This window comes from Dialister sp., from assembly GCF_036343215.1.
Classification (GTDB): Bacteria; Bacillota; Negativicutes; order Veillonellales; family Dialisteraceae; genus Dialister.
Genome location: NZ_JAZASU010000003.1, coordinates 1 through 98,925 on the forward strand (window position 1 = coordinate 1; position 98,925 = coordinate 98,925).

Sequence of the window (98,925 nt, forward strand, 5' to 3'; positions counted from 1 at the left end):
CCATCTCGTAAGAGATGGGATTTTTTAGTGCATCAATTAGCATGCTGATGGGTGGTGTGGGTTTAGTAGTTACCTGGGATTGAGAAACATACGGTATTCGTGAGTCAGCCTCATCTCGGCGAGCCCCATTATAGGCATTTTCGAGATTTCGTGGTTCGTGATTCGTGGTTCGTGAAGGTGTCGGTCTGAGGACCGACGAATTTTTTATGGGGGATGTGCACAGGCGGGGTTGAAAAGCACTTTTCGATGGTTTACATTGTGTGGCTTTGGATAGAGACAATTTCGTTTTGCGTGATTCAAAGTGGTTCGTGAAGATGTCGGCCTGAGGGTCGACGAATTTTTTACGGGGAATATGCACAGGCGGGGTCGAAATGCTCGTTTGGGCGCAGGATAAGTAGTTATTTTGGATTGAGAAAAAGGCAATATACCGGTTTATCGCAAATGCCCGGAAGCGGACGGGGACAGGCTGCCGGAATCAATGGTAAAGTGTGAAGGCTCTTATTTTTCTGTGATTACTTTTTCTCCAAAGAGGGTCCTGAATCGGGATGGGTTATTATCATAATCCGGCCTGGTCAGGTCATTGGATGGTTCGTCATAACCGGAGAGTTTTATTTCCATAAGTCCCAGCATCAGGTTGAAGATGAGATCATTTGTGAAGATATGATTTTTATGATTCTGAAGTGCAATCATTTTATCCGGGCTGTTTTTCATGTATTCATCTGAAAATGCCATATATAAGGGAATGTATGTCATGTCCCATGTAAAGATGGAGGCATTATGGTCCAGGCCTTCGTCGATGCCTTCACTGTGATCGGAGAAATAAATCATGGACTGAAAATGAGGTATGATTTTCACTGTTTCATAAATATCGGACAGTACTTTGTCCGTATAGAGAATGGAATTGTCATAGGTGTCGGTAAGCCAGTTGTCACCGTGGAATACCGCATGGTTTTTCGGGTATCTTTCCCAGTAGGCACGGTGGCTGCCCATGAGATGGATAATAAGAAGAGCGGGTGAGGAAATTTTCAGGTCCCTTATATGATTGACAATTTCTCCATCATAGACTTCTGTTTTAAGGTCTGTTCCCATATTGTGGTTGAGCCATATTTCCTGATCTGCTTCGGAGGCAGTGACTGATGTGGGGGTGTCATAGATGGAATATTTTTCCTGGTTGCTGAGCCAGATGGTCCGATATCCTGCTGCTTTGGCGCATTCGATAATGGATGGGGCTTTTTCCAGTGAAATTTCATTGTACTGGTTCTTCGCAGTCAGCGCATAACTCAGGACCTGGACTGTCTGGACGTGGCAGGAATAGGCCCCGGAATATAGGATGAAATGGGGGTCTTTTGCTGCTTTTTCTAAAAAGGGTGTGGTAGGCCGGTTATAGCCATAAACGCTCATGTGCTTCCGGTTTTCTGATTCCCCGATGACCAGCACATAGAGGCCTTCAGGAGCAGAGGATTCGGCATTCAGTACTTCCGCAATCTGTCTTGAACGGTTTTCCATTTCTTCCTGAAATCTGGTATAAGTCAGCTGATAGTCCCGGGCCTGTAAATAAATGTCCGTGAGCAGATTGTCTCTTGAAACATACAGGAGATAAAAGCTGGAGAGGAAAATCAATGAAAGAAGAATCCTGAAGGTTTTTAAACCGGCGTTTTCCTGGGATATTGCCAGTTTTTCAGCGGTAAATCCTGCATAGAAACAGATGAAAACTAGAAGCAGGACGGAAGCGATGGAGAAATGGGACAGACCATATTCCAGCGCTTCCCTTCCGTTTGTCTGGAAGATGGCAAGGAGAGCGGTGTAAATGGGCCAGCTGTCATGGATAAAATAGTAGGACCATAAGACAAGGGGAACCAGGGGAAATGAAAGAATCGGGAGAAATAAAAGGTATTTCTTCGGACCTGTTTTTGAAAGCAGGTACAGTATTCCTGCCCAGAGCCCCCAGAGGCCGGCAGAAAAGCCCGTAAAAGGCATGAAAGACAGGAAATGAAGGGGTTTCCCGGACAGGGGAAAGATGCAGAGAGAACCCAGCAGCAGGAAGAGGGGCAGGACCAGAATGGAGAAATACTTTTTCCCAAGCACGACAAAGCAGCAGGAAATAAGGAGGGCAGTTATTTCCAGTGTAAAATAGTCCGTGTCCGGGGCAGGAAATCCTGCCAGCCGGTCCATGTATAAGTAACTGCAGCCCAGAAAGAGGGCATAGAGGAGGCAGAAGAAAGCTGCCTTCTTTAAGAATGTCTGATTTCTCATTAGTTTTACCTTTCTATTTCCCAAATTATAAATGGAATTATGGAAAAAGTAAAAGTCAGACCAGCTATTTTTTGACAGCTCTTTTATAATGAAATGAGAATAGTTTGTAGATATTCTTTTGTATACCAATAAAGAGGAAAATTATGGATAAAAAAGTAGAAAAGAAACTGGATGATTTATTCGATTTTTTCCGTGAAATAGACAAAGAAAAGCTCATTACGAGACAGACTTATCTTACCGGCGCCGTGCGCTATGAAAATGATGCGGAACATGCCTGGCATATGGCGGTGATGACATTGCTCCTTGCTTCATACAGCAATGAAAAAATTGATGTGCTGAAGACGATTTCCATGCTTCTCATTCATGATCTGGTGGAAATATATGCCGGCGATACCTATGCTTATGCAGGAGTTTCCAGGGAAGACCAGCATAATAAGGAGTCACAATCTGCGGATAAGCTTTTTGGTATGATTCCGGAAGAAGGGAAGAAACTCAGGGCGCTATGGGATGAATTTGAAAGGGCCGATACACCGGAAGCCCGTTTTGCCCATACTATGGATAATATCCAGCCCATGATGCTCAATGACTATACCAGAGGAAAGGCATGGAAAGAGCATGAAGTCCATCTTCACCAGATATTGAAACGGAATGAACATACGGCAGAAGGCTCAGAAGTACTTTTTGAATATGCAAAGAAGAAGATTCTTGCGCCCCATGTAGGGAGAGAAGTAATTGACGATTGAGGGTGCTTTTCCTTATGAATTGAAATCATTCTATGGCGCCTCTTCCGGGGCGTCTTTTTATGGACAATTTACAAATTTTCATCCCGGCTGTGTTAAAATATAGAAAAGTAACTGTTCGACTTAAAGGAGTGATAAAATGAATGATATGATTCTTACGGAAGAAGGCTTAAAGGCAGCAAAGCAGACCATTGAAGTATTGAAAGGAACGGTAGAAGCTCTGCAGGTGAACCTGTCTCAGGAACGGGATAATAATGAGGGGCTGAATCTTACTGTGGAAGCGCTGCAGGATGAAAACGGAAGACTGCAGGAAAAAATTTTCCAGCTGGAAGCCGAGCTCCAGACAGCAAAGAATTCTGTCCCGGAAATATCGCCGGTTATGGAGAATGGAGAAGATCAGGAGCTGCTGGAAAATCTTGGCAGCAAACTGGGCTATTATTATAAGGATTTAAAACAGCTGGACGACAAAAAGCTCACTGCCGAGGACAGTGAGACGCTGTATAATATCCTGGATTATACTTTCAAGGCACTGAAAAAGGCCGGGGTGAAATTGTAAAAGAGCTGATGTAATCATGCGACTGAATGACTGTACTGAATGACTGTTTTTAAAAAGTTATCAGTTCGCGATGATCGGTGCAGGTGGGCACCTGAATACAGGGTGCCCATTTTTATCATTCTCTTTATTGCTATTGGAATCAGATAAAAATCCATCATATATTCCGCTTCTGATTTTAAATGCGGACCATTTTTCTGAGAACTGATATCCTTAAAATACGGTTGTTTTTATCACTGCTTCTTAAGGGTGCTGAAAAGTAATGTCACAACCGCAGTTTCGTCGTCTGGGCGAAAAAGAAGAGGTACTGCTGAATAATACCGGCCTCTTTTCCATAGGCAGGGAATGGATTATTTCCTTCGTAGCAGGTATCGATGACCCTTTGAATCCATACATCGACAGGGGCAAGCGCTGTCCGGTGATATCCAAAGAGGGCACTGCAGCCTGCTACTTTAATGCCTACGCCGGGGAATTCCATGAGCTTTTCCAGAATCTCTTCATCAGGGAGTTTTTTCATGTCTTTCAACAGATGAGCCTGCTTTTTAATCATATGGGCAGTTTCATAAATATAAGGTGCCCGGTATCCAAGAGAGCATTCTTTAAGGTCATTTAAAGATAAGGTACAGAGTTCTTCCGGTGTGGGGAAGGTGTAGAGACTTTCATAGGGGGTCTCCATTTTTTGACCTGCTTTTTGAGCGAGTTTTTCTACGGATGTCCGGATGGCGGGAATGGATTTACGCTGGGAAATGATGAAGGTGATGAGCATTTCCCAGGGATCCTGATTAAGAATCCGTATGCCTTTGCTGTAGTCGGCGGCTTTTGTGAGGAAAGCATCTTCTGCAGGAATTCTATTTCTAAGGGCAGCGTAGTTAAAGGATAAGTCGAAATAAGGTTTCCATACATGATTCCAGACGTATTTTGAGCTGGATACATGATAATGCATCCCTTTGACATGGGAAATATAAAGTACATGGCGGCCGGAAATAAAGCGGAACTTCCCCGGGTTTATTTCCACAGCCCGGAAGCACTGACCGCTGTTTATGATTTTAATTAAATCGAAATCGTCACGAATAAGGACGTTCATGTGGATTCCTTTCGTTTTTTACTGCGAACTATTTACAAAATATTTCCATAAGTATGATACAATAAAATAACATAATTTTGAAAGAGGGATAGTATGGGCAGGAAGCTTCTTCTGATTAATGATCTCCCGGGTTATGGTAAGGTGGCTCTTTCGGCCATGATGCCGGTTTTGACGCATATGGGCCATGAGATTTTCAATCTTCCTACGGCCCTGGTGTCGAATACCCTGGATTACGGACGTTTTGAAATACTGGATACGACCAATTATATGAGAAATACCATCGGTGTATGGAAAGCGCTGGGTTTTTCTTTTGATGGCATTGCCACCGGTTTCATTACTTCTCCCCTGCAGGCAGCCATGATTGCCAATTACTGCCGGAAAGAAAGAGAGAAAGGAACGAAGATTTTCGTGGATCCCATCATGGGAGATGAAGGTCATCTTTATAATGGACTGACTTTTCGGACTGTGGAGGGCATGAAGAAACTCATTTCCAATGCGGATTATATGGTACCCAATTATACGGAAGCCTGTCTCTTGACAAACACTCCTTACCATGCCGGGGGAATCGGCTGGATGGATATGAAGAGGATTCTTGGAAAGTTGTACATGATGAGCAATGGTTCAGTCGCTATTACTTCGGCAAAAGTAGATGGCAAAGATGCGGTAGCAGGCTATGATACGGTGCAGAGAGAATTTTTCCTCCGCACTTTTGATCTTATTCCTGTCCGCTTCCCGGGAACGGGAGATATATTTTCTGCCATTTTCATGGGCAGTGTGATGAATGGTATATCCATGATGGATTCCGTGGATAAAGCCATGATTGCTGTGCGGAAAATGATTGTCATGAGTCAGGATGTGAAAGATAATTTCAAGGGAATTCCTGTGGAAAACTGCCTGGAGGTACTGGACTGATGCCGAGAAGACCAAAGATACGGATTACCTGTGTGGACAGGAAAGGCCCCTGTCCCTGCCATCGGGGCCATCGCCCCGGGGATTCCTGGGATTTTGATACGGAAAGGGGCAGGCTCTGCCCCATGGCCATGCATGTGGCATTTCCCTATATAGATATCCTTCGCTACGGCGGTGATATTCCCCAGCCGGGGCAGGAAAAGGGAACGGCCCTCTTCTGCTGCCCGGACGTAGAGACAATTAATGTGTTTAAGATTGAGAGAATTGACGAGAAATAGGGGTTTGAGTCACTGGCGATTTTCGTTCTTCGTTCTTCGTGATTCGTTGTTCGTTTTTCGTGAAGGTGCGCCGCTGGCGGCAAAAATTGATAGTATGTAATGAGCGGGGATGTTTCCTCCTCTTTGAACCAGGAAAGGTGTAAAAAATGGAACAGATGAAGTTTATCCGGAAACTGCCGGAACCAATCGAAGTGAAGCATGAGATTCCGTTGAAGCCGGAATTTCAGAAGCTGAAGGCGGAAAGGGATCAGCAGATTGTAGATATTATGACAGGAAAGGATGACCGACTCCTCCTCATTATCGGGCCCTGTTCGGCAGATAATGAACCGGCAGTCCTTGATTACTGTACCCGACTTGCCCAGGTGGCAGAAGCGGTAAAAGACAAGATTTTTATCGTACCCCGGGTGTATACGAATAAACCGAGAACCATCGGTAAAGGCTATAAGGGTATGCTCCATCAGCCGGATCCGGAGGGAAAGGAAAATATGATGGAGGGAATCAAGGCCATCCGCCGCATGCATGTTCATGTGATTGAGGAAACCGGCTTTACCTGTGCTGAAGAAATTCTGTATCCGGAAAATCACCGCTATCTTTCGGATCTTCTTTCCTATGGGGCTATCGGTGCCCGATCTGTGGAAGACCAGCTCCATCGTATGATTGCCAGCGGGGCAGGCATTCCGGTAGGCATGAAGAATCCGACTTCCGGGGACCTTTCAGTCATGATGAATTCCATCGAAGCCGCCCAGAGCGAGCAGGATTTCCTCTTCCATGGCTGGGAAGTTCACACGACGGGCAATCCTTATGCCCATGCCATTCTCAGGGGCTATGTGAACCATTTCGGGACGTCCATGCCGAATTACCATTATGAGAGCATCCGGAAGGTAGCGGAAATGTGTGCTGAAAGAAATGTGAAGAATCCGGCCATCGTGGTGGACTGCAATCATAACAATTCAGGGAAGAAATATCTGGAACAGATCCGCATTGCCATGGATATCATGGCCAGCAGGAATTATTCGAAGGACATCCGTCATATCGTGAAAGGTCTCATGATTGAAAGCTACATCGAAGACGGTAACCAGAAAATCGGGGAAGGGGTCTATGGCAAATCCATCACCGATCCCTGCCTGGGCTGGCCAAAGAGCCGGGACCTCATCATGGAACTGGCGGAGAAAGTGTGATTTCGCACGACTTTCTGGCAATTCTTTTCCAATACGGAAGGTAAAAAGTTATCAGTTCATAGTTCTCAGTGATCAGTGAAGGTGGCCTGCGACATTTGAAAGCAGGCCATTTTATTATTGGTATTTCAGACATTACAAAAAGGTCCGCTTCCCTTTGGATGCGGACCCTCCTTCACTGACAACTGCGAACTGATAACTGATAACTTTTAATCCCGGCGATTTGTCAATATATTTCCTTCACCATTCATTCACTTTCAAATGTCCCGGGGGCATTTTTTGGATGGGTATTGTATAATTAGGATAACGGAATCGTAGAAATTCATTTTTTAAAGAAAGGATGAAATCAGATGGAATTCAAGGTCAAGTATTTCAAAGATTATGTTCCCTTTCATGTGGATGACTGTCATCATCCCATCGAACTGAACCCGAAGGAATGCCCGAAAGTGGAGTCTGAGGCAGCAGAAGTGCGCCGGGCCCTGGCAAACCCCATCGATACTCCGAGGCTTTGTGAAATCGTGAAACCGGGAGAAAAAATTGTCATCGTGGCATCGGACGTGACCCGTCCTTCCCCTTCCTGGGTCATTCTTCCCTGCGTGCTGGAAGAATTGGGAAAGGCTGGAGTGAAAGATGAAGATGTAACAGTGGTTTTCGGTCTCGGTTCCCATCGCAGCCAGACGGAAGAGGAAAAGAAGCGTCTGGCCGGGGAAGAAGTTTATTCCCGGGTAAAATGCATCGACAGCGATCCGGATAACTGTGAACACATGGGAACCTGCAAGAACGGGACTTCCGTGGATATCTTCAAACCGGTAGCCGAAGCGGACAGAATCATCCTCACGGGCAATGTGGAATACCATTACTTTGCAGGCTATTCCGGCGGCATGAAAGCCATCATGCCCGGCGTTTCCTCCAGAGAAGCCATCCAGTCGAATCACAAGAATATGATCCGTCCCGGCGCCTATGCAGGAAATCTGGAAGGCAATCCGGTCCGGGAAGATATCGAAGAAGTCTATGATTTCCTGCCCGTCGATTTCATTGTCAATGTAGCTTTGGATGACCATAAACAGGTCGCTTTTGCAGCTGCAGGAGACAGAATCCTGGCCCATCGGGAAGCCTGCAAATTCCTGGACTCCATTTATAAGATTAAAATTGACAAGCCCGCAGACGTGGTCATCGTTTCTACCGGCGGCTATCCGAAGGATATCAATCTATACCAGGCCCAGAAATCCATCGATAATGCCAAACATGCCGTGAGAGAAGGAGGCATTATGGTCGTCGCCGCATCCTGTAAGGAGGGGTACGGAAGTGACGTATTCGGTCGGTGGATTCAGGACTATGATACCCCCGATGACCGGATCAAAGCCATTCATGAACATTTCGAACTGGGCGGCCACAAATCGGCAGCTCTCGCCCTGGTACAGAAGAAATGTGACATTTACCTCGTCACCGACATGGAGGATTCCCTGGTAACCAAAGCCAATATGACTCCCTTCCATGACCTCCAGACTGCAGTGGATGCGGCATTGGACAAAATGGGAAAAGATGCCAGTGTCTACGTCATTCCGATTGGCGGATCGACTTTGCCGATGGAATGAGATGACTGAAATTCCATACAAGTCGACCGGCTTCAGGAAAAGTTCTCAGTTATCAGTTCGCAGTAATCAGAATCACGATTATTGCCGGTAAACTTTTTAGAAAAATAAAAGCTGTGAAATCATGATGGTTTCACAGCTTTTTATTTTGAATCATCCGGGGAATGGGGGGATTGATATACTGGTCGGATGGGAGCCGTCAGGAACTGATCCCTGAAAACTGATACCTGTCTTTTATGAACGATATAGGGTACCAATATAAGGAGGGTCTTTCAATGGTATACCTGAATTACAGGGCTTGTTATGAAAAGTTTAAAGAAAGGACTTGCAAAATTTTCGTAAATAAGGCATAATAGAATGCGTCAGAAATATGGGCGATTAGCTCAGCTGGGAGAGCGTCTGCCTTACAAGCAGAATGTCAGCAGTTCGATCCTGTTATCGCCCACCATATAGAGTCAATCCGAGATCCGGGTTGACTCTTTTTCGTTGCGTTTTCCGGTCTCAGGCTGAAACCGAAAGGAAAATGTAAGGCAATGAAACTTTTAAAATCGGGGTGCGGGATGCGGGGAGCGGGGTGCGGGAAGGTGCGCCGCTTTCGCGGCGAAGTTTATATGAGAATTCAGTCTCCTTCGACTGGTACCATTGAACAACCTATCCGTCTGCTTCGCAGACACCTTTCCATCCCAGGAAAGGTGGTGCCCGATTGTCCCGCATGTGCCGGATAGGCTTTGGCTTGATATCATGAATATTCTTCTTTGTATAGTTGATCAATCCGATCATTTTTGCGGCTTTCTGTTGCTTGATAGTATCCAATACCTGCTGCCTGTTGACTGAGCCTTTCCATACGCAGTTTGTTCATGGTAATTTGAATTTTTTCCATCAGCCATTCTGAGAACTGAAAGATTCTAATTGGTGTGTGCTAATATATTTTTAATAAAAAACCAGTTGCATAGACTCATAATATTTGTTATTATAATCAACGTACTCACGTACAGATTCCTGAATAGCTCAGCCGGTAGAGCGCGTGACTGTTAATCACGATGTCGCAGGTTCGAACCCTGCTTCAGGAGCCAGTGGCCTGTTCGTCAAGTGGTTAAGACACCGCCCTTTCACGGCGGGTTCGCGAGTTCGAATCTCGCACAGGTCACCATGGGCGATTAGCTCAGCTGGGAGAGCGTCTGCCTTACAAGCAGAATGTCAGCAGTTCGATCCTGTTATCGCCCACCACAAAGAAAGCCAATCCGAAGATTCGGGTTGGCTTTTTTCGTTGTCTTACAAGGTCCTGAACCGGGGATGGAAAAGGCGGACTTTATGGAAATAAACCTTTTGAATCGGGAATGTCGGGGGTATCGGGATTCTCGGGACTTTTGGGGAGGTGTGCCGCTTGGGCGGCACGAATTTTTATATGGGAATTTTGTCAATCCCGCCGCGTACCTGCAGAACAACCTGCCTGGAGCTGTTCAATAATTACACCATATGTTGAACTGTGGGGAATTAAAAAAGTTATCAGTTCATAGTTATCGGTGAAGGAGGCCCGCATCAATTTAAATGGCGGGCGATTTTTAACCATAATTCTCATTGAAAATGGTTAAACTTTATATAAAAAGGCTGTCTCTGCGGTGTAAGGGCGGCCATCCAAACTGCGAACTGATAACTTTATCAATATAGTTTTCAGAACATAAAAAACCGTCCCGAGGTTCTCGGGACGGTTTTTGTGAAGTCAGATGAAGTTTATTTCTTCACTTCTCCTCCTTCTACGACGAGGCTTTCCGGATCCACTGCGCTGCCGTATACGGGAGCCAGGGTTTCCTGATAGTCTTTGTGGAAGAAGTTTTCTTTGCCCAGTTTTTTGATTTCATCGTTGATGTAGTTCAGGAGTTCTTTATTTCCTTTCTGAACGGCAGGAGCGATGGTATCGAGGTCACCCAGGGACGGGATGCCTACTTTGAAGCCCGGGTTCTGCATAGCCCATGCGAGGACTTCCGTATTATCGGTGGAGAAGGCATCGCCTCTCTTGTCGAGGAGGGCATTGTAGGTTTCGGTGTACTGATCGAATTTCAGAAGTTTCACTTCCGGATGTTTCTTTGTGAAATAGGTTTCAGCGGTGGTGCCTTTGGCGACAATCAGGGTCTTGCCTTTGAGCTGGTCCACAGAGGTGATGTTGTCTTTTTCAGGAGATACGACACCGAGGGCCACTTTCATATAGGGCAGGGCAAAGTCGACCTGTTCAGCTCTTTCTTTGGTGACGGTGAAATTGGCGAGGACGATATCCACTTTACCGGTTTTTGCGTATTCCACGCGGTTGGCCGGTTCCAGAGATACGTATTCCGGTTTTACGCCCAGGTCTTTGGCCAGGCGTTCTGCGAAGTATACGTCATAGCCCTGATACTTGCCTTCTTTATCCACATAGCCGAAGGGAGCTTTATCGGAGAATACGCCGATAATGAGTTTTCCGCTCTTTTTGATTTCATCCAGGGAGCGGAAGCTGCCTTTCTGGGCAGAAGATGCGCCGGAAGCGGGCTTGGCTTCCTGATTTTTGCTGCCGCAGCCTGCGGTAAAGGCTAAAGTGAATACGGCAGTGACTGCTAAAATGGCATAAATGATTTTTTTCAGTAGTGACATAGGTTTACCTCTTTTCATGAATCAGGCAGGGCTCTATATTTCCTTTGGAAGGAGAGGAGGTGCCTTTGAAATAGTTTCCGCTTCTGGGTTTTACTGCCGGAGCGGAAATGGCAGGATTGCAACAGGGACAATCGGGGTCGGACATCTATTTCTCACCTTCCTTCAAATCGTCAAACCGGAAGGAGTCCAGGAATTTCCTGGTCCTTTCTTTCTGTGGATGATCAAATATTTCTTCCGGGGTTCCTTCTTCTTCGATGAAACCCTGGTCGAAAAACAGGATCCTGTCGGCCACGGCTTTGGCAAAAGCCATTTCGTGGGTGACGATGAGCATGGTCATTCCTTCTCTGGCAAGTTCTATGATGACGTCCAGGACTTCCCGGACCATTTCAGGGTCCAGAGATGCGGTGACTTCGTCAAACATCATGATTTCGGGCTTCATGATGAGGGCACGGATCATGGCGATTCTCTGTTTCTGGCCGCCCGAGAGTTCTCTTGGCCAGGCTTTTTCCTTGTCTGAAAGTCCTACCCGGGCCAGCATTTTCCTTGCTGCCCGGAGGACTTCTTCTTTATTCCTGTGCTGCACCTGGATGGGGGCAAGGGTGATATTGTCAATGACGTTCAGATGATTGAAAAGGTCATAGCTTTGGAAAACCATGCCAATTTTCTGGCAGATTTCACTTCTGGAAACCTGACCATCGGAAATGACTTTTCCATCCATGGTGACGGAGCCGCCGCTTAAGGGTTCGAGGCCGTTGATACATCGGAGAAAGGTGGATTTCCCGCAGCCCGAGGGGCCGATGATGACGATGACTTCACTTTTATGGACATCAAGGGAAATATCTTTCAGTATTTCATGGGGGCCGAAGGCTTTTTTCAGATGTTCGATATGAAGGAGAGATTTACTCATACTATTCATTCCATTTCTTTTCTAAATACTGGGCCGCTTTCGACAGGGGATAGCAGGCGATGAAATAAAGGAAGAAGATGGTCCCGTAAATCCAGAGGGGCGCATCGGGGACGGTATAACGGTTAGCCTCGATAATCTGCTGGCCGATTTTCAGCATTTCCACTACCCCGATCATGACGATGAGGGAAGCGGTCTTGATGATTCGGGTGAAAAGGTTGATGGCCGGCGGAATCAGGCGGCGCAGGGACTGGGGAATAATGATGAACCGGTACATCTGCCATCGGGAAAGGCCCAGGGCTTCGGCGCTTTCATACTGGCTTTTCGGGATGGAAATCAATGCCCCGCGGACGAGATCGCCCATTTCTGCAGCTCCCCAGAGGATGAAGACTGCCACGGCCACTTTGAATCCTGAAATATCGATACCCAGAGCTTTCGTGACGCCAAAGTAACCGATAAAGAGGAGGACCAGCTGGGGCATGACGCGGATGAATTCCAGATAAATTCTGGAAATAATGCGGGCCGGCCAGTTTTTCATGGCCATGATGAGGCCTGTAAAAAGGCCCAGAATGATAGATCCCGCCACGGCCAGGAGAGATACTTCCACCGTGATCCACAGGCCTCCCAATAGTCGGATACCGTTGGATCCATCAAAGAGCACTCGAATTCCCAAATCTTCCATAGCGAAGCTTCCTTTCCAGAATGCTGGCCCCAATGGAGATGGGGAGCAGGATAATGAGGTATGCAATGACGAGCATCCAGAGGGTTTCATCGGTTTTGTAATAAAGTCCGATCAGATCCTTGGCGACGTACATGAGGTCCGGCACGGCACACACCGAGAAGACCGACGTTTCCTTGATGAGGAAAAGCACGTTGGCGCAAAGGGGCGGGATGGATACGGTGAAGGTCTGGGGGATGATGATGAACCGCATGATCTGAACTTTCGTGAATCCCAGGGCTTCGGCCGACTCCGTCTGGGAGAAGGGAATCGATTCCAGTCCGCTCCGGAAGGCTTCGGCCATGTAGGAAGTCCCCAGGAAGGCAAGTCCGATGGTGGCACAAACTTCTCCGGAAATGTGGATTCCCAGCTTCGGGAGGCCGAAGTAGAGGAAAAAAAGCTGGACCAGGAGGGGCGTATTTCTTGAAAGTTCAATATAAGCGCCGCATATTTCCGTGAGTATGGGAATCTTATGGTATCGTATGATGCTCATGGCCAGGCCCAGCACCAGAGATATGGCGATTCCCATAAGGCCTATATAAAGGGTAATGCCTGCAGCCTCCACAAAGAGGGGGGCATACTGAATCATGTAGTCAAAGTCCAAGATATCCTCCGGAATAAAAAAATCCCGGAAGCGTGCGCTTCCGGGATGGAATTCTTCTGGTGACTTTACACCGTCCGATGAATTTCCTTACAAAGCCTTCCATGAGACTTTGATTCAGAGGCACACGCAAAATAGCTATGGCAGCAGCAGCAAGCCATAGGACAGCAGCAACAAATTGCGTATGCTTCAAAGCTCATGAAGAAGTCTCCTTTCATCTCATTCAGATTTTCCTCATCATAGCATGATGAATTTGCACTGTCAAGACTGATTTTGTAATCGATTGTAAACAGGAAAGGGGAAGTATGATTTGAAAGAATAAAAAACAAAGGGATTTATCGAAGGTAATTATGATTGAGATTGGCGCCATTGTTATCTGCAAAGAGGAAGGAATGAAAGGAGGCCCTGCCGGTGTCTTCCGTTCCGGGGGGGTATGCTTGACAGGGAAATGTTAACGTGCTATATTATTTAAGCTTGATGCAATGAAGAAAGAGAGTAGGTCTCCCGAAAAATCAGCGAGCCCGGAGAGTGAAAGCGGGCAGGGATGCTGAAGTGCATTTCCGAGCATGGAAGGCGGAATGAAGTATGCCTTCCCGGGACTTCCCGATACAGAAGAAAGTTTCAAAAGAAACTATGGAGGCAGGACCGGCGACGGTTTTGCGAATCCGGGTGGAATCACGAGTCTCTCGTCCCGTTGGGGCGGGATTTTTTTATTTTGGAAATAGAATCTCCCGGTGAATCTATTTCCTGACAGGAGGTTTTCATGAAAGAAAATGGGGAAGTCCAGGCAGCCGCAAAGAAGGCCATGGACGCAAACAAAAAGAGCCGGCAGGGGAGACAGTTCATGCTGTGGATCCTGGCTCTGGTCATTGGTGCCGTTCTGGGATGGCTCGGCATCAAACCGCTGAATGATTTATTTACTTTTATTGCTACCGTATTTACGAGACTTTTCCAGTTCATCGCCGTGCCGACGATTGCTTTGGCTGTCATTACGACTCTGGCCCAGCTCGGGGCTAAAAAAGAAACGGGCCGCATTTTTGCTCATGCCGTGACTTACACACTTTTGACTACCATCTGTGCGGCAGCCATCGGCCTTGCCATGTATCTCTGGGTGGCTCCGGGAAATCTTCCGGCCGATATCGTAGGTGCCGGGGCTTCCAATGTGCCAAAGAATCTGGGTCATCTCTCCTATTATGACCATATCCTTTCCGTCATTCCGAACAATCTCCTCCAGCCCTTCCTGTCCGGAAACGTTCTGGCCGTCATGCTGATTGCCGCTTCTTTCGGCCTCGGCCTTGCCTTTATGCCGAAGACGGAAAACAGGGAAGTCCTCATGAAGGGAATCCTTGGCTTCCAGGAACTCCTTTTCACCCTGATTCGCGCCCTCCTCTTTGTACTCCCTGTGGGGATCCTTGCCTTTTCTGCCCAGCTTTCCGCTCAGATTGAAGCAGGCGTCATTGTAGGGGCTTTGGGGAAATATACCCTGGTCATTATGGCCAGCAACTGCATTCAGTTCTTCATCGTGCTTCCGATTTTCCTCGTATTCCGCGGGCTGAATCCTCTGGACGTATTCCGCAAAATGTCCCCGGCCATTGCCGTAGCCCTTTTCACCAAGAGCTCTGCCGGAACTCTTCCGGTCACCCTGGCATCGGCCGAACACAATATGAAGGCCAATCCTTCCGTCTCCCGCTTTGTCCTTCCAATCTGTACGACCATCAATATGAATGGGTGCGCAGCATTTATTCTCGTCACCTCTCTTTTCCTTATGCAGAACGCAGGATTTGAACTATCCATGACCACCATGATCACCTGGCTTTTCGTGGCCGTCCTGGCAGCTGTAGGAAATGCGGGAGTCCCCATGGGCTGCTATTTCCTGACTTTGTCCCTTATGAGCGGCATCGGGGCCCCCATTGGCATCATGGGTGTCATTCTTCCGATTTATACGATTATCGATATGATCGAAACCGCTGAAAACGTTTGGTCCGACTCCTGTGTATGCGCCATGACCGATCATGACCTGAAGGGAAAAATCGACGACCCCGGAGTGCAGGGAGAAGCGGCGTAAGAAATAGTGAAAAGTGATAAGTGGTAAGTGATCAGTGTTGGTGGCGCCTTAAAATCATAGAGGCGCCATTTTTATATTTCCAGAAATGATTTTACCTTCACCGAGAACTGCGAACTGAAAACTGATCACTAAAAAGCACCGATTGCTTTCCCATCGGTGCTTTTGATTTGTATTTTTATTATTACAGTTCCACTGCCTTGCGGAGGGCCAGGAGATTTTCTTCCGGCGCTTTCGGATTGACTACGCAGCCCGGACCCAGGATGAGACCTCTGCCTTCGACCTGATTAATCGCATCTTTGACGTGAGCCGTGATTTCTTCCGGGGTCCCATTAAGAATGATATCGTCATACTGGAGGACTCCGTCCACAAAGTAGGGGGCAGACTTGATGCCGGCCAGGAGGCATTTGTCCGTGAGCTCCCGGGCTTCTTTCAGGCTCGGCCAGGTATGGCGGTCATGCCAGTTGATACAGTTGATGGGATATTCGGCGATTTCATTGAAATACACGTCATTGCCATGGATGTGGGCCGGATTGAACCAGGTTTTCTTCACATAGGAATTGATGACCTGGAGGTCATAGAATTCGCCGAATTCTTCAAATTCCTTCAGGTTCATTACGTTTCTTGATGCATTCTGGGTGGCAAAGAAGAATCCGTCCACCCCGGCATCGATATTGTAATGAACGAAATCAATGGTGGTCGCTGTAATGGCAGCCAGAGCATGATGGACAGCTTCCGGGAAATTGATCATATCCGTGAGGAGTCGGTCGCCGGCCATCTTTTTCAGGGTGGAGAAAGGACTGAAAATGGTCTGGATGATAGGGGTGCCCGGAGTTCTGCGCTTTGAAAGTTCCCGTGCGAATTCGAACTGTTTGCCATAGGTCCCCATGATGGCGGGAATGGCTTTGAGGGTATCATAGTCAGCGGGAGCCTGAATGGCGAACCTCTTAACGATCGGTTCCTTATAGGGATCGCAGTAAATGGTAATCTGGTTGCCAAAGTCCTGGGTACTGTACAGACCGAAGGGCATCATTTTGATATAGTCGAAATCATATTTTTCGGTAAGTTCCACTTCTGCTTCTGCCAGGGAAATGGGGTCCTGATCAAATTCGGAAAGGTGCATCCATGCCGCTACCGGTACATGGTCTACTTCTTTACCTTCCAAAGCAGCTCTCACGCGTTCCTCTCTAGTCATAGTACGTCTCCTTTCGAAAATGAATTCGTATGGTTTATTATAGCATAACTTTGTAAAGGGAATTAAAACTTTTGATGAAAGCAGGGAATAAAAGCTTTTGAATCGGGAGTGTCGTGGGTGCCGGGGTTGTCAGGAAAGTGTGCACTCTGCGGGCGCAGTTATTGTATCGGGATTCAGCTTTCAAATGGTCAGGGCGGCTGAGGGGCGAAGGAATGGGATTTCATGAAGATCGAAAACTGAAAACTGATTGCCAGCGGCCAACGGCTGGAAGCTAGTGGCTAACAGCTAACGGCTCTTCTTCCTTGCCCCAGGGTCTTCTACAGTAGATATGCTTTTCTTAAAAAGGTATAATATTTCCATACAGTGAAGGTGATTATGGAATGAATCTATATAAAGGCCGCCGATGGATGGCGGCGCTCGTGGGATGTCTGTCCCTTCTCATGGGGTTCTGTGAATTTTATACATATCGCATCGGCTGGCATCCCGGGTCTACTCCCTGGAACCGGGAGGCACTGCTGCATGGTTCGAATGTGCCTTTTATCATGGCTTTCGGGGCCGTGACCTTTGTATGCCTGTCCATCCTTTTAAAAATGCTGGGACCGGTGCCGGTGCTTTCTGAAAAGCCGGGGCCTGACGGGAAGCCCACGGATGCGCCTTTTGCGTTTATCGCCTTTTTCCTGCTTCTCTGCTGGATGCCTTTTTTCCTCGTCTTTTATCCGGGAACGGGAATGAATGATACCACCGATATCATGCGGGCCGGCATCTGGGCCACGGGGCAGCATACTTTTATTTACTGCATGTATATTTATGGCCTCACCCAGGCGTCGGATTTCCTTTTCCATACGACTTCCTATGGCATCGCGGCGGCGTCTCTCATCCAGATGGTTCTCTTTGCCCTGGGCATTGCCTACTGCCTTTCCTGGCTCTACCGCAGGACGGGACGGATGTGGATTTCCATGATCCTTTCGCTCTATTACGGCCTTCTGCCCATGATCTGCAACATGTCTTTTTCCAATGTAAAAGACGTGCTCTTTTCAGTCACCATTCTCCTCTGGGTGCCCCTCATTACGTCATTCGTGTCAGGGTACAAGGAAAATGCCTGGCGGGGAAACCGGAGACTTTTCATCCTGGCCGGTCTTGGCATGATGCTCCTGAGAAATAACGGGATTTTCGTATTTCTTGTGATGGTGCTCATTCTTTTATTTCTCATGAAGAGCATCCGCATGAATCTTCTTTTCACTTCAATCCTCATGATCGCCCTGGCCATTACGCCGGATGTGGCGATCAAACAGATTCTGAACCTGACCCAGCTTTTCCAGGAAAGGGTGGGGATTCCGCTCCAGCAGTTTTCAAGGGCCGTGGCCCTGGGGGCGCCTTTGACGAAAGAAGAGCAGGAGTATGCCATCCGCATGATGGTGCCGGGGATGATTGAGAAATGGTATGACCCATTCACGGTGGACCTTATCAAGTGGAACAGCAATTTCAATTTCCAATTCTTCAACAGCCATCCCGATGATTTCTGGAAAAACTGGAAATCCCTGGGCAGAAGAAATAAAGATATTTACGCCGATGCCTGGCTCTACGCCACTTATGGCTTCTGGGCCTTTCCTGCGCCGGATGAAATGACCCAGTCCCGGTTTACCTGGGCTTTCACGGAGGAGGACCTGCGAAATGGCCTTTCGCCGGACCATAACAATGGCTATCAGACAGGCACCATTCATCCTTTCTTTGGGAAAGAAATACAGGAGAAGCTGGGACAGTATCTCTGGAAACACAGCCGCTATCCCGGGGCAGGGACCTGCCTCTGGATCACGCTTTCCCTGGGACTTCTGCTTTTTTACCGAAAGCAGTACACAAGGTTTCTGGTGCTCCTGCCGTCCTGTCTCCTATGGGGGACTCTGATCCTTGCTGCTCCGGCGGCATTTGTTTATCGATATGTATATTTCTTTCCTTTATGCATGCCTTTCTTCATCCTGCTTCCCTTCCTGCCCAACGGTAGGTATGGGGAGACAAAATGGGCGGAAACGATGTTTCTGCAGAAGAAAGAAGAGGAAAAATCAGGAAATATTTCCAGAGCCGGTGACGGCTATACGCACTGGAAGGACTAAGAGGAGAGATTATGAAGGTTTTCAGGTGGGATAAGGTCACGAAAGGGGCCATGGCTTTCAGCCTGCCCCTGGCTTTTGCCCTATGGTATACCCTGCAGATTGGCAGCCTTGGCAAGGCCGTGGGCCAGGGGGGAGGGCGGTTTTTATCCGCTCATGACCCTTTGGGGATCCTGGGCTGCTGGGTCTATTTCACCTGCCTTGTCACCGTAGTATTGAGGATGGTTCTTGACCGTCAGCTGACTCCTGCGCCCGAGGCGGGAAAGAAACTGTTTTTTTCTGCCTTTCTGGTGATGGCTCTCTGGCAGCTGCCCTTCCTTCTGGCTTTTTATCCCGCGCCGGGCATGAACGATACGGCTTTCATGATGGACAATCCCCTCTGGGCCATCGTACAGTTTCCCTGGTTCTATTCCCTGATCTATGGATATGGCACGGAGCTGGGGAGGTATCTTTTCGGAACGGGAGAGCCGGTCATTTTTGCGCTGGCCCTGCTGCAGCTTCTGGTTTATACCTTTGGCCTCACCTGGATTGCCTTTTGGGTGAAGGAAAAGTTTGGGAAAAAGCCGGGCTTTCTCCTCTGGGCTTATTTTACTTTTTTCCCCATGATTGGAAATTACGGCATTGCCGCCGTGCGGGACGGCATATTTTCTCTGTCCCTTGTGGTCTGCATGGTCCTTCTTATGGATGAGAAAGATTGGACCAATAAGAAATATGGCTGCCTTACCCTGTCTTTCCTGGGCATGGCCCTTTTCAGGAGCAACGGGCTCATGATTGCCCTTGCCGCAGCTCTTGCGCTGGGCTATAGGTGGAGAAACTGGAAAAAACCGCTCATGGTTTTTCTCCTCTGCGCCCTGATTTCCATGGTTTCCGGGAGGGCTATCCTTTCGTATCACGACTGGGAGCCCCAGTTTCAGGAATCCATGGCCATCCCGATCCAGCAGCTGGGGAGGGTACTCGTCATGGACGGTTACCGGAGCGATGAGACGAAGGAGCTCATGAATGAACTCCTTCCTGATGAGAAATGGAAAAACAGTTATTATGCGGAAACCGTGGATTTCGTGAAATGGCATGATGACTTCCGCCGGAACGTACTGAACCGGGAAAAGAAAAAGTTTCTTGCCTGCTGGCTGGATACGGGCCTTCACAATCCGGGTATCTACCTGGAAGGATGGATGACGGAGACTTTTGCCCTGTGGAATCTGGCATACAGCGCGCCGGACGTGCAGTCCCGTTTCGGCTGGGCCCTTTCTGATGAAAATACGAAGAATATGAAGTCCATCAATAATGATGAAATGGCAGTGGGCGATTTCCCCATGCCCATGAAAGCGAAATCTTTCCTGGCTGCCCTGCAGTGGGAGGGAAGCCATTTCATCGGCCCGGGACTCTGCCTGTGGCTGACCCTTTTCTTCTGCATCGTATTTTATATTAGAAACAATAAAAGATATATCCTGGCGGCCATTCCTCTTTTCGCCAATACGGCTACCCTTCTGGTCTCGACCCCGGCATCGGCCGTGTTCCGCTATTCTTTTGCCTATGTGCTGGGGCTGCCCATTCTTCTCATCTATTTCCTCTATAAAGAAAAATAATGGAGGTGCTTCATGGATCCCATCAATAATGTTTCCCAGCAGGAAGCCATTCATGCCAAAGGTCCCACCCTTGTTATCGCCGGCCCCGGCACGGGCAAGACTTTTACCATCATCCAGAGAGTTCTCCACCTCATTCGGGATGAAAAGGTAAAACCGGAGGAAATCATGATTGTCACCTATACGGTGAAGGCATCAAAAGAGCTCATTACGCGGCTCACCAATGAGCTTTCCCGGCAGGGCATCGAAGTGAACCTCCATGAAATGTACATCGGCACTTTTCATCATATCTGCCGGCGGCTTCTGAAGGAATTTCGGGAATACACAAGACTGGAGAGAAATTACATCGAAACGGACCAGTTCGAACAGCAATACCTGGTTTATGAGCATCTGGATGAATTTGAAAGTATTGACCATTTCGAGGACGTAGTGCCATCATCCTGGATCAAAATGTCCACGGGAGAGGAAATACGGATTTCTCCCTGGCGCCGGTGCCGCAGGATCTGTGAATATGTAAACCGCCTTTCCGAGGAACTCATGAATCCGGAAGAACTGCTTCAGAGTGGAGAAATCAAAGAGCAGGTCCTTGGCCGGATGATGATGAAGTACGACAAACTGGCAAAGACGAAGAATTTCCTCGACTTCACCAGGCTGCAGACCGAGGCATACTATATTCTGTCGGAAAAGAAAAACGTCCTTCGAAGGGTGCGGGACCGGGTACGGTACATCCTGGTGGACGAATATCAGGATACCAATTATATCCAGGAAAAACTGGTACAGCTTCTCTCGGGAGACGATGGAGAAGTTTTCGTGGTGGGAGATGATGACCAGAGCATTTATCGTTTCCGCGGAGCCACGGTGAAGAATATCCTTCTTTTCCAGCGTCCCTACGGAGCCATCTGCCATGTGATCAAGCTGAATACGAATTACCGCTCCAATCAGGGGATTGTGGAATTCTGCATGAAATGGATGGCTCTCCCCCGGTGGTTCAACTGGGAAAGAAATGGCACCCTCTATCGCTACCAGAAGGGAAGAGTCCATTCCGCCGAAGGCCCTGTGGAAAGCCCGTCGGTAGTCCGCATTACGGCAGAAAACAATGAGCCCAATTTCCAGAAAAAAGTTTGCGATTTCATCGAAAAACTGAAAGAGGAAGGCTGCATCACCGACTACAATCAGGTAGCCATCCTCTTTGATTCGGTGAAAGGAGATATTTCCACCCGTCTCCAGTATGCCCTGCAGCACAGGGGCATTCCCGTCTATGCGCCCCGGTCCGGTCATTTCTTTGAGCGGAAAGAAGTGGCCTGGTTCTTCGGCTCCCTGCTCTATCTGTTTCCGAAGATCATGGACAGAATGAAACGGACCCATGTGCTGTCGGAAACGGAAAATATAGAGGAAAAGTACCTGACCTTCCTTTCCATGACGAAAGTCATGCTGGATGGAAATCGGGAGCTGAAAGAATGGCTGGAAAAGACAGGGAAGGAAATAGAAAAATCAAAACAGCTCCCCTCCGGCCTTCTGTCCCTGGCTTATGACATCCTCTGCCACAAGCCCTTTACGGATATTCTGGATGCGGCAGCAGAAGGGGAGTCAAGGGAGGCAAGAAATCTTTCCGCCATTACGAGGCTCATCAGCCGGTATGACTGCTTCATTGAGGAAAATCATGGCTATGGCCGGGAAACGGTGGAGGATATGTTTCAGTTCTTCGCAAGGTACCTGCGCCTCTGGTTTGAAAACGGGGTGGGAGAGTATGAGGATGAGGAAGCCTATGCGCCCTCGGGTCAGGTCTCTTTCCTCAATATCCATCAGTCCAAGGGTCTCGAATACCCCGTAGTCATCAGCGCCTCCCTTCAGGAATACCCGCGGGGAGAAGACAGCCTCATTTCCGACGTGGTGACCCATATCACGGGCCGGTCTTCCTATGAGCCGAAGAAGGACATCAAAGATTTTGATTTCCGGAGGAAATATTACACTGCCTTCTCCAGGGCGGAAACGCTTCTCGTTCTTGCCTGCAATAAAAAGCCCGGCAAGGTGCCGTCAAGAGAATTCATGGGGCCCCTTGAAAGCCTTCCCGAATGGGACGACCCTTCCGTGGATTTCACAAAACTTCATTTCCAGCCCGTGGAGCAGACCCATTTCAAACCCCGCTTTTCCTTCACCTCCCAGGTGGCCCTTTACGAAGACTGCCCGAGGAAATATAAATTCACGAAAGTGTACCGCTTTGCTCCCATCCTGGGGAAAGGCCTCCTGTACGGTACCCTTGTCCATGAAACCATTGAGGATATTCACCGGGCGGCTCTCCGGGGTGAGACGGATGCCCTGACGCCGGCCAATATTTACGCCTGGATGATGGCCGATTACCAGGGCCTTGCCAAGGCGGAAAACACCTGGCTTCCCCGGGCGGAGCTGGATCAGGCTTTTCAGGAAATCCTTGGCTACGTATCCTTCCGGCGGGGCGACTGGTCCATGATCCGGGAAGCGGAATATCCTTTGGAACTGGTGAAAGAAGATTACATCATGGACGGGACCATCGACCTTCTGCAGGAAAAGGACGGTTCCGTGGATGTCATCGACTTTAAGACGGGAGCCAAACCTTCCCCGGAGAGCCGTCTCATGAAACGCTACACAAGCCAGCTCCAGATTTATGCCTATCTTGTGGAACAGAAAATGGGAAAACCCGTAGGAAATCTTCTTCTCTATTTCACGGGAGATGAAGAAAATCCTCTCTATCCGGTGCCGGGCAATGATTTCGAAGTGGAAAAGCGGATCAAAGCTTTCGACGAGACCGCCGGGCATATCCTTTCCGAAGACTTCAACCACCGGGCAGAAAGAAAAGGAAAAGAAATGTCGGAGCCCTGCCGTCACTGTGAATGGAGGAAGTACTGCTGGAAAGAGGAGTAAAAAGTACGAAAGGTTGATGAAAGTGAAACAGGAAGTACGCTATCCGGTTATTTCCTATTGACAAGGTAATTATCAAAGATTATTATAATTAATAAGTTAAAGTTGCAAAGAGGCATCGGGTCATCGATGCCTCTTTGCGTTTTTTGGACAATGAAGGCCGCAGGAAATCCTGCGGCTTTTCTTGTCTGAAGGGGGGATTTAATGAAAACAGTAGATTTGAACAGTGATCTGGGGGAAAGCTTTGGCGCCTATACCATCGGCTGCGACAGCGAAGTGCTGAAATTTATTTCTTCCGCCAATATCGCCTGCGGATTCCATGCGGGGGATCCGAAGGTGATGCTGAAGACTGTCAAAACAGCCCTTGCCTGCGGTACGGCTTTAGGTGCCCATCCGGGACTGCCGGACTTGGTCGGTTTTGGCCGAAGAAAAATGGCCATTACTCCTGAAGAGGCCTACACCATGGTGGTTTACCAGGTGGGGGCGCTGATTGCCATGGCAAAGACCCAGGGGGCAAAGCTGCAGCATGTCAAGCCCCATGGAGCTCTTTACAATATGGCAGCCAAAGACGCTTCTCTTTCAGAAGCCATTGCTTCCGCAATCCATGATGTAGACCCGTCACTTGTACTCTATGGCCTGGCGGGCAGCGAAATCATCAAAGCCGGTGAAAAGGCAGGACTCAGGACGGCCAGTGAAGTCTTCGCAGACCGGACTTACCAGCCCGATGGCAGCCTCACACCGAGAAGTCAGCCGGGAGCCGTCATTACGGATGAAGAAAAATCTCTCGCCCAGGTGCTGTCCATGGTGAAAGACGGAAAAGTCACCTGTGCCGACGGGACTGTGATTGACGTGAAAGCGGAAACAATCTGTGTACACGGCGACGGGGTCAAGGCGCTGGCGTTTACACAGAAAATCAGGGAAACCCTGGAAGCCGAGGGCATCGGCATCAGGAATTTCCTGTAGTCCTATTTCTATTATCCCTGAGTAAAGAAAATTAGGGGAGGGGAACATTATGAACGAAGAACAGAGAAAAGCGCAGTGGAAAGTCCTTTTGGGGGCAGCTTTCCTGATGGCCACATCATCCATCGGGCCGGGGTTCCTGACCCAGACCACCGTATTTACCCAGAAACTGGGGGCAAGCTTCGGATTTGTCATTCTTCTTACCATTATTCTTGATATCATTGCACAGATGAACGTATGGCGCATCATCGGTATCTCCGGCAAGCGGGGCCAGGATATCGCCAATGCCGTACTTCCTGGACTTGGCTATTTCGTGGCACTCCTCATTGTAGCAGGGGGCCTGGCATTCAATATCGGCAACGTAGCCGGTGCAGGACTTGGCCTGAATGTGCTCTTTGGAATTGACGTAAAAATAGGGGCTGTCATATCGGCAGTCATTGCAGTCATCGTATTTACGGTGAAAGAAGCCGGAAAGGCCATGGATAAATTGACCACTTGTGCCGGGGCTGTCATGATTCTCCTGACTCTTTATGTGGCCACTACTTCCCAGCCTCCCGTCGGGGAAGCCATTGTGAGAAGCGTAAGCCCGGAATCCATTGATTTCATGGCTATCATTACCATTGTCGGCGGCACCGTAGGGGGATATATCACATTCTCCGGCGGCCACAGACTCATTGATGCGGGTATTACGGGTGAAGAAAATATCGGCCAGATCACAAAGAGCTCTGTCACCGGTATTCTTGTCACCGGTGTGATGCGTGTCCTCCTTTTCCTGGCAGCTTTGGGTGTCGTAGCTGCAGGACTTACTTTGGATGCAAAGAATCCTCCGGCCTCCGTATTCCAGCTGGCTGCAGGGGTTGTGGGTTACAAACTTTTCGGTATTGTCCTCTGGGCAGCCGGCATTACTTCCGTTATCGGCGCAGCTTACACTTCCGTTTCTTTTCTCCGCTCTTTCAGCAAAACCATTGATGTGAACTACCAGAAAGTCATTATCGCTTTCATCGTATTCTCCACCCTGGTCTTTGCAGTGATTGGCCGTCCTGTAGCAGTCCTTGTCATCGTAGGCACTCTCAATGGCCTGATTCTTCCGATTACCCTGGGAGTTATCCTTCTGGCTGCCTACAATAAGAAAGTCGTGGGCGATTACCATCACCCCATGTGGATGACCGGCCTTGGCGCTGTCGTTGTCATCATGACTGCTTACATGGGCATTATGACTGTCATCAATAATCTGCCGAAAATCATCGCTGCCCTGTAAGGCGATTTGCGAAAGTTGAGGCTTGTATGGAATATACATTACAGAATGTAGGCGAAGCTGCGGTGCTTGTCATCTTTGGAAATACGATCAGCGCGGACATCCAGAGAAAAATACAGGCATTGCAGGAATACACGGAAGCCCATCCTTTCAAAGGTTTTATGGAATGTGTGGCTTCCTATACGGGGCTCACGGTGTACTACGATCCCTGGGTCGTTTTCAATGAAAATCAGGAAAAACGGCCTGGCGAGACGGTGCGGGAGCTGGTAGAGTCCTATATCAAAGCAGCTGATTTCAATTCTTTTCATGAACCAAGACATATCGAAATCCCCGTATGCTATGGCGGCAGCTATGGCCCGGACCTTTCCTTTGTGGCCGAGTATCATCACATGACGGAAGAGGAAGTGGTGGAAATCCATTCGGCCACGGAATACCTGGTCTACATGATTGGTTTCTGCCCCGGTTTCCCCTACATGGGTGGTATGGATAAGCGGATTGCCACGCCAAGGCGTGCGAGTCCCCGGCTTCTTATTCCTGCGGGAAGCATAGGAATCGCCGGTGAACAGACAGGAGGGTATCCGATTGCCACGCCGGGAGGCTGGCAGCTCATCGGCCGCACACCGGTAGATATGTTCCGTCCGGGCAATGCGGAAGAACCGACACTTCTCCGCGCCGGGGACCGGGTCCGGTTCAAACCCATCAGTGAAAAGCAGTATATAGAAATACGGGGTGATCAGCCATGATGCATGCAATGAGCCACAGTCTGGTCACTACCATTCAGGACTTGGGCCGGATAGGCTATCAGAAATTCGGGGTTAATGTATCAGGGGCTATGGATCCCTGGGCTCTCCGGGCAGCCAACCTTCTGGTGGGAAATCCGGAAAATACGGGAGCCGTGGAAATCACGGTGATTGGTCCGGATGTGACTTTTGAAGAAAATACGCTTCTTGCCATTACGGGGGCCAATTTATCTCCTACTGTCAACGGGGTGCCCGTGCCTATGTACCGGCCGGTCGCGCTGAAAGCAGGTACAGTTCTTTCCTTTGGACGTCCTCAGCTTGGAGTCCGTGCGTATCTTGCCATTTCCGGAGGATTTGATGTACCGAAGGTCATGGGAAGCCAGAGTACCTATCCGAGAGCAGGTATCGGAGGCTTTGAAGGCCGTCCGATTCGTTCCGGCGATACGGTACCCACGGGGAAACCGACGGAACTGGGAGAAAAACTTCTAAAGAAACTGCTGACAAAAGACAAGCCGGTGGCCTGGACTGACTGGTTTGCGGGCCGTCTCTATATGTATGAAAGCGCATTGAAGGAACCCATCCGCTATACGGAAGGTCTCCAGTACCGGCTTTTTACGGAACGGAGTAAACAGCTTCTTGACGAAGGTCATTTCATTGTGACCACCAATTCGGACAGAATCGGTTATCGTCTTCAGGGACCGAAACTGGGTCTTACGGAACAGGTGGAAATGATTTCTGAAATGTGTGCCCTGGGAACGATCCAGGTACCGCCGGAAGGGTATCCCATCGTCCTCATGGCGGATCACCAGAGCTGTGCGGGCTATCCGGAAATCGGACAGGTTGCGTTGGTGGATATAGGCAAAGTGGCCCAGAAAGGGCCGAAGGATATGATTTCCTTCAAAAAAATCAGTCGTGAAGAAGCGGAAGATGAATATATTTTCATGGAACAGAAAATGAGGGAAATCAGAGAAGCCATTTCCTTCCTGGCTTCCAGGAGGTAAGTTATATGGAAAAAGAAAATCTGGAATCATTAAAAGAAATAGTGGCTCTCTTTGAGTCATCCCAGCTGAACCGTCTGAAAGTCTCCTGTGACGGACTGAAGGTGGAACTGGAAAAGGGAGGTGCTTTTACAGCTGCCTCGTCACCAGCCATTGAAACTCCTTCTCCGGAGAAAGAAGAACCGGAATCAGAAGGAGCACTCATTACGGTAACGGCTCCGCTGGTCGGGATTTACTACAGCGCTCCATCGCCGGATGATGATCCATTCGTGGCTGTAGGAGACAAGATTTCTGAAAATTCCACCCTCTGTCTCATCGAGTCCATGAAAGTATTCACGGAAATTCCGACCAGCGTATCCGGCGTGGTGGAGGAAATCCTTGTACATAACGGCGATTTTGTGGAATACGATCAGCCGCTCTTCAAGATCAGGACGCTGAAGTAATATGGGTAAAATCAATCGGATCCTGATAGCCAACCGGGGAGAAATCGCCCTGCGTATTATCCGTGCCTGCCGGAAAACGGATAAAGTATCGATTCTTGTTTACTCGTCGGCTGACAGCAATACGAAACCGGTGGCGGAAGCAGATGAAGCTATCTGCATCGGTCCGGCGCCGGCCGATCAGAGCTATCTGTCCATTCCAGCCCTTCTTACGGCGGCCCGGCTCACCAATGCCGATGGTATCCATCCGGGCTATGGCTTCCTTTCGGAAAATGCGGAGTTTGCCCATCTCTGTGAAGAACGGGGACTCATCTTCATCGGGCCTTCCTCGAAAGCCATTTCACAGATGGGGGATAAGGCATCGGCGAGAAGCCTCATGAAGAAGGCGGGGGTTCCTGTCATTCCGGGAAGCGACGGAGTTGTCAATTCCTATGAAGAAGCTTTGGCTGTAGCTGAGAAGATCGGGTATCCGGTCCTCATCAAAGCTACTGCCGGGGGCGGAGGGAAAGGCATGCGCCTGGCGGAGAACAGGGAAGAACTGGAAAAGGAGATCAAGGAAGCCCGCCAGGAGGCAGGTAAAGCTTTCGGCAATGATGCCATTTATCTCGAACGGTTCTTCACAAAGGTTCACCATGTGGAAATACAGATTATGGCAGATCACTTTGGAAATGTCATAGCCCTGGGCGAACGGGACTGCTCCTCCCAGAGAAGACACCAGAAACTCATCGAAGAATCGCCTTCTCCCCTTATGACGCCCTATCTTCGGAAATCTATGTGCGAAGCGGCAAAGAAAGCAGCTCTTGCCTGCCATTACTCCGGTGCCGGAACCATCGAATTCATCGTGACTCCGGAGAGGGATTTCTATTTCATGGAGATGAATACCCGTATCCAGGTGGAACACGGAGTGACGGAAGAAGCCACGGGTACAAAGTTGGTGGAAACCATGATTTCCATTGCCGATGGCAAAGAACTTCCCTGGAAGGAAGATCTCACGCCTGAAGGGTGGACCATGGAATGCCGCATCAATGCGGAAGACCCGCTCCGGCACTTTGCCCCTTCTCCGGGAAGGCTTATCGACTATCGACCGCCCTATGGGGAAGGCATCCGGGTGGACTCTGCCATGCGGAAAGGGGCGGAAATCCCGCCTTACTATGATTCCATGATTGCCAAGCTCATCGTTCATGGAAAAGACAGGGAAGATGCAAGAAATAAAATGCTCTCGGCCCTGGACAACTTTAAAATTACCGGCGTGAAAACGACCATTCCCCTTCACAGGGCCATCCTTTCCTCTGAAGCATTTATCCAGGGAGAAGTGGATACCATGTATGTGGAGCATCATCTGGAAGAACTGCTGAAAAAGGTGGAAAGTTATTGAGACAATAAAAATCCGTGGACCATTGGTTCACGGTTTTTTAGTCTGGAAATAGTGATTAGTGATAAGTGGTAAGTGGTGGCGGCGCTCGTCAGCTGAAAGCACGCTATTTTTATAGTGAGTGATTTCCTGTTACCAACGTCTGACTGCTTTTATCCCACATAGAAGTAATAGGCGGGGAAGAGGATGCAGACGAAGAATAAAGTTGTTGCGAGAAAGGCGGCAATCGTGATATTGACGTTCAGTTTGAAAAGTCTTGCGGTGATGACTGCATTGATGGCAGAAGGGGTGGCCGAGGAAATAAGGATGGCTCCCAAAAGGATGGGATCATCCGTATAGAGAGTGGCTATACCGGTAATGATGGCTGGTACAATGAGGAATTTCAGGGGAATGAGGACACAGGATTTTTTGAGGTACCGGGAGGCGCCGTGAAAATCAATGAGGCAGCCCACGGGCATGAGAGAGACCCAGGCCAGGATATGGACAAGGTAATGGAAAAACCAGCCCACCACGGCAGGCCGTTCTATTTCAAAAAACTGGAAAGAGAGGCCCAGGATCATGCCGAGAATGGAAATCTGATTCCTGGTGAGGAACATTTTCCTGAAATTGAAAGACCACTGCATGCCGGCTGCATTGGAGGCATATTTCCCGTAATAATACTGGGCCAGAGGGAAAGCACAGGCAACCATGAGCACATTCTGGGGCATGGCAAATAGCTGGACGTAGGCAAATCCTTCTTCTCCGTAAATAATGTAGGCACATATGCCCCCGATAGTACCGATGTTAGCCAGCATGGCACTCATGACGAGAGCTCCCTTGTCCCGCTCATCAGAGAAGATGGAAGAAAAGAAATGGGAAGCCATGAGACAGGAAATCAGGCACATGAACACGGAGAGAAGTGGGACCACGATGAGGGCCCCGCTGATGGGAAGGACCCAGAAACTCATGATATTCAATAGGGTCATCATGACAAGCACATTGAACAGGATGATCCGGTCACAAGTTTTGTCATTAATGATGCCTGCCTGCTTCAGGATATAGCCCGGCGCCAGGGGCCCGAGGATATCGATGATGATCAGGAATCCCATGTCTTCACCTCCCACAAAGTTTACATTCATGATACGGCTTTTTAAAAAGAGGCGCAATAAGGGCTTTCATTTTTATTTCGTCTTTTATATAATACATATTATCTATTCTCCGTTAAGGGCCTTCCGGCCCGGGGAGAGAGGGCATTTTTTCATCATAAAAATACCGAAATATCAGGGCTTCCTGTAATAAAATTTCTTTTAAAAATTATAGAAAATTCTGTTGACAGGGCCCCTTCAAAAAGGTATAATACTCCTTGTGAGATTTGTCCGGAAACCACTAGCCCCGGAGGAAGGACGAACTTGCGGCTCTGTTTTTTATTCAGGAGGAATCATTCATAATGAAAACGACATTTATGGCCAATGCGGGAAACATTACCCGTAAATGGTATATCGTAGATGCTGCAGGACTGACCGTAGGCCGCCTCGCTGCCAACGTTGCCAAAGTTCTGTCCGGCAAAAATAAACCGACCTTTACGCCTCATGTGGATACCGGCGACAATGTAGTCATCATCAATGCTGACAAAGTCGTATTCACCGGCAAGAAAGAACTGAAGAAAGTTTACTTCCACTACACCGGTTACATCGGTGGCGACAGATACCAGAAAGCCGGAGATGCTCTCCGTGAAAAGCCGGTATGGGTTGTTGAACATGCAATCCGCGGCATGCTTCCGAAGAACAAGCTCGGTGCTCAGATGTATCGCAAGCTTCATGTATATGCAGGCGCAGAACATCCGCACGCAGCTCAGAAGCCGGAAGAATTAAAGTTTGATATCCGTTAACCGGAAGGGAAGGAAATAAGAAATGGCAGAAGCTACATACTACGGCACCGGCCGCAGAAAGACATCCGTTGCCAGAGTCCGTCTGGTACCGGGACAGGGTAACATCACTATCAATGGCCGCGATCTGAAGGATTACTTCGATCTGGCTACTCTCGAACTGATTATTAAACAGCCGCTCGAACTGACTGGCACAACTTCCGCATATGACGTTATTGCTAACGTTAAAGGCGGCGGCCGTACAGGTCAGGCAGGTGCCATCCGTCATGGTATCTCCCGTGCACTGCTCGACGTTGATGCAGACTACAGAAAAGTTCTCAAGAGTGCAGGTCTCCTGACCCGTGACCCGAGAATGAAAGAACGTAAGAAATACGGTCTCAAGAAAGCAAGAAAAGCAAGCCAGTTCTCCAAACGTTAATTATTGGAATACTGCAAAGGACACCCTTTATGGGTGTCCTTTTTGCTGGTTGAGATAGAGCCATTGGCGCTGATCGTGATTCGTGATTCGTGAAGGCGGTGTCCCTGACGGACGCACTTTTTGATATGGGAGATTATGCCGGATAAAAAGAGCCACTTGCGCTGGTCGTGATTCGTGAACGTGACGCTCCCGGCGGGGTACTTTGTTTGTGATCCTGCTTATTTCCACAATTTCAACTTGTAGCCATAAAAGGGGCTCATGTCGTATAATAAAATGGAAATATACTTTGAGGAGGCTTATTATGGTACCTGTTATGTCTGCGGAAGATATACATGATGCTACAGAGACGTTTGAAAGGTATGGCGTTCCGGCGGACCGCATTTTTAATGAGGTTATGCGGGCGAGGTATCTGGATTACGTCCTTTTTTTAAAACCGGAAAATGTGCAGTATGGTATTTCCATTGAAGATCTTTATGAAAATATGAAGAAAACCTCGGACCGCCTTGGACTCTATGAGGGCGATGAGGATCTGTATGTGAAGGCCTATACCTTTGCACTCCGGGTGGACCCCATGGTTTTTGCTCCCGGCGTGGGTGAGCGAAACCGACAGCTCCAGCTGCTCCTGGCAGAGGTGGTAGAGAAGGCAAAGAAGGCAAAGAGCAAGGTCCTTTTCAGCGGTGTGGAATCTTATATGATTTATCTCGCCCATATTGCCGACCAGCTGCCGGATAAAAGGCTTGCTTTTGCCGTAAAGGATGAAATATGGAAGAAGCGTCTCCAGCTCGTATTTCCAAGGTGCCGTCTCATGACGACTGCCGAAATTGAGAAGGATACCGAAACCTACGATTATATCTTTAATGAGGAAACGGAAAATGTGGGAAATACGGCAGATCTCCTGAAACGGCTGAGTGGGGAAGGCGCCATGGATACCCTTATTTCCGTGGAAGCCATGATGGATGAAAGCAATGAATCGGGATCGGCCAGACAGGAAATGGCGGATTCCGGGAAACTTTCCGCCTTCTATGACGCTGCCGTGGCAGGAAGGGAATATGATTTCCTGCGGTTCGTGCCATCTTCAGATACCATTTCCTTCGGGGAAACGGATTTCTCCGGGGAATCACTGAAGCTGGATGAGAAACTGTCCCTTCCTTTGGAAACCTTCAGAGAGGCAGGGGAATGGAATTATGATATCTATGCTTTCAATGGTTCTCCTGCCATTCAGGCCATTCTTTCTGCCAATGTGCTGCAGATGGAGCATACCGTGGGAAGTGAATATGAACTTGTAAAGCCGGCTCCGCTCCCAAAAGGCACTTATGCGCAGCTCCAGGCAGAAAATATCGAAGATTATGGTCTGGACCTTTCGGACGCAGCGGAAGGCACTTTTGATGAGGGAAATGAAGAAATCCTTCTCAAAGGGGGAGACCTGGCATTTACCCTCTATCGCGGACGGTTTACCATGGCCGTCATCCCGGAGGGACTGGAATTCCTGGCAGGCCATGGAGTCTATGGATTCCGCAGCAGGAAAGCCTATACGGCTCCATTCCTGAAACTTTATCTCGATGGTCCTGTGGGTCATCTGTTTCTTGAGAATATGAAGGCCGGGAATGGCTACAACCTGGCCGCATCCAGGGTCCTCCGCACACCGCTTCCATCGGCTGATGAAGAAACGATTTCCCAGGCCGACAGGCTCTGCAGGAATGCGGTTTCCCAGCTGGCAGCGGCGGAAAAGAAATGGAAGGATGCAAAGCGTCTTTCCGTGGGCCTTATGATGGGACATTAACAGGAGGCACTATGAAAATCGTTCTTGCAACACATAATGAAGGAAAAATCAGGGAATTCCGGAAAGCCTTTGCCGGAATCGGCTGGGAAGCCGTTCCTGTATCTGACGTGTCCGATGCGCCGGATCCGGAAGAAACGGGGACCACGTTTGAGGAAAATGCGCTGCAGAAGGCCCATTACTATGCCAAAGCTACCGGGCTTCCGGTGCTTTCCGATGATTCGGGAATCGTGGCAGACATCCTGGGGGACAAGCCGGGGATTTATTCCGCCCGCTATGCGGGACACCATGGAGATGATGAGGCCAACAATCAGAAACTGATTCGTGATCTGGCTCCCTATACGGGGGAAGACAGGAAAGGTCATTACGTCTGCGTGGTGGCCCTCGTGTGGCCGGATGGGAGGGAACTGACCGCTGAAGGCTCCTGCTATGGAATCATCCGTGATTTCTACCAGGGCACCGGCGGATTCGGTTATGATCCTCTCTTTTACCTCCCGGAATATGGGAAAACCATGGCGGAACTTCCCATGGAAGAAAAGAATAAAATCAGCCATCGGGGCAGGGCACTCCGCAAGCTTCTTGCAAAGCTGGCCGATGAGCCGATGGACTGATATTTCTACAAATGGATAGAGTTTATACTTATTGATACATAAAAGGTATACATGTTGGAAAACTGTTTTCAAAACAGGTAACCTTATGTTATAATTGGAATGTTCCATTCCAGAACAGGAAAAGGGGTGGCACTCTACGGATGAAAAAAAGCAAGTTAAAACTTTTTGGTTTCAACAATCTGACGAAGACCTTAAGCTTCAATATGTACGACATCTGTTATGCCAGCACAGAAGAAGAGAGGAATAAATACATCGCCTACATTGATGATGAGTACAGTGCCCCGCGGCTGACGGAGGTCCTGAAAAAAGTAGCTTCCATGATTGGCGCGCAGATTCTCAATATCGCCCAGCAGGACTATGACCCCCAGGGAGCCAGCGTGACCATGCTGATTGCGGAAGAGGAAGTGGAAAAAACGGGACCGGAAAAGCAGGATGTGGTGGCCCATCTGGACAAAAGCCATATCACCGTCCATACTTATCCGGAAATGCATCCCCAGGACGGCATCTGCACCTTCCGGGCAGATATTGACGTTTCCACCTGCGGCAAGATTTCTCCCCTGAAGGCCCTGAATTTCCTGCTCCGTTCCTTTGATGCGGATATTGTCATCACGGACTACCGGGTGAGGGGCTTCACCAGGGATGTGAACGGGAAAAAGATTTTCATCGATCATCGCATCAATTCCATCCAGAACTACATGGCACCGGACCTTCGGCACAAGTATGACATGATTGACGTGAATGTGTATCAGGAAAATATTTTCCATACCAAGATGATTCTTCATGATTTCCTGCTGGATAATTATTTATTTGACATGAAGGAAAAGGATCTGGACAGAAAAGAAGTCAAACGGATCCGCCGTCTGCTCAAGCAGGAAATGTATGAAATCTACAATGGCCGGAACATGCCGGCAATCAGAGACTGAATTCCATATTATTTTAAGGAGGAAAAAATGGATACAGCAAAACTGAAGGAAGAAGCGATTGCTCTTCGCAAAGAAAAACATCAGATGATCAAGACCGCTCTCAATGCGGACATGAAAGACGGCCATGACCTGGCCATCGTTTACACCCCGGGCGTAGCTGCTCCCTGCCTGGAAATCAAGAAAGATGAAGACCTGTCCCTGGAAATGACCTGGAGAGGCAATGTCGTAGCTGTTATTTCCGACGGCACCCGTGTCCTCGGCCTTGGTGATATCGGCGCTGCTGCCGCTATGCCGGTTATGGAAGGCAAATCTGCTCTGTACAAGAGATTCGGTCAGATCGATGCGATTCCGATTGTTCTCGATACCAAAGACAAAGATGAATTCATCCACACCGTAAAACTCCTGGAAAAGAACTTTGCCGGCATCAACCTGGAAGATATTTCTTCCCCGAAATGCTATGACATCGAAGATGAACTGAAGAAGATCATGAATATCCCCGTATTCCATGATGACCAGCATGGCACGGCTATCGCAGCCCTGGCAGCACTTTTGGGTGCCCTCAAAGTCACCGGCAAGAAGATTGATGAAATCAAAGTTGTCATGAACGGCGCAGGTGCAGCAGGTACCGCAATTGCCCGCCTCCTTCTGGAAGACGGCGTAAAACCGGAAAACATGACCATCCTTAATTCCAAAGGCATTCTCTATGACAATGGCAAGAGAGACCGCGTACAGCAGGAACTGATTAAGAAATGCAATCCTGAAAACAAGACCGGTACTTTTGCCGATGCCGTCAAAGGGGCAGATGTTCTCATCGGCTGCTCCGCACCGGGCGTATTCAACAATGATGCCATCAAGGCCATGGCTGATCACAGCATCGTATTTGCCATGGCAAACCCGGTACCGGAAATCATGTATGAAGAAGCCAGGGAAAAAGGCGTATACATTTATGGTTCCGGCAGAAGCGATATGCCAAACCAGGTCAACAACTCTTCTGTATTCCCGGGCCTCTTCAGGGGTGCCCTGGATGTAAGAGCACGCCAGATCAACGAAGAAATGAAACTCGCTGCCGCTCATGCACTCGCAGATCTTGCAGCAACCTGTGAAAATATGGATGCAAACCATGTAGTGGTTGACGTATTTGATGAAAGAGTTCCCTTCGAAGTTGCAAAAGCAGTAGCAAAAGCAGCTATTGCATCCGGCGTAGCAAGAGCCAAAGAACTTCCTGAAAAGTACAGAGACTGAATTCTGATTGATAACTGAAATAAAAACCGTGAGACAGGAAAAGTTTCACGGTTTTATTTTGCCCGGATGAATTTAAAAGTTTCTTCAAAAGCTCCGGCATCCCGTTCCCATTGCCCAAGCGGGCAATGAAGTATATAATAGATTTCATAAAGAATGGGGAAGTGTTTCCCGGAAAGGAGGGACCCATGGGCTTTTTGAATCATATTTCTTCCCATTTTCATAAAGATGAGCCGGCATATATGCCGGAAGAAGAGCGGGCAGGCCGTATCGATGATGGGGCACTGGCCATTCTTCGCGCCATGGAAGAGGAAGGAAAAGAAGCCTATGTGGTGGGTGGCTGCGTGCGGGACCTTTTCATGGGAAGGATTCCCAATGACTGGGATATCACCACTTCCGCCCGGCCATCTGAAACCATGGCTGTGGCCAGATCTCATGGCTGGAAAGCCGTCGATGGGGGAGGCCGCCGCTTTGGTACGGTGATTATCGTTCTTTCGGGAAACACCTATGAGGTGACCACATTCCGGAAAGAGTTTTACGGTGCTGATTCCCATCGCCCGGAACAGGTGACTTTCTCAGATACCCTGGAAGAAGATGTATCCCGCCGGGACTTCACGGTGAATGCCATGGCCCTGGACCGCAGGGGAAATCTGTATGATTATTTCCATGGTCTTGACGATTTGAAACATAAGAAACTCCGGACCGTGGGAAAGGCTTCGGAGCGCTTTCAGGAAGATGCGCTCCGCCTTTTCCGGGCCTGCCGGTTCCTGGGGCAGCTTGACTTCATGGCAGACAAATCTCTTGTGGAGGGCATGAAAGAAGCTTACCCGCGGGTGGCCGGGCTTTCCCTGGAGCGGGTGCGGGAGGAAATAGATAAACTCATCGTGGCTCCTCATGCGGCGAGGGGCTTTGACCTCATGGTGCGCATGGGACTCAATGAGACTTCCTGCCGGCTGAAAGTGAATGGTACATATAAAGAAATCCCCATCCTGCCGGAGCTTTCCCATCTTGTGGGGCTTCCGCAGCAGAAGGAATTTCATAAATTTGACGGCTGGTACCACACCCTGGCCGTCCTGGAAGCATCAAAACCGCTGCTCATCAACCGCTGGGCCGCCCTTCTTCATGATGTGGGGAAAGGAATGCCCGGGGTAAGGGCCATCCGCAATGGAAAATACACCGATTATGGACACGACATCAAAGGGGCGGAAATGGCGGAGGCGATCCTCAAACGCTGGGAAAGACCGGCCCGCTTCACAAACCATGTGGTATGGCTCGTGGCCAATCACATGAAATTTCATTATTTCGCCAATTTTGAAGAAGCCAATGGTGTCAAATGGGTAAGGACCCTGGCGAGGGAGAAAGCTTTTCCCACTTCAAAGGAACTGGCAGAAGCTTTCGTGGAAATGACGGATCTGGGCAATGCGGATATTATCGGCTGCGGCCGTCCGCTGTCGGCCACTGAAGGACACAGCGCCTTCGGGAAATATATGGAGGACCTGGCCCTCTCCATTCCTGTTTCCAGCCATGAGCTTCATTATGACAAAGAAGTGCCCAAAGCGCTGGGCAGCCATGTTTCTGACGGCATGGCCAACCTTCTTCTCCGCGTGCAGAACGGAGAACTGGAAAATACACCGGAGGCCCTCTATAATGCGGCCGTGCGATATGTGAGGAGGAGATCATGAGAAGAGGCATTCCCAGAAACCTGATGCGCAAACGAAGCTGGCGTATTGCCGGAGTCCTTTGCGCCTTCGGGATTGTCCTCATCATCCGCCTGCTCATTGTGCAGGTTTTTGAAGGACACCGGTATGAAGAAATGGCCTTTAACCAGACTTCCGGCCTTCAGACGCTCTACTCGCCCCGGGGGACCATTTTTGACAGGAATGGGAGGGAATTGGCTTTTTCCGTGATGGTGAAATCCCTCTATGCGGACCCGGGCATTATGAATGTGAGCCCGGCTGAGGCGGCCAAAGAGCTCTCTCCCATCCTTCATATGAAAGAAGAGGACCTTGTGGAACGGCTGTCACGGGATACCCGTTTCGTATGGCTGGAAAGGGTCATGGATCCCGAAGATTCTGACAAGGTCATCGAACTCATTAAAGAAAACAAATGGGAAGGCTTTGCCTTCGTCGATGAAAGCCGGCGCTTCTATCCGAACGGCGAAATGGCGGCCAATGTGCTTGGCTTTGTAGGCCTTGACGACAAGGGCCTTGACGGACTCGAAATGTCCCTGGACGATCTCATCAAAGGCGGGGCCAACAAACAGAGAATTCTCACCGATGCCAGGGGGAATCCGATCCTGAAATCGGCCATGGCTCCCTACAAGGCGAAAAAAGAAAAATCCGTCTATCTCACCATTGACCAGAATATCCAGTTCTATGCGGAAAGGGCACTGGACAGGGCTATGGCCAATACCCATGCCAATGGGGGGATTATCATCGTCATGGATCCGAAGACAGGAGATATTCTGGCCCTGGGGAATCGCCCCTCCTATGATCCCAATCATTTTGACAAGGCCACGGAAGCAGAATTCAAAAACCGCGCAGTCGTGGATATTTATGAACCGGGGTCCACATTCAAGCCCATCATTGCTGCCGCTGCCCTTGACGCAGGAACTTATGATACGGAACGGGTATGGCACGATCCCGGGCAGGTCTGGGCTTCCGGCCATGCCATCAAAAACTGGAACGATGAACCTTATGGCGATGTCCGTCTCGTGGATATCATCAAGTTTTCCATCAATACCGGGTTTGCTCATATCGGCCTTTTGACCGGCGGGGAAACCCTGACGAAGTATGCCAAGGCTTTTGGCTTTGGTGAACCCACGGGCATAGAATTTCCCGGGGAAGGAAGCGGCATTCTTTTCAATCCGAAAGAGATGCGGGCCATCGACGTGGCTACCATGTCAATCGGGCAGGGGATTGCTGTCACGCCCCTCCAGATGGTCCAGGCCTATAGCGCCCTTGCCAATGGGGGCAAGATGGTAAAGCCCCATATTATCGATGCCATCAGGAATCCTGACGGCACCGACTACCAGGTGACCCCGGTCGATTACATCGGCACTCCGGTATCAAAGAAATCGGCTGATGACGTCAAGGATATGATGGAAAAGGAAATATCCGAAGGCGGCGGCAATAATGCCCAGGTGCCGGGCTACCATATGGCCGGCAAAACCGGCACAGCCCAGAAAATCGATGCCCAGTATGGCGGATATCTGAAAAACCAGTATATCGCCTCTTTCTGCGGATTCGGTCCGGTAGAAGATCCGAAAGCAATCTGTCTTGTGGTCCTCGATACGCCAAAAGGAGCCTTTTACGGAAGCCAGGTAGCGGCGCCGGTATTCAAGGAAGCCATGACACAGATTATGCGTTACCTCAAAGTACCGACCATCGAAGATAAAGAGGCTCACGCTAAACCGAAAAACCGGGATATCGAGCTTTACAAGCCAAAACTTCCTTCGGAAGATACGAAAGAATTCCGTCTTCCCAGCTTTACAGGCTGGTCCATGAGGGATGTGGGCGAATGGCTCACGAGAGCCGGTCTGGGATTCCAGCCCGAAGGCAGCGGGTTTGCAGACAGCCAGTCTCCGGGAATCGGCGCCAAAGTCAGAAAAGGGGATAATGTGAAGGTACATTTCACCCATCACGACTGAAGGCAGAAAATTTCCAATCGCTAAAAATAATTTCATAAAGCCATGAAGAGGCGAAATACCCTTCACGGCTTTTATTTATGAAGAAAAAAACCATGTAAAATGTTTGAAAAATTTAATAATGCCCCGGCGTTCAGAGTCCATAAATTTCCATGGCAACTATGCTATAATTAAAAAAGATAGTTGTTTCCGTATTTCAAATGTTTTTATTCAAGGGGGAAAGTAAGCATGTTAAGCGATATTGAAATTGCACAGAGAGCAGAAATGAAGCCGGTTACTGAAATCGGCGCTTCCATCGGCATTCCGGCGGAAGATCTGGAAAATTACGGCCCGTACAAGGCTAAGATTTCTCTGAAATTCACCAAAGAACTGGAAAAGAAACCCATGGGCCACCTCATTCTGGTGACTGCTATTTCCCCGACTCCGGCAGGTGAAGGCAAGACGACGACTACTGTAGGCCTCGGACAGGCCCTGGCCCTTCTTGGAAAGAGAACCATGATCTGTCTCCGTGAACCGTCCCTCGGCCCCTGCATGGGAATCAAAGGGGGCGCGGCAGGCGGCGGCTATTCCCAGGTGGTACCGATGGAAGATATCAATCTTCATTTCACCGGGGATCTTCATGCCATCACGGCTACCCACAACTTGCTGGCAGCCATGGTAGACAACCATATCCAGCAGGGCAATGTCCTTGGCATTGATCCGAGAAGAGTGGTATGGAATCGTGTCATGGATATGAATGACCGTGTACTCCGCCATATCGTGGTAGGCCTCGGCGGCCATCCGGACGGTGTTCCCAGAGAAGGCAGCTTCGATATTACCGTGGCTTCTGAAATCATGGCTATCCTCTGCCTGGCAACCTCTATCCGCGATATGAAGGAACGGTTTGCAAAGATCATCGTCGGGTATACCTATGACAATAAACCGGTCACTGCAGGAGATATCCATGCCCAGGGGGCTATGGCAGCCCTCATGAAGGATGCCCTGAAACCAAACCTGGTACAGACCTTGGAACATGTGCCGGCTTTCATTCATGGCGGCCCATTTGCAAATATCGCCCACGGCTGCAATTCCATCCTCGCTACGAAAACAGCTCTTCACCTCGCTGACTATGTAGTTACGGAAGCCGGATTCGGTGCCGACCTGGGAGCAGAAAAATTCCTGGATATCAAGTGCCGCTTTGCAGGACTCAAGCCGGAAGCAGCTGTCTTAGTTGCTACGATTCGCGCTCTCAAGATGAATGGCGGCAAGGCAAAGAATGAACTCACCGAATCGGACCCGGAAGCCGTGAAGAGAGGCCTTCCGAACCTGCTCCGCCATATTTCCAACCTGAAGAAATACGGTTTGCCGGTCGTAGTAGCTCTCAATATGTTCCCCGCTGATACGCCGGAAGAAAAGAAAGTCATCGAAGATGCCTGCAAAGAAGCAGGAGTCGAAGTGGCTGAATCCACAGTATTTGTTAATGGCGGCAAAGGCGGACTCGAACTGGGCGAAAAAGTTTTGGCTGCTCTTGAAAAAGGCTCTGACTATAAACCGCTCTACGACGTCAATCAGCCTCTGAAAGCAAAGATTGAAACCATTGCCAAAGAAATTTATGGCGCCGCCAATGTACAGTATGACAGCGCTGCCGAGAAAGAACTGAAACACATCGAAGAAATGGGATTCCGGGATGTGCCTGTCTGCATCGCAAAGACGCCGGCCTCTTTCACCGATGATCCCACGAAACTTGGCGCTCCGTCCGGCTTTACTCTCCATGTGAGAGAAGTCCGCATTTCTGCAGGCGCAGGATTTGTAGTCGTTCTGACCGGTAAAGTCATGACCATGCCGGGACTTCCGAAACGTCCGGCAGCAGAACGGATCGATGTCGATGATGACGGAAATATTACGGGGCTCTTCTGATGGCAGTCATTCTGGATGGCAAAGAAACCGCAGAGCACCTGAAAGGGGTTCTTAAAGAGAGACTGGAAGCTTTGCGGGCCAAAGATTATGAACCCGTACTGGCCATCATCCTCGCAGGAAGCAGCAAACCTTCTGCCATGTATGCGTCCTTCATGCAGAAAGTGGCCAAAGGCTACGGTATCGGAGCGGAAATTTTCCGCAAAGGCGATGACGTGACGGAAGAAGAACTGGGAAAGCTCATTACCGACCTTTCCAATGACAGGAAATATACGGGCATCCTTATGATGATGCCCCTCCCAAAGGGTATTTCCGAAGAAAAGATGATTGCCCTCATCCATCCGGACAAAGACGTGGACGGACTCACCGATACCAATGCGGGCCGTCTCTCCTGCGGAAAGGCAGGACTCTTTGGATGTACGCCGAGAGCGGTCATGGCCATTCTCGATGATTATCATATCGATATGGACGGTAAAAAAGCCGTGGTCATCGGCCGGAGCAATGTGATCGGGAAACCGGTTTCCCTCATGCTCCTGAAGAAAAATGCCACCGTCACCATCTGTCATTCTCATACGAAGAACCTGGCAGAAATCACACGACAGGCAGATATTCTGGTAGCTGCCGTAGGCCATGCGAACTGCGTCACAAAAGATATGGTGAAACCGGGAGCCATAGTCATTGACGTAGGCATTAACCGGGTAGAAGGAAAAACAGTGGGAGACGTGGACTACGAAGGAGTTTCCGAAATCGCCGGAGCGATCACTCCTGTTCCCGGAGGAGTAGGAAGTGTCACGACCACTATGGTGATTGAGAATATCATTGCTGCCGGAGAAAAGCAGCTGGCACAGTAATATTTCCTCTTGGAAATCAAAAAGAATGTACTGAATCATTTCGGTACATTCTTTTTCTTTCTGTTCTGTGGTAAAATGGATAGGACTTTTTGAAATCCTGATTTTTCATGGAAAGGAAATTTATGGAAACCAATGCAGTAACCAAAGTGGTGACCGATGAAATCAGCATCACCGCCAAATTTATCAACGATATGAAAATGTTCGTCCTGAACAAAGGGATGGATATCGTGGAAGCCATCATCCTTTTCTGTATCGGCTATATCATCTGCCGGTATATCCGAAAAGTGGTGGAACACATTCTGGACCGCTCCAAAGTGGATCCTTCGGCAAAGACTTTTATTTCCGACATCATTTATTTCTTCTGCCTCGCCATCGTGACCATTGTAGCTTTGGGAACTGCCGGAGTGGCTGCTGGAACTCTGGCAGCTGCTTTTGGTGGTATCGGTCTGGCCATCGGCCTTGGTCTTAAAGACAATATCGGAAACGTGGCTTCCGGCATTTTCATCCTCATCTTCCGTCCCTTCAAAGTGGGTGACTATGTATCCATCGGCGGCGCCCAGGGCACGGTGAAGGAAATCAGAATCATGTATACCAATGTAGCTACCCTTAGCAACCAGATGATCGTCTTTCCAAATTCCAAACTCATCAGCAGCGTCATTACCAACTATTCCGCCTTTGAAACGAGAAATCTTGAATTTACTTTCGACGTCGGCTATAATACGGATCTTCGGAAATGCATCACTCTCCTGAAAGAAATCTTTACAGCCAATGACTATGTGCTGGACAAGGAAAACATACCCATCTTCGTCAGCTCCCTGGCAGAATCCTCCATCCAGATTTACGTACGGGCTCAGGTGGACCGGCTTAAATACTTTGATGCCCAGAATGACCTCTACATCAAGGTGAAAGAAGCCTTTGACGAGGCGGGCATCGATATCCCATTCCCCCAGGTCGTCGTTCATCAGGCAAGGGACTGATTTGTCTTTACATGATCATTCTAAGAAATAAAGCGTACCGTTCCGACGGCACGCTTTTTGATTTTTAACATATTTTTCAATTATCAACTAACGGCTAACTGCCGGCTGCTAACTAATAACGACCAACCTGTTTTTTCTTCTCATTGACATCCTAAAGGAGTAATGCTATACTCGAATCAATATAAAACCGATGAACGGGGAGAGTAGTAAAGAAGAGGCCATCCAAGGGAGCCGGGGAGAGTGGGAGTCCGGTATGGCGGTCTTTATGAATGGGCCCGGGAGGTGCAGCTTCGAGCCGTGCGGGGTAGAGGCTGACGGAAACCTGCCGTTACAGGAATGAGCCGGACTTATGTCAAATTGGGTGGTACCGCGGAAATATTCCTTTCGTCCCTTTGCTTTAAGAGCAGAGGATGAAAGGATTTTTTGATTTCTATTTTCAGGAGGTTATTATGGAACAGGTCAGGGATGTATCAAAGCTTGTCTACACCAAGGCGAGAGGGGGTAAATTCCGCTGGCTCACCATTTCTACATTGATGCTGGCTATCGGCATGATTCTTCATCTTGTATCACCGTCGGTTTTCGGCTTTACGCCGAACTGGATGATTGCCTGCTATGTGGTGGCCATCCTTCTCACAAAACCAAGCTACAAGCAGTGCCTGGGAATCTGTATGGTGGCGGCCCTTATGGAAGTCTTCACTTCCAAATCCGCTTTCCCCTATGGCGACTTTGCTTCGGAATTCTTTGGCGCCTATGTGGCCGGTTTCTTTGCCCACTCCGTGCCGCCCATTAAAATCGGAAAGCTTTCTCTCCGCCCCATGCTGGCAGGTTTTGTGACCACCATCGTTTCCGGTTTTACTTTTCTTTCCATCCTGACACTTGTCATGGGGATTCCGCTTAAAGTTTTCCTTTATGGCATGATGCCGGCCCTTTTCTTCATCGGTATCGGTAATGCAGTCATTACGCCATTTCTTTATTTCCCTGCCCTCCGCCTGTTCAAATCCATGCATTACATGGCAGAGTCTGATGTGGAAGACAGCGATCATACCGGTCTGGTACTGAAACAGCAGAATGAAGGAGTCATCAGTGTGGAACATCTGACCCACACCTATCCTTTTGCCAAAGAACCGGCACTGAAAGATGTGAATCTTTCCGTCGAGAAAGGTGACTTCATCGTCATTACGGGACCGAACGGCGCCGGAAAAACGAGTCTTCTCATGTCTATGGCAGGGGCCATTCCCCAGTACTATGGGGGAACCATGGAGGGTATGGTTTTCACTGATGGAAAAGCCGTGACCCAGCATACCATTGCTGATCTTGCTTCTTCTATCGGCGTCATCCTTTCCGATTATAAAGCCCAGATTGTAACTCTTACGGTAGGAGAGGAAATGGCCTTTACTCTGGAAAATCACGGCTTCCCGCCGGATGAAATCAGGCGCCGTTCCAGGGAAGCACTGAAAAAAGTTCATCTGGACGGACTGGAAGAAAGAAAAGTTTCCACCCTTTCCGGCGGTCAGTCTCAGAGATTGGTAGTGGCTGCAGTTTTAGCTGAAGAACCGGATGTACTGGTTTTCGATGAACCGACTTCTGCCCTGGACCCGGAAGGGATTCGGGAATTTTATGAAATGGTGGGCGAACTCAATCAGAAAGAAGGACTCACCGTTATTGTGGCTGAACATCATTTGGAAGCTGCCCTTCCTTATGCGACGAGATTTGTCCTCATGAACAAAGGCGAAATCGTGAGCCAGGGCGATCCGGAAAAAGTCATGCGGGCCATGGCGGAAAATCACATTTACGAAGAAGCCATCCCCGATATGTACCGGGCCCAGCTGGAACTGGAAAAAGAGGGTATTTCCTTTGATAAGCCATTCCTCAATATCCGTGATGCCGAGCATTCGGTGAATGAATATTTCGCAGAAGGAGGGGAAGCACATGCTTGAGATGAAAGATATCAGCTTCCGGTACGCAAAGAATACGCCCATCATACTGGACCATGTGAACCTTTCCTTTGACAAGGGCGAATTCGTAGCCGTTACTGGACGAAATGGTTCCGGCAAGACCACCATTACCCGGATCCTCACGGGCCTTGAAAAACCGGAATCCGGCAAAGTCCTCTTTAATGGAAAAGACGTGACAAAGGAAGATGCGGCCCGCTGCAGCCGGTTTATCGGCTATGTATTCCAGCAGCCTGACCGCCAGATGTTCATGCCCACGGTCCGTGAAGAAATCGCTTTCGGCCCCTTCCATCAGGGAAAACGGGGAGAGGAACTGGAAGAAGCTATCACGAAGGCTATGGAAGATACAGATACTACGGCCATGGCTGATGAATACCCAAGAACCCTTTCCAGGGGGGATCAGCAGAGAGTCGCCATTGCTTCTGCCCTTGCCATGAATACGGAATACCTGGTCCTCGATGAACCGACCAGCGGACAGGATGGGCGCGAAAAGAAACGACTCGTAGCTCTTATGGAAAGTCTTCAGAAAAAAGGAATTACCATCATCCTTGTCACCCATGATATGGATATCGTAGCCAGAGACTGCACAAGAGTCATCGTCATCGCCAATAAACAGGTGGCTTTTGATGATACGCCGGACATCCTGTTTTCCGATGCCAACCGCCCCGAAGACTGGGGCCTGGCCTATCCGCCGGCCGTCCTCCTGGGAAGGCGGCTTCCCGGGGCTCCATACTGCAGGGATATGAATGCATTCTGTAAAGAATTCCTGAAACGGAAAGGAGGCGCTTCCAGATGAGAAATCTTGTACCGCTGACGAAAATCCTTCTGACCCTGGGCACTGCCGTATGGGCCATCGTCCTCAAGAGGCCGGAAAGCCTCCTGGCCCTCTGCATTCTGGAAGTGCTGATCCTTCTCGTTTCCAAAGAACTTTTCAAAAATCTTAAAGCCCTCATTATGCTGATTATTTTTGCTGCCATGCTGGCAGCTATTGAAGTTTTAGGCGGAGGCACTCTCTATGAATCCATCGTAGCAGCGCTCCGTATGCTGGGCATGACCATTATTTTCATTTACCTTCTGGGGACGGTCAAACTTCAGGACCTGACGGCATCCATGGTACGCCAGCTGAAAGTGCCCTATGAATATGCCTTCATGTTCACCGCCGGGCTCCGTTTCATTCCTGATTTCATCGAAGAAAACCGGGCCGTAGCCGAAGCCCAGGCCTGCCGTGGTCTTGCGGTGAAGGGAAATTTCTTCAAACAGGTGAAACGGTACATGTCCATCGTTCGTCCGCTCATGCTCCGGTCCCTGGGCCGCAGCGAAACCATGGCCCTCTCTCTGGAACTCCGCGGATTCGGCGGCTCCAAACGAACCTTTATGGAAAGTGTGGCACCGAAGGGAAAAGACTATTTCTTCATGGTCATTACTTTCCTCATCACTGTGGCTGTGATATATGCCCGCATCAAACTGGGATATTGAAATAGAAATAAAAAGAGACTGTGGAAATCTATGTTTCCACAGTCTTTTTGCGTTGGAAAAATTAACTGCAAATGGCAAAAGGCAATAGCTAATGGTTAACTGCTAACGGCTGACCGCTGGCAGCTACCGATTATCCACTTTTTCCGGATTCATATCATGATGAAGGAGACGGAACCTTGCGAAATCTTTCCATTCAGTCCCTGGAATGCCATAGTTGCAGTAGGGGTCGATGGAAAGACCGCCGCGGGGGAGAAATTTGCCCCATACTTCGATATACCGCGGGCGCAGAAGACGAATGAGGTCCGTCATGATCATATTCACGCAGTCTTCATGAAAATCGCCGTGATTGCGATAGCTGAAAAGATACAGTTTCAGCGATTTGCTTTCCACCATGTACTTGTCGGGAATATAGGAAATATAAATGGTGGCAAAGTCCGGCTGCCCCGTCTTCGGGCAGAGGCTCGTGAATTCAGGACAGTTGAATTTGATAAAGAAATCCCGGTCTGCGTGTTTGTTGGGGATTTTTTCCAAAAGGGAGGGATCATAATCATAGGCATACTTCGTATTCTTATTGCCCAGCTGTTTCAGCTCATCCAGGCCTTCTCGTTTTTCCGTCATAGTTTACCTCGTATCAATAAAATTCTATGTAATATGTATTAAGAATATCACATTCAGGGTCATATGAAAAGAGTTTTCCCGGAGTACTTCATATGATATGATTGATTCAAAGGATTATTTAAAAGGAGACTCTTATGATACACAGAAGCGCAAAGACCGCAGCCATCCTTGCGGCATTTATGGCTTTGAACGGAACGGCAGCCCTGATTTCGGGCTGCGGACAGGAAAAGCAGGTGCAGGGGGAAAAGCTGACCGATGAAAACGGCAGGACCTATTACCTTATTAAAAATCCGGACGGTACGGAGACGGCCCGCTATGAGAATGGGGAGGAAGTGACTTTCCGGCGGGATGAGAATGATAATCTTCATTATATTTCCGGCATGTCCAATCTGCTTCCCCTCATGATGATGAGTTATTTCATGTTTCATGGCATGGGCGGCTGGTCCGGCCATTATGACAGGAATTCGGGCACCGTCATCAATGACCGTCCTGCCTATACGCAGCAGAAGAATCCGCAATATGGGTCCAATGGGGCAAAGCAGGCAAGTCCTTCCTATAAATCAGGGACTTCTTCCAATAAATCTACGGTGACTGCTCCATCCGGTGGCAAGACCGGCTTTGGCGGGGCCGGCGTGAGAGGGGGAGCGTCCTGATGGAAAAGACTTTTATGGATGATATAGACCGTGAAATATTTCCTTACGTGGAGTACCCGGGCTATCCTTTCCGTTATCCCACGCATCTGCCCCTCATTATGGAACGGAAACAGGTGGAGGAAATACGGCGGGTGAGCGGCGAGCTTTTTCAGATTTTCGTGAAGGCAGTCCGCCGGTTTCAGGAAATGAGCGATGATTTCTTTGATGCCATGGATATGCCCCAGAGGATGAAGCATTATCTCCATTCAGGAAATGCATTGAAGGACCTTCCCACCTGGCTTTCCCGTTTTGATTTTGTCATTGATGAAAAATCGGGCCGCATACAGATGGTAGAAATCAATGCGGACACGCCCTGCGCGGAAATCGAGGCTTACTATGCCAATGGAGTGGCGGCGAAGTATTTCCAAAAGGACAATCCCAATTCCTTTGAAATGAACGGTCTTCGTAGTTTCATGATGGATGTGTACCTTCGCTGCTGCGGAACCATGAGTATGGCAGACCTTTCGGCTCATCCCATCCTTTTCAGTTGTTTTGATGATTATATCGAAGACTACGGGACCACCCTTTTCCTCATGAATGCCATGAAGGAAGCGGTGCCCCAGGATGTGCGGGATCATATCCTTTTCGAATCTTTTTACAATCTGGCCATCATGCCCGACGGCTCTCTGGCCCTTCCAGACGGCAGGACGGTTTCCTTCCTCTATCGCATGCATCCCATGGAAATCCTCATTGAGGAAACGGCGGACCAGGATGGCTCTTCTCTGGGCGAACTCATGATGGACGGGTACAAGGCAGGCAGATTTAAAATGATGAATCCTCCGGAATGTCTCATTATGCAGTCGAAAGGTTTTCAGGCCTTGCTCTATGCCCTCATGGAGGAAGGCGGCTTTTTCAATGGCAGGGAAAAGGAAATTATCCGGAAATACATTCCGGAAAGTTATTTCCAGAGGGATTTCCGACTGGGAGATATGCCGGAAGATTCCGAGTGGATTCGAAAACCCATCTGGGGCCGCGAGGGAAAGGGAATCGAAATCATCAATGGCAGGGGACAGGTGATTTACCGGAAAAAGGTGGAGGAGCCGGAAGACGTGATCTGCCGGGACAGCGGGGCGAATCTGGTCCAGCGTTTCGTGAATCAGCCGAAAATCGTGACGAAAACGGATGTGGGCATCCTGGAAGGATACATCACCCTTTCCTGCTTCATGCTGGGAGAAAAAACGTCTGCCCTCTATGCGCGGTTCAGCGAAGAAAAGATTGCGGGCAACGAGGCCTACTGGATTCCGGTCCTCTATTAAAAGAAGCAGACCGGCGGGCTTTTGAAATTTGTCAACGCATAAATTTATTCAGTTGACAAATCAAAGAGCTCACTTTATAATGAAATCCATACAGGAGGCGGATTTCATTTATGAATAACAATCATACCATTCGAATGCAGGTTTTATGTGCCCTTTTTGCTGCCGTCACGGCAGTCTGCTCCCAGCTGACGATTCCAATCCAGCCGGTGCCGATTACCCTTGGTACTTTTGCGGTACTCATGGCAGGGGGATTTCTGGGGAAACGGTACGGTTTCCTTGCTATCGTCATTTATCTTCTTCTGGGAGCAGCAGGAGTTCCTGTCTTTTCCATGATGCGTGCCGGTATTTCGGTACTGGCCGGCCCTTCCGGCGGTTTTATCATCGGCTTTGCACCCATGGCTTTTGCGGTAGGCCTGGTTTCTGAAAAACTGGGTTATACCTTCAAAAATATGTTTCTTGCTACTCTGGCAGGGACTGCCGTATGCTATATCATGGGTATCGGCTGGTTCATGTTCCTGACAGGTACGGGCATCTGGCCGGCCATGGTGATGTGCATGTTCCCCTTCCTGCCCGGGGATTTTGCAAAAATCCTTCTTGCGTCCTTCCTGGTCAGCAAGTATCGCAGGAGACTGCTGGGAGATTTCTAAGACTTTCAAGACGGGAAGCTTTGCTTTCCGCCTTTTTTATTCGAGGTACTATGCACACAATCATTGAAAAGCTCTGCACCCTGTGGAAACCGGGATGGCAGGGCATGGTCATGGGGGAAATGAAATATAAAAAGGGAAATGGAAATTCCCGGGGACGCTATGAGGAGACATTTGACGGAAGACGTTTCGTGAAGCTTTCCGTCACCGATCAGGATACGGGTGAGAGGATTTCCATCCTTTTATTTCCATTTTCAGGAAATCAGGGAGAAAGTCCGGCACCTTCAGAGGTCAGGTACTGGAAGACCTTTACTCCCGAAGAAGTTCATGCGTACAGCCTTTCCCTGGGAGACCACAATGAAATCCATCTGACCTCCCATCCCGTGGTGAGCGGTTTTCAGCTGATGGAGGAACTGATGAGGCTCTATCCTGCAGAAAGCGTAAAGCTTCGTTTTCATCATCCCCTTTACAGCGGTGAACCGCTCTATCTCAGGGAAGAGGGGACAGGGATTCAGGGATTTACGGATGTTTTATGTTTCACTATGGAGAAATTATGAACAGGGTGTATATGCTGGGCGGCCTTCGGACCCATATCGGTGTAAGAAATGGCATTTTCAAAAGAGTAAGGCCCGAAGTCCTGGGCGGCCGGATTGTCAGGGCGCTCTGTGAGAAATATGGAATCAAAGGTCCTGACGCTCTTTTCTGTGGGAATGCGGTGGGACCGGGAGGAAATATAGGCCGTCTACTGGCGCTGGAAGGAAAACTTCCGGAAAGGACACCGGCCATGACCATTGACCTTCAGTGCGCATCGGGCCTTGCAGCCATTCACATGGGAGCCCTTTCCATCATGGCAGGAGAAAATGACGTAGTCTTTGCGGGAGGAACGGAAAGTGCCTCTCTCCAGCCGAGGCGGATATACGTGGAAAATGACGAGAGGGCTCAGGAAAGAAATCCTGAATTTACGGCGGCCCAGTTCATACCGGGAGAATTTTCCGATGATGCCATGCTCCTTGGCGCCGAACGGGCAGCCAAAGAAGCTCATATTACCCGGGAAATGGCGGATGAGTCAGCTCTCTTAAGCCAGAATCGGGCGAAGCAGGTGGAAGAAGCGGGACTTTTAAATTCCGTGATCCTTCCTCTCTATGGAAGCACGAGGGATGAAGCCATCCGCAAAAGAATGAGCGAAAAGCTTCTGGCCCGGGCGCCCCGGGTGACTGATTTTCCGGGCGGGATCCTGACGGCCGCCAATACCTGCACCATCAATGACGGGGCGGCTTTTGTCATTCTTGTTTCAGAACGGTGGGCAAGACGTCATGGGGTCATGCCTTCAGCGGAAATCATGAGCATGAAAATGATGGGAAGCGATCCCCTGGTACCGCCCCTTTCGGCAGACCGCTGTGTATCCGCCCTCCTTTCCGATCGAGGTTTGTTTTATAAAGATATCGATGCTTTCGAGTACAATGAAGCGTTTGCGGTGATTTCTGCGGACTTCAGGAAAAATCACCCCGACGTGGCAGAAAGGCTCAATCGCTGGGGCGGGGCCCTGGCCTATGGTCATCCCTATGGGGCCAGCGGCGCGGAAATCATGATTCACCTCATGGCTATTCTGTCTCATGAGGACGGGCGCTATGGAATCGCCTCCATTCCGGCGGCCGGCGGGGTGGCCGAAAGCATCCTCATTTCCCATGTGGATGAAAGCTTCTGGAAGGGTCGGTCCATTTTCAGGACGGCTGCGGAAATCCCATTTCCCGTGGAGGTCTGATGATGAAATTTTCTGACTATGTGTTCCGGTTTGCCGGGGAAAGGGGAGATTCTCTCTTCTTTTCCTGTGATGACAGGGAGATGACCTATGGAGAAGGAGCGGAAGAAATTAAAAAGAGGAGCTCTTTCTTAAAGAAAATTCAGGTTAAGGGAAAAGTGACAGCTCTCTATTTCACAGACCCGGCGGAACAGTTTCTTTATTTCCTCTCTGTCCAGGCGGCAGGAGGTATCCCGGTCCTGGTCCACGAATACCTGAAGGAAGAGGATATCTATCTGCTGCTGAAAGAAAGGCCAATCGACCTTTTTATTTCCGAAAAAGAATTTCCCTCCCTTTCCATGAAAAAGGAAAATTCTCTCTATGTCCGTGAAAATGGAAATCATGGGGAGAACGGCGATTTCGGTGTCCTCACGTCCGGCTCCACAGGAATTCCGAAGATTTTCTTCCGCAGGGGGGAGAGCTGGTCCGATTTCTTCCCGCTCCAGAACAGAATTTTTGAAGTGGACGGGAAGGCCCGCCTCTTTCTTCACGGTTCCCTTGCCTTTACGGGAAACCTGAACATGGCCATGGCTTTCCTGGCAGAGGGGTCATCTTTGTACTGCACGAGCCGCCTTCTCCCCAAGGCCTGGCTGCAGACCATAAAAAATGAAGAAATCACCCATGCGTACCTCATTCCGTCGAAGCTTTCCCCTCTGTCAAAGGTTAAAGGCATTTCAGAATCCCTGAAATATATCCTCACCGGTTCCCAGCTCATGACGGCGGTCCTTTTCCATCGTCTGGAAAAAGTATTTCCTCATTCCAGAATCATTCTTTACTATGGGGCCTCCGAGCTCAGCTATATTTCCTATATCGAAGGAAATGAAATCCTCCAGGCGCCGGATTCCGTAGGAAAGCCCTTTCCCGGTATTTCCATTTCCATCAGGAATGAAGAAATATGGGTGGATACGCCTTACGGGGTGGAGGGCATCGATCGGCCCTATACCTGTCATGATCTGGGCAGGATGGATGAGATGGGACATCTCCATTTTCTGGGGCGAAGGGAGGATATGTACCATATCCAGGGCAATCATGTGGCCCGGCAGAAGGTGCTGGCCCACCTCCTCATGATTCCGGGAATCGAGGAGGCAGAAATCTTGTCCATTAAGAAAGAAAATGGCGATGATTCCATCTGCGCATTCCTGTCGGGAAATGTGCCCGATGGGACGGGGCTGGTCCATATCCTTTCCGAAAATCTTCATCCCTGGGAAATCCCATCCCGCTTCGTGAAGGTACCTGCCATTCCGCGTACATCCACCGGTAAAACAGACAGGAAAAAATTGTTAAGCCTTATCAAATAATTCTCCATTGTCTTTGCAAAAAATGGGTATATAATTAAAATAGAACGTATTATGATTTTTCCTGCGTGGGAGGCTGCCATGAATGCAAAGGTACGAAGGGAAAAAATTAGGGATATACTGATTCAAAGTGATAAAAAAGTCAAGGGAAATGACCTGGCCGACCTGTTTCAGGTGAGCCGGCAGATTGTGGTGGGGGATGTGGCACTTTTGAAGGCCTCAGGCCTTCCTGTCATATCCACGCCCCGGGGGTATTACATCGAAAAGAACAGGACCGCCCATGCGGAAAGGACTTTTGTCTGCATTCACCAGAAACGGCAGACCGGGAGGGAAATGGAAATCATTGTGACCCATGGCGGGATTATCCATAATGTTTCCATAGATCATGAAATGTATGGCATCATGACGGCGGAGCTGGAAATCGAAAATGAAGAGGATATCCGTCTCTTCCTTGAGAAAATGAGGGAGACCCATTTCACTCTCCTTTCCGCCATCAGCGGCGGCATTCACAGTCATCTCATCGAAGCGGAAAATGAGGAAAAACTGGATGAAATAGAAAAGGCCCTGCGGGATGCGGGATTCCTCTATGAAGGGAAATAAAAATGAAATCCTGGATTGTGACTCCTTCAGAGGAAGGAGTCAATGGTTTGAAATATGTATGCCGCCTTCTTCCAGTGGCATCCATGGGACTCATCCGTAAAAGTCTCCGGAAAAAGAACATCACCCTGAACGGGAAGAAAATGGAAGGGAAAGAGCATCTCAAGGCAGGGGACGAAGTTGCTATCTGGTTTTCTGATGAAACTTTGTCAAAATTTATGGGAAATGAAAAGGTGGAGCCAAAAGCAGAAGGACTTCCTCATTTTGAGGATTTTATCATCTATGAAGATGAAAATATCCTCGCCCTGAACAAGCCGGCCGGCCTTCTCTCCCAGGGCGATTCGTCGGGGAGCCTTTCCCTCAATGATGGCGTCCTTTCGTATCTGAAAGATTTCATAACCCCTGCTTTCAAGCCATCCATCTGCAACCGTCTGGACCGGAATACGAGCGGCCTCCTGCTGGCAGGGAAAAATATGGAAGCCCTCCAGGTCCTGAATGACCTTATCCGGTCCAGGTCCGTCCATAAGTACTATGAAGCCCTGGTACTGGGAGAAGTTCCCGGGGAAGGCGTTTTCAAAGGGTACATGGCGAAGGACCGGGAAAAGAATCAGGTCTCCTTTAGTGAAAAACCGGTCAGGGGAAGCCTTCCCGTAGAAACGCAATTTGAACGGCTGAAGACTTTGGCAAAGAATGGCATTACGTTTTCCCTGGTCAAAATCCTTCTCGTCACCGGAAGGTCCCATCAGATCCGCGTTCACTTTCAAGCCGCCGGTCATCCTCTGCTGGGGGAAAAGAAATATGGCAGTGAAGAAAGCATTTCCGCCTCGGAAAAGCTTCATATCAGGCGGCAGATGCTCCACGCCTTCCGGCTGGAATTTCCGGAAATGAAAGGGAATCTTTCCAATCTCTCCGGCAAAGTGATGGAAGCGCCGCTGCCGGAGGATTTCCGGAAAGTGATGGGGATTCGTCGTTAGCTGTCAGCCGTTGGCTTATGAGCTGTATGCTATACGCCATAGGCTGCATGGTTCTATTTCCATATCAAAAAACCGTCTCGAGAGGAGGCGGTTTTTCTTTTGCAGAAAATGAACTTCTAATGGCCAACTGCTTTCAGCAGATCACATTCTTCTGATTCCCTGCGAGATAACTTTCCAGATTATCGAATACGATGACCGCTCTTCTGGCCATGGCTTCTTTCGTGTCAAAGCCTACGTGGGGAGTGAGGACGAGATTGGGAGCGGAAAGGAGAGAGTAATCAGCAGGAAGCGGCGGTTCTCCATCGTAAACGTCGATGCCGGCGCCGGCGATTTTTCCTTCTTTCAGGAGTGCTGACAGGGCTTCATTATCGATGACTCCGCCCCGGGCCGTATTGATGAGGATGGCGTCTTTCTTCATAAGGGAAAGCTTTTCCATATTGAGAATATGGCGGGTTTCGTGCGCCAGGGGGAGGTGGACCGTGACGATATCACTCGTTTTGAGGAGGGTATTGAGATCCACATAATCGATGGAAGGATTGTTTTTCGAACGGTTATAACCGATGATTTTAGCTCCGAAAGCTTTTGCCAGCTCTGCCACCCGGGAACCGATGGCGCCGGTTCCGATGATACCGATGGTGCGGTCTTTGATTTCGATGCCCACCAGACCTGCATTGTTTTTCCCGTTTCTTGTGGCGATTCCGCCTTCAGAAAGTTTACGGTAGAGGGAAAGAATCATGCCAAAGGCCAGTTCTGCCACCGATTCCGTGGAATAGCCGGCACAGTTGGAAACGGCAATTCCTTTTTCCCGGCAGAAGCCAATATCCACATGGTCCACGCCGGTGAAAGCAACGCAGATATACCGGAGGGAGGAAGCCTTTGCAAGAGCTTCCTTCTTCAGCGGATAATTGGCAATGACCAGAAGGTCTGCCTTTTCAATCCTGTTTCCCAGATCTTCCTGATCTTTGGGCAGGGTGTCATAAGCGGTAAGGTGGAAGCCTTTTTCTTCGAGATTTACAGAAAGGCTTTTGAGCATTTCTTCTGCAATGCCAAGGGGCTGGGCAATAACGATTTCTTTCATTTGATTTCTCCTTTCTGAAAGAAAAATGAACCGGAAATATGGGATTAGAATATGGATTTCCCTTTAATGAGCACGGGACTTGGCAGCTGGCTGAAAAATACGCCGGCAATCATGGCAATGACGCCGATGGACTGGGTGAAGGTGAAAGATTCATCCAGAAAAATGACGCCGAAAATGCCGCCAAAAACCATTTCCATGCTGAGAATCATGGAAGCTTCCGTAGGGGGCAGGAATTTCTGCCCCACGGCCTGGAGCGTATAGGCCACGCCGGTGGAAAAAAGTCCTGTATACAGGATGGGCCAGAGCGCCCCTTCGATACTGGAAAGGGTGGGAGTTTCAAAGAAAAAAGCAAGAATGAGGTTCAGAAGGCCTGCGACGAAAAACTGCCCTGACGAGAGGAGAACCGGCGGGAATCGCTGCGTCAGGTAATTCAATGCATGAATCTGGATGGTAAAGCCCAGGGCACAGAGGAGCATGAGTCCATCCCCAAGGCTGATCGTAAAATCCTCGGTAATGGACATGCAGTAGGAACCGATGATGGCCAGGAGGGCCCCGATAAGGTGATTCCGGTGAAGAGAAAGACCCAGAAGAAGACCAGTGATGGGCACGAGAAGGATGTAGTTTGCGGTTAGAAAACTGGCTTTGGAAGCGGTGGTGTACTGGAGTCCTACCTGCTGAAGGGTAGCCCCGGCAAAAAGGGGAACGCCGCAAAAGAGGAAGGCGGTCCAGAGAGGGATATTTGTCGAAAGGGGCGGCTTTTCTTCATGAAGGAAATGAATGACCGGGATAAGGGCCAGAGAACCCAGTATGAACCGGACACCGTTAAACGTATAGGGTCCCACCGTATCCATACCCACCACCTGGGCCACGAAGGCAAAGCCCCAGATGAGTGCGGTGAGGAGGAGAAGAAAGCGATATTTCATAAAAACTCCTTTTTCCGTTACAGAATGTTATAATAATCATTATAAAAGATAATCTGTAACTTTTCCATGTTTGACAAAGGAGTTTTTATGTCCATCCGTATGATTGCCATCGATTTAGACGGCACCCTTCTTCATGACGATATGACGATTTCCGCTTATTCCCGCTCCGTCATACGCCGGGCCCTTGCCAGGGGATTTAAAATCGTCGTGGCCACGGGCCGCATGTGGGATTCGGCGAAAATCAAGGTGGACCTGCTGGACCTGGGCAATGTCCCGGTCATCTGCTACACCGGGTCCTGGATCATGATGAGTGAAACCGGAGAACCCGTGCTGCAGCAGGGTCTTGCCCCGGAGCTGGCATCCCACATTTTATATTTTGCAAAGGAAAAAGGCTGGGGCACCACCATTTTCATGGATGATCAGATATACATGGAAAAACCGGACGGTACGGAAATCAAGTATCAGAAATACCGGTCCAAAAAGCCGCAGTTCCTGGGGGATCAATTTTTCCATCCCCATAGGCTGGTGACCAGGGTCATTTTCGCGGACCCTGTTATTGAAAAACGGATGATCATTCGCAAAGCGATTGAAGAAAAATTTGGGAATGAAGTGGATATCGTATTCCCAGGCGATGATTTCGTGGACGTTCATAAAAAAGGCGTAAATAAAGCCCAGGCCGTCCGGTATCTCTGTGAAAAAGAAGGAATCGGACCCGATGAAATCCTGGCTTTTGGAAATACGGAAAATGATGTGCCCCTCCTGAAATACGCGGGCCGGTCCTTTGCCGTATCCAATGCGGATGAAGTGGCAAAGAAAGCGGCCAAAGGGATCTGCCTTTCCAATGAAGAAGACGGGGTGGCAAAGGAAATAGAAAAGCTGCTCTCATGAATTTTATTTTGACCAGGGAACATTTTCAGTTATCCTTCTTCGTGATTCAACGTGATGGCTTCTCAGGATAGAGTCATCAGTAAAGTCAGAATTATTAAACTTACATATTTCTGCAAATAAAAAACCGTGATTCCCGGAGGAGTCACAGTTTTTTATTTCCCGATTTATTTTTCCCGTTTCTGAAAAAATTCGATGGTGTCTTTCAGCCCGTCGGCCAGGGTATAGGAGGGCCTCCAGCCGAGGATTTCATGGGCTTTGTCATTGTCCAGGGAGGAACGGTAAATATCTCCGGTCCGTTCCGGACCGTAATGAATGACCGATTCATCCCGTCCCGCAAGGCGCACCATTTCATGAGCCAGATCGTTCAGGGAGATTTCCGTTTTTGTGCTTACGTTGCAGATTTCTTCATCTCCCTTTGAAAGGGCGGCCAGGTTGGCCGAAACAACGTCATGGACGGAAATGAAGTCTCTTGTCTGTTCGCCATCACCGAAGATGGTGATATCTCTGCCTTCGGTCAGGGCTTTGGCAAAGATGTAAATGACTCCTCCTTCGCCATGGGCACCCTGACGGGGCCCATATACATTGCTGTAGCGGAGCACCGTATAGTGAAGACCGTATAGTTTGTAGTAAAGGTCCAGGTATCTTTCCGTGATCCACTTGGTGAGGCCATAGAAAGAGGTAGGCTCCGGTATTTCGTCTTCCTTCAGGGGAAGGGCCGGGTTATCGCCGTAAATGGCGGCAGAGGAGGAAAATATGACTTTCTTCACGCCTGTCTTTCGGGCAGCTTCCAGCACGGAGAGAAGTCCCATCACATTTTCATCAGCATCAAAATGTGGATTTTCAATAGAAACGGGAACCATGGTCTGGGCGGCTTCGTGATAAACCACATCAAAGTGACGGGCAAGGCAGATATCCTCAAGCGAAGCAGTCCGGATATCTGCTTCTATAAATTCGGCTTCTGGATTTAGAAATTCCCTTGTGCCTGTGGAAAAATTATCAATTACAGTTACTTGATGCTTTTTTTTTATTAAAGCATCGACCAGGTGGGAGCCAATGAAACCGGCTCCGCCGGTGACAAGTATATTCACTTGACATTCTCCTTTTCTTCTGCATGGAAGCGGTATCCGGATCCCCATACCGTTTCAATTCTCTCATAAGGCATTCCTGTAGCATTTTTCAGCTTTTCGCGGAGTCGATTAATATGAACGGTGACGGTGGAAGATTCACCAAGCGGTTCGAAACTCCAGACCTTACGGAAGATTTGTTCTTTAGAAAAAACTTCATTGGGATGACTGGCAAGGAAATAAAGCAGTTCGAATTCTTTTCCCGTAAGACTGATGGGGATGCCATTTACCGTTACCTGCCTTGCCTTGGGGCGTATATTGAGGTCGGCTACCATAAGACCTTTTTCAATATCAGAAAAGCCTTCGTCTTTTCCTAAAAGTCGCTCGTGGGTAGCCAGCTGAGCTTTCAGGTGGGCAATGAGAACGGTACCGCGGAAAGGCTTCACGATGTAATCATCGGCACCAAGTCCAAGCCCCCTTACTATATCTGCGTCTTCTGTACGGGCAGTGGCAAAGATAATGGGGGCATCGGTCATTTCACGCATTTTTCTGCACAGAGAAAAACCGTCATCCTCACCAGGCAGCATGATGTCAAGAATAATGGCATCAATCCGCTCACGCTTCATGATATTCATTGCTTCTTCCCCAGTGGTGGCAACAAATGGAGTATAACCGGAGCCCTCCAGAAAATCTCTTTCCATATTTGCAATTTTAGGTTCATCTTCAACAATCAGTACATTGGTCATTCCACGTTACTCCCTTCTGCCAGTGGGATATCAAAAATAATCTTTAATCCATTTTCACTTGTTGCATGATACCGTCCTTTGTGGGCAGTAATAATTTCAGCGACAATGGCAAGTCCAAGGCCGCTGCCATTGCTCGTTCGGCTTCTGGCTTCGTCAGTTCTGTAAAATGCCTCAAAAATATGAGGAAGTTTCTGGGATGGTATGCCGGGTCCGTCATCTTTGAAAGAAAATTCCGCATAATGACCGCTTTTTTTAATAGTAATCAACACATTTGAGCTGTCTTTTTCCCGATACTTAACCGTATTGGAAAGTAGATTGAAAATAACGCGCTGAAATTCTTTTTTATCAATCAGAGCTGTCAGGCTCTCATCTGTATCATAGGTAACAGTTACATTCCTTGAATTCAGGTACTGTTTATCTTCATTAATAAAATTTCGGATGACCTGACTGAAATTTGCAGGGTGGGGATGACAGATGACACGGCTGGTGGAAAGTTTGTTGTACAGGGAAAGTTCATCAATAAGCTTTGAAAGGTCATCAGTACAGGATGCGATAGATTCAAGATACTGCTGCTGCTTTTCAGGAGTTTTAGCCATGCCAAGCTGCAGGGCTTCCGTATATCCCATAATTGTTGTGAGTGGTGTTCTTAAATCATGAGCAATGCCGGAAAAAACGATTTTTCGGGATGTCATAGACATAGCTCGTTCTGCAATGGAGTTTTTCAGGTATAGCTGCATAGTTCTGAAGGCACTGCAGGCTTCTCCAATTTCATCACGGCTATAATGATCTACCACTACATTGTAATTTCTATACTGAATAGCATGGGCAGCTAGAGATAGCTGCTGCAGAGGGATTATGATGGAATTCTGCATGTACCTGTAAAAGGAAATATTGATTTTCAGGCTTATGAAAAGAATAAGCAGGATGGTTACAATAATCAGCCCATCGACAAAAGGATTGAAAGTAATTCCTTCCATCCGGGCATAAATAAACAGGCTAAGCAAAGCAGCAATGCATAAAAGGGCAGAAACGCAGATGAAAAGCATGGCGCTCAATACAACTTTGTGCCGGAGAATGCTTTGTGCTGATTCATTGTCCAATTGATGGTTTTTTTCCGGCAGACCACCTTTTTCCTTAGTGTTCATCAGCCCAGAACCAGTTCTACGGGGCAGTGATCACTACCCATAATTTCCGGATGGATGGCAGCCCCTTTGATATGGCATTTCAGGCTGTCAGAAACCAGGAAATAATCAATTCTCCAGCCAATATTGCGTTCCCTGGATTTGGCAAAGTAGCTCCACCAGGAATAGGCTTCTTTCTGATCCGGATGGAGGAGGCGGAAAGAATCAGTAAAGCCTGCCGAGAGAAGGTTTGTCATTTTTTCTCTTTCTTCATCGGTAAAACCTGCGTTTTTATGATTGGCCGCCGGATTGGCGATATCGATATCATTGTGAGCCACATTGAGGTCGCCGCAGAGGATAACCGGTTTGACTTTTTCCAGGTTTGTCATGTATTTCTTCATTTCCTCTTCCCAGATCATGCGATAGGGAAGACGGGCCAGTCCGCGCTGGCTGTTGGGTGTGTAGCAGCAGAGGAGGTAATGATCATCAAATTCTGCCGTAATGAGCCGGCCTTCCTGGTCATGCTCTTCTATGCCAAGCCCATAAGTAACGGAAAGCGGTTCCTCCTTTGTAAAAATGGCGGTTCCGCTGTAGCCTTTCTTGACGGCACTGTTCCAGTACTGATGGTAGCCCGGAAGATCCAGCACGAGCTGGTGAGGCTGAAGCTTTGTCTCCTGCAGGCAGAAACAGTCCGCGTCAAGACTTTCAAAAGCATCCATAAAACCTTTCTTCAGGCAGGCGCGAAGGCCATTCACATTCCAGGAAATATATTTCAGATTCTTCATGGGAGTCTCCTTCTTCTTGGAATTATTTTTCTTTTCTCTATTTCTAATTATAAACTTTTCATACTGGTTTTAAAAGTGAAAGAAGCACTATTAAATAAATGTTTATCCTTTGTTCAAACCTGTAAATGTCTGCCTCTCTTTCATGCGTTAATTTCATTAAGGGGAAAAATAAAATGGAATTTTCTCAATTTTGAAAATGAAACGGATTGGTACAGATTTTTCAGATTTCATCGTGGAAGGGCAGGGCCATGTGCTATAATGAATGCATAAAGGGAATCTGGTCCGGATTTTCCCGTATTCTGATTTCAGCTGATCGGAAGGAGTCATTATGAAAAAAATCGTAGTTACTGTTATCGGCGCTGACCGGGTAGGTATTGTAGCCGCCGTTTCTTCGGCACTGGCTAAAGAAAATATTAATATTCTTGACATTTCACAGACCATTGTAGATGATATTTTTGATATGGTTCTTATGTGCGATATGGAAAACGCTACAGGTTCCCTGAAAGAACTTCAGGATGATCTGGGTGAAATCGGCAAGGCCATGGGTGTGGACATCCGTGCCCAGCTGGCTGATATTTTCTATGCCATGCACCGGATCTGAAAGGGGGAGCCATGCTCGATATAGAAGATATCCTTGCAACGGAGCGCATGTTTGATCAGAATAAACTGGATGTGCGCACCATCACCATGGGCATTTCCCTTCTTGGCTGTGTCTCGGATGATGAAAAGACTCTCTGCAGGAAGATTTATGATACCATCTGCACGAAGGCAGAGCATCTGACAGAAGTAAGTCATGATATTTCCAGGGAGTACGGGGTGCCTATCATCAACCGCCGTATTTCCGTCACTCCTGTAGCCCTTATTGCCGGAGGACTTCGCGTCTCCAGCTATGTACCCATCGCGAAAACACTGCAGAAAGCAGCCGATGCGGTAGGAGTCGATATTTTGGGCGGATTTTCTGCCCTCGTGGACCGGGGCATGTCCTCCTCTGACAAAATCCTGATCGATTCCATTCCGGAAGCTTTGGCTTCGACTTCTTCCATCTGCAGCTCCGTAGCCATCGGCTCCACAAAAGCCGGAATCAATATGGATGCAGTGAGACGGATGGGTGAAATCGTCAAAGAAACGGCGGAGCTCACGAAAGATCAAGATGCCTACGGCTGCACGAAACTTGTTGAATTCTGCAATGCCGTGGAAGACAATCCTTTCATGGCAGGCGCCTTCCATGGGATCACCCAGGGGGATACGGCAATTCATGTAGGCGTTTCAGGTCCCGGGGTAGTGAAACGGGCACTGGAAGATGTCAAAGGATCGCCTCTTGATGTTGTGGCGAAAACGATTAAAAATACGGCTTTCATGATAACCCGTCTGGGCCAGATGGTGGCTGAAGCGGCTACGGAACGGCTTCATGCTCCTTTTGGAATCATCGATCTGTCTTTGGCCCCGACTTCGGCAGTGGGAGACTCTGTGGCCCAGGTCCTGGAGGAAATGGGATTGGAAAGCTGCGGAGGTCCCGGGACTACGGCTGCACTGGCACTTTTAAATGATGCCGTCAAAAAGGGCGGACTCATGGCTTCTTCCAGCGTTGGAGGCCTTTCAGGGGCATTTATCCCGGTCAGTGAAGATCTCGGCATGATTCAGGCTGTGGAGAAGGGAAGTCTTTCTCTTGAAAAGCTGGAAGCCATGACCTGCGTATGCTCCGTAGGCCTTGACATGATTGCCATTCCCGGAGATACGCCGGCATCCACCATTTCTGCCATTCTGGCCGACGAAGCAGCAATCGGCATGATCAATAACAAAACCACTGCCACGAGGCTCATTCCTGTTCCCGGCAAGAAACCGGGAGACATGGTGCAGTTCGGCGGCCTCATGGGCTATGCGCCGGTTCTGGGCATCAATCAGTTCCGGGCCGATGAATTCATTGCCAGGGGCGGCAAGATTCCGGCTCCCATGAGATCCCTCACCAATTAATTTCACCAGTCAAAAACTCCTGATGCGTTGGCACCAGGAGTTTTTTTATGATGCTTTCGATGAGCAGAAATATTTCCTGTAAAAATAGATACATATAAATACGGAAAGGAGGGAGCCGGCCGGGGTGGCAAGGCCCATGGGAAAGAGGGTGGCAGGGAAGAGGCGGGCTGCCAGGTAAGCGCCGGGAATGCGGATGGCGAATGTGGAAATCACATTATGGATGAAAGACAGGGTGGCTTTGCGGCAGGCCGAGAAATACCCGCTGAAACAGAAATGAATGCCTGCAATGGCACAGTCAAAACAGTAGGCATGGAAATAATCGCTTCCCATAGCGATGACTTTTTCCTCACCGGGCACGAAAAGCCCGATGATTTCCTGCGCCTTGAATAAAGCCAGAAGAATGCAGAGGAAGCCGAAGGAAATACAAGTGGTAATGCCATATGTAAGTCCCATTTTTCCCCGCTCATGAAATCCTGCCCCGGCATTCTGGGCAGTTGTGGCTGAAACAGTGGACATCATGGCCGAGGGCACGAGGAAGAGGAATCCGATGATTTTTTCCACAATTCCTACGGCTGCCGCCGTTTCCACACCCAGGCTGTCAGCTATGGAAGTGATGGCCAGAAAGGAAACCTGGATGAGTCCGTCCTGGCAGCAGATGGGAAACCCGATACCTAGAATCTGGCGGAGAGAGTCCTTTGAGAAATAGAAATCCTTTTTACGGACATGAAGAATCTTTGCTTTGTGATAAAGGTAAAAGAGGCAGAGAAGGACACTTAATATTTCTGCCCCCACCGTACCGATGGCTGCTCCTTTTGCACTCATGTGGAATGGTCCGATAAGCAGGTAATCGAGGCCGATATTCACGATACCCGAGAGGGCCACGAAAATCATGGGAGCCCTTGTATTTCCCATACCTCTTAAAAAGCTGCTCATCATATTATAGGAAAAAATAAGGGGAACCCCGAGGAAACAGATGAAAAGGTAATCAGCCGTGGCCTCCAGCGCTTCCGGGGGAGTCTGGAGGAGGGAGAGAATCAATGGCATCAGCAGGAGAAGCAGGATGGAAACGAGTAAGGAAAGGGGAATGAAAAAAGCCGCCGAAGTCCCCATGAGGCGGTAGGCATTTTTTTCATCCCTGCCGCCCAGGCTTCTGGCAATGGAAACAGCACAGCCTATGGTGAGCCCCGTAATCATGACGATCACCATGTGCATGACCTGGCTTCCGATGAAAACCGCGCTGACCGGAGCGGCGCCATAAAATTGTCCCGTAATGAAGAGGTCAGCTAAACCGTAAAAGGTCTGCAGGAAGCAGGCCAGAAGGTAGGGAATGGCAAAATTCATCATTTTGGGGAAAAGCTTTCCCTCTGTCAAATCGTTTTCCAGTATCATCAAATCACCTGCAATAAAAAAGTATCCTGAATTATTTTCAGAATACCATGAAGGGTGGTTTTTGTAAAAAGAAGAAAAGTGGAACCTTCAGCACTTTTTTTCATGGGCAAATTCAATGAGCGCCTGAAGGAGAGGGGAAAGTCTTCCCTTCCGGCAGATGAGTCAGGTCTTTTCAGCAAAAGATTTGTCCAGAGGAAATGCATACAGATTATCATAACCGGTTCCCGGTTTCAGGGGCAGGATGGCAAAGCCTTCACCAAGCGAAAGGCGGAGGAGCTGCTCTGAAAAGGTGGGGATTTTTTCCACTCTTTTGAAAGCAGTCCCGAAGGCTTTCAGAAATTTATTTCTGCAGGCTTCCACATAATCCGGGTCATCCGCTTTGGTCAGGAAGGGGAGGGAGGAAATGAGGCCCGCCATACTTTTTACCTTGTCAGCTTTTCCGGAGGCACAGACCAGGGACTGTGGAATGAGGACCAGTTCATGGGAAATAAAATTTTTCGAGAAAGGGATGGCTTCCGGTGCGATGATGGCATCGATTTCACCACGGGAGAGTTTCTTCTCCAGTATTTCCGGCGGTTCTATGCGATAAGAAACGGAAGGCTCCGGGTACTTTTTCAAAAAGAGGGGCATGAAATCGATCCCCCTGTATTCCTGGGAATCCAGCCCGATGATGAGGGATGGTTTTTCAGGAGACAATTCATGAAGGAGGAATTCAAAGGCCTGATGAATTTCTTTCATGCCCTCATAAAAGTGCCTGCCTTTTTCGGTGAGCGCCATGCCATTCGGGGTGCGGGTAAAGAGGAGGATTCCTGTTTCCTTTTCCAGGGAGGCGATGTACTTGCTCATGGTGGTCTGGACGATATGGCATTTTTCAGCGGCTTTTGTGAAATTTCCTGCCTCCACGGCGGCGAAGAAATAAGAAAGTTTGTTGATGTCCATGATGCACCCTTTCAGAGTTATATTTTCCTCAATTATATCATTTCCTCAGGGAACGGCGGTATTGTAAATTTCCTGTATAGAAAATAAATGATTTTTCCTGTATCCTGTGATAAAATATTTTAGTTATGAAGCTTGCAGGCAAGGCCTGTTTGTAATAAAGGTGTATGTATGAATCACAAGAAAAATACTATTTCCCAAAAAAATGAAAAAGGAACTTCCCTGCAGGAGAAAGATACAGGAACCGTGGAGAGCCCGGGTCACTGGAAAAGGTGGTGGCTCATTGCCACGATTCTTCCTTTCTGCCTTGCCTTTTTCTTTTCCTGGTACTTCGGTGCCTCCGGCGGCTATGAACTTTTCTCGCAGATAAAAATATTTCTGCTTTTCCTGCAGGTGGGCTTCGTGACGGCTTACTTTATCCGTCATCATCTGAAAAAAGCGGCCATTCACCTGTGGATGACCATCATATTCCTCTGGGCCTTATCCCTGGTGGTGCCCTATCTCTCTACCCAGACCGACGTGCTGCTGGATATGACCGACGTGTCCGGAGAGCTCTCGACGCCTCTTTATCTTTTTATTTCCTGTTTATCTGCGGCCTGGATCCTCCCCGGGAAATGGCGTATGATTGCCCGCCTTGCCTGCGTGGTCCTCATCGTTCTTTATGTGCTGGTCCAGTTTACCTATATCGGGTACTACACCATCACCCATTCCCTGATTTCCATCAATATGCTTCTCGCCCTGGCCCAGACGAATCTGGCGGAAACGAAGGAATATATCGAAGTCAATATTCCCTATGCGGAAATCATTGCCGGTGTGGCAGCCCTTCTGATTCTGGGCTGGCTTATATTCCATGCCAGCCGGTTCAGTTTCAACCGTCAGCAGGTCCCGAGAAAAGCCTGGTTTGCCATGCTGGTCCTTTTCTTCATCAATATCGGTCTCTGCTGTCTTTCCATCGGCGGCACCAGGCTGGCCCATGTGTATTATGAAACTTATGAGACTCTCCACAGCTTTTCCGATTTCCAGAAAATGGTGGAGAAACGGCGCCATATGCATATCAGGGATAAAGAACTGGTAGAAAAGCTTCGATCTGCGCCGGATGGACTCTATGTGCTTGTCATCGGTGAATCCCTGACCCGGGATCATATGAATGTATATGGCTATCAAAGGGAAACGACGCCTTTCCAGTCCGGGGCCATCAGTGATCCCCATTATGAATTTTTCAATCATGCCTATTCCTGCTATACCCAGACCGTGCAGGTACTGACGGAAGCGCTGACGGAAAAGAACCAGTACAATGATATCAGTCTCGTGGAGGCCTATTCCGTAGTGGATCTGGCCCGGGAAGCAGGATTCAGGACGACATGGATTTCCAACCAGTCCCGCTATGGCGTATGGGATACGCCGATCGGCGCCATCGGCTCTGCCTGTGACGATCAGTACTGGATCAATCAGTATGTGGGGACCGATGTGGTGACGAAGGATTATGATACCGCCCTCATTCCGTACCTGAAAAAGGTCAATCCCGAAAACCGCCGACAGCTGGTGGTCATTCATCTCATGGGAAGCCATGTGAGCTACTGGGACCGGTATCCGTCGGAATTCTATCGCTGGCCTGTGGACACGGGCAAAACAAGAAGCACCGAAGAACTCATGGTGGATGAATATGACAATTCCGTGCTCTTCAATGATTACGTCCTGGAAAGCATCATGAATGAGGCCACCAACGTCCTTCATGCGGACGGAGTCCTTTATTTCTCGGATCACGGGGAACAGGTGACGGAACGCCCGGGTCACAATGCGGACCAGTTTGACTATACCATGGTCCATATCCCCTTCTGGGTATACCTTTCCGACCACTACAGGGCCCTTTATCCGGAGAAGGTACGCCTTATGGATGAACGGAGAAATATGCCTTTCTCCAACGATATGCTCTACGATACGTTCATGGGCATCATGGGCCTTACGGCAGCACATTATGATCCCAAAGCAGATTTATTTGCGCCGGAATTTGACAAGGATGTTACTACCCTCATGACCATGTACGGGAATGTCATGATCCGGGACGACGTGGAACAGCTGGGTTCCGATCAGGAAAAGCAGGATGAGCTGTGGAATCGGAGGATTTCCGACCATGCCAGGGCTCATGGATACAGAAATTTTGACTGGAATACATTTGAACCGGTAAAGATTGCTTCGGAATCGATACCGGAAGTGGAAAATGAAGGCGTCAGCCTGGAAAAATGAAAAAAGCCGCAGCACCCGGGGAGGGCCTGCGGCTTTTCCGATGGAAATTTGTCATGCGTCCCGACCTGTGTTATAGTAAGATAAATTTATTCTATGAATCGGGAGGATTTATGAGGCTTCGCAGAAAACCCTGGATTGATGAGGCAATCAAAGATTACACATCCATTCTTTTCCTGGAGGAACCAAAGGACAGGAAAGGGAAATGGCATGAGCTCTTTCCCCATCCGGAGAATGAGCTTCATGTGGAATTCGGCACCGGAAAGGGCCAGTTCATCTCTGGCATGGCCGCCCTTCACAGAAATGTCAATTATGTAGGCATGGAAGTACAGGAAGGGGTCATCTATTATGCTGCGAAAAAGACGGCGGAAATGGATCCGCCCCTGGACAATGTGCGGCTCATCCTGGGGGATGTCAGTGAAATCCTCGACATTTTCGGACCCGGGGAAGTGGATGTGATTTATCTCAATTTCAGCGACCCCTGGCCAAAGAAGCGCCATGCAAAGAGAAGGCTGACTTACAGAGATTTCCTCAAACGCTATGCCCTGATCCTGAAAGAAAAAGGGGAAATCCGTTTCAAGACCGATAACAAGGACCTTTTTGATTTTTCCATTGAAGAATTTAAAGCCATGGGCTGGCAGCTCTCTGATGTGACTTATGACCTCCATGCCTGCCCGGTGGAGGGAGACGTGGAAACGGAGTATGAGGAAAAGTTTTCCAGAAAGGGGAATCCGGTATGTCGTCTCGTAGCGACACGTCCCTGATGGATATGAAGTATGCGCCCCGGAATCTGCAGAAAATGTTTATCGTGGCGGCCATACTGATTATACTGGGGGCATTTAATGTTTACAGTTCAACCTATTATATGAACCTGGAATCCGGCACCAGCCCCTATGACCATATCCTGAAACATATCGTGGTTTTGGCAGTAAGCGTAGGGGGAGCGCTGATTCTCAGCCGTTTCAATTATCGCCTTCTCCGGCGATTTGACGGTCTGCTCTGCTGCCTGACCATAGTGCTCCTCATCCTTGTCATGGTGGCAGGACGAACGGTAAATGGTGCGACCCGCTGGTTTATGCTGGGACCGGTATCCCTCCAGCCGTCGGAAATCGCAAAAGTGACGGGCCTGATCTGGGCGTCTTCCTGCCTGGCGGAAAAAGTGGATAAGCACATGAAAATCACCGTTTTTGCCCGGTTTTTAAGACCTTTTATCCATCCGGCAAGCAGGAAAAAAGAAAATTCCATCGGCGCCATGATCCGTTATTTCTCGCCCATGTACATGCCCCTGATCATGGCATTTCTCGTCATCCGGCAGCCGGATATGGGTACGGCAGGCATGATCCTCATGTTTCCTGCGCTCCTTTATATCCTGGCCGGTATGCCGCTTTTTGAAATCATTTTCGGCATGGCCCTCACGGTCCTGGTTTTTCTGGCCCTGGCCATTGCAGCTCCTTATCGCCTGGCCCGCCTGATCGTTCTCTGGGATCCTTTTTCCTATGCCCAGGACATGGGATACCAGACTGTCCAGAGTCTCATTGCCGTCGGTTCGGGAGGACTTCTCGGACAGGGGATGGGTGAAGGCCTTTCCAAATTCCTTTACCTTCCCGAACAGTATACGGACTTTGCCTTTGCCGTATTCAGCCAGGAATATGGATTCATCGGTTCCTGCACCGTGGTCTGCCTGTACATGGCCTTCCTGCTTTATGGGTTTTCCGTGGCCAGGAAATTGAAAGATACCTATGCTGCCTTTCTCGTATACGGACTGACCCTGCTGATTTCGGTACAGGGATTTATCAATATTGCCATGGTTATCGGCTGTTTCCCGGTCACCGGGATTCCGCTGCCTTTTATTTCCTTCGGCGGTACCTCCCTTCTCGTCAATATCGGCGCCCTGGGCCTGATCTGGGGGACGGCGACCCAGAGCCTGAAGGAATATGATGAAATGGAACGGAAGAAACGGATTGCCGCCATGGAAGGCAGGCCCCTTTCCTTTGGCGAACTTTCCGGTGACGTCTATTCCCGCCGCCAGAGATGGCATGGATGATAAAAGCGCGTTCCCGGAGGACGCGTTTTATTTTGCGAGGTACTTATGGATGATTACAGGGACCTTTTAAGAGCTGAATTTCTGGATGCTGTGAGAAGTTCAGGTAAAAGCGGGCTCGCTCTTTCCGTATATGGCTTTTTCGAAAAGGAAAGTTTTTCGGGTCAATGTCTTTCCGAAGCAGTGAGGCTGCTTTCCGAAACCGGAATTTCAGTCCGCTTTTTCTCCGGGGGGCGGGATGAACTGAAAAAATCGCTCTGCGGGGAGAATCTGCTTGCCTTTGTAGACTGTCCGGAAAAGACGGGCCGCCTTGCCATGGCTGCCGATGCCCTTTGCCTTTCGGGAGTCGTGGTTTATGGAAATAAAATTTCCGGAGTTTCCATGGAAAGAGAAAATATAGTGACTCATTTCCGTCGCGGCATCTTTCATTCCGATTATGTGAAGACGAGCCGCTTTGCCTTTCCGGAAATCAGGGATGAAGAGCTTCAAAGTCTGAGTGCAAAGGAAAGTATGATTCCTGTCCAGCTGGTAGTGATCTATCTTGGCCTTATGCTGTACGCACTGGGAAAGGAAGGGGGACTTCTCCCGTCCATGGATGCCGCGAGGGCACTGTATAACAGATTTTCTGAATGAAATGATAAAAAGCTGTGAATCAGGATGTCCGTTTCACAGCTTTTTGTTTAAATCCGGAAATATCTTTTGGCCTGGGTCCAGGCAATGCCGGCGGCAGTCTGGAACAGGAAGAGGCAGAAGGCCTTTTTCGGATGGAACAGCCAGAAGGTTTTCGTGATGGGAGAAAGAGGTTTCAGGATATCCGGCGCTTTTTCCGTTTTCGTCACTTTTTCCTTCACTGCCTGGACCGGCTTTTTTTCTTTGACCTTTTTTGAGACTACGGCAGCGGCAAGAGCAAATATAAGGGCCTTGATCAATTTATCCATAGCGGGAGACCTCCTTCTTCTTTTCTTTTATTATCATAGCAAATGAACGTCATAAGTTCAAAGGAATCCATGAATTTCTTTGAAACCCGCTGCCGATGATAGTGCTTTAATTTTCTTTTATTTCAAAGTCTCCATGTGGTATACTCTTAATGGAATTCTATTTATTTCCCTCTGGGAATGGGTTGGAGGACTTTATGAGCGCAGATTCGAACATTTTGCTTTTACCTTTATGCTTTTTTGGATTATACATGATTCTTGAGGCCGCAGACTGGGGACTCTGCCTGGCGGCGCCCCTGGTTTCACGGAATGAGGAGGAAAACCACGCCATCCTGGGCCTTCTGAAACCGGGCCTTGACGGGAATGAACTCTGGTTTTTCCTGGGCATGTTCATGATGGGGGCGGCCATTCCTTCGCTGTCTCAGCAGCTGGAAGGAACCAGGACAGTCATGATAGTCCTTGTGGCCCTGGGAGCCCTTCTGAGACTGGCAGCCTGCTTTGGGAAAAAATTTCTGGGGAAATCCTGGATGATGAAGCTTAACGCTGCCTTTTCTGTCATCGTGCTGGCCGTACTGGGGTTGATTTCATCTTCCCTCCTCATGGAAGGCGGCAGCCTTATTTCCGCCATCGGCATTTTTACCGCTTTATGGCTGATCCTTTCCGCTTTCCAGCTCGGCTCGCTTTATGGAGCGGTGAAAGTGGTCAATCCCCTTGGAGAAAGGTTCCGCGCCTCATTCCTCGTATCCAGCGTACTGAATGTGGTGGTCTATATCATCCTGGCCATCCTCCTCAAAAATCATGCCGCTGAGTCCAATCTCTATGGCAGCTTTTTCTGGATCAGCCTGGTGGCTACGGCTATCCTTTTTGCCCTGGCCTTCTTCTTTACCCGCACCCGCCATGTGAAAGTGGGGCTGGCAGCGGTCTATTTCTCATCGTTCTTTGCCATTGCCATTTATCTTTCTGCCTATGCGGTCATGCTTCCGGCCCATTTTACCGTGGAGCTTGATTCTCTCAAGAATGCCATGGACGGTCTGCCGGGGACGGCACTCCTGATCATGGCCTTTGTCTGGACCCTGGGGACTTTCATCTGGAGACAGATCCGCAGAAAAGAAACATACGAATGGAAAGATCATATTTAAGGAGGAAATTATGGGAGAACTTTATAAAACGCAGCATACCATTGATGAAATGCTTGACCGCATGGGGGTCAAAATCGTTCTTGATTCCGAACACCTGACGGAAGAGGACCGGTTTGAGGCGGAAAAGCAGGGCGCTTCGGTGGTATTGAAAAAAGTGGAAAAGAAAGAAGAAAATAAGAAATGAAAAATACCGTGAAAGTTTGAAAGAGCTTTCACGGTATTTTTATTATGATTTTTGCAGCAAAATATTTCATCAAATAGAACATTTTTTCTATTTCTATGCTATAATAGGGCCATGAAACATAATTTCAGGAGGCGCGTATGGAAATAGGAGACAAACTGGATATTCTGGCCGACGCAGCCAAGTATGACGTGTCCTGCTCTTCCAGCGGCTCTGACCGGGCCAATGCCGGGGGGCTCGGAAATGGACATAAAAGCGGGATCTGTCATACCTGGACGGCCGACGGACGCTGCGTATCGCTCCTGAAGATACTGATGACCAATTCCTGTATTTATGACTGTGAATACTGCGTGAACCGGAGAAGCCACGATACACCGAGGGCCATCCTGACGCCGGAAGAAATCGTGCTGCTCACCGTGGAATTTTACAAGCGGAATTACATCGAAGGGCTATTCCTCTCCTCCGGCATCCTGAAGTCGCCGGACTACACCACGGAGCTTCTCATCCGGGTGGCAAAACTCCTTCGGGAGCGTGAGCATTTCAACGGGTACATTCATATGAAGGGGATTCCGGGAACGGATCCGAAACTTCTGAACGAACTGGGGCGCTATGTGGACAGGGTGAGCGTCAATATCGAGCTGCCATCGGAAAAATCCCTTCATCTTCTCGCACCCCAGAAGACGAAGAAGGCCATTATGGCGCCTATGAAATTCTTCAAGGAATCTATCGATGCCTACAGGGAAGAGAAAAAGCATCACCGGAAGATCCCCTCTTTCGTACCTGCCGGCCAGACGACCCAGCTCATCGTGGGGGCCAGTGGGGAAAGCGACCGGCAGATTCTTCTTCTGACGGAGGGACTTTATCAGAAAGCGTCTTTAAAGCGGGTCTATTATTCCGCTTATGTGCCGGTGATGAAAGGAAAAAACCTGCCTGCCCTCATCAAGCCGCCCCTGGCCAGGGAAAACCGGCTGTACCAGGCGGACTGGCTCCTTCGTTTCTATCAGTTCCGGGCCGATGAAATCCTGACGCCGGAGGAGCCGGATTTCGATGAAGAACTGGATCCCAAGTGTACCTGGGCCCTCCGGCACCGGGAACTGTTTCCTGTGGAAATCAACCGGGCCCCCTATGAGATGATTCTCCGGATTCCCGGAATCGGCGTGAGAAGCGCTCTTCGAATCGTTAGACTCCGCCGGTATGGAAATCTGTCCTATGACCAGCTGAAACGGATCGGCGTGGTACTTCGGCGGGCAAGGTATTTCATGACCGTAAGTGGCAGGTATTATGGAGAAAGATCGCCGGATTCGGAAAATCTGCGAAACCTCCTTATATCGGAAACAGCGGCAAGGGAAGTCAGGGAAATGAGCCTTTTTGACACCCAGATTTAAAAAATGATGTAAAATTGAAATCCTTCGACTATATCTGTAGAAGCAATTATATTCGAAGTTGAAGGAGGCATAACATGTATTTCCTCTATGACGACAGCTACCCCGGATTTCTTACGGCGGTGTATGAAATTTATTACTTCGGCACCAGCCAGCTGGAAGGGATTTCCACCATGAAAGGGGAAATGAGGCTGTTCGGCAAAGAATATGTGGTGAAGACCAATTTCCTGAAAGCAGAAAAAGTGGCGGCGGCCTTTGAGAAATCCTGCGGCAAAGAAGCGCTGCGATGGATGTACAGGGCCTATCTGTCCGATGATGAGGGCAGGGAACTCAAGATTTTCAATTTCATGAAGGAAGGTTTCCGCCTGGGGAAGAATATCTACACCCACAAAAAGGAAGGCTGGGTCATGGATGTGCTTGATATGTGCCGGGAAGTGGGCAATGAAACGGAAAAATTCCGGGGGATCCTGCGGTTCAGTGAGCTGGAGGACGGCCTTCTCTATGCGGCCATCAATCCCACCCACCGGATCCTGCCGGTGCTCGCAGTCCATTTCAAGGATCGCCTATCGGCGAAATGCTGGGCCATTTATGACGTGAACCGTCATGAAGCAGCCGTGTATAACGGGGAAAAGGTTTCTTTTGTCACGGTGGAGGAAATTCAAAAGAATCTGAAATACAGCAGGGATGAGGAAGATTTCCGTCAGCTCTGGCGGAATTACTATCGCCACATGGGGATTCAGGAAAGAAGGAACCCGAAGGAGCGGATGAATTTCCTGCCAAAGAAATACTGGGTGAACCTGACGGAAATGGATGATCCCTATAATGCCCAGGACCTGGACCTCAAGGGGATGGAAGAAAAAAGGCCAGGAAAACTTTCGAAGGTCATCTCTCCGGCGGAAATCGATGATGCCCTCCGGGTGGTGCAGCGGAAGCTGGACTTGCAGAATAAGAAAAATAAAGGATGAAATTTTACCGGAAACATTGTCTTTGTTTCCGGCTTTTCTTTATAATATAAGAAATATTTCATAATCAGCAAAAGGAGGAATTTTATGCATCCCATGAGAAGGAAAGACCGTCTGGTGACGGAGGAAGAGGAAATCCGGGCCATCCTGGACAAATGCGGCATTGTCCATCTGGGCCTTTATGATGAGAACCGCATATTCGTGGTTCCCGTGAACTACAGCTATGAATATGAGGGAGGAAAACTGACTCTGTATTTCCATGGCGCCAGGGGCGGGCTCAAACGGGACCTGATCCGGAAAGACAACCGGGCGGGTTTTGAAATGGATACGGGAAATCATGTCATTCCTCACGATCAGAATCCCAGCCGGTATACCACCCATTATGGCAGCATCATTGGAAGCGGCCGGGTGACCATCGTGGAAGATCCGGAGGAAAAAAGGGACATCATGACCCGGTTCATGAAGCAGATTTCCGGGAAAGACTGGGAAATCACCGATGGTCATGTGAATTCCATCGAAGTCTATAAACTGGAGGCTGAGGAATTCCAGGCAAAGGAAAATCCTCACCGGAACATGTAAAATAAAAAGACTTTCGCCTGGCGGAAGTCTTTTTGTTTTGGAAATAATGCCCAAAAAGCATTATGGGATTGCGACATCAGGTATTAGACAGGAAGCGCAGTCTGCCTTATGATGATGGCAGGGTGGAAAGATTTATTTTTTCAGCGGACCGGAAGGAATGAAGTGAAGGGTTTCATAGCCTTTTTTCAAATCCTCCGGCAATTGTTCCGGGAAAGAGGAATCCAGGGGAAAGGTCCCTGTTTTTTCCGCAGTCCTGTAATACCATAATTTGTAATCGACCACATTCATCATGGTATCCAGTTCTTTCTGCTTTTCCTCCAGCACTTTCTTCTGGCGGGTGAGGATGGAAAGTCTTTCACTGATGGTTTCGGGACTTTCCGGAGGGAGATTGACGAAAGTTTTGATGCCCTTCAGGGAAAGGCCTGTTTTCTTGAGGCACTGAATGAGTTTGAGTTCGGAAATGTCTTTTTCCCGAAACATGCGGATGCCTCCGGCAGAACGTTCCAGATCCGGCAGGAGTCCTTCCTTGTCATAATAACGGATGGTGGAGACCGGAATATCAAGAATCTTTGCGGCTTCCCCGGCAGTATAGAGCATAAAAGCCTCCTTGTGAAATACTTGACTTAAAGTTTGCTTTAAGGATTAAAATATACTTTAAGATGATTTCAGTATAAAAAATAGAGGTTCTCCCGTCAAGGGAGTGAGAAAGAGGGAGTACTATGAAAATATTGACAATTTATTATTCCAAGAGCGGCCACACCGAAGAGCTGGCCAAAAAGATTCATGAAGCTTTAGGCGGCGATATGGCTTCCATCACCGCAAAGAAGACCTATGCCGTTTCCTATGGCATGACGGTCCTGCAGGCGGGGTTTGACAAGCTCAGGAGCCGCCGGCCGGACATTGAAGAAATTCCGTACCATCTGGATGACTACGATATCCTCATCCTGGGGGCGCCTACCTGGTATTTCACCATGGCTCCGGCCATGCAGGTATTTCTGGATACCCATGACTTCAGGGGAAAGAAAGTGTACACTTTTTCCACTGACGGCGGGCAGCCGAAAAATACGCTTTCTGATTTCAGAAAGAAACTGGAAGAAAAAGGAGCCCGCGTGGCAGGTCAGTTTCATGTTTCCTACAAGAAGAACAACCGGCTCACGGGAGACGAAGAAATAGAAAGATGGATAGAGGGTTTAAAGGAGGATGCAGCCCGATGAAGGGGAAATGGATGGCAGCCCTGCTGGCGCTGTGGCTTATGACCGGTACTTTCGCAGGCTGCGGAGAAAATCTGGGCAGCGCCGCGCAAAATCCTTCTTCCAGGGTTTCATCGGGCCCTGTCAGGGAAACCATGAAGCCCTTCAATGTCCATCAGGTGGTGGCGGGAGACAACAGGAAGGGCCGCACCATTATGTGGGAACTTCCCACGGATCATGAAAACAGCCTGGAATACAGGGAAAAAGGGACGGAACCCATTTATTCCGTCTCCGCTTCCTCCAAAGGGCTCAAAGGAAACAATGGCATCAGGGATGGCACCGTCTATACGGCGTACCTTGACAATCTGGCAAAAGGAAAAGATTATGAATACAGGACCCGCGAAGGGGATACGGTGAGCAGCTGGTATCCTCTCAAAACCGATGGGGGCGAAGATTTCAAGGTCATTGTCACCTCGGACTCCCAGAGCTCGGACTATAGGGACTGGAAAAATCTCTTTGCCCATGCCTGGAAGGAAAATCCCGATGCCTCCTTCTTCATCGCCCTGGGGGACCTGGTGGATAACGGGGAAGATGAATACCAGTGGCAGACCTGGTTTTCGGACGTGAAAGACGCAATTTCAGGTATTCCCGTGGTGCCGGCACTGGGAAATCATGAGGCTTATTCACTGGACTGGAAAAATCATATGCCTGAGCGATACCTGACCCATTTCAACCTCCCGTCCAATGGAAATAAAGAATATCAGAGTCATTATTACTCCTTTGACTGGGGCGAAGTCCACTTTGCCGTGCTGGATACGAATCTTCGGGAAGAAGGAGAATGGCTGCCGGACCTTTTTGAAAAGCAGAAAGTCTGGCTGGACAGGGATTTAAAAAGTACAAAGAAGAAATGGAAAGTCGTCCTCATGCACAAGGATCCGCTCCAGTACGGCTTTGCCGATGAAGGAAGGCCGCACCGGGAAGAAGGATTTTCGGAAGAAGGAAATGTTTTCATGCCTGTCTTTGATGCCAATGGCGTAGACCTGGTGCTGTCGGCTCATCTTCATACCTATAGAGACCGCGGACGGATTTATGATTTCAAACGGTCCGAAAAAGGCCCTGTCTATGTCATTGACGGTCTTTCCGGCAACGTCCGTTATCCGGGACTCTGGAAACGGCATGAACTGGATGAATATGTGGCACCACAGCCGGAGACGGACAATTATTCCATTCTGGAAGTGACGGATCAGGAAATAAAACTCACCGGATATCTTCCGGATGGCACAAAACTTCATGAAACAGTAGTCAGAAAGGATTAAATGATGGAAAGAGCAAAAGTAATTCTTCACATGATGATTTCAATTGACGGGAAAATCGAAGGCTATTTTGCCGACGCCCCTTTGACCGGCGCCTGCGGGGAAGTCTATGACGAACTGATCCCGACTCTGGGGGATGCGGAAGGGACAGGCTCCTATACGGCCTGCCTGTACCTGGCCGGGGGAGACGGAGATTACAGCGCCTTTAAAGACACCGATGTGCCGGAGGGCGATTTCCCTGTGGTCAGTGAAAACAGGAAATATCTATTCTGCTTTGACCGCCATGGCAAATGCGCCTGGGAAGGGCCTCTTTCCGGCGATAAACAGGTGGTGGAAGTGGTGACACGGGAAGTGCCGAAAGAATTCCTGGCGTACCTCAGAAGTAAAAATATTTCTTATATCTTTGCCGGTGAACATGATCTGGACATTCCTGGCAGCCTGGTGAAGATTCATGAACTTTTCGGCGTGAAAACCCTGGTCCTCTGCGGCGGGGCCACCATTAACGGAGCTTTCTTCAAGGCCGGAGTGGTAGACGGTATTTCCCAGGTCATCGTGCCCTATCTGGAAGGCAATCATGACCAGAAAGGAACGGCGGAAACGGACGTATTCCTGCCAAAGGCATACCTTTTGAAAAAGGCAGAGCCTGTGGGAAAGGGCGGCGTCCACCTGCTTTACGAAGCGGAAAAGAAGTGAAATAAAAAATCCTGTCTCTCCGGGAGCAGGATTTTTTATTTGTCATGAATGATGTGCCAGTTGCGGAGAAGCACCTTTTTGCCCCGCCAGGCAAAGGCGTATTCTTTGTATTTCCTGTCAAAACCGCGGTTGGAGAGGCTTTCCAGTTCTTCACCGGAGAGGCAGGAAATACAGTTTTCATGGATTTCGGGAATCGGCGAGAGAGGCGCTTTCCTGTTGAAAGGGCAGCATTTCTGGCATTCATCGCAGCCGAAGATAAGGGAAGTTTTTTTGAGGATTTCTATTTCCACATCCGTCAGGTCTTCCTTTTTCTGGGTAATGCAGGATTTGCAGCGGGATGGCCGGAAGGGCTCCCGGCCAATGACTTTCCCGGGGCAGGCTCTTTCACAGAGACTGCAGTCTCCGCAGGAAAGGGAAAGAGGCTGATCCGGCTCCAGTTCCAGGGTGGTCAGGATGGCGCCGATGGTGACAAAGGAACCGTAAAGGGGATGGATCAGGCAGTGATTTTTCCCGAAGAATCCGAGACCTGCCGACCAGGCGAGCCACCGGTCCACCATGGGGGAAGTATCGGTGAGGGCGTAAAATCGGGCTTCCGGAAATTCCTCCTGAACGGTTTGAATGATTTTTTCCATGTACCGGTGGTTGATGACGTGATAATCCTTTGGCCGTGCATAGAGGGCGATATTGGCCTTACGTTCCTCTTCGGCCTTATAGGGGAAAAGAAGGACGAAGAAAGAGGAGGCTCCGGGAAGGAGATTTTCCGGGTGAAGCCGTTTTTCCGTATCCGCCGGGGCAAAGGGGATGGGGCCTGCCTTTTCCAGTTTTTCTTTCAGGAGAGGAGGAAAGAGGGCCGTTGCCGCTCCACAGGCATGGAGGCCCAGGTCGTGGGCGGCTTTGATCAAAAGCTCTTTTGCCTTGCTCATGGGATCTCCTTTCAAAAAAACTGTGAAAAATAAATTTTCACAGTTTGGAATCGATTTATTTTACCATCCGTTTGGCCAGCAGTTCTCCGACCCTTTCCGTAGGCATGTCATCGCTGTCATAGAGAAGGCCTTTCGGGCTTTTGATGATGAGCCGGTCCATGAGATTCTGGGAAATGAGCTCGTTTGTGGCGGAAAGGAAAGCGGTGCAGGCTTTATCGTGATGTTCTTTCGTGATCAGGCGGGAAAGTCCCGGCGCTTTCAATCGCTGCTGGAGGAAGAGCTGATGGATGGCTTTCCAGCTTTCCTTCTTCGGGCAGGCCCGGAGGAGCACGCAGATTTCATAGCCCATGCTCTTCAGGTAGGAAATATATTCTTTCGTGTGGGCCACGTTTTCAAGAGACCCTTCCTGAAGGATATGGTAACGGCCTGCGGCTGCTTTCTTCATGGTGAGGTCTGACAGGTACTGTCCCTGGTCCATGGAGAAATAAGCGCAGTACTGGCCGTATTTCTTCATGAGCTTTTGGGAATGCGGATGAAAAACGCGGAAATTATCGGTCATGCACTGGACGATATCGCCATTGTATTCATCGATGATCATGGAAGACATCCTGGTCTTTCCTGCCCCGGGCTGCCCGGCGATGATGAAGGCCATGGGGTGTTTTTTATTTCCTGTCTTTTTATGGGAAATGGCAGGCCATACGGTCCTGTCAAAAAGAGCATTCATTTCTTCCGGGGTGAAAGCGCTTTCTTTCCTGGCCAGCTGTTTGATGAGGATGGGGTTGACCGGACAGAATATCTGGTCCGCCATGTAGCGGGTCTCGATATTGTAAGCTTCCCGGAGCATGCCTACCTGGGTAGACATGGCAAGGCCGTGTCCTTTGCGGATTTCAATCAGTGACATTTCGCGGATGGTGCTCATCCACAGGCTGTAGAGGCGGGCCTCGTCCTGCGGTTTCACTTCCATTTCATCTTTCATGGCACAGAGGAGGTTATGAATGGTATTGAATATTTCCAGATTCACTTCCAGCTGGATCGCCATAGGGGTGATTTCCGCTGATTCACTCAATTCTTCCATGGTCCGCTCGTCATAGGGCATGCCGTACCAGCTCCTTTTTCAAAAAAGATTATTTCTTCTATCATAGCAAAGGTTCAGGATTTTGTCTAATTCCTTATGAAAAGGAAATAAAAGGTTCAGTCCTTTTTCCGCCTGAGATTTTCCAGATCGATGGCAGGAGGTGTGGCAAGGAGAGGGGACGCATTCCAGGGGTGGTCGATGTCCCGTACGCATTCCGTGACAGATTCGTAGGCCGCCCGGGCCAGGGAGGATCCCAGCTCTGAAAATGGGCCGGCATCGGTATAGGCCGGTCCTTCCGGATTGCATATGAATGTAATGCCATCGGTTCCTGTCCCCGTGGCCGGCTTTCCATTGTTTACGTCGGCAATTCCCAGATCCTGGAGGGCTGCCGTTTTTCCTTCGGTCAGGGTGATGAGGGCCCGGGCCATGATGCCCTCGGGAAGATTTCCATGGAGAAGGATCATCATATTGATGGTGCCAATGGGTCCAAAATTTCCATCTTTTTCCCGATAGAGAGCAGGGGAAGAGGCCCGGCAGGCCGTCTTTTCCACTCCTCCCGTAACGACGGATTCGACCAGTATATCACCGCTTCGGATGATTTTATGAGAATAAAGATTGACTTTGGCCGCCGTCAGCAAAACGGTACTTTCCTCAGGGCAGGCTCCGGCCTTTTCGGCACAGCGTTTCAGGTAGCCTTTCACCGAACCTCCCGGGAAATCCTTTTCCGAGGGATAAAATTCTGTCAGTTTCTGATTCAGGGCAAAACGGATCGTCCTGAACCCGCCGCCGTAAATGGCGGTGGACAGGGATTTCTGAAATCTATCGAACTGAATCATCAGCACCTCCGGCGTTACCATAAGCCGGCTGCCGGGGTAAGAGAGAGGAAGAATTTCCATGGGAGCCTCCACTATATTTTATTTCATGGGCAGGGAATGAATCATTGAAGTCATTTTAGAAATATGATACCATAGTACTGAATTTTGTGTATATTTTTAAAACAGGAGATTTCATGGTTATATTACCGTATCTTGTTCTGGCAGCCGTGGCGCTGCTGTTTATGATTTTATCCTACCTCGTGATCTGCGGTCTGCCGAAAAGGGAAAAAGCGGAAGGAATGCCATCTGATGAACCGACGATGGAAATCCCCCGTCCCCGGAAGGCAAAAAGAGAAGAGCCGAAGAAGCCGGTTGTGGATGAGGCCACCCGTATCATCCATGTGCCTCATCACCAGGAAAAATCTTCCGAACCGGAGGATAATGAAAAAACGAAAGTGTTTACAAGAGAAGATTTCGGCGAATCCAAATCGGCCGACGCCTTCTCCTCCAATGCGGCCACCGGGCCATTTCCGGCGGAACCGGAACCCCGTATTCTTTCCTCCATGCCGGATCTTCCCACGCTGGAAGAATATTTCATCCGTCACTTCCTGAACCGTTACGGCGCCGTTTCAACGACGGTTGAGCAGGATACACGGAAAGTGACAAGACACCTGATCGAAGGACTCCATATGTCAGGGAAAGAAGCCGTAGATACGCTGACTCATATTATGGTCCAGGAAGCCCTGCAGAATGCCCAGCGGACCTATGTGATGATGCCGACCCCCGTAGTCATGGAAATGGTGACGGATGCTTTTTCCGATGTGGCTCATGGCAGCCGTTCCGATACGAAGACGATCCTTGCCTATGATGCCCTGAAAGCCATGCCCCGCATGGAAGAAAGCGAATTCCATGCCCTTTCCCTGCTCCTCATTTTCCATTATTCCAGAAATACGGACAATGTGGACGGAGAGCACCTTAAAAAATATACGGAAAAATACATCACTCCCTTCCTGAATAAACTTCCTGACGAATACACGGGTTATCAGCAGCTGGAATACCTGCACTGCGTATCCCTGGAGAACAAGGATATTCCCTTCGGACAGGTACTCCATGATTCCTATCCCCTCATTTTCTCCTTCCGGGGCTGTATGAAAGCAGAACTTATCTCCCTGTACAAAGACTGGCCGGAAGGAACCCTTGTGGCGAGCCTGTATAATTCCTATATGAAACCGGCGGCAGTGGACGAATCTTCCCTTTCCGGACTTCTTGACGATATGGGCATGGACGATGAATTGACAAGGAGAAATCTTCTGGCCATCCTGGAATCGAGACCGGTTCCCTATGACAGGAAAGAAATGGCATCCATCCTGGACAAAATTTCTCCGGACCTTTCCAGACTGCAGGATATCTGGGATACCAGCATGATCCGCCGGTCCTCCCTCACCCTTATGGGCATGTATATCGCCAAGATCTGCATCCGCGAAACCATCGGGGAAGACTTTGATTTGAGTCACTGGATGTAAACTGGTATAATTGTAGAAGTGAAATAATTTCATAACCATTCGATGATGGATAGGCGAAAGCCATTCACGTTGAGGCAAAATCTGCCGCTTGCGGCAGATTTTTATTTTGAGAAAGGAAAAGAATATGGGCCTTTTTGACATCATCGGTCCCGTCATGATCGGACCTTCCAGCTCCCATACGGCGGGAGCTGCCCGTATCGGCCTGGCAGCAAGACGAATCCTTGGGGAACCGGTGAAAAAAGCAAAAATCACTCTCTATGGATCATTTGCAAAGACCGGGAGGGGTCATGGTACGGATCGCGCCCTGGTGGCCGGCCTCATGGGCTGTACGCCCGATGATACCCGGATACGGGATTCCATTCATCTTGCGGAAGAGCAGGGGATTTCCATACAGTTTGCTTTTTCCGATGAAGATATGGGTCACCCCAATGTGGCAAAAATTGAAGAAACCGGCATATCCGGCAAATCGGTCACCGTCGTCGGCCGCTCTCTTGGGGGAGGACGAATCCTCATTACGTCCATTGACGGCTATGATGTGGAAATAACGGGAGAAGAATATTCTTTCCTCACCAGGCATCATGACGTTCCGGGAATCGTGGCCGATGTGACCGCTGTTTTTGCAAAAGAACATATCAATATTACCACCATGCGGCTCTTTCTCAGGAACAAGAATGATGAGGCCGTCATGATCATCCATACGGACCGCCATATTTCCAAAGCCCTCTGTGAGGAAATAAAAAATACAAACAGCAATATTATTTCCACCCTGTCACTGGATCTGATTTGAGGAGGTCATCATGGTAGAAACTTATCACAGCCTGGAAGAACTCCTGATCATGGCAGACCGGGACAGCGTTTCCCCGGGCATCATTGCCTGCCGGATAGAGGCGGAAGAATCGGGGAGCAGCGCGGAAGCCGTCTGGAGCCGTATGAAGAGGATGCTTCCCGTTTTTCGGGAATCCATCAAAAAAGGGCTCACGGATACGGGCAAATCAGCAAGCGGCCTGGTGGGCGGCGACGCATCGAGACTGTATAACGGGAGCCTCCGGTTTTTGAGCCCCATCAATCGAAAGGCAGCTTCCTATGCCCTGGCCATTGCCGAAGCCAATGCGAAAATGTACAGAATCGTGGCCTGTCCTACGGCGGGTTCCTGCGGAATCCTTCCTGCCGTCATCCTGGCAGTGGGAGAAGAAAGTCACTGCAGCGATGACGAACTGACCCGTGCACTCTTTACCGCTGCCGGTTTTGGCAAAGTGGTTGCAGAAAAAGCATCAATTGCCGGAGCCGTAGGGGGATGTCAGGCAGAATGCGGGACAGCCTGTGCCATGGCTGCGGCGGCAGGAGTCGATTTGCTGCGGGGGAGCAATGAAGAAATGGCCAATGCCTTTGCCCTGGCTTTGAAAAATATCCTTGGCCTTGCCTGTGATCCCGTGGGAGGACTGGTGGAAGTGCCCTGTGTGAAGCGGAACGCTTTTCATGCCGTCCATGCCATGACAGCTGTCGATATGGCCATGAACGGGATAAAAAGCGTGATCCCTGCAGATGAAGTCATTGAAGCCATGGGAGATATCGGACGAAGGCTTCCGGTGGAACTGAAGGAAACGAGCCGCGCCGGCCTTGCCATGACGGCGACAGGAAAGAAAATCAATGCGGAGCTTCTGAAAAAAGCGCACTGCATGAAACGGTGAAATCTTTTTGAAATCGTGAGACTCCGGTCTCACGATTTTTTCATGGTTACGGTCTTTTCCTTTTACAAATGATTCTTTATGTGTCAAAATAAAATAGGTAAATTATATACAGGAGGCGCCGCATGGAGCTCAATTTCATATTTCTTGCTCTGGGGCTTCTCATGACCCTCTGGTCCTGGCATTCCGTTTTGGGAAAGAAGGAAAAGGACAGTCCGTACATGGTGATTTTTCTGGGAGCGGCCGTGACTGCCCTCATGTGGATTGCTGTTCTTTATATGTTTTAGAGGTGTAACTATGGCTGGTACCGTGATTCTTGCGTGCCCCACTCTTGGGGTTGAACTGAAAGAAGCAATGAAGGAAGAAAATTCAAAGGCAGTCGTCTATTTCATGCCTCCCGGACTTCACCGGGACCCGAAGGCCCTCCATCACTATGTACAGAATGCGGTGGATCATTTCTATAATATTGACAGGATCGTAGTCTGCACGACGGGCTGCGGGGGTGGAAATATTGGAATCAAAGCCACCACGGCTCCCCTCATTTATCCGAAAACAAGAGACTGCCTGGACATTCTCCTTTCCGGGGATTCCCTGAAAGACCTGAAACGGGACATGATGGGCGTCTTCCTCACGGAAGGATGGATGGAATTCATGAAGGAATCGGATATCGACTTTGATAAGCTGAAACAGAAAATGGGCGAAACCAAAGCAAGAATGTACCTCATGAAGCTGTACTCCGTGATTCATGATTTCTATATCATCGATACCGGCTGCTACGATATCGAACCGGTAAAGGAATACATTATTCCTCTCGTCAGACTGGTGGAAGGAGAGCTTCATATCGTACCCGGACATTACGGCGTTCTCCGCAAGATGGCAAGAGAGCAGTTTGATGACGATTTCTTTACTGTCCCGGTGGGAGAAACGGTGAAATCCGATTCCTTCCCCTCCAATTTCTGATTACAGGTGATCTTATGGCTAAAGATGAATTCATGACGCAGGAAAATCTGGCCCTCCTCCGGGGAAACAGTCCTTCCTGGAAACTGCTGGCATCAGACGATGCCCCTTTCTGCTGCGCATTTTTATATCATGAATTACTTGAAAATAATGTGAGAAATCTTCCCGAGGCCCGGCTGGTCCTGGATATGCGTGCCTTCCTAGAGGAAAAGCACAGCTTTATGAAGGAAGAAATACCACCTGAGGAAAGCTTATCTGATGAGGCACGTTTTTACCTTCGGAAATGGTCCGACGGCGATCATCGCTGGCTTCGGCGGTTTTATCAGAACCGGGTTACCTGCTATGACCTGACTGCGCCGGCCCAGAAAGCGGTGGAATGGCTGGAGAGCCTCAAGAGCCGGTCTTTCATCGGCACCGAATCCAGACTTCATACTTTCTTCCACCTGCTCCATGAAATCGAGCACCAGGCCAATCCGTCAAAGAAAGCAAGACTGGAATATCTGGAGGCACAGAAGGAAGAAATTGAAAATAAAATCGCCCTTCTAAAAAAGGGCGGCAAAGTGGATGTCCTGGACGACGTACAGATTAAAGAACGATTCATGGAAGCCGTGGATATTGCCAATGGCATCCTGTCCGATTTCCGTGAAGTGAAAGATAAATTCCAGCAGATTTATATGGAATTCCGGGATGAAGTGAACGAATGGGAACATGGCAAGGGAGCCCTTCTGGAGCAGTTCATCGCGGACCGCGAAATTATTGAGGAATCAGAGCAGGGAAAGAGCTTCCATGCCTTCTTCGACTATCTCATGGCTTTTTCCCAGCAGCAGGATTTTGACGAAACCATGAAGAAAATCCTCAGGCTGAAAGCCCTTGCCCGGGAGACGAACCGCTACGATGCCCTTCATATCCGTTCAGCCTGGGTGGACGGGGCGGAAGACGTGCAGGAAACGATAGCCAAACTTTCCGAGCAGATCAGCTGGTACGTCAATGAAAACAATCTGCAGGAAAAGAAAAATATTTATTTCCAGATCAAAGGGGTGGAGAAAAAAGCGCTGGCCATGAAAGGCTTCGAACCGAAGGAGAAAGACTTCATGTTTCTCAATGACGCGGCGCCCACGGTGTACCTTCCCATGGAAAGGACTCTCCATATGCCCCCGGTGAAAATGGAACTGGATGCCCATGCGCTCAAAGAAGGAACGTATTCCGGAAGCCTGGAAGCCATTTTCAATCAGGTTTATATCGATAAGCCGCTTCTCCGCCAGCATATAGAGGATTTGCTGGAAACCAGGCGTCAGGTGACGCTGAAGGAAGTGCTCGATGCCTATCCCCTGGAGAAGGGGCTCCTGGAGCTTCTGGCCTATCTGGAAATCGCAAAGAAAGAAAATCACCAGTTCCTGCCCGTAAAGGACCGGATATTTTTCACGGGAATCGATGGCCGCAGCCGTTTCGTGCTGATGGAACGGATCCTGTTTAAAAGGGAGAATATGAATGGATAAAACGGAGACTCTATTTTCGACAACCCTGATCAGCCTGCTTTCCGGAATCGTCATGAAAAATGGGAATGCGGAAATATGGAATACCATCATGAGCAAACAGTACCTTATCGATGAGTACATGGCAAAAATCGGTCTCTCCCTGGTCATTGATGAGGATGGGGGCTATGCGTTCCTGAAGCAGAATGACGGGGATGAACTGCCCCACCTGGTGAAGCGCCAGCCCCTCTCTTTCCGCATGAGCCTTTTTCTAGTGCTCCTCCGGAACGAAATCAATGAATACGACAGTGCCACGGGAGAAGGAAATCTGGTGGTGCGGGAAGAAGACATGGTCCGCCGCATGAAGCCCTATTTCCCGGAAGTCACGGATGAAGTGAAATTTACGAATTCCATCGACCGCTGTATTTCCAAAGCCCTGGAAATGAAAATCCTGATGCCCGTTAAGGACAACGAGGAGGAATTTGAAGTACAGCCCATCCTGCGCCGTCTGGTGGATGCGGAATGGCTGTCCGGCTTTAACAGGGAAATGGAACGATACATGGAAGAAAATGGTATTTCCATGAAGGAAACGGAAGAGGAGGATAAGAAAGATGAACCTGTTTAATCCTGCTTCCCGGAGAGGCGATGTACAGGCGGGTTTCCGCATGAAAAGGCTGGAAGTGTACAACTGGGGCACTTTTGATGGCGCGGTATGGCCTTTTGAGCTGGGCGGAGAGACTTCCCTTCTCACCGGTGAAATCGGTTCCGGGAAATCCACCCTGGTCGATGCCATCCTGACGCTCCTCATTCCCCAGCAGAAAATCACCTACAATAAGGCCGCTGACTCCAGCAGCCGTGAAAGATCCCTCAACTCCTATGTTCGCGGCTATTATGCGAAGAGAAACAATGCGGAAGGGGTGGAAGAACCGGTGGCCCTCCGCGATAAAAACCAGTATTCCGTCATCCTCGGAGTGTTTGGAGATGACATGAATGACACCCGGGTGACCCTGGCCCAGGTCTTTTATTTCACCCCGGGGAGCGACAAACCTTCCCGTTTCTATGTGGCAGCGGAACGGAATCTTTCCATAAAGAAAAATTTCGGCAATTTCGGCAAGAATATCACGGACCTGAAGAAGAAACTGAAAAAAGAATATGGCGTCCACCTGTTCAATGAATACAGCAGCTATGCGGTGAAATTCAAATCCCTTTTCGGCATCGTCCAGGATAATGCGCTGGACCTTTTCCAGCAGACCGTTTCCATGAAAAAAGTGAACGGCATCACCGATTTCGTCCGCAAAAACATGCTGGGCGAAGTGGATATGAATGAGATGGAAAACAATATCCAGCACCTTCTAACCCGTTTCCATGATCTGAAGAGCATTCATGATGCCATCGTGCGGGACCGGGAGAAAATGGATATCCTGGCACCTTTAATCGATGCCTCTGCCAAAGTGGATGAATGCATCCTGAAAGGGCAGCAGTATGACCTCATGGCCGAAGGGACCGAATCCTATCTGGCCAGGGAAGAGAAAAAACTGCTGGATGAAGAACTGGAGAAATGCCATCGTCTGGAAAATGACATCAACCGCCGCCTTACATCGCTGGAAGAAGATTCCATCCATATTTCCAACGATATGGATAACAAGAAAAAGGAAATGTGGGAAAATGGCGGCGCCCGTCTGGACAGCGCCAAAAGGGACCTGTCGGCCTATGAAAAGGACCTTCGCCTGGTGACAAGAAATGCTTCCGCTTTCCGCCTGCTGGCAGAGAAAATCGGCCTGTCCCTTCCGGAAAGCCTGGATGAATTCATGGATATCAGGAAACAGGCGGAAAAACTGTCTGAAAAACTGAAAAACGACTATGACCGGCTGGATGAGAAGAAATTTGAAGCCGACAGCCGGGAAAGGGATATCGTAGAAAAAATAGGCCAGGACAGGAGTGAACTGGAATCTTTGAAAAAACGGGATTCCAATATTCCTGAAAGATTCATTGAAATCCGTCATCAGCTGGCCATGGATCTCGTGGTGCCGGAAAGTGATATGCCCTTTGCCGGGGAAATTATGGAAGTGAAGCCGTCCCAGCAGAAATGGGAGGGGGCCCTGGAACGTCTCCTTTCTGAATTCGGCGTATCCATGCTGGTGCCGGAGTCCCTTTATGGAAAAGTCATTGGCTGGATGGAGCATCATTTCCTGAAACAGCGCATCGTTTACTACCGGGTAGACGAATATACAAGACCCGTAGCCATGGCAGATCTTCCTGAAAAGGCAGCGGCCCGGAAACTCAATATTAAAAAAGATTCTCCCTATGCCGCCTGGCTGGCATCGGAACTTTATCACCGGTTTGACCATATCTGCGCCGATACGGCCGGGGAATTCTCTGAAGCTCCCTTTGCCATTTCCCCGGAAGGCCAGATCAAATCCCAGGGGAGAAGACATAAGAAGGATGACCGGTACCGCATTGATGACCGTCGTCATTATGTGCTGGGATTTTCCAATAAAGAGAAAATCGTCCTCATCACGAAAGAACTGGCTGCCCTTGCGAAAGACCGTGAAAAAGCGGCCGCCGAAGTACAGAAGCTGAAAGGGGCAAGAGACCTCTGCATCGGCAGGATGAATGCAGCGGAATCCCTTCTCAAAACGGATAACTTCAAAGACATCGACCAGCATTCTTTTGAAAAACGGGTGGCAGAGCAGAAATCGCTCATTAAGAGCCTCACTGCCAATGACAACGTCCTTTCCCGTCTGGAAGTGGAAATCAAGAAACTGCAGAAAGAACTCGCTGAAAACCGGCACACCATGGACGAAGCCCGCAGCGAAAAAGGCAGGATCCTGAATCAGATTGAAACTCACGAGGCCAGGAAGAAAGTGGTGGAAACCATTCTCTCCAAGACGCCGGAAATCGTTCAGACAAAGGCCTTTGCCCTTCTGGATGAACACCGGCAGGACATCATCGGGAAAGGTTTCTTCACCCTGAAATCCATGGGCGACAAGACAGGACAGTACGGGAAATGGATTCGTGAAAACAGGAGTAAGAACGAGGCGGAAGAAAAACTTCATACCGAGGAAACCATGAAGAGAATGAATCAGTACCTCCGCTACCTCACCGAGCACAATGAGTCGGATCCGAACCTGACCACCGAAATGAACGGGGCCAACCGGAATGAGTACAAAGAAATATTCCGGCGGATTAAGGAAGACGATCTGCCTAAACTTCTTCCGAAATTTAAAAAACGGCTTCGTGAAAACACGATCCAGGACATGGCCATTTTCCAGTCGAAACTTCTGGGCACAAGAGATACGATTACCGGGAAAATCGACGAAATCAACCATTCTCTTTATGATACGGACTATAACGAAGGCCATTACATCAAAATCGAATGCCTCGAGACCACGAATCAGGAAATCAGGACGTTCCGGCAGGAACTCCGCAAATGCACGGACAGCGCCGTCTATGGCACCGAAGACAATTACAATGAGGAAAAATTCCTGGAAATAGAAAAAATCCTGGACCGCTTCAGCGCCAGCCGGCCGGGCTTTGCGGAAGATGATACGAGGTGGACCCGGTTCGTCACGGACGTACGAAACTGGTTTACCTTTGCCGTATCGGAACGGATCCGCCGCTCCGACGGCTCGGAAGGGGAGGAATTCGAGCATTATACCGATTCCTCCGGCAAGTCCGGGGGACAGAAGGAAAAACTGGCCTATACCATCCTGGCTGCCTCCTTTGTCTACAGCTTTGGCATTGAAGGCAGCGGAAGACTGCCCACTTTCCGCTTTACCGTTATCGACGAAGCCTTCCTCAAGAGCTCTGATGAATCAGCGAGATTCGGTCTTTCCCTTTTCCGGAAGATGGGACTCCAGCTTCTCGTGGTGACCCCGCTGGCCAAGATTCCTGTCATTGAACCCTTTATTTCCAATCTGGGCTATGTGAGCCAGAATGAAATGAGACAGTCCGAACTTCGCAATATGACAGTCGGCGAATACAGAAAGGAATTCCTTGCTCATGAGAAGAAGACAGTATGATGGGGAACTTCTCAAAAAACTGAAAAAACAGGAGGAGAAAGGAAGCCTCTATGAAGGTCTCGTCACGGAGGAAGAGGGCCCTTGGCTCCGCATGGTCCTGAAAAGACCGGAAGAAACAGAAGATGACTGGGGGAGCCTCCTTTCCTGGTCCGATTACTGGAGAAACCCTGTGAAAGACGGCATTCGTCCCCTCTGGCGCATTGACGAGGGAAGGAAAAACACGAAAACCTTCGGCCGCCAGACCCTGCCGGTCCGCGTTTTTATAGATACGGCAGAAGACGGGTTTGCCCTTCTGCGCATGAAAAAGGAGAAAAATGAATTTCTCGGCCGTCTCAAAGAGGTGGAAACAAAGAATCCAAAACTTCGGGACTGGTTCATTCATTATTACGTTCGGATCAGGGAAGAAGATTTTTATCCCCTCTGCTTTGCCATAGCGGAGTATCTCGAAAAGGATGAAGGAACTCATCAGTATCTGCGGGAGGCTTCCATTCCCGGGGTGGATACGAAATTCCTTGAAAATCACAGCTTCCTTCTCCGCACCCTCTGGAACAGTCTTTTCCCCGAGAGGCCTGTAGAGAATAATGACGAAATGAAACGGCATTTCTTCGTCAAAGCCGTCCCTGTGCCCGATATCTGCGCCCGCAGCCTGGATCCCTCCATCACATTCTTTGGAATGAGAAAATTTTTCCTCTCCAATGACGAAGTCAAAGATTTCAATCCGCCCCAGAAACGGATTTTCATCACGGAGAACAAAGTGAACGGCTATACGTTTCCCGACTGCAGAGACAGTCTCATCCTTTTCGGCATGGGTTACGGGGTGCTGGAGCTTGCCAGAAAGGCTCCCTGGCTTAAAGGCAAAGAAGTCTATTACTGGGGCGACCTCGATTCCGACGGATTCAATATCTTAAGTGCTCTTCGTCATCTGATTCCCCATGTGAAATCTTTCCTGATGGACCGGGATATCCTTCTTTCCTTCGTGGATCCTTCCATCAAAGATACGGGAAATACCGCATCCATTCCGGACAACCTCACGGTATCCGAAAAAATGGCCTGGAAAGAAGTCCATGACCATGGCTGGCGGCTGGAGCAGGAAAGGATTCCCCTTTCCGAAGTGGAATGGGCCCTCGAGGAAATGGAAGAGTAAAGTCCTATTTCCTTTGAGGAAATTTCAAAATCTCCGTCCGGTTCAAACCCCGGCAGCCTGTCACAGGATCCCATGATAGGAATTTCTATGGAGATTGATCGGGTTTTCCAGCTGAATTTGAAACATTTTACGAATTCTTTATTTCATAAAAACCAGATTTCCCCGATTCTGTCGGCATTTCCATGATTTTTTTCCATCCCTTGACAAAAGGGGCGAAAATGGATATACTATTCAAGTAACTTACGTGCGGCCCGGTGGTGTAGTGGTCTAACATGCCGCCCTGTCACGGCGGAGATCGTCAGTTCAAATCTGATCCGGGTCGCCAGTGCGGAAGTAGCTCAGTGGTAGAGCACAACCTTGCCAAGGTTGGGGTCGCGGGTTCGAGTCCCGTTTTCCGCTCCATATGGCGGCATAGCCAAGCGGTAAGGCAGAGGTCTGCAAAACCTTTATCCCCAGTTCGATTCTGGGTGCCGCCTCCATATTTTACCTATAACAGTCTTCATATATAAACCTGCCGGGGTGGCGGAACTGGCAGACGCAAGGGACTTAAAATCCCTCGAATCGTGAGATTCGTACCGGTTCGATTCCGGTCCTCGGCACCATTTGAACCATCAGTTGAAACTTCGGTTTCAACTTTTTTATTGCCTGAATAAAAATCGTGGAGCCCTTTGTCTCCTCGTGCTATAATAAATTCATGCTGGGGGAGTCTTATGACTGAGAGGGAAACCGACCCTTTGAACTTGATGCGGTTCATACCGACGTAAGGAAGCTTATGGGATTGTTCAAAGCCTGCAGAAGCAGGCTTTTTTTACTGGAGGAAACTATGACACAGCTGGAAGCGGCAAGAAACGGAATCATCACAAAAGAAATGAGTGCAGCTGCCCTGGACGAAGGGGTATCAGCAGAATTCATCAGGGAAGGGATAGCGGAAGGGACCATCGTCCTTCCCGCCAATATTTACCATACGTCCCTTCATCCCTATGCCATTGGCAAAGGCCTTCGTACGAAAATGAACGTGAATCTTGGCATTTCCTCCGATGTCTGCAACTATGACACGGAACAGGCCAAGGCAAAAATGGCCTGGGAAATGGGAGCCGAAGCCATTATGGACCTTTCCTGCTTTGGCGAAACGGCACCCTTCCGTCAGTGGCTGGTAAAGAACAGCCCTGCCTCCATCGGCACCGTTCCCATGTATGACGTCAAAGGGGTCCTTCACAAAGGACTCAAAGATATGACGGCGGATGATCTCTTTTCCGTAGTTGAAAAACATGCCAGGGACGGCGTGGACTTCATGACCATTCATGCAGGCCTGAACCGGGAAACGGCAAAGCATATCATGAGAAATAAGAGAATCACGAACCTTGTCTCCCGCGGCGGCTCCATCCTTTTTGCCTGGATGTACATGCATGGGAAAGAAAATCCTTTCTATGAACAGTTTGACCGGCTCATGGAACTTCTAAGGAAATATGATGTCACCCTGTCCCTGGGGGATGGCTGCCGGAGCGGAAGCGGACATGATTCCACTGATGCCATCCAGATTTCCGAACTTATCAATCTGGGAGAACTAGTCGTCCGTGCCAGAAAAGCCGGAGTCCAGGTCATGGTGGAAGGCCCAGGCCATATGCCCATTTCCGACGTCCGCATGAATGTGGAAGTGGCAAAAAAACTGACCCATGGCGCACCGCTTTATGTTTTAGGACCGATTGTGACCGACGTGGCACCAGGCTATGACCATATTACTGCAGCTATCGGGGGAGCCCTTTCTGCTTCTGCAGGAGCTGATTTCCTCTGCTATGTCACCCCGGCCGAACATCTCCGTCTGCCGGACCTGAATGACGTCCATGAAGGCATCGTAGCCTCCAAAATTGCCTGCCATGCCGCTGACCTTGCCAAAGGTGTCAAAGGCGCAGCCCTCTGGGATGAAAAAATGAGCTGGGCCAGAAGAAAAGTGGATTTCAAATCCATGATTCCCCTTGCTATCGATCCTGAAAAAGCAAGACGTTACCGGGAAAGCTCCATTCCTGAAGATGAAGCCACCTGCACCATGTGCGGCTCCATGTGTCCCATGAAGACCCTGGACCAGATTCTGAACAACCGGAACCCGGAAGACGATCCATTTGAAAAAGAATAATCTGAAAAGTGAATCTGAAAAACAGCCTGACCTGAAAGCAGGCTGTTTTCATTTTCTGCTAAATCGGATCAAAAAGTAAATAACAGTCATGATATAATAAATATAAAGCAGAGAGAGGAAAGGAGGGATGACCGTGTTTATTTCTCATATGGTCGTTGAAAATTATCGTACTTTCCGGCATGTGGAATTTCACTTTGATGACCGGGTGAATTACATCGTAGGGGATAATAATATCGGGAAAAGCAATTTCCTCACTCTTTTGAAAGACGTGACCCACGGCTTCGGTTTCCGGGAAAATGATTTTCTCAATCCCGATGAACCCATCCGCGTTCAAATGACCCTTTCTTCCTCTGATAACGGTCTGGATGAGACCCTTCATCTGGAGCTTGCCCAGCATATCCGGGAGGTAGTGCCCCGCCTTTACAATAAAGACGATGGCAGGGAGCTTCCCCTGGAATATGTGCGCTGCCTTTTCTACATGGATTTCAAGCTGGATGAAGTGCCGAGAAATATGCTTTCTGAAGGGGAAATGATGAAGACCCTTTCCATCATTGAAAATTACATGGCCGCACCGGATCATGTGAAGGAAGTGGAAACGCTCCTCAATGAGCGCGGCTTTCATCTCGATTTGCCGGACAATGATTCCCATAAAGCGGCCCTTATGCTGATGAGCGAGATTTTCCAGAGCTTTACGGTAGGTTCCTCTTATGACTCCACTATGAAGCTCATGATTGCAGTGGGCATTTCCCTCCTCATCAAAATGTTGAAGAAAAAGGAAAGCCGGGCTATTTCCTTTGAAAATATGGTGATTAACGATAAAAAGGGCAGGAGATACCTGCCGGTGACGGTCAGCATCGATGAACCGGAACTTCACCTTCATCCCTACCTGCAGCGGGCCATGCTTGCCTTCTGCCGTTCCATCCTGGGCAATGAGGAACCGTTCTTCCTGAAAATGGTAAAGACCATGCTGGGAGTGGACGGTCTCAATGGCCAGCTTTTCGTGGTGACCCATTCCACCGATGCCCTGGTCAATGATTACCGTCAGATCATCCGCATTTACTGGGATGATAAGAAGAAAGTCCAGGCCGCCTGCGGCGCGTCTTTCCATTTTGACAGGGAAATAGAAAAACACCTGATCATGCATTTCCCGGAAGTGAAGGAAGCCCTTTATTCCAAATGCACCATCCTGGTGGAAGGGGAAACGGAATACGGGTCCTTCGGCTATTTCGCAAGGACCCTGGGCGTTAATTTTGATTATCATGGCATCTGCCTCATCAATGCGAGAGGGGAAAGTTCTATTTCCAAAATTGCCCAGCTGGTGCGCCGTTTCCATATCCCTGCCGTATGCCTCTATGACCGGGACGTGATCGGTGGGAAAAACAATTCGCCCTATGTTTTCTTTACGGACTATATCTGCTATGAAATGGACGTGGTGAAAGCATGCCTCTCAGCCCGGAACCGCAAAATTCTCGACGCAGTGATTGGTGATGTGGAAGATGCGGGAGATGCGGTCAATACGGCACTTATCAAAAAAGCCGGAGCAAAGCTTGGTCTGCCGAAAGGTTACTATCCTCCGGTAAAACTCAAAAATATCAACCCCAGGAATCAGGAAGCTCTGGAATTTTATTATTTTGCCTGGCTCTATGGAAATAAAGGGGTCATCATCGGCAGGGCTCTGGGCGAAAGGCTGACGAAAAAAGAAATACCGAAAGCGTTTGCCCATGTCATTGAAACGGCAGTCCGCCTTTCCTGCGGAGATAGTATTTCCTGCCCCGTGATTGAAAATAACAAGGCCTGAGCGTAAAATTTATGTAATATAAAATTAATATAATTACTATTGAAAAAGTACACTGTACCTTTTATGATTATAGAGATAACTTATTTGTATTAAAAACAGGAGGCCGGTATGAGCGCGATTTCACTTAAGGGCCGTTCCGTTCTTGGACTGGAAGATTTTTCAGCCGAAGAAATCGAACGGATCCTTGACGTAGCAGCACAGATGAAAAAGATTGTGCTATCCAAGAACAAGAAAAAAGATTTTCTTAAAGGGAAATCCATTGTAACAGTGTTTTCCGAAGCATCTACCAGAACCCGTAGTTCATTCGAGCTTGCCGGTAAGTATTTGGGAGCCGATGTTATCAATATCACAAAGAGCGGCAGCTCGATGACGAAAGGTGAAAGCATGCGAGATACATTGCTTACCGTTTCCGCAATGGGAGTGGATGCAGTGATTATTCGTGATTCGTCAGAGGGGGCCGCTCTTTTTGCATCCAAAGTGATGAGCCCGAAAGTGAAGGTTCCGATTGTCCTCAATGCAGGCGACGGTGCCCATGCCCATCCGAGCCAGGCACTTCTGGAACTCTTTACCATGAAGGAAGCGGGCAAGAAGATTAAAGGCATGAAATATGTCATTATCGGCGATATCCTTCATTCCAGGGTAGCAAGAAGCGATATTTACGGCTTCTCCAAACTGGGGGCGGAAGTTCACCTCGTGGGACCTAGAACCCTGGTGCCAAAAGAACTGGAAGATATGGGCTGCATTGTGGATGACAATCTGGAAGATGCACTGAAAGATGCAGATGCTATCAATATTCTCCGTATACAGCTTGAAAGGGCGGCTGCAGGTTTTATCCCTACCACCAGAGAATATGCAAGGCTCTTCGGCATCAATAAAAAACGGCTGGCTCTCTGCAAACCGGACGTGGCCGTTATTCATCCCGGCCCCATGAACCGGGGAATTGAAATCGGTTTCGACGTGGCCTATGACGAAAAGTCCTGGATTCAGGAAGAAGTCAGGAACGGCGTAGCCGTACGCATGGCTCTTGAATATTTGACACTGACGGAGGGTAAAGACATTGATGCTCTTAATTAAAAACGGCACGGTGGTCAATCCGGCCAGAAAACAGCATGAAATCGCAGATATCCTCATCGAAAACGGGGTTATCAGAAAAATTGAACAAGATATTCCTGCATCGGGTGAAATGGAAGTTTTTGATGCCAAAGGTCTCATTGTGACTCCGGGACTCATCGATATGCACGTCCATCTCCGTGAACCGGGGCAGGAAGCTAAAGAAGATATCCACACTGGGACTCAGGCTGCTGCCGCAGGGGGAATTACCCATGTGGCAACTATGGCCAATACAAAGCCGGTCATTGATAACGCGGCTGTTCTCCGGGATGTATTGAAACGGTCAGAAGATGTGGGCGTAGTCAAAGTCAGCGTCATCGGTTCTGTTTCCAAAAATCTGGAAGGAAAACAGCTCTCCGAAATGGGAGACATGGCAGCTGAAGGAGCTGTGGCATTCTCTGATGACGGACACTATGTGGAAAATGCCAATTTCATGAGAAGAGCCATGGAATATGCGGATATGCTCCACAAAATGGTCATCGACCATGCGGAAGATATGACCATGTGCGCCCAGGGCTTCATAAATGAAGGAAAAGTTTCCTACCGTCTGGGTGTCACCGGCCGTCCGGCAGCAGGTGAAAATATCGCCGTAGCCAGGGATCTTCTCCTCTCCGAGCTGACGGGCTGCCATATCCACATCGCCCATGTTTCCAGCGGAAAGGCAGTGGACCTGATCCGGGAAGCAAAGAAAAAAGGCGTGAACTGCTCCACCGAGGTCACAGCCCAGCATCTGTATTTCACCGATGAATGGCTGAAAGGTTATAATACTGCTTTCAAGATGGCTCCGCCAATCCGCACGGAAGATGACAGGAAAGCCCTCATAGAAGGCCTGAAAGATGGGACCATCGATGCCATCATGACGGACCATGCGCCTCACTGCAATGAAGAAAAAGACGTGCCTTTCAACTGCGCGCCGAACGGCATTGCGGGATTGGAAACGTCCCTGGCTGCAGTTCTCACCGTGCTCTACCATGAAAATGGTTTCAGCCTGGACAAAATCGTGGAACTCATGAGCGTGAACCCCGCAAAACTGCTCGGTATAGAAGGAGGCATCCTGAAAGAAGGAGCTCCGGCAGATGTGACAGTTTTTGATCCGGACAAAGAATGGACCGTTCACGGCAAAGATCTCTATACAAAAGCGCTTTTCACTCCCTTTGAAGATATTACCCTCAGGGGTAAGGCAGTCCTCACTGTGGTGGATGGCGAAATCGTTATGAAAGAAGGAAAGGTGCTGAAATGAAAGGACTCTTGGTTTTGGAAAACGGAGCCCGTTTTGAAGGCGACCTCCTCGGTACCGTGGAAGGACTGGGGGAACTCGTATTCAATACCGGCATGACAGGGTATCAGGAATGCTTTACCGACCCTTCCTATGAAGGCCAGATCCTGACCCTGACTTACCCGCTTATCGGCAACTATGGGGCCAATGACCTTTTCATGCAGAACAGGAAGCCGGCTGCTGCGGGCTATGTGCTTGACCAGATTGCGGAACATCCGAGCAACTGGGAATGCAGGGAAAAGATCACTGATTTCATTGAACGCTATCGTGTGCCCTGCCTGTACAATGTGGATACCCGTGCCGTAACCCGCATGGTTCGTACCCAGGGCGTCATGAAGGCGGTCATCGTGAGCGCTGACAGAAGTGAAGAATTTATTCAGGCAGAACTGGCAAAACCCCTCCATCATGACCAGGTGGAAAGAGTCACCACAGCCTATCCCTATACTTACGGAAATGGGAAATACCAGGTTTCCCTTCTGGACTGCGGCCTCAAGAAAAATATTCTTGTCAGCCTGGCAGCCAATGACTGCACAGTCCATGTATTCCCTGCCCATACTTCAGCAGAAGAACTGATGGCGGGCAATCCGGACGGCATTTTCCTCTCTCCCGGACCGGGGGATCCCCAGGATGTGCCTTATGTAGTAGAAACAGTTAAGAAACTGATTGGCGTTCGCCCGATTTTCGGGATCTGCCTGGGTATCCAGATGCTGGCCACCGCCCTTGGCGGCCATACTTTCAAGCTGCCCTTCGGGCACAGAGGCGCCAACCATCCGGTCAAGGATCTCCGCACCGGACGGGTCTATATTACGAGCCAGAACCATGGCTATGCGATTTCCGATGAAAATCTTCCGGACTGCATCGAAGTCACCCACAGAAGCGTCAATGATGGAACCATCGAAGGC

The 98,925-nt window shown here is 49.1% G+C and carries 91 protein-coding genes, 8 tRNA genes, 1 riboswitch and 1 other annotated feature; of the genes, 75 read left to right on the plus strand and 24 right to left on the minus strand.

Annotated features, from left to right (window positions below):
• Nucleotides 1-498 precede the first annotated feature (498 nt).
• Nucleotides 499-2,253 (minus strand): phosphoethanolamine transferase, encoded by a 1,755-nt coding sequence (locus tag VZT47_RS01930; protein WP_330223301.1) that lies wholly within the window; start codon nucleotides 2,251-2,253, stop codon nucleotides 499-501.
• A gap of 143 nt (nucleotides 2,254-2,396) precedes the next feature.
• On the opposite strand from VZT47_RS01930, the gene VZT47_RS01935 reads away from it, so the two are divergent.
• Nucleotides 2,397-2,996 carry an HD domain-containing protein gene (locus VZT47_RS01935; RefSeq protein ID WP_330223302.1) on the plus strand — a complete coding sequence of 200 codons (600 nt, stop codon included), beginning with the start codon at nucleotides 2,397-2,399 and terminating at the stop codon, nucleotides 2,994-2,996.
• Nucleotides 2,997-3,132: 136 nt separating this feature from the next.
• Complete coding sequence (locus VZT47_RS01940; protein WP_330223303.1) at nucleotides 3,133-3,549, plus strand: hypothetical protein; 417 nt, start codon at nucleotides 3,133-3,135, stop codon at nucleotides 3,547-3,549.
• Nucleotides 3,550-3,811: 262 nt separating this feature from the next.
• Here VZT47_RS01940 and VZT47_RS01945 read toward each other — a convergent pair whose 3' ends face one another.
• Nucleotides 3,812-4,630 carry a DNA-3-methyladenine glycosylase family protein gene (locus VZT47_RS01945; RefSeq protein WP_330223304.1) on the minus strand — a complete coding sequence of 273 codons (819 nt, stop codon included), beginning with the start codon at nucleotides 4,628-4,630 and terminating at the stop codon, nucleotides 3,812-3,814.
• Between the two features lie 93 nt (nucleotides 4,631-4,723).
• On the opposite strand from VZT47_RS01945, the gene VZT47_RS01950 reads away from it, so the two are divergent.
• The 5 genes from VZT47_RS01950 (at nucleotide 4,724) to VZT47_RS01970 (ending at nucleotide 9,032) form a co-directional block, all read left to right on the plus strand.
• On the plus strand, nucleotides 4,724-5,542 hold the full coding sequence (locus tag VZT47_RS01950) for a bifunctional hydroxymethylpyrimidine kinase/phosphomethylpyrimidine kinase (protein ID WP_330223305.1): 819 nt from the start codon (nucleotides 4,724-4,726) through the stop codon (nucleotides 5,540-5,542).
• Nucleotides 5,542-5,817 (plus strand): TIGR04076 family protein, encoded by a 276-nt coding sequence (locus VZT47_RS01955; RefSeq protein WP_330223306.1) that lies wholly within the window; start codon nucleotides 5,542-5,544, stop codon nucleotides 5,815-5,817. Before VZT47_RS01950 ends, VZT47_RS01955 begins: the two co-directional genes overlap by 1 nt.
• A 146-nt stretch (nucleotides 5,818-5,963) precedes the next feature.
• Nucleotides 5,964-6,995 (plus strand): 3-deoxy-7-phosphoheptulonate synthase, encoded by a 1,032-nt coding sequence (locus tag VZT47_RS01960; RefSeq protein WP_330223307.1) that lies wholly within the window; start codon nucleotides 5,964-5,966, stop codon nucleotides 6,993-6,995.
• A 347-nt stretch (nucleotides 6,996-7,342) separates the two neighbouring features.
• Entirely contained in the window at nucleotides 7,343-8,587 is a 1,245-nt protein-coding gene (gene larA / locus VZT47_RS01965) for a nickel-dependent lactate racemase (RefSeq protein ID WP_330223308.1), read from the plus strand.
• A gap of 369 nt (nucleotides 8,588-8,956) precedes the next feature.
• Nucleotides 8,957-9,032: transfer RNA gene (locus VZT47_RS01970), tRNA-Val, on the plus strand.
• Nucleotides 9,033-9,323: 291 nt separating this feature from the next.
• Here VZT47_RS01970 and VZT47_RS01975 read toward each other — a convergent pair.
• A complete protein-coding gene (locus VZT47_RS01975) occupies nucleotides 9,324-9,464 on the minus strand; it encodes a hypothetical protein (protein WP_330223309.1) in 141 nt (46 codons plus the stop codon).
• 117 nt (nucleotides 9,465-9,581) lie between these two features.
• Between VZT47_RS01975 and VZT47_RS01980 the strand changes: the two genes are divergently transcribed.
• The 3 genes from VZT47_RS01980 (at nucleotide 9,582) to VZT47_RS01990 (ending at nucleotide 9,811) form a co-directional block, all read left to right on the plus strand.
• Nucleotides 9,582-9,657: transfer RNA gene (locus tag VZT47_RS01980), tRNA-Asn, on the plus strand.
• Between the two features lie 2 nt (nucleotides 9,658-9,659).
• Nucleotides 9,660-9,734, plus strand: a tRNA-Glu gene (locus VZT47_RS01985).
• A 1-nt stretch (nucleotide 9,735) separates the two neighbouring features.
• A tRNA-Val gene (locus VZT47_RS01990) sits at nucleotides 9,736-9,811 on the plus strand.
• 504 nt (nucleotides 9,812-10,315) lie between these two features.
• On the opposite strand, the gene VZT47_RS01995 is transcribed toward VZT47_RS01990, so the two are convergent.
• From VZT47_RS01995 to VZT47_RS02015, 5 genes are read right to left on the minus strand one after another with little or no spacing between them, the layout of a single operon-like run.
• On the minus strand, nucleotides 10,316-11,206 hold the full coding sequence (locus VZT47_RS01995) for a cysteine ABC transporter substrate-binding protein (RefSeq protein ID WP_330223310.1): 891 nt from the start codon (nucleotides 11,204-11,206) through the stop codon (nucleotides 10,316-10,318).
• 4 nt (nucleotides 11,207-11,210) lie between these two features.
• Nucleotides 11,211-11,351 carry a hypothetical protein gene (locus VZT47_RS02000; RefSeq protein ID WP_330223311.1) on the minus strand — a complete coding sequence of 47 codons (141 nt, stop codon included), beginning with the start codon at nucleotides 11,349-11,351 and terminating at the stop codon, nucleotides 11,211-11,213.
• Entirely contained in the window at nucleotides 11,352-12,113 is a 762-nt protein-coding gene (locus VZT47_RS02005) for an amino acid ABC transporter ATP-binding protein (RefSeq protein ID WP_330223312.1), read from the minus strand. It lies immediately after the preceding gene.
• A 1-nt stretch (nucleotide 12,114) separates the two neighbouring features.
• Nucleotides 12,115-12,792: an amino acid ABC transporter permease gene (locus tag VZT47_RS02010; protein ID WP_330223313.1), complete on the minus strand. Its 678-nt coding sequence runs from the start codon at nucleotides 12,790-12,792 to the stop codon at nucleotides 12,115-12,117.
• The gene (locus VZT47_RS02015) at nucleotides 12,761-13,432 is read right to left on the minus strand and encodes an amino acid ABC transporter permease (RefSeq protein WP_330223314.1); all 672 of its coding nucleotides are present in this window, start codon (nucleotides 13,430-13,432) and stop codon (nucleotides 12,761-12,763) included. Before VZT47_RS02015 ends, VZT47_RS02010 begins: the two co-directional genes overlap by 32 nt.
• A gap of 802 nt (nucleotides 13,433-14,234) precedes the next feature.
• Here VZT47_RS02015 and VZT47_RS02020 point away from each other — a divergent pair.
• Nucleotides 14,235-15,494 (plus strand): dicarboxylate/amino acid:cation symporter, encoded by a 1,260-nt coding sequence (locus VZT47_RS02020; RefSeq protein ID WP_330223388.1) that lies wholly within the window; start codon nucleotides 14,235-14,237, stop codon nucleotides 15,492-15,494.
• 181 nt (nucleotides 15,495-15,675) lie between these two features.
• On the opposite strand, the gene VZT47_RS02025 is transcribed toward VZT47_RS02020, so the two are convergent.
• Complete coding sequence (locus VZT47_RS02025; RefSeq protein WP_330223315.1) at nucleotides 15,676-16,686, minus strand: uroporphyrinogen decarboxylase family protein; 1,011 nt, start codon at nucleotides 16,684-16,686, stop codon at nucleotides 15,676-15,678.
• Nucleotides 16,687-17,066: 380 nt separating this feature from the next.
• Between VZT47_RS02025 and VZT47_RS02030 the strand changes: the two genes are divergently transcribed.
• From VZT47_RS02030 to accC, 9 genes are all read left to right on the plus strand, one after another.
• The gene (locus tag VZT47_RS02030) at nucleotides 17,067-18,794 is read left to right on the plus strand and encodes a DUF6020 family protein (RefSeq protein ID WP_330223316.1); all 1,728 of its coding nucleotides are present in this window, start codon (nucleotides 17,067-17,069) and stop codon (nucleotides 18,792-18,794) included.
• A gap of 11 nt (nucleotides 18,795-18,805) precedes the next feature.
• The gene (locus tag VZT47_RS02035; protein WP_330223317.1) at nucleotides 18,806-20,377 is read left to right on the plus strand and encodes a DUF6020 family protein; all 1,572 of its coding nucleotides are present in this window, start codon (nucleotides 18,806-18,808) and stop codon (nucleotides 20,375-20,377) included.
• A gap of 12 nt (nucleotides 20,378-20,389) precedes the next feature.
• Nucleotides 20,390-23,272: an ATP-dependent helicase gene (locus tag VZT47_RS02040; protein WP_330223318.1), complete on the plus strand. Its 2,883-nt coding sequence runs from the start codon at nucleotides 20,390-20,392 to the stop codon at nucleotides 23,270-23,272.
• A 201-nt stretch (nucleotides 23,273-23,473) separates the two neighbouring features.
• Nucleotides 23,474-24,232, plus strand: a complete 759-nt coding sequence (locus tag VZT47_RS02045; protein ID WP_330223319.1) for a LamB/YcsF family protein — start codon at nucleotides 23,474-23,476, stop codon at nucleotides 24,230-24,232.
• A 49-nt stretch (nucleotides 24,233-24,281) separates the two neighbouring features.
• The gene (locus VZT47_RS02050; RefSeq protein WP_330223320.1) at nucleotides 24,282-25,487 is read left to right on the plus strand and encodes an NRAMP family divalent metal transporter; all 1,206 of its coding nucleotides are present in this window, start codon (nucleotides 24,282-24,284) and stop codon (nucleotides 25,485-25,487) included.
• A 26-nt stretch (nucleotides 25,488-25,513) separates the two neighbouring features.
• Complete coding sequence (gene pxpB / locus VZT47_RS02055) at nucleotides 25,514-26,227, plus strand: 5-oxoprolinase subunit PxpB (protein WP_330223321.1); 714 nt, start codon at nucleotides 25,514-25,516, stop codon at nucleotides 26,225-26,227.
• A complete protein-coding gene (locus VZT47_RS02060) occupies nucleotides 26,224-27,225 on the plus strand; it encodes a biotin-dependent carboxyltransferase family protein (protein WP_330223322.1) in 1,002 nt (333 codons plus the stop codon). The genes pxpB and VZT47_RS02060 overlap by 4 nt, the downstream gene beginning before the upstream one ends.
• 5 nt (nucleotides 27,226-27,230) lie before the next feature.
• Nucleotides 27,231-27,665, plus strand: a complete 435-nt coding sequence (locus VZT47_RS02065; RefSeq protein WP_330223323.1) for an acetyl-CoA carboxylase biotin carboxyl carrier protein — start codon at nucleotides 27,231-27,233, stop codon at nucleotides 27,663-27,665.
• A 1-nt stretch (nucleotide 27,666) separates the two neighbouring features.
• The gene (accC, locus tag VZT47_RS02070) at nucleotides 27,667-29,037 is read left to right on the plus strand and encodes an acetyl-CoA carboxylase biotin carboxylase subunit (protein WP_330223324.1); all 1,371 of its coding nucleotides are present in this window, start codon (nucleotides 27,667-27,669) and stop codon (nucleotides 29,035-29,037) included.
• Between the two features lie 149 nt (nucleotides 29,038-29,186).
• On the opposite strand, the gene VZT47_RS02075 is transcribed toward accC, so the two are convergent.
• The gene (locus tag VZT47_RS02075) at nucleotides 29,187-30,122 is read right to left on the minus strand and encodes an AEC family transporter (protein WP_330223325.1); all 936 of its coding nucleotides are present in this window, start codon (nucleotides 30,120-30,122) and stop codon (nucleotides 29,187-29,189) included.
• 338 nt (nucleotides 30,123-30,460) lie between these two features.
• Here VZT47_RS02075 and rplM point away from each other — a divergent pair, with 338 nt between their 5' ends.
• From rplM to VZT47_RS02145, 14 genes are all read left to right on the plus strand, one after another.
• Complete coding sequence (gene rplM / locus VZT47_RS02080) at nucleotides 30,461-30,901, plus strand: 50S ribosomal protein L13 (protein WP_330223326.1); 441 nt, start codon at nucleotides 30,461-30,463, stop codon at nucleotides 30,899-30,901.
• Nucleotides 30,902-30,923: 22 nt separating this feature from the next.
• Complete coding sequence (gene rpsI, locus VZT47_RS02085; RefSeq protein ID WP_330223327.1) at nucleotides 30,924-31,316, plus strand: 30S ribosomal protein S9; 393 nt, start codon at nucleotides 30,924-30,926, stop codon at nucleotides 31,314-31,316.
• Nucleotides 31,317-31,617: 301 nt separating this feature from the next.
• Nucleotides 31,618-33,096 carry a hypothetical protein gene (locus tag VZT47_RS02090; protein WP_330223328.1) on the plus strand — a complete coding sequence of 493 codons (1,479 nt, stop codon included), beginning with the start codon at nucleotides 31,618-31,620 and terminating at the stop codon, nucleotides 33,094-33,096.
• An 11-nt stretch (nucleotides 33,097-33,107) separates the two neighbouring features.
• Complete coding sequence (locus VZT47_RS02095; RefSeq protein ID WP_330223329.1) at nucleotides 33,108-33,704, plus strand: XTP/dITP diphosphatase; 597 nt, start codon at nucleotides 33,108-33,110, stop codon at nucleotides 33,702-33,704.
• Between the two features lie 140 nt (nucleotides 33,705-33,844).
• Nucleotides 33,845-34,627 (plus strand): adenosylmethionine decarboxylase, encoded by a 783-nt coding sequence (speD, locus tag VZT47_RS02100; RefSeq protein WP_330223330.1) that lies wholly within the window; start codon nucleotides 33,845-33,847, stop codon nucleotides 34,625-34,627.
• 27 nt (nucleotides 34,628-34,654) lie between these two features.
• A complete protein-coding gene (locus VZT47_RS02105; RefSeq protein ID WP_330223331.1) occupies nucleotides 34,655-35,869 on the plus strand; it encodes an NAD(P)-dependent malic enzyme in 1,215 nt (404 codons plus the stop codon).
• A 185-nt stretch (nucleotides 35,870-36,054) separates the two neighbouring features.
• Nucleotides 36,055-37,548, plus strand: a complete 1,494-nt coding sequence (locus VZT47_RS02110; protein WP_442877411.1) for a CCA tRNA nucleotidyltransferase — start codon at nucleotides 36,055-36,057, stop codon at nucleotides 37,546-37,548.
• On the plus strand, nucleotides 37,545-39,515 hold the full coding sequence (locus VZT47_RS02115; RefSeq protein ID WP_330223332.1) for a penicillin-binding protein: 1,971 nt from the start codon (nucleotides 37,545-37,547) through the stop codon (nucleotides 39,513-39,515). Before VZT47_RS02110 ends, VZT47_RS02115 begins: the two co-directional genes overlap by 4 nt.
• A gap of 225 nt (nucleotides 39,516-39,740) precedes the next feature.
• Nucleotides 39,741-41,408, plus strand: coding sequence for a formate--tetrahydrofolate ligase (locus VZT47_RS02120; RefSeq protein WP_330223333.1), 1,668 nt, complete (start codon nucleotides 39,741-39,743; stop codon nucleotides 41,406-41,408).
• Nucleotides 41,408-42,256, plus strand: coding sequence for a bifunctional 5,10-methylenetetrahydrofolate dehydrogenase/5,10-methenyltetrahydrofolate cyclohydrolase (locus VZT47_RS02125; protein WP_330223334.1), 849 nt, complete (start codon nucleotides 41,408-41,410; stop codon nucleotides 42,254-42,256). The genes VZT47_RS02120 and VZT47_RS02125 overlap by 1 nt, the downstream gene beginning before the upstream one ends.
• 122 nt (nucleotides 42,257-42,378) lie before the next feature.
• A complete protein-coding gene (locus VZT47_RS02130; protein WP_330223335.1) occupies nucleotides 42,379-43,233 on the plus strand; it encodes a mechanosensitive ion channel family protein in 855 nt (284 codons plus the stop codon).
• A gap of 181 nt (nucleotides 43,234-43,414) precedes the next feature.
• Nucleotides 43,415-43,628 (plus strand) — a binding site (T-box leader).
• A 54-nt stretch (nucleotides 43,629-43,682) separates the two neighbouring features.
• Nucleotides 43,683-45,170 (plus strand): tryptophan transporter, encoded by a 1,488-nt coding sequence (locus VZT47_RS02135; RefSeq protein ID WP_330223336.1) that lies wholly within the window; start codon nucleotides 43,683-43,685, stop codon nucleotides 45,168-45,170.
• Nucleotides 45,163-45,981, plus strand: a complete 819-nt coding sequence (locus VZT47_RS02140) for an energy-coupling factor ABC transporter ATP-binding protein (protein WP_330223337.1) — start codon at nucleotides 45,163-45,165, stop codon at nucleotides 45,979-45,981. Before VZT47_RS02135 ends, VZT47_RS02140 begins: the two co-directional genes overlap by 8 nt.
• Entirely contained in the window at nucleotides 45,978-46,661 is a 684-nt protein-coding gene (locus VZT47_RS02145) for an energy-coupling factor transporter transmembrane component T (protein WP_330223338.1), read from the plus strand. Before VZT47_RS02140 ends, VZT47_RS02145 begins: the two co-directional genes overlap by 4 nt.
• A gap of 123 nt (nucleotides 46,662-46,784) precedes the next feature.
• On the opposite strand, the gene queF is transcribed toward VZT47_RS02145, so the two are convergent.
• Nucleotides 46,785-47,279 (minus strand): preQ(1) synthase, encoded by a 495-nt coding sequence (gene queF, locus VZT47_RS02150; protein WP_330223339.1) that lies wholly within the window; start codon nucleotides 47,277-47,279, stop codon nucleotides 46,785-46,787.
• Nucleotides 47,280-47,413: 134 nt separating this feature from the next.
• Here queF and VZT47_RS02155 point away from each other — a divergent pair, with 134 nt between their 5' ends.
• From VZT47_RS02155 to VZT47_RS02190, 8 genes are all read left to right on the plus strand, one after another.
• Nucleotides 47,414-47,932: a hypothetical protein gene (locus VZT47_RS02155; RefSeq protein WP_330223340.1), complete on the plus strand. Its 519-nt coding sequence runs from the start codon at nucleotides 47,414-47,416 to the stop codon at nucleotides 47,930-47,932.
• Nucleotides 47,932-49,227, plus strand: coding sequence for a glutathionylspermidine synthase family protein (locus VZT47_RS02160; RefSeq protein ID WP_330223341.1), 1,296 nt, complete (start codon nucleotides 47,932-47,934; stop codon nucleotides 49,225-49,227). Before VZT47_RS02155 ends, VZT47_RS02160 begins: the two co-directional genes overlap by 1 nt.
• Nucleotides 49,228-49,337: 110 nt before the next feature.
• Nucleotides 49,338-49,874: a biotin transporter BioY gene (locus tag VZT47_RS02165; protein WP_330223342.1), complete on the plus strand. Its 537-nt coding sequence runs from the start codon at nucleotides 49,338-49,340 to the stop codon at nucleotides 49,872-49,874.
• A 50-nt stretch (nucleotides 49,875-49,924) separates the two neighbouring features.
• Complete coding sequence (locus VZT47_RS02170; RefSeq protein ID WP_330223343.1) at nucleotides 49,925-50,428, plus strand: hypothetical protein; 504 nt, start codon at nucleotides 49,925-49,927, stop codon at nucleotides 50,426-50,428.
• On the plus strand, nucleotides 50,425-51,633 hold the full coding sequence (locus VZT47_RS02175) for a thiolase family protein (RefSeq protein ID WP_330223344.1): 1,209 nt from the start codon (nucleotides 50,425-50,427) through the stop codon (nucleotides 51,631-51,633). The genes VZT47_RS02170 and VZT47_RS02175 overlap by 4 nt, the downstream gene beginning before the upstream one ends.
• Nucleotides 51,633-52,967: an AMP-binding protein gene (locus VZT47_RS02180; RefSeq protein ID WP_330223345.1), complete on the plus strand. Its 1,335-nt coding sequence runs from the start codon at nucleotides 51,633-51,635 to the stop codon at nucleotides 52,965-52,967. The genes VZT47_RS02175 and VZT47_RS02180 overlap by 1 nt, the downstream gene beginning before the upstream one ends.
• A gap of 78 nt (nucleotides 52,968-53,045) precedes the next feature.
• Nucleotides 53,046-53,564 carry a transcription repressor NadR gene (locus tag VZT47_RS02185; RefSeq protein WP_330223346.1) on the plus strand — a complete coding sequence of 173 codons (519 nt, stop codon included), beginning with the start codon at nucleotides 53,046-53,048 and terminating at the stop codon, nucleotides 53,562-53,564.
• A gap of 2 nt (nucleotides 53,565-53,566) precedes the next feature.
• On the plus strand, nucleotides 53,567-54,535 hold the full coding sequence (locus tag VZT47_RS02190; protein WP_330223347.1) for an RluA family pseudouridine synthase: 969 nt from the start codon (nucleotides 53,567-53,569) through the stop codon (nucleotides 54,533-54,535).
• A 133-nt stretch (nucleotides 54,536-54,668) separates the two neighbouring features.
• Here the strand turns inward: VZT47_RS02190 and VZT47_RS02195 are convergent, their stop codons facing one another.
• Both VZT47_RS02195 and VZT47_RS02200 read right to left on the minus strand, forming a co-directional pair.
• Entirely contained in the window at nucleotides 54,669-55,613 is a 945-nt protein-coding gene (locus tag VZT47_RS02195; RefSeq protein ID WP_330223348.1) for an NAD(P)-dependent oxidoreductase, read from the minus strand.
• 44 nt (nucleotides 55,614-55,657) lie between these two features.
• On the minus strand, nucleotides 55,658-56,536 hold the full coding sequence (locus tag VZT47_RS02200; RefSeq protein WP_330223349.1) for a DMT family transporter: 879 nt from the start codon (nucleotides 56,534-56,536) through the stop codon (nucleotides 55,658-55,660).
• Between the two features lie 87 nt (nucleotides 56,537-56,623).
• Between VZT47_RS02200 and VZT47_RS02205 the strand changes: the two genes are divergently transcribed.
• Nucleotides 56,624-57,424 carry an HAD family hydrolase gene (locus VZT47_RS02205; RefSeq protein WP_330223350.1) on the plus strand — a complete coding sequence of 267 codons (801 nt, stop codon included), beginning with the start codon at nucleotides 56,624-56,626 and terminating at the stop codon, nucleotides 57,422-57,424.
• 164 nt (nucleotides 57,425-57,588) lie between these two features.
• On the opposite strand, the gene VZT47_RS02210 is transcribed toward VZT47_RS02205, so the two are convergent.
• The 4 genes from VZT47_RS02210 to VZT47_RS02225 are packed head-to-tail and all read right to left on the minus strand — an operon-like array spanning nucleotide 57,589 to nucleotide 61,131.
• Complete coding sequence (locus tag VZT47_RS02210; RefSeq protein WP_330223351.1) at nucleotides 57,589-58,512, minus strand: NAD-dependent epimerase/dehydratase family protein; 924 nt, start codon at nucleotides 58,510-58,512, stop codon at nucleotides 57,589-57,591.
• Entirely contained in the window at nucleotides 58,509-59,234 is a 726-nt protein-coding gene (locus VZT47_RS02215) for a response regulator transcription factor (RefSeq protein ID WP_330223352.1), read from the minus strand. Before VZT47_RS02215 ends, VZT47_RS02210 begins: the two co-directional genes overlap by 4 nt.
• Nucleotides 59,231-60,379 (minus strand): sensor histidine kinase, encoded by a 1,149-nt coding sequence (locus VZT47_RS02220; RefSeq protein ID WP_330223353.1) that lies wholly within the window; start codon nucleotides 60,377-60,379, stop codon nucleotides 59,231-59,233. Before VZT47_RS02220 ends, VZT47_RS02215 begins: the two co-directional genes overlap by 4 nt.
• A complete protein-coding gene (locus VZT47_RS02225; RefSeq protein WP_330223390.1) occupies nucleotides 60,379-61,131 on the minus strand; it encodes an exodeoxyribonuclease III in 753 nt (250 codons plus the stop codon). Before VZT47_RS02225 ends, VZT47_RS02220 begins: the two co-directional genes overlap by 1 nt.
• A gap of 337 nt (nucleotides 61,132-61,468) precedes the next feature.
• Here VZT47_RS02225 and VZT47_RS02230 point away from each other — a divergent pair, with 337 nt between their 5' ends.
• Nucleotides 61,469-61,741, plus strand: a complete 273-nt coding sequence (locus VZT47_RS02230; RefSeq protein ID WP_330223354.1) for an ACT domain-containing protein — start codon at nucleotides 61,469-61,471, stop codon at nucleotides 61,739-61,741.
• Between the two features lie 11 nt (nucleotides 61,742-61,752).
• Nucleotides 61,753-63,111, plus strand: a complete 1,359-nt coding sequence (locus tag VZT47_RS02235) for a PFL family protein (protein ID WP_330223355.1) — start codon at nucleotides 61,753-61,755, stop codon at nucleotides 63,109-63,111.
• Between the two features lie 45 nt (nucleotides 63,112-63,156).
• On the opposite strand, the gene VZT47_RS02240 is transcribed toward VZT47_RS02235, so the two are convergent.
• Both VZT47_RS02240 and VZT47_RS02245 read right to left on the minus strand, forming a co-directional pair.
• Nucleotides 63,157-64,500 (minus strand): MATE family efflux transporter, encoded by a 1,344-nt coding sequence (locus VZT47_RS02240; protein WP_330223356.1) that lies wholly within the window; start codon nucleotides 64,498-64,500, stop codon nucleotides 63,157-63,159.
• Between the two features lie 162 nt (nucleotides 64,501-64,662).
• The gene (locus VZT47_RS02245) at nucleotides 64,663-65,439 is read right to left on the minus strand and encodes a LysR family transcriptional regulator (protein WP_330223357.1); all 777 of its coding nucleotides are present in this window, start codon (nucleotides 65,437-65,439) and stop codon (nucleotides 64,663-64,665) included.
• 168 nt (nucleotides 65,440-65,607) lie between these two features.
• On the opposite strand from VZT47_RS02245, the gene VZT47_RS02250 reads away from it, so the two are divergent.
• The 4 genes from VZT47_RS02250 (at nucleotide 65,608) to VZT47_RS02265 (ending at nucleotide 70,351) form a co-directional block, all read left to right on the plus strand.
• The gene (locus tag VZT47_RS02250; RefSeq protein WP_330223358.1) at nucleotides 65,608-67,680 is read left to right on the plus strand and encodes a phosphoethanolamine transferase; all 2,073 of its coding nucleotides are present in this window, start codon (nucleotides 65,608-65,610) and stop codon (nucleotides 67,678-67,680) included.
• Between the two features lie 110 nt (nucleotides 67,681-67,790).
• Complete coding sequence (gene trmB, locus VZT47_RS02255) at nucleotides 67,791-68,441, plus strand: tRNA (guanosine(46)-N7)-methyltransferase TrmB (protein ID WP_330223359.1); 651 nt, start codon at nucleotides 67,791-67,793, stop codon at nucleotides 68,439-68,441.
• Nucleotides 68,414-69,721, plus strand: coding sequence for an FtsW/RodA/SpoVE family cell cycle protein (locus tag VZT47_RS02260; RefSeq protein ID WP_330223360.1), 1,308 nt, complete (start codon nucleotides 68,414-68,416; stop codon nucleotides 69,719-69,721). The genes trmB and VZT47_RS02260 overlap by 28 nt, the downstream gene beginning before the upstream one ends.
• A gap of 45 nt (nucleotides 69,722-69,766) precedes the next feature.
• Nucleotides 69,767-70,351: a hypothetical protein gene (locus VZT47_RS02265; RefSeq protein WP_330223361.1), complete on the plus strand. Its 585-nt coding sequence runs from the start codon at nucleotides 69,767-69,769 to the stop codon at nucleotides 70,349-70,351.
• Nucleotides 70,352-70,398: 47 nt separating this feature from the next.
• Here VZT47_RS02265 and VZT47_RS02270 read toward each other — a convergent pair whose 3' ends face one another.
• Entirely contained in the window at nucleotides 70,399-70,656 is a 258-nt protein-coding gene (locus tag VZT47_RS02270) for a hypothetical protein (RefSeq protein WP_330223362.1), read from the minus strand.
• 194 nt (nucleotides 70,657-70,850) lie between these two features.
• Between VZT47_RS02270 and VZT47_RS02275 the strand changes: the two genes are divergently transcribed.
• The 5 genes from VZT47_RS02275 (at nucleotide 70,851) to VZT47_RS02295 (ending at nucleotide 74,896) form a co-directional block, all read left to right on the plus strand.
• Nucleotides 70,851-71,792, plus strand: coding sequence for a cytochrome d ubiquinol oxidase subunit II (locus VZT47_RS02275; protein WP_330223363.1), 942 nt, complete (start codon nucleotides 70,851-70,853; stop codon nucleotides 71,790-71,792).
• Between the two features lie 10 nt (nucleotides 71,793-71,802).
• The gene (locus tag VZT47_RS02280) at nucleotides 71,803-71,976 is read left to right on the plus strand and encodes a tryptophanyl-tRNA synthetase (RefSeq protein ID WP_330223364.1); all 174 of its coding nucleotides are present in this window, start codon (nucleotides 71,803-71,805) and stop codon (nucleotides 71,974-71,976) included.
• Between the two features lie 137 nt (nucleotides 71,977-72,113).
• Nucleotides 72,114-73,358, plus strand: a complete 1,245-nt coding sequence (locus VZT47_RS02285) for a putative DNA modification/repair radical SAM protein (protein WP_330223365.1) — start codon at nucleotides 72,114-72,116, stop codon at nucleotides 73,356-73,358.
• Nucleotides 73,359-73,432: 74 nt separating this feature from the next.
• On the plus strand, nucleotides 73,433-74,320 hold the full coding sequence (locus VZT47_RS02290) for a TIGR03915 family putative DNA repair protein (RefSeq protein WP_330223366.1): 888 nt from the start codon (nucleotides 73,433-73,435) through the stop codon (nucleotides 74,318-74,320).
• A gap of 84 nt (nucleotides 74,321-74,404) precedes the next feature.
• Nucleotides 74,405-74,896: a pyridoxamine 5'-phosphate oxidase family protein gene (locus tag VZT47_RS02295; protein WP_330223367.1), complete on the plus strand. Its 492-nt coding sequence runs from the start codon at nucleotides 74,405-74,407 to the stop codon at nucleotides 74,894-74,896.
• Between the two features lie 132 nt (nucleotides 74,897-75,028).
• On the opposite strand, the gene VZT47_RS02300 is transcribed toward VZT47_RS02295, so the two are convergent.
• On the minus strand, nucleotides 75,029-75,493 hold the full coding sequence (locus VZT47_RS02300) for a MerR family transcriptional regulator (protein ID WP_330223368.1): 465 nt from the start codon (nucleotides 75,491-75,493) through the stop codon (nucleotides 75,029-75,031).
• 122 nt (nucleotides 75,494-75,615) lie between these two features.
• Here VZT47_RS02300 and VZT47_RS02305 point away from each other — a divergent pair, with 122 nt between their 5' ends.
• From VZT47_RS02305 to VZT47_RS02315, 3 genes are read left to right on the plus strand one after another with little or no spacing between them, the layout of a single operon-like run.
• Nucleotides 75,616-76,110 (plus strand): flavodoxin family protein, encoded by a 495-nt coding sequence (locus tag VZT47_RS02305; RefSeq protein ID WP_330223369.1) that lies wholly within the window; start codon nucleotides 75,616-75,618, stop codon nucleotides 76,108-76,110.
• Nucleotides 76,107-77,402, plus strand: a complete 1,296-nt coding sequence (locus VZT47_RS02310) for a metallophosphoesterase family protein (RefSeq protein ID WP_330223370.1) — start codon at nucleotides 76,107-76,109, stop codon at nucleotides 77,400-77,402. Before VZT47_RS02305 ends, VZT47_RS02310 begins: the two co-directional genes overlap by 4 nt.
• Nucleotides 77,403-78,092, plus strand: a complete 690-nt coding sequence (locus VZT47_RS02315; protein WP_330223371.1) for a dihydrofolate reductase family protein — start codon at nucleotides 77,403-77,405, stop codon at nucleotides 78,090-78,092.
• 35 nt (nucleotides 78,093-78,127) lie between these two features.
• Here the strand turns inward: VZT47_RS02315 and VZT47_RS02320 are convergent, their stop codons facing one another.
• From VZT47_RS02320 to VZT47_RS02330, 3 genes are all read right to left on the minus strand, one after another.
• Nucleotides 78,128-79,015 (minus strand): epoxyqueuosine reductase, encoded by an 888-nt coding sequence (locus VZT47_RS02320; RefSeq protein ID WP_330223372.1) that lies wholly within the window; start codon nucleotides 79,013-79,015, stop codon nucleotides 78,128-78,130.
• A gap of 55 nt (nucleotides 79,016-79,070) precedes the next feature.
• Entirely contained in the window at nucleotides 79,071-80,111 is a 1,041-nt protein-coding gene (locus tag VZT47_RS02325; RefSeq protein ID WP_330223373.1) for a zeta toxin family protein, read from the minus strand.
• Between the two features lie 95 nt (nucleotides 80,112-80,206).
• Nucleotides 80,207-80,986 carry an adenosylcobinamide amidohydrolase gene (locus tag VZT47_RS02330; RefSeq protein WP_330223374.1) on the minus strand — a complete coding sequence of 260 codons (780 nt, stop codon included), beginning with the start codon at nucleotides 80,984-80,986 and terminating at the stop codon, nucleotides 80,207-80,209.
• 113 nt (nucleotides 80,987-81,099) lie between these two features.
• Here VZT47_RS02330 and VZT47_RS02335 point away from each other — a divergent pair, with 113 nt between their 5' ends.
• The 18 genes from VZT47_RS02335 to carA all read left to right on the plus strand — a co-directional run.
• Nucleotides 81,100-82,428, plus strand: a complete 1,329-nt coding sequence (locus VZT47_RS02335; RefSeq protein WP_330223375.1) for an LPO_1073/Vpar_1526 family protein — start codon at nucleotides 81,100-81,102, stop codon at nucleotides 82,426-82,428.
• A 106-nt stretch (nucleotides 82,429-82,534) separates the two neighbouring features.
• Nucleotides 82,535-83,215, plus strand: coding sequence for an L-serine ammonia-lyase, iron-sulfur-dependent subunit beta (gene sdaAB, locus VZT47_RS02340; RefSeq protein ID WP_330223376.1), 681 nt, complete (start codon nucleotides 82,535-82,537; stop codon nucleotides 83,213-83,215).
• A gap of 10 nt (nucleotides 83,216-83,225) precedes the next feature.
• A complete protein-coding gene (gene sdaAA / locus VZT47_RS02345; protein WP_330223377.1) occupies nucleotides 83,226-84,116 on the plus strand; it encodes an L-serine ammonia-lyase, iron-sulfur-dependent, subunit alpha in 891 nt (296 codons plus the stop codon).
• A gap of 122 nt (nucleotides 84,117-84,238) precedes the next feature.
• Nucleotides 84,239-84,400 carry a hypothetical protein gene (locus VZT47_RS02350; protein ID WP_330223378.1) on the plus strand — a complete coding sequence of 54 codons (162 nt, stop codon included), beginning with the start codon at nucleotides 84,239-84,241 and terminating at the stop codon, nucleotides 84,398-84,400.
• A gap of 10 nt (nucleotides 84,401-84,410) precedes the next feature.
• Nucleotides 84,411-85,073: a DUF1638 domain-containing protein gene (locus tag VZT47_RS02355; RefSeq protein ID WP_330223379.1), complete on the plus strand. Its 663-nt coding sequence runs from the start codon at nucleotides 84,411-84,413 to the stop codon at nucleotides 85,071-85,073.
• Between the two features lie 14 nt (nucleotides 85,074-85,087).
• Nucleotides 85,088-86,566 (plus strand): DUF3375 domain-containing protein, encoded by a 1,479-nt coding sequence (locus VZT47_RS02360; protein ID WP_330223380.1) that lies wholly within the window; start codon nucleotides 85,088-85,090, stop codon nucleotides 86,564-86,566.
• Entirely contained in the window at nucleotides 86,559-87,167 is a 609-nt protein-coding gene (locus tag VZT47_RS02365; RefSeq protein WP_330223381.1) for a DUF4194 domain-containing protein, read from the plus strand. The genes VZT47_RS02360 and VZT47_RS02365 overlap by 8 nt, the downstream gene beginning before the upstream one ends.
• Nucleotides 87,154-90,564: an ATP-binding protein gene (locus tag VZT47_RS02370; protein ID WP_330223382.1), complete on the plus strand. Its 3,411-nt coding sequence runs from the start codon at nucleotides 87,154-87,156 to the stop codon at nucleotides 90,562-90,564. The genes VZT47_RS02365 and VZT47_RS02370 overlap by 14 nt, the downstream gene beginning before the upstream one ends.
• Nucleotides 90,545-91,708 (plus strand): Wadjet anti-phage system protein JetD domain-containing protein, encoded by a 1,164-nt coding sequence (locus tag VZT47_RS02375; RefSeq protein ID WP_330223383.1) that lies wholly within the window; start codon nucleotides 90,545-90,547, stop codon nucleotides 91,706-91,708. The genes VZT47_RS02370 and VZT47_RS02375 overlap by 20 nt, the downstream gene beginning before the upstream one ends.
• A gap of 248 nt (nucleotides 91,709-91,956) precedes the next feature.
• Nucleotides 91,957-92,033, plus strand: a tRNA-Asp gene (locus VZT47_RS02380).
• 2 nt (nucleotides 92,034-92,035) lie between these two features.
• A tRNA-Gly gene (locus tag VZT47_RS02385) sits at nucleotides 92,036-92,110 on the plus strand.
• Nucleotides 92,111-92,113: 3 nt separating this feature from the next.
• Nucleotides 92,114-92,187, plus strand: a tRNA-Cys gene (locus VZT47_RS02390).
• Nucleotides 92,188-92,221: 34 nt separating this feature from the next.
• A tRNA-Leu gene (locus VZT47_RS02395) sits at nucleotides 92,222-92,310 on the plus strand.
• 87 nt (nucleotides 92,311-92,397) lie between these two features.
• Nucleotides 92,398-92,492: riboswitch (TPP riboswitch) on the plus strand.
• A gap of 39 nt (nucleotides 92,493-92,531) precedes the next feature.
• Nucleotides 92,532-93,839, plus strand: coding sequence for a phosphomethylpyrimidine synthase ThiC (gene thiC, locus VZT47_RS02400; RefSeq protein ID WP_330223384.1), 1,308 nt, complete (start codon nucleotides 92,532-92,534; stop codon nucleotides 93,837-93,839).
• A 133-nt stretch (nucleotides 93,840-93,972) separates the two neighbouring features.
• The gene (locus VZT47_RS02405; protein ID WP_330223385.1) at nucleotides 93,973-95,637 is read left to right on the plus strand and encodes an ATP-dependent nuclease; all 1,665 of its coding nucleotides are present in this window, start codon (nucleotides 93,973-93,975) and stop codon (nucleotides 95,635-95,637) included.
• Nucleotides 95,638-95,745: 108 nt separating this feature from the next.
• Nucleotides 95,746-96,711, plus strand: a complete 966-nt coding sequence (locus VZT47_RS02410) for an aspartate carbamoyltransferase catalytic subunit (protein ID WP_296953430.1) — start codon at nucleotides 95,746-95,748, stop codon at nucleotides 96,709-96,711.
• Nucleotides 96,695-97,987 carry a dihydroorotase gene (locus tag VZT47_RS02415; protein WP_330223386.1) on the plus strand — a complete coding sequence of 431 codons (1,293 nt, stop codon included), beginning with the start codon at nucleotides 96,695-96,697 and terminating at the stop codon, nucleotides 97,985-97,987. Before VZT47_RS02410 ends, VZT47_RS02415 begins: the two co-directional genes overlap by 17 nt.
• Nucleotides 97,984-98,925, plus strand: a 942-nt coding sequence (gene carA / locus VZT47_RS02420) for a glutamine-hydrolyzing carbamoyl-phosphate synthase small subunit (RefSeq protein WP_330223387.1), incomplete at its 3' end; no start/stop codon positions are given. The genes VZT47_RS02415 and carA, both read left to right, overlap by 4 nt.

Bases quoted from the DNA above. Each gene is read 5' to 3' on its own strand.
- VZT47_RS02125 (WP_330223334.1), top strand. From the start codon at position 41,408: ATGGCAGTCATTCTGGATGGCAAAGAAACCGCAGAGCACCTGAAAGGG.
- VZT47_RS02330 (WP_330223374.1), bottom strand. From the start codon at position 80,986: ATGGAAATTCTTCCTCTCTCTTACCCCGGCAGCCGGCTTATGGTAACG.
- VZT47_RS02280 (WP_330223364.1), top strand. From the start codon at position 71,803: ATGGGAGAACTTTATAAAACGCAGCATACCATTGATGAAATGCTTGAC.
- VZT47_RS02350 (WP_330223378.1), top strand. From the start codon at position 84,239: ATGGAGCTCAATTTCATATTTCTTGCTCTGGGGCTTCTCATGACCCTC.
- VZT47_RS02250 (WP_330223358.1), top strand. From the start codon at position 65,608: ATGAATCACAAGAAAAATACTATTTCCCAAAAAAATGAAAAAGGAACT.
- VZT47_RS02365 (WP_330223381.1), top strand. From the start codon at position 86,559: ATGGATAAAACGGAGACTCTATTTTCGACAACCCTGATCAGCCTGCTT.
- VZT47_RS02050 (WP_330223320.1), top strand. From the start codon at position 24,282: ATGAACGAAGAACAGAGAAAAGCGCAGTGGAAAGTCCTTTTGGGGGCA.
- VZT47_RS02190 (WP_330223347.1), top strand. From the start codon at position 53,567: ATGAAATCCTGGATTGTGACTCCTTCAGAGGAAGGAGTCAATGGTTTG.
- VZT47_RS02160 (WP_330223341.1), top strand. From the start codon at position 47,932: ATGGAAAAGACTTTTATGGATGATATAGACCGTGAAATATTTCCTTAC.
- VZT47_RS02215 (WP_330223352.1), bottom strand. From the start codon at position 59,234: ATGACCAATGTACTGATTGTTGAAGATGAACCTAAAATTGCAAATATG.
- VZT47_RS02025 (WP_330223315.1), bottom strand. From the start codon at position 16,686: ATGACTAGAGAGGAACGCGTGAGAGCTGCTTTGGAAGGTAAAGAAGTA.
- VZT47_RS02115 (WP_330223332.1), top strand. From the start codon at position 37,545: ATGAGAAGAGGCATTCCCAGAAACCTGATGCGCAAACGAAGCTGGCGT.
- VZT47_RS02285 (WP_330223365.1), top strand. From the start codon at position 72,114: ATGGAAATAGGAGACAAACTGGATATTCTGGCCGACGCAGCCAAGTAT.
- VZT47_RS02410 (WP_296953430.1), top strand. From the start codon at position 95,746: ATGAGCGCGATTTCACTTAAGGGCCGTTCCGTTCTTGGACTGGAAGAT.
- VZT47_RS02335 (WP_330223375.1), top strand. From the start codon at position 81,100: ATGGTTATATTACCGTATCTTGTTCTGGCAGCCGTGGCGCTGCTGTTT.
- VZT47_RS02320 (WP_330223372.1), bottom strand. From the start codon at position 79,015: ATGAGCAAGGCAAAAGAGCTTTTGATCAAAGCCGCCCACGACCTGGGC.
- VZT47_RS01945 (WP_330223304.1), bottom strand. From the start codon at position 4,630: ATGAACGTCCTTATTCGTGACGATTTCGATTTAATTAAAATCATAAAC.
- VZT47_RS02120 (WP_330223333.1), top strand. From the start codon at position 39,741: ATGTTAAGCGATATTGAAATTGCACAGAGAGCAGAAATGAAGCCGGTT.
- VZT47_RS02205 (WP_330223350.1), top strand. From the start codon at position 56,624: ATGTCCATCCGTATGATTGCCATCGATTTAGACGGCACCCTTCTTCAT.
- VZT47_RS02270 (WP_330223362.1), bottom strand. From the start codon at position 70,656: ATGGATAAATTGATCAAGGCCCTTATATTTGCTCTTGCCGCTGCCGTA.
- pxpB (WP_330223321.1), top strand. From the start codon at position 25,514: ATGGAATATACATTACAGAATGTAGGCGAAGCTGCGGTGCTTGTCATC.
- queF (WP_330223339.1), bottom strand. From the start codon at position 47,279: ATGACGGAAAAACGAGAAGGCCTGGATGAGCTGAAACAGCTGGGCAAT.
- rpsI (WP_330223327.1), top strand. From the start codon at position 30,924: ATGGCAGAAGCTACATACTACGGCACCGGCCGCAGAAAGACATCCGTT.
- VZT47_RS01935 (WP_330223302.1), top strand. From the start codon at position 2,397: ATGGATAAAAAAGTAGAAAAGAAACTGGATGATTTATTCGATTTTTTC.
- VZT47_RS02180 (WP_330223345.1), top strand. From the start codon at position 51,633: ATGATGAAATTTTCTGACTATGTGTTCCGGTTTGCCGGGGAAAGGGGA.
- VZT47_RS02240 (WP_330223356.1), bottom strand. From the start codon at position 64,500: ATGATACTGGAAAACGATTTGACAGAGGGAAAGCTTTTCCCCAAAATG.
- larA (WP_330223308.1), top strand. From the start codon at position 7,343: ATGGAATTCAAGGTCAAGTATTTCAAAGATTATGTTCCCTTTCATGTG.
- VZT47_RS02035 (WP_330223317.1), top strand. From the start codon at position 18,806: ATGAAGGTTTTCAGGTGGGATAAGGTCACGAAAGGGGCCATGGCTTTC.
- VZT47_RS02155 (WP_330223340.1), top strand. From the start codon at position 47,414: ATGATACACAGAAGCGCAAAGACCGCAGCCATCCTTGCGGCATTTATG.
- VZT47_RS02090 (WP_330223328.1), top strand. From the start codon at position 31,618: ATGGTACCTGTTATGTCTGCGGAAGATATACATGATGCTACAGAGACG.
- VZT47_RS02360 (WP_330223380.1), top strand. From the start codon at position 85,088: ATGGCTAAAGATGAATTCATGACGCAGGAAAATCTGGCCCTCCTCCGG.
- VZT47_RS02200 (WP_330223349.1), bottom strand. From the start codon at position 56,536: ATGAAATATCGCTTTCTTCTCCTCCTCACCGCACTCATCTGGGGCTTT.
- VZT47_RS02305 (WP_330223369.1), top strand. From the start codon at position 75,616: ATGAAAATATTGACAATTTATTATTCCAAGAGCGGCCACACCGAAGAG.
- VZT47_RS01995 (WP_330223310.1), bottom strand. From the start codon at position 11,206: ATGTCACTACTGAAAAAAATCATTTATGCCATTTTAGCAGTCACTGCC.
- VZT47_RS02290 (WP_330223366.1), top strand. From the start codon at position 73,433: ATGTATTTCCTCTATGACGACAGCTACCCCGGATTTCTTACGGCGGTG.
- thiC (WP_330223384.1), top strand. From the start codon at position 92,532: ATGACACAGCTGGAAGCGGCAAGAAACGGAATCATCACAAAAGAAATG.
- VZT47_RS01960 (WP_330223307.1), top strand. From the start codon at position 5,964: ATGGAACAGATGAAGTTTATCCGGAAACTGCCGGAACCAATCGAAGTG.
- VZT47_RS02010 (WP_330223313.1), bottom strand. From the start codon at position 12,792: ATGGAAGATTTGGGAATTCGAGTGCTCTTTGATGGATCCAACGGTATC.
- VZT47_RS02105 (WP_330223331.1), top strand. From the start codon at position 34,655: ATGGATACAGCAAAACTGAAGGAAGAAGCGATTGCTCTTCGCAAAGAA.
- VZT47_RS02110 (WP_442877411.1), top strand. From the start codon at position 36,055: ATGGGCTTTTTGAATCATATTTCTTCCCATTTTCATAAAGATGAGCCG.
- VZT47_RS02020 (WP_330223388.1), top strand. From the start codon at position 14,235: ATGGACGCAAACAAAAAGAGCCGGCAGGGGAGACAGTTCATGCTGTGG.
- VZT47_RS02275 (WP_330223363.1), top strand. From the start codon at position 70,851: ATGAGCGCAGATTCGAACATTTTGCTTTTACCTTTATGCTTTTTTGGA.
- VZT47_RS02325 (WP_330223373.1), bottom strand. From the start codon at position 80,111: ATGCCCTATGACGAGCGGACCATGGAAGAATTGAGTGAATCAGCGGAA.
- VZT47_RS02065 (WP_330223323.1), top strand. From the start codon at position 27,231: ATGGAAAAAGAAAATCTGGAATCATTAAAAGAAATAGTGGCTCTCTTT.
- VZT47_RS02245 (WP_330223357.1), bottom strand. From the start codon at position 65,439: ATGGACATCAACAAACTTTCTTATTTCTTCGCCGCCGTGGAGGCAGGA.
- VZT47_RS02175 (WP_330223344.1), top strand. From the start codon at position 50,425: ATGAACAGGGTGTATATGCTGGGCGGCCTTCGGACCCATATCGGTGTA.
- VZT47_RS02045 (WP_330223319.1), top strand. From the start codon at position 23,474: ATGAAAACAGTAGATTTGAACAGTGATCTGGGGGAAAGCTTTGGCGCC.
- rplM (WP_330223326.1), top strand. From the start codon at position 30,461: ATGAAAACGACATTTATGGCCAATGCGGGAAACATTACCCGTAAATGG.
- VZT47_RS02095 (WP_330223329.1), top strand. From the start codon at position 33,108: ATGAAAATCGTTCTTGCAACACATAATGAAGGAAAAATCAGGGAATTC.
- trmB (WP_330223359.1), top strand. From the start codon at position 67,791: ATGAGGCTTCGCAGAAAACCCTGGATTGATGAGGCAATCAAAGATTAC.
- VZT47_RS01950 (WP_330223305.1), top strand. From the start codon at position 4,724: ATGGGCAGGAAGCTTCTTCTGATTAATGATCTCCCGGGTTATGGTAAG.
- VZT47_RS02195 (WP_330223348.1), bottom strand. From the start codon at position 55,613: ATGAAAGAAATCGTTATTGCCCAGCCCCTTGGCATTGCAGAAGAAATG.
- VZT47_RS02030 (WP_330223316.1), top strand. From the start codon at position 17,067: ATGAATCTATATAAAGGCCGCCGATGGATGGCGGCGCTCGTGGGATGT.
- VZT47_RS02075 (WP_330223325.1), bottom strand. From the start codon at position 30,122: ATGGGATTCCTGATCATCATCGATATCCTCGGGCCCCTGGCGCCGGGC.
- VZT47_RS02185 (WP_330223346.1), top strand. From the start codon at position 53,046: ATGAATGCAAAGGTACGAAGGGAAAAAATTAGGGATATACTGATTCAA.
- VZT47_RS02000 (WP_330223311.1), bottom strand. From the start codon at position 11,351: ATGTCCGACCCCGATTGTCCCTGTTGCAATCCTGCCATTTCCGCTCCG.
- VZT47_RS02295 (WP_330223367.1), top strand. From the start codon at position 74,405: ATGCATCCCATGAGAAGGAAAGACCGTCTGGTGACGGAGGAAGAGGAA.
- speD (WP_330223330.1), top strand. From the start codon at position 33,845: ATGAAAAAAAGCAAGTTAAAACTTTTTGGTTTCAACAATCTGACGAAG.
- VZT47_RS01930 (WP_330223301.1), bottom strand. From the start codon at position 2,253: ATGAGAAATCAGACATTCTTAAAGAAGGCAGCTTTCTTCTGCCTCCTC.
- VZT47_RS02370 (WP_330223382.1), top strand. From the start codon at position 87,154: ATGAACCTGTTTAATCCTGCTTCCCGGAGAGGCGATGTACAGGCGGGT.
- VZT47_RS02310 (WP_330223370.1), top strand. From the start codon at position 76,107: ATGAAGGGGAAATGGATGGCAGCCCTGCTGGCGCTGTGGCTTATGACC.
- VZT47_RS02300 (WP_330223368.1), bottom strand. From the start codon at position 75,493: ATGCTCTATACTGCCGGGGAAGCCGCAAAGATTCTTGATATTCCGGTC.
- VZT47_RS02265 (WP_330223361.1), top strand. From the start codon at position 69,767: ATGGATGATTACAGGGACCTTTTAAGAGCTGAATTTCTGGATGCTGTG.
- VZT47_RS02135 (WP_330223336.1), top strand. From the start codon at position 43,683: ATGGAACAGGTCAGGGATGTATCAAAGCTTGTCTACACCAAGGCGAGA.
- VZT47_RS01955 (WP_330223306.1), top strand. From the start codon at position 5,542: ATGCCGAGAAGACCAAAGATACGGATTACCTGTGTGGACAGGAAAGGC.
- VZT47_RS02130 (WP_330223335.1), top strand. From the start codon at position 42,379: ATGGAAACCAATGCAGTAACCAAAGTGGTGACCGATGAAATCAGCATC.
- sdaAA (WP_330223377.1), top strand. From the start codon at position 83,226: ATGGTAGAAACTTATCACAGCCTGGAAGAACTCCTGATCATGGCAGAC.
- VZT47_RS02260 (WP_330223360.1), top strand. From the start codon at position 68,414: ATGTCGTCTCGTAGCGACACGTCCCTGATGGATATGAAGTATGCGCCC.
- VZT47_RS02145 (WP_330223338.1), top strand. From the start codon at position 45,978: ATGAGAAATCTTGTACCGCTGACGAAAATCCTTCTGACCCTGGGCACT.
- VZT47_RS02040 (WP_330223318.1), top strand. From the start codon at position 20,390: ATGGATCCCATCAATAATGTTTCCCAGCAGGAAGCCATTCATGCCAAA.
- VZT47_RS01975 (WP_330223309.1), bottom strand. From the start codon at position 9,464: ATGGAAAAAATTCAAATTACCATGAACAAACTGCGTATGGAAAGGCTC.
- VZT47_RS02060 (WP_330223322.1), top strand. From the start codon at position 26,224: ATGATGCATGCAATGAGCCACAGTCTGGTCACTACCATTCAGGACTTG.
- VZT47_RS02375 (WP_330223383.1), top strand. From the start codon at position 90,545: ATGAGAAGAAGACAGTATGATGGGGAACTTCTCAAAAAACTGAAAAAA.
- VZT47_RS01940 (WP_330223303.1), top strand. From the start codon at position 3,133: ATGAATGATATGATTCTTACGGAAGAAGGCTTAAAGGCAGCAAAGCAG.
- VZT47_RS02140 (WP_330223337.1), top strand. From the start codon at position 45,163: ATGCTTGAGATGAAAGATATCAGCTTCCGGTACGCAAAGAATACGCCC.
- VZT47_RS02355 (WP_330223379.1), top strand. From the start codon at position 84,411: ATGGCTGGTACCGTGATTCTTGCGTGCCCCACTCTTGGGGTTGAACTG.
- accC (WP_330223324.1), top strand. From the start codon at position 27,667: ATGGGTAAAATCAATCGGATCCTGATAGCCAACCGGGGAGAAATCGCC.
- VZT47_RS02315 (WP_330223371.1), top strand. From the start codon at position 77,403: ATGATGGAAAGAGCAAAAGTAATTCTTCACATGATGATTTCAATTGAC.
- VZT47_RS02005 (WP_330223312.1), bottom strand. From the start codon at position 12,113: ATGAGTAAATCTCTCCTTCATATCGAACATCTGAAAAAAGCCTTCGGC.
- VZT47_RS02220 (WP_330223353.1), bottom strand. From the start codon at position 60,379: ATGAACACTAAGGAAAAAGGTGGTCTGCCGGAAAAAAACCATCAATTG.
- VZT47_RS02230 (WP_330223354.1), top strand. From the start codon at position 61,469: ATGAAAAAAATCGTAGTTACTGTTATCGGCGCTGACCGGGTAGGTATT.
- VZT47_RS02235 (WP_330223355.1), top strand. From the start codon at position 61,753: ATGCTCGATATAGAAGATATCCTTGCAACGGAGCGCATGTTTGATCAG.
- VZT47_RS02165 (WP_330223342.1), top strand. From the start codon at position 49,338: ATGAATAACAATCATACCATTCGAATGCAGGTTTTATGTGCCCTTTTT.
- VZT47_RS02170 (WP_330223343.1), top strand. From the start codon at position 49,925: ATGCACACAATCATTGAAAAGCTCTGCACCCTGTGGAAACCGGGATGG.